A 115343-nucleotide genomic window follows, 5' to 3' on the forward strand; every position below is an offset into this window, starting at 1 on the left:
ACGCCCGGTTACATTTCGAACCCGGAAGCTAAGCCTTTCAGCGCCGATGGTACTGCAGGGGGGACCCTGTGGGAGAGTAGGACGCCGCCGAACAATCTTTGTGGGAAGCCCCGCACCTTATGGTGCGGGGCTTTTCCGCGTTCGGGGCTCATATGCGCTTGCTCAATTCCTCGGGCGTCATGTCGCCCGGCTTGCGGTTCTGGCGCGCGCTCTCCCGGGCGGCGTGCTGCAGGGTCGCGTTCACCGGGGTGGGTACGCCGTGCTCACGGCCGAGCAGCACCACCTCGCCGTTGAGGTAGTCCGTCTCGATCGATCCCGTACCCCGTGCCAGGCTCTGCCAGGACGAGCCGCGAACGCGCTCGCCGGCGAGCGGCTGCGGGTCGACCGTGCCGCTGCGCAGCGCGGTGATCTCGGCCCCGCTCGCGTAAGCGATGCCCGCGGCGTCGAGGGCCGCGGCACCCTCGGCCTTTGCCCGGGCGACCAGGTCCTGAGCGGTGGCGTCCGTGGCGGAGCCGCACACGGCCTCGACCACGTTGGCGAGATTGCCGAGGAGTTTGCCGTACTTCCAGCGCATCACGTCCGCCGCCACCGGAGCCAGGAAGCGGGCCTTCTCCAAGTCGTCCGCAATCCGCCGGGCGGTGTCGTCCGTGCCGGCCCCGTACCGGCCGATGACCAGGGCGCCGGTGTACGGGCCGCAGGGTGCGACGACCTCGGCCGGGTTCAGGTGGCTGCTGGGCAGGATCACGCATACGCCGTACACCTCGCGGAAGCGGCGCAGCGCCAGGCGCTCGTTCTCCACTCCGTTCTGGGCGCACACCACAGGCAGGCGCTCGCCCGCCGTGCCGCCGCCCGCCACCGGCTGCGCGGCCCATGTGTCCAGGGCGGCCACGCTGTCCTGGGTCTTGACGGCAAGTACGAGCACGTCGTCCTCGCGTAGTTCGAGGTCTTCGGGCCGCGCCACGACGGGTACGTCGAGGGTGAGCGTGCCGGTGGGGACCGTGAGTCGCAGCCCGTTGTCGCGCAGCGCCTCGTAGTGTGCGCCGCGGGCGACCAGGACGACGGACCGGCCGCTTTCGTGCAGCCGCCCCCCGATCGAACCGCCGACTGCTCCGGATCCGATGATGATGTAGCGCATCCCGCTCCCCGGCTCTCCGCTCCCCGGCTCTCCGCTCCCCGGCTCTCCGCTTCGGGCGTCGCACAAGATCCTGCAAGGCCGTACGAGATCGTGCAAGGTCGTACGGGGCCGTAGCAGGTTCCGTGCAGGCCGAAGCGGGTTTGTTCCGCGGTCAGTTGAGGGCCGCGGGTCCGTCCTCGCCGGGGAGTCCGGTCCACCGCACCCCCGCGGCGTACCACCGGGCGAGTTCCTGGGCGTTGCGCTCGACCTCGTGGTCGTCGGCACCGGTCAGGACGTAAGCCGCCAGGTAGTGAGCGGACTTCACGCCCCCTTGGTATGCCGTGCCCACCGTGGCCCGCAGGCGTTCCTCCACCACGAAGGGCGGGGGATCCTTGGGCAGGGCCGCGAGTGTGCCCCGTTCGGGGTAGAAGACGACCCAGCCCGCGCTCTGTCCGGGCGCGACGCCGTGCACCCCGGCATCGGTCAGGGTCTGCGGGGCGACCTGGGCCCGGAACCACTGCTCGTCGAGGTTGAAGCCGGTGGCGGCGCGGATGGCGGGGGCGGTCAGCGCGCCGCCGGTCCTGCTGGCGATCTCGCACAGTACGAGGCGGTCGTCCGGCGTGTGGAAGACCTCCAGGTGGAAGGTGGTGCATTCGGGGGTGGGCAGCGCGTCGAGGACCTTTCGCGCATAGCCGATGAGCCGGTCCGTCAACGGGTGGTCGCGGGTGAGTTGTGCCGAGCCCAGGTATATCCCGTCGTGGAAGGAAAGGCAGTCGTTGAGGTAGCGCGAGGCGAACAGGGCCACCGGTTCCCCCGCCGCCACCAGCCCGTCCACCACGTACATCTGGCCCTCCACGAACCGTTCCACCTCGGCGTGTTCGGGCAGGCCCTCGGTGAGGAGCCGGGCCAGGTCCGCGGGGCCGCGCAGCACCTGGGTGCCGGTGGAACCGGAACCGAAAGCCGGCTTCACCACCACGGGGTAGCCGTGCTCGCGGACGAAGCCGAAGAGGTCGAAGGCCACGCGTACCGGGGCGAACTCCGGTACCTCCAGGCCGCTTCGGCGCACCAGGTTCTTCATGTGGACCTTGTCGCGGAACGCGAGGGTGCTGGCGTAGTCCTGGCCGGGTACGCCGAGCAGCTCCCGCAGCCGCGCGGCGCGCAGCAAGTCGCTCTCCATGCGGGCGATCACCGCGCCGGGCGGCATGCGCTCGGCGAGGTCGAGGGCCGCGCGTTCCGCGTCGCCGCCGTGGAGGTAGCCGGGGACGGAGACGGCGCCCGGAACGTGTTGGTACTGCGGGAATACGGTCTCGGAGACCAGGAGGTGCGGCTGTACGCCCGTATCAGCCGCCCACTTGTCGTACGGAGTGTCCGCATAGTCGCTGTTCACAAAAGCCAGAACACTGCGTTCTGCTTCGGACTTCATCAGCACCTCCCAGGACTCCTGAAAAGCACGCACCGGCCGCGTGCGGCATCAAGGCTAGAGGCGTGAGCCCAGGTCAGGGACGTCCCGGCAGATACCTCGGCTTTACCTCGGAAAGATTGTTCTGCTCATTCTGACCGTGTAGGAAGAGCAGGGAACTCAAGATCCTGATCTTGCGCATGTACTGCATGTACTGGGGGGAAGTTGAAGAACCAACGAATTCTCGCCGCAACGCCGACGGCTCGTGACCATGAACTGGCGAATTGCCTGCACACCCTCGCGGGCCTGCTCGATCTGGAAATGTACGCACGGGCCCGGCAGTTCGTCGCGGAGCTCTCGGGCGACCCCGTACCGGAGCGGGACCGCGCGCCGGAGCCTCACTTACCGCAGGGACGGCGGCCCGAGCCGCTCCTCCGTGCCCTTCTCGCCGGCAAGCGGGCGGCCGCGGCCGAGCGGGGCGTCACTCTCCGGCTCGCCGACAGGCCGCCACCGTCCCGCCCTGCCGTCGCCTCGCGCGACCTGGTGACGGTGCTCGGCAATCTCATCGACAACGCTGTCGACGCGGCGGCCGCGCACCCGGCGGCGAAGCCCTTCGCCGAGGTCGGCATGTGGGCGGAGCCCGGCGCCACGGTGCTGAGCGTCGCCGACAACGGGCCGGGTGTGCCGACCGCCCTGCGAGCGGCGGTGTTCCGCGATGGCTGGTCGACGAAGAAGGCGCCGCCGCATCGCGGCCGGGGCGTCGGCCTCACGCTCGTCCACGGCGTCGCACGACGCTACGGCGGCTCGGTCCGGCTGACCGAACGGCCGGGCGGTGGTGCCGTGTTCACGGTCCGACTGCCCAAGAATCCGCCCGTGGCGGCGGGAGTGGCACCGTGATCGACGTCCTGGTCGTGGACGACGACTTCTACGTCGCCGAAATCAACTCCCGCTATGTGTCCCGCATTCCGGGATTCCGTGTCATGGGCCGGGCCCACACGGCCGCCGAGGCGCTGAGGGCCGTCGAGCGCGGCAGCGTCGATCTGATGCTGCTCGACCACTACCTTCCCGACGAGGACGGGCTGCAGCTGGTGCGCAGGCTCCGCCGGCTCGGCCACGAGACCGACATCATCATGGTCTCGGCGGCCCACGAGGCGGAGCAGGTGAGCTCGGCGCTGCGCAACGGCGTCCTGCAGTACCTGGTCAAACCGTTCGGTTTCGAGGCGATGCAGGCCAAGTTGACGTCCTACGCGCAGATGCGTGACCGCCTCGGCCGCTTCGACTCCCTGGGCCAGGGCGAGGTGGACGAGATCTTCGGTACGCTCCACGCGCCGGTCCAGGCGGAGCTGCCCCCCAAGGGGTACTCGACGGCGACCACCGAGCGCATCCGCGACGTCCTGCACCGGGCCGGCAAGGCGCTCTCCGCGCAGGAGGTGGCCGACCTCACCGGAGTGAGCCGCTCCACCGCGCAGCGCTACCTCAAGCACCTGCAGGAGCGCGGCAGCGTCCAACTCGCCCTGAAATACGGGGGCGCCGGCCGCCCCGAGCACCACTACGAGTCCGCGCACGGCGCCTCCCGCGCGCGCCCGCGCTGAGCGCACACCACGAGGACGCCGGTGTCGCCGGGCCCCGCACCCCGAAGGGTGCGGGGCCCGCGCCGTTCCGCCGGCGCCGTCGGGGCGGTGCAGCGCGGTAATCAAAAGAAGCAGAAGGAGCTTTCCGCAGTAAAGGCACAGTGCACGCAGAACCGTGCCCCCACTCGGCTCCTGCTCTAGCGTCCGTCTCGATCCAAAGCTCCTCACCTGCAAGGACACCGGAGACCTGCTATGGGTGCGACACGCCGTACGCTCCGTCTGGGAGCCTTCCTCCTGGCCCCCGGCTACCACGTGGCCTCCTGGCGGCACCCCACGGCCCGCGCGGACGGCGGCCTGGACTTCGCTCACTACCGCGAGCTCCTGCACACCGCCGAGCGCGGCAAGTTCGACATGTTCTTCGTCGCCGACGGGGTGGGCATCCGCACCCCGTACCGCAATGCCGACGAGCTGAGCCGATGGGGCCGCTTCCTCCAGTTCGACCCGCTGACGCTGCTGTCCGCCCTCGCCGTGCACACCACGCACATCGGTCTCGCGGCGACCGCGTCGACGACGTACAACGAGCCGTTCCACATCGCGCGGAAGTTCGCCTCGATCGACCACCTCAGCGCCGGCCGGGCCGCCTGGAACATCGTCACCTCGGTGACGGACGCCGAGGCGAAGAACTTCAACCGCGACTCCCAGCCCGACCACGCCTCGCGCTACCACCGGGCCAGGGAGTTCATGGAGGTCGTCACCGGCCTGTGGGACAGCTGGGACGACGACGCGTTCGGATACGACAAGGAGTCCGGGCGCTACTTCGAGCCCGAAAGACTGCATGTGCTCGACCACAAGGGCGAGCACTTCTCGGTGCGCGGTCCGCTCAACGTGGCCCGCCCGCCGCAGGGTTACCCCGTGCTCATCCAGGCGGGCGCCTCCGCGGACGGCCAGGACTTCGCCGCCCGCTGGGCCGAGGTGATCTTCACCGCCGCCCAGACCCTGGACGAGGCCCGGACGTTCTACCGCGGCATCAAGCAGCAGGCCGCCGCCTACGGGCGCGACGCCGACCAGATGAAGGTGATGCCCGGTCTCTTCCCCGTGATCGGCCGTACCCGCGCGGAGGCCGAGGACAAGTACGCCGTACTGCAGGAACTGGTCGACCCGGTCGTCGGGTTGGGGCTGCTCACCCAGCTCCTCGGCGACGTCGACATCTCGGGCTACCCGGTGGACGGGCCACTGCCCGAACTGCCGCCCACCCAGGGCAGCACCAGCCGCCAGCAGCTCGTCTACGACAAGGCGCGCCGCGAGGGTCTGACGATCAAGGAGCTGTACCGGTCCCTGACCGGGGGCCGCGGGCACCGCATCGTCATCGGCACCCCCCAGGACGTCGCCGACCTCATGGAGGAGTGGTTCACGGGGGAGGCCGTCGACGGCTTCAACGTCATGCCGCCCGTGGTCCCCGAGGGCCTGGACGACTTCGTCGACCTCGTGGTGCCCGAGCTGCAGCGCCGGGGCCTGTTCCGCACCGAGTACGAGAGCACCACCCTGCGCGGCAACCTCGGCATCGACCGGCCCGCCCGAGGCGCCGCAGCCGAACTCCCCCTCAGCACGGGCCCGTTCCCATTCCAGGAGTGAGCACCCCCCATGCCCTCGTTTGCCAGAACCCTCAACGAGATACCCCCCTCCCCACTGGTGACCGTCGACCGGCTGCTGCGCTCCGGCGCGCACGCCGAACCGGTGCCGTTGCAGCAGGGCAGGACCGTCTTCGAGCCCTGTGCGCGGCCGAGCACCTGGGAGCGTGCGGAGTTCGGGATCGCGGCCCATGAGCACGCGCCGCCCGCCGGAGTCCCCGCGCTGCGCTCGGCGTTCGCCGAGGCGGCGAGCCGACGCCGGGGCACCCCCGTCGACCCCGGGCAGGTCCTGGTGACGAGCGGCGCCACGCACGCCATCGCGGTGACCCTGCACGCGATCCTGGGCGCGGGGGACGAGGTCCTCATCCTCTCCCCGCAGTGGCTCTTCGCCACCGGCCTGGTGTGGGCGGCCGGCGGGACGCCGCGCGAGGTCCCGGTCTTCCTGGAGCTGAGCGAGGACCCCGGCTTCGACTTCCTCGCGGCGATCGAGCGGGCCGTGGGGCCGCGCACCCGGGCGATCTACTTCAACAGCCCCAACAACCCGACGGGCTTCCGCCTGGACGAGCAGGCCCTGGGCGGGCTCGCCGAGCTGGCCGCGCGGCACGACCTGTGGCTGATCGCCGACAACGCATACGAGAACTACGACTTCAGCGACGGCGGCTTCCTCGACACGGCGACCGTTCCCGGGGCGGCCGAGCGCACCTTCTCGGTGCACAGCTGCAGCAAGACCTACGCGATGCCCGGCGCCCGCGTGGGCCATCTGATCTCGCCGCCCGGCGCGGAGGAGATCCTCACCAAATGGTCGCTGCACACGCTGTACTCGGTGTCCACGGCCGCGCAGTACACCGCGTTCCGGGCGCTTGCCACACCCGCCGACGAGCTCGCGCGGCGCCGGGCGGCGGCGGAGCGCGCATGGCGACTCGCCGACGCCGCGCTGGACATCCCGCACACCCGCATCGCGGGCGGGCTCTACACCTTCCTCGACCTGAGCCGGTACGGCGACGGCGCGGAGTTCGTGCGTCGCTGCGCCGAGGCGGGGGTGGGACTCGCACCGGGCCGGGTGTTCGGCGCCCACTGCGACGGCTGGGCCCGGCTCTGCTTCACCGCCGCACCCGAAGAGGCGGTCGCGGACGCCATCGGCCGTATCAACAAGATCTACTGGGAGGGCGGCCATGACCGTTGACACCACCGTGGCCAGGCCGGCGGCGGCTGCCGGGCTGGCTCCGTATCTGCACCGGTACGACAGCCCGGCACAGCTCGGACTCAAGATCAACGCATATCGGGGCTACGAGGTGGAAGGCCTCGCCGAGGCGCTGCGCGCACCGGACCTGCACGACGCCCCCGTCGAGTGCGTGATGGTCGGCGACTCGTACTTCATGACCCACCTGGGCCGCAGCGGCACCACGCTGACCGGCGACGACGAGCAGGAGTGGGGCCTTGCGACCCTCACCGGCCTGGTGGCCGAGGTACGCAAGGCGCTGGACGCCGAATTCCCGTCGGCCAGACGGCCGTTCCTGCTCGCCGACCTGCCGGACGGGACGACCCGCGGCCCGGCCGCGGCCCGGGCCGCCGCCGACCGGTTCGTCGCGGCCGGCGCGGACGCCGTCAAGATCGAGGTGGCGGGCGAGGGCGAGTTCGCATGCATCGAGGCAGTGGCCGCGACCGGCACGCCCACCCTGGCGCACCTCGGCTACACCCCGCAGAGCGGCAGCCTGACCCGGCACGGCGACGCCTTGGACGGCGCGCTGGCGCTCTTCGCGCAGGCCCGCAGGGCCCGGGCCGCGGGCGGCTGCGGACTGATCATCGAGATGGTCAGCGAGGCCGTGAACCAGGCGCTGAGCCGGCCGCACCCCGAAGGCCTTCCGCTGTACTCGGTGTTCAGCGGCCGGGCCCGCTGGGGCGGCCAGAGCCTCAACCTCTGGGACGCCGTCGTACGCCCCGTACCGGGCGGCCGCTACTTCCCGCCGACCCCGGTGATCGACGCGTCCGAGGTGCCGGAGCGCTACACCCCGGAGCTGATCGCCGATCGCATGCGTGAACTGCTGCGGCTCAGTGTCGCCGGCTGGTTCCCGCTCTCCCCGCGCACCGCCCTGACCCCCCGTGAGACGGCCGAGATCACCGGCATCGACCCCTGGAGTGCCTCATGACCACCGCCGAACCGGTCGCCGAGGGATCGGCGACCCCCGGATCGGACACGGCCGTCTTCGACGAGCTCGAATCGGCCGTACGCACCTACTGCCGGCGCTTCCCCGCCGTCTTCACCCGGGCTTCGGGACACCGGATGTGGGACGCGGACGGCCGCGAGTACATCGACTTCCTGTCGGGCGCCGGTGCGCTGAACTACGGCCACAACCCGCCCGAGGTGCGCGCCGCCCTCATCGACTACCTCCAGGCCGACGGGCCGGTCCACGGCCTCGACCTGCACACCGGCGCCAAGGCCGCGTTCCTGCACCGCTTCCGCGAGGTGGTGCTCGCGCCGCGCGGGCTCGACCACCGGGTGCAGTTCACCGGGCCGACCGGCACCAACGCCGTCGAGGCGGCGTTCAAGACGGCCCGCCGGGTCACCGGACGCACCGACATCATCGCCTTCACCGGCGGCTTCCACGGCCTCTCGCTCGGCGCGCTCGCCGCGTCCGCCACCTCGTTCAAGCGCGGGGCGGCCGGGGTGCCGCTCGGGCACGTCACGCGGATGCCGTACGAGGGATACGCGGGTGAGGGCGTCGACACCATCGACTACCTCACCCGGCTGCTCGACGACCCCGGCAGCGGCATCGACCTGCCCGCGGCCTTCGTGGTGGAGACCGTGCAGGGCGAGGGCGGCCTCGCGGCGGCGAGCGCGCCGTGGCTGCGCAGGCTCGCCGACGTGGCGCGCGAGCGGGGCATCCTGCTGATCGTCGACGACATCCAGGCCGGGTGCGGGCGCACCGGCACCTTCTTCAGCTTCGAAGAGGCGGGCATCGTCCCCGACCTGATCTGCCTGTCCAAGTCCATCAGCGGCTTCGGCCTGCCCATGGCCCTCGTCCTGGTCCGCCCCGAGCACGACCAGCTGGGCCCCGGCGAGCACAGCGGCACCTTCCGCGGCAACAACCTGGCCTTCGTCACCGCCACGGCCTGCCTGGACCGCTGGGCGGATCCGGAGTTCGCCCCGCAGGTGCGGCGCAACGCCGCCGCACTGGAGGACCGGCTCACCGAGCTGGCCGCCAAGTTCGCGGATCTCGGCTGCACCGTGCTGGGCCGTGGCCTGATCCGCGGGCTCGGTTTCACCGACCCGGCGCTCGCGGACCGGGTGTCACGGGACGCCTTCACGCGCGGGCTCCTGGTGGAGACGTCCGGCGCCCGCGGCCAGGTCCTCAAGATCATGCCGCCGATCGTGGCGGACGCCGAAGAGCTGGCGCCCGGCCTCGCCCTCCTCGCCGACGCCATCGCGTCGGCGGCACAAGCGCACGTATCCGAAGGGGACTTGAGTTGAGCATCGCCGAGCACGAGCAGACCATCGAGGGCGACCACGAGGACGGCCACGCGCACGGCATCGACGAGAGCGTGCTGCGCCGGATCGCCGACTCCTGGCCGCGGCGCGCCACGATCCGCACCGATCTGGACCGGATATCGGAGCCGGAGGAGTACGACGAGCAGCTGCCGGACTACCCGGAGCGCCTGCTGCCGTTCGCCGAGCACCCCCTGTACCTCGCGGCCACGCCCGAACAGCGCCAAAAGGTCCTCACCATGGCCTGGCTGGTCTACAACGAGCGGGTCATCGCGGCCGAGGAGCACGTCGCCAACCCGACCTTCGCCATGATCATGCACGGCGCCTTTCCCGGTGCCGACAGCGTCCAGCTCAAGCGCGCCGTCCAGCAGACGCATGTGGACGAGGTCTGGCACACGTACATGCACATGATCGCGATGCAGCGCACCCGCGAGGTCCGGGAGATCACCGGCGAGCCCGCCTACCCGCACACGGTCACCTACCGCCGTCTCCTGGAGGCCGACGCGAAGGTGTCGGAGCGCTGGGAGCGCGACCTGCTGAAGCTGGTGTGGACGACCGTCTCGGAGATCAGCGTCAACGCCTATCTGGAGCTGCTCTCGCGCGACAAGACCGTCCAGCCGCTGCACTCCCTGGTGCCCCGGCTGCACGCCCGCGACGAGTCGGCGCACTCCTCCGTCATGGTCGAGGTCGCCAAGGCGCTGTATGTGCACATGAACGCCGAACAGCGCCGCGCCTTCGTAGACTCGCTGCCCACGGCGCTGCACGCCTTCGTGGAGCAGGACTTCGCGGTGTGGCCCGGCATCCTGCGGGCGGCGGGGTTCGAGAAGGCCGACGAGATCGTCGAGGACTGCCGCCGCCAGGCCGGCACCGGCCTGCTGGTGCGCGACTTCTCCGGGGTGCGGCGCATCGTGCGCGAGATGGAGCTCGAGGACCAGGTCGACTTCGACTTCGGGACCGAGTGACGTGAAGCTCACCGCGGGCGGCCGTCGGCTTGCCGCCGCAGCGCTCGTCCAGTCGCTCGGCATCGGCCTGTTCATGGCGAGCTCCATGGCGTACTTCACCCGCCAGGTGAACCTCTCGGCGAACCAGGTGGCCTCCGGGCTCGCCCTCGCCGGTGTCGTGGCCCTGGGGATCTCGCTGCTCGGCGGGGTCCTCGCCGACCGGTACGGGGCACGGCGGGTACTCGCCGCCGTGTACCTGGGGCGGGGGGTGTGCTGTGCGGCGTACGTCTTCGTCACGGACTTCTGGCAGTTCATGGCGGTGACGCTGTGCGCGGTGGCGTGCGACCGGGCGGGGCCTCCGGTGCTCCAGGCACTGGTCGCCGTGGCCCTGCCGGAGCGTCAGGAGCGCACTCGGCTGCTCGCGGTGGTCAACGTCGTACGCAACTGCGGACTCGGGGTCGGCGCGATGGCGGCCGGTGTCGCGCTCGCCAGCGACACCCAGGCCGCCTACCGGGTCACGCTGGTCACGATCGGGCTCGCCTTCCTCGGCGGTGCGGTGCTCGTGCTGCGGGTGCCCGAGCTCGCCGCGCCGACGGTCGAGGCGGCCCCGGAAGGCGCAGCGGAACGGCCGGTCAAGAGCCGGGTGCTGCCCGACGCGCGCTATCTGACGCTGACCGGGCTCAACTTCCTGCTGTTCTTCTTCGACACGATGCTGCTGGTCGCGATGCCCGTGTGGATCCTGGAGCACACGGATGCCCCGCGGGCCACCGTGTCCGTGCTGTTCGCGCTGAACACCGTGCTCGTCGTGATGCTGCAGATCCCGGTCAGCAAGCTGGCGACCGGCCAGCGGCGTACCACCCGGATGCTGACGTGGACGGGCGCCGTGCTCGCGGTGAGCAGTCTGTGCTTCGCCGCGTCCGGCTCCGTCGCGGGCGGGCCCGCGGTGGCGTGGCTGGCCGCCGCCGTGGTGACGCTGTCCCTGGCCGAGGTGATCGCCAACTCCGCGGTGTGGGACCTGTCCATCGCTCTGGCCCCCGAGGAGCAGCGCGGACGCTATCTGTCCGTCTTCAATCTGAGCGTGGCCGGACAGCGGGTCCTCGGCCCCGTGCTGGTCACCGGGCTGCTGCTCAGTTCGGGTTCGCTCGGCTGGGTGGTGGCCGCGGCGGTGCTCGTGGTGGCGGGCGGCGCGGCCGAGCGGGTCGCCCGTACGGCCGGGGAGCGGATGCGAGTCGGGGTGCCCGTCGATGCATGAACTGCCCATCCTCGTCTGCGCGTCCGTCGCGGTGTTCCTCGGCGCGCTGGTCCAGGGCAGCCTGGGAGTGGGGCTCGCCCTGGTGTCGGCGCCGGTGGTGCAGATCACCGCGCCGGGTCTCATGCCGGGCTCACTGCTCCTGGTCGCCGCCGTCCTGGCCGCGCTCGGGGCGGCCCGGGAGATCTCCCACACCGACTGGCACGGCGTCTCCTGGGCGCTGGCCGGGCGGATCCCGGCCACGGCGGCGGCCTCGTACGTGATTCTCGTGGTCTCGGGGCCGACGCTCGACCTGCTCTCGGCGGGCATCACCCTAGGCGTCGTCTCGCTCCTCGCCTTCGACCCGGCCCGGCTGCCCAGGAACCGGGGCACGCTGTTCGCCTCCGGCGCGGTGGCGGGCCTCATCGGGACGACGTCGTCCATCGGCGGGCCGTTCACCGCGCTCCTTTACCACCAGGAGCCCGGGCCCAAGATCCGCGGCACCCTCGGCGTCTTCTTCACGGCGGGGACGCTGCTCTCGCTCGGCTCCCTCGCCGTCGTCGGCCGTCTGCCCAGCCGCCAACTGGCCTTCGGGGCCCTGCTGTTGCCCGCAGTGGTGGCCGGATTCGCGCTGTCGGGGCCGGTCCGGCGGCGGGTGGACGGCGGCGGCCGGATGCGCGCCGGAGTGCTCGCCCTCGCGGTCGTCGCGGCGCTCGTCCTCATCGTCCGGGGGCTGGTTGCCCTCAATACGGGATGAGAGCGGCGGTACGCCACGACCGCGCCGGAACGGCATGAGCGCGTCCGCCCGGACGCGCGAGCAACACGTACGGAGAAAGGAACGGATCATGCGAGTGGGATGTGCGGGACTGGGGTCCATGGGCGGTGGGATGTGCCGCCGGCTCGCGGAGCGCGGGTTCGACGTGGTCGCGTACGACGCCGATGCGAGCGTCGCCGCAGCGGCCGGCACGCACCCGGGCGTGCGCACGGCGGCGTCCGTCGCCGACCTGGCCGCGCCGGTGGTGGTCACCATGCTCCCCGACGGAGCGGCCGTTCGGCAGGTGGCCGAGGAGCTGCTCCCGCACCTCGCCGCCGGCTCCCTGATCGTCGACACGGGCTCCTCGGCACCCCAGGACACGCTGGCCCTCGGCCGCGCGGCCGCCGCGTACGAGGTGTCCGTGGTGGACGCGCCGGTCTCCGGCTCCCCGGCCGCCGCGCGCGCGGGTGAGCTGACGCTGATGGCCGCGGGCGAACCCGGGGACGTGGAGCGGGCGGAGCAGGTGCTCGGCGCGCTCGGCACGGTGTACCGGGTGGGTCCCGCCGGTGCGGGTCACGCGCTGAAGGCGCTCAACAACCTGCTCTCCGCGGTCAATCTCGCCGCGGTCGCCGAGGTCATGCTCGCCGGGCGGGCGTTCGGCCTCGAACCCGCGGCGATGCTGGAGGTGATCAACGCGTCCACCGGCCGCAACCACGCCTCGCAGACCAAGCTCCCCGACCATGTGCTGCCCGGCACCTTCGACTCGGGCTTCGCGCTGCGCCTGATGCTCAAGGACATCCGCATCGGCACGTCGCTGCTCGATTCCGCGGGCGGCCCCGCCGCCTTCGGCCACGCCTGCCAGGAGCTGTGGGAGAAGGCGCACGACGCACTGCCGGCGGGCGCCGACAACGTCGAGGTCGTGCGCTGGCTGGAGAACGCATCGGGACGGGAGCTGCGCGCATGACGCACGAGAACGCACCGCGGATCGCGGTCATCGGCGGCCAGGTCGCCACCCTGAAGAAGGCGCGCCAGGCCGGCTTCGACATCGTCTGGGTGTACGGCCCGCACGAACTCGACCCGGCGGGCCTGGAACTGGTGGCCGAAGCCCACCTCACGGACTACCGCGACCCGCAGGCCGTCGCCGATCTCCTCGCCGCCGTGCACCGGCACCGGCCGCTGGTCCGGGTCGTCTCGATCATCGAGGACGGCCTGGAGTCGGCGGCGGCCGCGACGACGGCGCTCGGCCTGCCGGGCACCGGCCTCGACACCGTCCGCGTGCTGCAGGACAAGCTGGCCTTCCGGACGCTGCTCGCCGAGCGGGGCATCGAAGGGGTCGCCGCCCGGCTGGGGCACGACGAGGCCGACATCCGCGCCTTCGTCGCCGAGTTCGGGCCCGCGGTGATCAAGCCCCGGTACGGATCCGGCAGCCTCGGCGTGCGGCTGGTGCCGGGCCCCGGCGCGGTCACGGACGTCGCGGCCTGGGCGGCGGAGTTCGGGCTGCACACGTTCGTGATGGAGCAGTATCTGCAGGGCCCCGAGTACAGCGTGGAGGCGTTCAGCTTCGCGGGCGAGCACGTGGTCGTCGCGTACACGGCCAAGGAGAAGCTGGACTCGTTCGTCGAGGTCGGGCACGTACAGCCGGCGGCCCTCGACGCGGACGCCACGGCCCGGATCGAGTCGCTGGTCGCCGGGATGCTGGACGCCGTCGGCGTCGAGGACGGCCCCTCGCACACCGAGGTGATCGTCACCTCCGACGGCCCCCGCCTGGTGGAGTCCCACAACCGGCGCGGCGGCGACCGGATCACCGACCTGACGGGCGAGGTGTACGGGACCGACATCGACGCGCTGGCCTTCCTCTGGTACGCGGGCCGTACCGCGCCCATCACGCCGGGCCCGGCCAGGGGCGGCGGCGCCATCCGCTTCCTGACCGCCGAGCCGGGCGTCGTCGAGTCCGTCACCGGAGCCGACGAGGTGCGCGCCGATCCGCGGGTGGTGGCCCTGCAGCTCTCCGTCGCGCCCGGTGACACGGTGGCCCCCATCGCCTGGTCGTACGACCGGTCCGGGCTGCTCATCGTCCGTGGCGAGTCGGCCGACGACGCGCGCGCCCGGGCCCACGAACTGGCCGCCCGGATCACCGTCAAGACCCGGCCCGACGCGGCGTCGGGCGCCCCGCGCTCCATCGCGGCCGTGGCCCCCCGGCCCGAGCGGCTGATCGGTACCACCCCCTCCGGGACGGGGTCGTGACCACCGCGGCGCCCACGGTCGGCGCCCGTCAGCTGCGCACCGCACTGCGGGGGCACGCCTCCGGCGTCGCGGTGCTCACCGCGGCCACGCCCTCCGGCCCCGCCGGGGTGACGATCACCTCGTTCACCTCGGTGAGCGCGGAGCCGGCGCTGGTCTCCTTCGCGCTCGCCGAGTCGTCCTCGACCTGGGCCAGGATCAAGGACTGCCGGAGATTCGGGATCCAGCTGCTCGGCGCCGCCCAGCGCGAGCTGGCCGAGCGGTTCGCGGCCGCCGGCGTCGACCGTTTCGCGCCACCCACCCGCTGGCACACCGGCCCGCACGGCGTACCGCTGCTCGACGACTGCGCCGCCTGGCTGGTCGGCACGCGCCACCATCAACTCGGTCTCGGCGACCACCAGTTGATCGTCTGCGCCGTGGAGCACGTACGGATCGGTTCCCCGGGCGACAGCCTGGTCCATCTGCACGGGGGCCTGCACGGCGTGGCCGGATCCGACGTCACATCATTGCGATGAGGCCTCGCGTGGAGTGCGTCGCGATCCTCGCGCGGGCCGCGGAGCGCGTCCGGCCCGTGGGTCCGGCCGACGTGCGGTAGGCGCAGTGCGGGCGGCACGGGCGAGAGGGCGAACGGTGGCAGGAACACCCCCGGCGGATACACGACGGCCGGAAGGGGTGCGGAGCGCCCGCACCGGTCGCCCCGCACCCCGCCCTGTCCCCCCGCCCCCTGCAGTCGGGGCCCCTCAGCCCCGACCCGATCGACCCGGGCCCCTCAGCCCCGGTCGTAGAGGTGGAATCCGCGGCCCGTTTTGCGGCCGAGGAGGTTGGCTTCGACCATGCGCAGGAGGAGGGGAGGCGGGGCGTAGAGGGGTTCCTTGAACTCGTCGTGGAGCGAGGTGGCGATGGAGGCGACCGTGTCGAGGCCGATCAGGTCGGCCAGCTTCAGCGGGCCCATCGGGTGTGCGCAGCCCAGCTCCATTCCGGCGTCCACGTCGGCCGGGGAGGCGAAGCCGGATTCGGACATCCGGATCGCCGACAGGAGGTAGGGGATGAGCAGGGCGTTGACGACGAAGCCGGCGCGGTCCTGGGAGCGGACCACGGTCTTGCCCAGTGCCGTGGCGGCGAACTCCTCGGCCGTCGCGGCGACATCCGGTGCGGTGTGCAGCGACGTGACGAGCTCCACGAGGGGCAGTACCGGGACCGGGTTGAAGAAGTGCAGGCCGAGGACGTGGTCGGCGCGCCGGGTGGCCATGCCCAGGCGCATGACGGGGAGGGCCGAGGTGTTGGTGGCCAGGATCGCGTCCGGATCCTCGACGATCTTGTCGAGGGCGGCGAAGACCTCCGTCTTCGCGTCGGTGTTCTCGACGACGGCCTCGACGACGAGCTGCCGGTCGGCGAGGTCGTCGAGGCTGCCGGTGAAGACCATCCGGGTGAGCGCGTCCTCCGCCGCGATCCGGTCCAGTTTTCCCCGCTGGACGGCGCGTTCCAGGGAGACGGCCACCCGCTCACGAGCGGCGCGGGCGGCCACCGCGTTCGCCTCGCAGACGACGGTGTCGAGCCCGGCGCGGGCGCACACCTCGGCGATGCCGGCCCCCATCTGGCCGCCGCCCACCACGCCGACCCGTCGGATGTGCCGGCTCATGAGCGTGCCTCCGCGTGCCGGACGAGGTGCCGGGAGTAGGCATCCGGGGTGAAGAAGGGCGGCAACTCCCGTGCCAGGGCGGTGCGTTCGAGGAGCGAGCGGACCTCGTCGACCCGGGCCCAGGGGTATGCGGCCCCGAGCGCGGCGGTCTCGTCGTCGAGCGCTCGCTGTACCGTCTCCCGGTCGATGACGCGATGTCGCAGCCACTGCCAGATCTGCGCCCGCGCGATCTCGGCGGTCGCCGCGTCCTCCATCAGCCCGTACGGGGCGACCGCCCCACTGCCTCGCAGCCAGGCGTCGAAGTAGCGCAGCGCGACCGCGATGTTGGTGCGCACGCCCTCCTGTGTGGGCGGGCCGCTGATACGGCGCACGGACAGCAGATCCGCGGCGGTGACCTCCACGTCGTCACGGGTGCGCTCGATCTGGTGCGGCCGGTCGCCGAGAACGTCGTCGAAGACGGTGCGGCAGACGGGGACGAGGCCGGGGTGGGCGACCCAGGAGCCGTCGAAGCCGTCCTCCGCCTCGCGTTCCTTGTCCAGCCGGACCGTGGCCAGAGCGGCCTCGTTGGCCTCCGCGTCCTTGCTGGGCACCTGGGCGGCCATGCCCCCGATCGCGTGCGCGCCCCGCTTGTGGCAGGTGCGCACCAGCAGTTCGGTGTACGCCCGCATGAAGGGAGCGGTCATCGTGACCTTCGCCCGGTCCGGCAGCAGGAAGTCGGTGCGGTGCCCGAAGGTCTTGATCAGGCTGAAGAGGTAGTCCCAGCGGCCCGCGTTGAGGCCGGCGCTGTGTTCGCGCAGCTCGTAGAGGATCTCCTCCATCTCGAAGGCCGCGGTGATCGTCTCGATGAGGACGGTGGCACGGACGGTGCCGCGGGGGATGCCGAGGAGTTCCTGGGCGAGGACGAAGACGTCGTTCCACAGGCGGGCCTCGTACCGGTTCTCCAGCTTGGGCAGGTAGAAGTACGGGCCCTTCCCGGCGTCGAGCTGGCGCTGTGCGCAGTGGAAGAAGTACAGGCCGAAGTCGACGAGGGCGGCGGGCACCGGCCGGCCGTTCAACTCCAGGTGTTCTTCGAGGAGATGCCAACCTCGGGGGCGGACCACGAGGGTGGCCACCCGGTCACCCAGGCGGTACGCCTTGCCCTCGGGCGTGGTGAAGTCGATGCGGCGCTCGATGGCGTCGAGCAGGGTGAGCTGGCCGTCGACGATGTTGTCCCAGGTGGGGGAGGTGGCGTCCTCGAAATCGGCCATCCAGACCTGTGCCCCCGAGGTGAGGGCGTTGACGGCCATACGGCGCTCCGGTGGGCCGGTGATCTCCACCCTGCGGTCGCTCAGGCCGGGTGCCGGCGGGGCGATGCGCCAGGAGGGGTCCGCGCGGACGGCGGTGGTGGCGACGGGGAAGTCGAGCGGGTGGCCGGAGGTGAGCCGCGATGCCTGCCGCGTCCGCTCCTTCAGGAGCTCTCGGCGGCGCTCCCCGAAGGCGGTGGCGAGGCGGCCGATGAAGTCCAGGGCCTCCGGCGTGAGGATCTCCTCATGGCGGTGCCCTGGTGCCGCGAGGACCTGGACGCGGTGCGTCAGTGCGCTGGTGGACATGCGGGTCTCCTGACGAGGGGTGGAGCGGGGGCCGGACGGAGACGGTCGTCCGGCCCCGCTTGATCATGGGCCGACGGGATGCGCGGGCGCCGCCGAAGGGCGCCTAGGGCGCTTCTGACGGATCTCCGCGGCGTCGCGACGCCTGGCACGCACGCTCGCTGCGTTGCCGAAATGTCCCCATAGCTCCGCTATGAAGACATCCCGGCGCCTTGCGATCGCACGCACCAGGCGTCGCTCCTTCTTCCACGGAGATCCGTCAGAAGCGCCCTAGTGGAACTGCTCCTCCTCGGTGGAGCCGGCGAGCGCGGTGGTCGAGGAGGCCGGGTTGAGGGCGGTGGAGACCTGGTCGAAGTAGCCGGTGCCGACCTCGCGCTGGTGCCGGACGGCGGTGAAGCCCTGTGCCTGGGCGGCGAACTCCTTCTCCTGGAGGTCGACGTAGGCGGTCATGCCGGACTCGGCGTAGCCGCGGGCGAGGTCGAACATGCCGTGGTTGAGGGAGTGGAAACCGGCCAGGGTGATGAACTGGAAGCGGTAGCCCATCGCGCCCAGTTCGCGCTGGAACTTGGCGATCTGGTCGTCGTCCAGCGCCGCCTTCCAGTTGAAGGACGGCGAGCAGTTGTAGGCGAGCATCTGGTCCGGGTGCTCGGCGTGGATGGCCTCGGCGAACTCGCGGGCCTGGGCCAGGTCGGGGGTGCCGGTCTCGACCCAGATGAGGTCGGCGTACGGGGCGTAGGCGAGGCCGCGGGCGATGACCGGGGCCATGCCGTTCCGGACGCGGTAGAAGCCCTCGGCGGTGCGCTCGCCCGTGACGAACTCGGCGTCGCGCTCGTCGATGTCGCTGGTCAGCAGGTTCGCCGCGAGGGCGTCGGTGCGGGCCACGATCAGCGTGGGCACGTCGGCGATGTCGGCGGCGAGGCGGGCGGCGTTGAGGGTGCGGACGTGCTGCCCGGTGGGGACGAGGACCTTGCCGCCGAGGTGGCCGCACTTCTTCTCGGACGCGAGCTGGTCCTCGTAGTGGATGCCCGCGGCGCCTGCCGCGATCATCGCCTTGGTCAGCTCGAAGGCGTTGAGCGGCCCGCCGAAGCCCGCCTCGGCGTCGGCGACGATCGGCGCGAGCCAGTCGGTGGTGTCGCTGCCGCCCTCCGCGGTGGCGATCTGGTCGGCGCGCAGCAGCGCGTTGTTGATCCGGCGCACCACCTGCGGGACCGAGTTCGCCGGGTAGAGGCTCTGGTCGGGGTAGGTGTGGCCGGCCTGGTTGGCGTCGGCGGCGACCTGCCAGCCCGAGAGGTAGATGGCCTGCAGACCGGCCTTGACCTGCTGCACGGCCTGGCCGCCGGTCAGCGCGCCCAGCGCGTGGACGTAGTCCCGCTCGTGCAGCTGCCGCCACAGCCGCTCCGCGCCGCGCCGCGCCAGCGTGTGCTCCTCACGGACACTGCCCGACAGCCGCACCACATCCGCCGCGCTGTAGGTGCGCTCGATGCCCTTCCAGCGGGGATCGGTGGCCCACCGCTGCTCGAGCTGCTCGGCCGCCGTCGTCTTCGCCTCTGCCATGACCTTCACCGTCTCCATGAGTCGCGTGGTCTGCCAATGTCTCCTCAGCCGTGCACCGGTTCTGAAGAAAGTGGCACTGTGTGTCGTATCTGGGGTGCGGCCCGCCGTCCCGTCGAGGGAGATGCTGAGCAATGCCGCCTGGCCATCGGGCAGAAGATGCCGGGATCTCCGACGTCAGGGCATGATTCGCGCCCGGTTGTCTGCCTCGACCGCCAGGGTTCGGCGGGCCGCACTGGAACTCTGGCACTGGCACCAAGTGCCAGCAATCGTGGATGCATGCCAAGTTCTGCGAATCTTTCCCCGCCGATTTGCCAAGGTTGCGAAGGGCTGCCGAAGACGGATGCCACGTACGCTGGAGCCCGCGTCGACGGCTGTGCCCACGGCCGGAGCGACGGCTGATCCGACGGGGAGGAGCGCGGTGAGCAAGACGTACGCGGGAGCGCGGCTGCGGCGCCTGCGCGAGGAGAGGCGGATGAGCCAGGCCGAACTGGCCCGGGTCCTGGCCATCTCGCCCAGCTACCTGAACCAGATGGAGCACGACTCCCGCCCGCTCACCGTGCCCGTGCTGCTCAGGCTCACCGAAGCCTTCGGCGTCGACCCCGGCTTCTTCTCGGAGCGCGACACCACCCGGCTCGTGGCCGACCTGCGCGAGGCGCTGGCGGGCGAGGTGGCCGAGGCCCGGGTCTCACCGTCGGATCTGGCGGAACTCGCCTCCCGGATGCCGGCCGTGGCCAAGGTGCTGCTGGACCTGGGCCGACGCGGCCACCTCCTTGCCGAACGGATCGCCGGGGCGGGCGACGACCGGGACGGTGCGCCCGTCGCTCCCCGCTCGCCGCACGAGGAGATCCGGGAGTTCTTCTACCGCCGCCAGAACTACCTGCACGACGCCGACCTCGCCGCCGAGGACCTGGCTCGCCGCATCGCCATCCGGCCGGGGGACGTCGTCCGGGTGCTTGCGGACAGGCTCACCGGGACGCACGGTGTCCGCGTGACGACCGAGGCCACCGAGCGCCTGCACCACTACGACGAGCCCTCGCGCACCCTGCACCTCTCCAGCCGGCTCCGGCCGGGCCAGCAGGCGTTCCGCATGGCCACACAGCTCGCCCTGCTCGAATACGCCGACGAACTGGACCGGCTGGCCGCGGAGGACTTCCCGGCCGGATCCGCCACCCACGCACTGGCGCGCATCGGCATCGCCAACTACTACGCGGCCGCGCTGATCCTGCCGTACCGCGCCTTCCACACGGCCGCCGAGAACGTGCGGTACGACATCGAACGCCTCACCGACCACTTCGGACTCGGCTACGAAACGGTCTGCCACCGCCTGAGCACCCTCCAGCGCCCCCGCCTGCGCGGGGTGCCGTTCTCGTTCGTCCGCGTCGACCGCGCGGGCAACATGTCCAAACGCCAGTCCGCCAGCGGCTTCCATTTCTCCCGCGCGGGCGGCACCTGCCCGCTGTGGAACGTGTACGAGGCGTTCGCCGCGCCCGGCCGCATCCACGTCCAGATCGCCGCGATGCCCGACGGGCAGCGCTACTTGTGGACCGCCCGCGCGGTCACGCGGCACCGCGGCGGCTGGGGCGAGCCCGGCAAGACCTTCGCCATCGGCCTCGGCTGCGAGATCCGGCACGCCTCCCGGCTGGTCTACTCCGACGGCCTCGACCTCGACAACGCCGCCGCCGCGACCCCCATCGGCATGGGCTGCCGCATCTGCGAACGCCTCGACTGCCCCCAGCGTGCCGTCCCGCCGCTCGGCCGTCCCCTCGCGATCGACGAGAACAGCAGCACCTTCGTCCCCTATCCGGTGGCCGACGGCGAGCGGTGAGCCGCCCCGGCACGGCGGGGAGTCCGGCGGCCGGCGAGGACGGGGTACCGGCACCGCGCCCCGTTCCGCTTGAGTACAGTCGTCCGCAGGAGGTACGGGAGCGGTGACCACGAGACGGCAGGCACGGGCGGGCGGCGCGATGGCGCACCTCCTGCTGGTCGTCGTGCTCGCGCTCGGCGTCTTCGTCATGCACACCGTCGGCCATCCCGACGGGACCGCCGGCTCCGGGGGGCACGCCGCGGCGGACCACACCCCCGGTATGGGCGCGAGGTCTTCGGCACCTGCCGCCCCTGAAGCCGAGAGGGGCCGAGCAGGGCCCGCCCACTCCGCCCACTCCGGGACTTCCGCCGATACGTCGGCGCACTACGCACCGGCGCCCGGCAGCGGCATGAACATGGCCTCGCTGTGCCTGGCCGTGCTGGGCACCTGGGCGCTCGCGATGCTGCTGCGGGCGGCCCTGACCCGGCACACCGGATGGCTGGCGGACGTCCTGGCGAAGGCCGTCGTCATGCTGCGGCCCAACCCTCCGCCACGCGGACCCGATCTCACCCAGTTGTCGATCCTGCGGATCTAGGCCGAACCGTCCTCGCGGCCGCGCCCCGAGCGCTGCCCGCGAAGCCGCGTACGCCCCACACATCCGCACCACCGACACCATGAGGTGTATCGACATGAGTTCCATCAAGCGCGCCGTCCGATGTCCCCTGAACCGCCGCCTCGCTGCCGTAGGGGTCATCGCCTCGGGAGCCCTGCTGCTTTCCGCGTGCGGCAGCGACGACGGCATGAGCGGTGAGCACCACGGCGGCGGGACCGCGCCGTCCGCATCGAAGGAGGCCGGCGCCCATCCCGCCCCGGGGGCGTTCAACGGCGCGGACGTCACCTTCGCGCAGGGCATGATCCCGCACCACCAGCAGGCCGTGGAGATGGCCGAGCTGGCCGACGGCCGCGCCTCGGACGCCCGGATCAAGAGCCTGGCAGCCGCGATCGAGAAGGCCCAGGACCCCGAGATCAGGACCATGCGGTCGTGGCTCAAGGCGTGGGGCAAGCCGGAGTCGCCCTCGCACGGCATGCCGGGCATGCACCACGGGTCGGGCGGCATGGACACGACGGACGGCATGGCCGGGATGATGTCCGAGAAGGACATGACGGAGCTCAAGGCCGCCAAGGGCACCGACTTCGACAAGAAGTTCGCGCAGATGATGATCGGCCACCACAACGGCGCCGTCACCATGGCCAAGGACGAGCAGAGGAACGGCCGCAACGCGACCGCCAAGAAGCTCGCCGGCAACGTCATCAAGAACCAGACCGCCGAAGTCGACGCGATGAACAAGATCCTCGACCGGCTCTGACCCCTCTTCTCCCGCACACCGTTGCGGGCCTGTCACGCGCAGGCCCGCAACGGGCTCCACGCACCCCTTTTCCGGCGCCCCGGCCTCGCGCACGCCCCCTGCGTGCCGGGCCGCCAGACCCCACAGCCGCCAAGAACCCCATAGAGGACAGATGAGGAAGCACCGCACCACCCTGGCCGCTTCGGCACTCCTCGCTCTCGGCCTGACGGCCTGCTCCAGCGGCGCCGTCGGCTCAGCGGACTCCCGGCCGGCGTCCTCCGGGACGGCCATCAGCCACATCCACGGCCTGGGCATCGACCCGGACAGCGAGCGGCTCTACGTCGCCACCCACGAGGGCATCTTCACACCGGACCGCAGCGGCGAGCCGCAGCGCGTCGGCGACAGCGAGGACGACTTCATGGGATTCACCGTGGCCGGGGCGAAGACCTTCCTGGCCAGCGGCCATCCCGCGCCCGGCGGCGACGGACCCGGGAACCGCGGGCTGCTCAGGAGCAGCGACGCGGGCAGGTCCTGGACGTCCGAGTCGCTTGCGGGCGAGGCCGATTTCCACGCCCTGGACCAGGTGCACGGCACCGTCTACGGCTACGACAGCACCAACGGCGTGCTGCGCGTCAGCAAGGACGGCGTCCGCTGGGAGAGCCGGGCCGAACTGCAGGCATTCGACATTGCCGTGAACCCTGCCGATGCCGACGTGGTCCTGGCCACCACGCCCGACGGCGTCGCCAAGAGCACCGACGGCGGCCGGACCTTCGCCGACGGCGGGCAGCCGGCCCTGGCGTTCGTCTCGTGGGCCGCGAAGGGCGCGCTGTACGGCATCGACGCCACGGGCGGGCTGCGCCGCAGCCTCGACGGCGGGACCACCTGGAAGGAGACCGCGGCGGTGCCCGGCGGCCGGCCCCAGGCACTCACCGCCGTCGACGCCCGGCATGTCCTGGCCGCCACCGAGGGCGGCGTCTACGAGTCGAAGGACGGCGGGAAGACCTTCCGCAAGCGCCTCGCCGCCGGATCGAGCGGCGGGCACTGAACGGGCGGACGGGCGGCGCGGGCCCTTCGACTCCGCGCCGCCGGTCCGCGCCGCCGGTCCGCTCGGGCGGGCGCGCTCAGCGGTCCACGACCCGGGCCCGTCCGCGCCGCCGGGTGGTGGCAGCGACGTGTTGCCAGGCCGCGTACAGGGCCGAAAGGCCGAGGGCCACGGGGGAGAGGGCGGCGGGCTGCACGCCGGTGCGGATGAGCACGATGCCCGTCGCCAGGACCGCCAGGAATGCGGCGAGATCGATTCGCCGCGGTGAGCTGTTCACTACGATGCCTCTCTTGTCATGCCTCGTGTGAGGGTGACTCCAGACTCGAACGGAGCGGGCCCGTTGCGGGAGTCGGCACAGTTGCCGGGTCGCGGCAACACCCGGAAGGTGTGAGACATGGGAAGCCTTGAGCCGCTCGACAGCGATCTTCCGCCCGAGGCCGGTGAGCTGGCGGCGGCGCTGCGGAGCCTGTTCGACGCGCTGGAGGTCAGCGTGCGGCGCTACGGGGCGCGCCGGCACCGGGACGCGGGCTCCATCTCCCGCTTCCTGAACGGAACGCGCATCCCCGCCTGGGAATTCGTCGCGGATCTGTTGACCGATGTGGCCGAGCAGCGGGGCACCGCCGCAACCCCCGAGATGGTGGAACATCTGCGGAGACTGCACCACCGCGCGTTGGCCGCCGGCGGCTCCCCGCTGCATCGCGTGCAGCTGCTGGAAGCGCAACTTGCGGACGCCGACCGCAGCGCACGGCGCTCCGTGGTCCGCGAGCGGGCCATCGAGGACGCGTTGCTCGACGCGCAACACCGGGTCGCCGACCTCGAACTCCAGCTGCGTCAGCTTCAGTTGGCCGAGGACCGGGACCGCTCCGGTGTCCCTCTGGTACCGCAGATCCATGAGGATCCGCTGGATCCCCTCGCCGCGCTGCGCAAGGAGCGCGACCTGCTCCGGGACCAGGTGCAGGACCTGAGCGAGGAACTCAAGGACGCACACACCCGCCGGATCCACGCCGAACAACGGTGCAACGAGTTGGAACGGCAGCTCGTGAGGGCGGAGCGGGGAGCTCGCGCCGAGACCGAGCGGGAGGCCCGGCAGGAGGCCCAGCAGGAAGAACGCGTGCAGATGACCCGGGTGTCGGCGCTGGAGGACGAGCTGCGGTGGTTACGGTCCCGGGTGGCGGGCCTGGACGGTCGTGACGAACGCGCCGACGCGATCTCCGCTCGCCCCGGCCGGCGCGATCCCCCGGCGAAGACCGCCTTCGACCATCCCTACCGGTTCGAGAACTTCGCCGCGGAAGCGGCCAACCGCTTCGCCCACGATGTCGCCGTCGCCGTCTCCGAAGCGCCCGCCCAGGCCTACAATCCGCTGCTCATCCACGGCGCCCCGGGGCTCGGCAAGACGCATCTGCTCCATGCCATCGGCCACTACGCCCGCAGCCTCTATCCCGAGACCAGGTCCCAGTACGTCAGCTGCCGGCAACTGGCCGGGTCCCTGAGTTCGGCGCGGCCGGGCTCGGTGCCCGGCGCATTCGACCGACGGTACGGGGCGGTCGACCTTCTGCTGCTCGACGACGTCCAGTGGCTGGCGGAGAGCGGCACCGCCCAGGGCCTGCTCGCGGAAGTACTGGCGGCGCTGCTCAACGCCGACAAGCAGGTCGTCCTCGCCTCGGGCCGGTCCCTCGCGCAGATGCCGGACCTGCACCAGGGGCTGCGCGGCTGCCTGGAGCGTGGCCTGGACATCGGCGTGGAAGTACCCAGCACCCGGACCCGCCTGGCGATCCTCCGCAAGAAGGCGGAGAAGGAACAGCTCGACGTCCCCCTGGACGTACTGGAGATGATCGCCGCTCGGGTGGGCCGGAACATCCGGGAGCTCGAAGGCGGCCTCGTCAGGGTGACGGCCTTCGCGAACCTCAACCGGAGCCCGGTCGACACCGGCCTCACCAAGATCGTCCTCGATTCCCTGCAGCCGGGCGCGGGATCGGAGATCACCGGGGAGGCCGTCATACGCAACACCGGAGACTATTTCGGGCTGTTGGTCGAGGATCTGCGGAGCACCGACCGTTCGCGGGTGCTGGTCACCGCCCGGCAGATCGCCATGTACCTGTGCCGTGAGCTGACGGACCATTCCGTACCCACCATCGCCGCCCTGCTCGGCGGCAAGGACCCCGGCGCGGTGCTCTACGCGAACCGGAAGATCCGGGCCATGATGAGCGAGCGCCGCGCCCTCTACAACCAGGTCACCGAATTGACCAACCGCATCCTCTTCTCCTGACGTGACGCACCCGTGGATGCGCAAGCCGCCTATGCGGTCCGGCGGATGAGGTCGGCCGCCTTCTCCGCGATCACCATCGCCGCCGGGTTCGTATTGACGGAGACGATCGTGGGCATGACCGACGCGTCCGCCACCCGCAGGTCCTCCAGGCCGTGCACGGTCAGATCCGGGGCGACCACCGCGTCGGGGCCCGTCCCCATCGCGCAGCTGCCCACGGGGTGGAAGTACGTACCCGTGGCGTCCGCCAGGAACCGGCGCAGTCCCGCCGCGTCGGTGACGCCGTCCCCGGGGAGCACCTCGCGCGAGCGCCAGCCGCTGAAGGGGCCCGTCGCCGCGATGTCCCGCGCCACCTCGATGCCGTGGAGCATGCGCCGGACATCCGACTCGGCACCGAGGTAGTTCGGGTCGATCAGCGGAGGCGTGTCCGGGTCGGCGTCGGCGAGGCGCACCGAGCCCCGGCTCTGCGGCACGGTCGCCACGCCGAAGGTGAAGCCGTTCGCCGGTGCCTGCACCGTCGGCGGGTGGTACGGAATATGAATGAACATCAGCTGCATGTCGGGCCCGGACAGAGCGGCGTCGCTGCGCCAGAGCAACGAGGTCTCCGCGTGGTTGGTGAGCCCCGGCGGGATCGGCCGGCTCGCCTCGTGGACGACCGGGCACAGCGGGTGATCGTGCAGATTGCGCCCGACGCCGGGCAGGTCGTGGCGGACGTCCACGCCGGCCGCTCGCAGCTCGTCCGCGGGGCCGATGCCCGAGAGCAGCAGCAGCCGTGGCGAATCGATCGCACCGGAGCTGACGATCACCTCGGCGGCGGCCCGGACGGTGCTCGTCCCCCCGGCCCGCCGGAACTCCACCCCCGTGCACCGGCTGCCGTCGAAGAGCAGGCGGCGGGCGCGGGAGCCGGTCAGCACCGTGAGGTTGGGCCGTGCGGCGCGGACGGGGTGCAGATACGCGGTCGCGGTGCTCTGCCGCCTGCCGTCGGCGATGCTCAAATCGTGCCAGCCGGCGCCCTCCTGGGTGGCGCCGTTGAAATCGTCGGTCATCGGGTGGCCCGCCGCCACCGCGGCGTCGAGGAAGACCCCCGACAGGGGGTTGGCGTCCTCGGCCCGCGCCGGCGCCGGCCGCATCGGGCCGCTGTCGCCGCGGAATTTCGGATCCCCGCCGGTCACGGTCTCCATCCGCCGGAAGTAGGGCAGGAGCGCATCGAACCCCCACCCGGCGCACCCGGCCGCCGCCCAGCGGTCGTAGTCGTTGCGGTGCCCGCGCAGGAACACCATCGCGTTGGTCGCGCTGCACCCGCCGAGCGTCCGGCCGCGCGGGAACGGAAGCGCCGGCCCGCCGATACCGGCCTGCGGCACCGTGCTGTAGCCGTGGTCGACCTCGGTGCCCCGTAGTGCGGGCCATGCGGGCGGCGCGGCGAGCTCCGCCCGTGTGTCCGCCGGCCCCGCCTCGAGCAGCAGCACCGTCGTCTCCGCGTCCTCGGACAGCCGCGCGGCGAGCACGCAGCCGGCCGAGCCGGCCCCGACGACGATGTAGTCGAATTCCTGCGACAGCATGCTGTCCTCCCCTTGCCGATGTGCCGCGCCGCCGGTGTTGCGGCGCCCGCGGCCACCGGATGTCGACGCCGGCCGGTTCCGTCCGGCGGCGGCGGTCGCACCGCCGTGATCGATTCTGGCGGGGCGTGGCGCCGCCGGCAGGCGTATCAGGGAAGCGGCCGGCCGCGGGGGTCCGCGACCGGCCGGTCCGCTCCGGCGCATCACCGGCCGTGCGGCGAGGGGAAAGGGGAGGGGCTCGGAGCGGCCGCGACCGCGTGCCGCGGGAGTGCGGCCGGTGCCCGTTCGCCCCTCCCGGTCGTCAGTGCAGGCCCTGCGTCAGGGCGACCGAGTCGGGTACCGCGACCTCCTCGGGTGCGCTCAGCGGCATGATGCCGAGGATCTGCTGGACGATGTACTGCGCCGACATCATGGCGCCCTCCTGCCAGCCGGGCAGCGGGGAGATCTGATCGCCGGTGACGTAGAACGCGTCGTGGCCTTCGGGCTGGAGCAGTTGCCGGTAGGCCTTCTTGTGCTCCTCGTCCTCCGGCTTCCAGGCCGCCCAGCCGCCCAGCTGGTAGGGCACCTTGTGCCAGGCGATGGTGACGCCCTTGTCGTCGGGGACGAGTTTCTTGTCCTTGAATTCGGGGTGCAGTTCGATGGCGCCTTCGCGGGCCAGCTTCAGGCGCTTGTCGGGAGCCAGGCCTCCGAGGGTGTCGGCCGCCTTCTGGAAGTTGTAGGCGCCGGTCAGGGTTCCCTTGTCGGAGAAGTAGTCGTGGGACGGGTACCACAGCTGGGTGATGTTGTGGCCGGTCCAGCTGATGCCGCCGTAGATCCCCTCGGTCTCGTAGGTGCGGTCGAGGTCGCCCTCCCAGAACCGCTGGTTGGCCTGCCAGCCGACCTTGCAGGTCTTCTCGAATTTCACGGTGCGGATCGCCTGGCGGAATGCGTCCGAGAAGTTGGTCTGCTCGATGTCGCGGAGCACCGGGAACGGGATGTTGCTGACGCAGTACCGGGCCTTGGCGGAGTAGTCGACGCCGCCCTTGCGGTAGCCGACCTCGACGCCGGTTCCGTCCTCCTCGGTGATCTCGATGTCGACCACCTCGGCGCCCAGCACAATGGTCGCGCCGGCCCGCTTGGCCTCGCGGGCCAGGGCCTTGACGATATGGTCCATGCCGCCGATCGGCTGGAACATCGTGCCCTGCCAGAGGTAGTCGACCGGTTGGTAGAAGCGGGCCCTCCAGAAGCCCGAGTTCACCAGGTCCTCGAAGGACAGCGGCGGGGCCGGTACGGGGAACTCCCCGATCTCGGGGAGGCTGAGATAGCCCGAGCGGGTGGAGCCGCGGTATTTGCCGTTGGTGTCCAGGGCGCCGAACGCCCGGAGCAGATCGCGCAGTTCACCGGTGAAGGTGTCGAGGCTGAGCAGGTTCTCGGCGAGCTTCTCCGCGAGGTAGCCGCGGGTGTCGTTCGCCACCCGGCGGTTGGGCCAGGTCACGGGCGCATCGGGCGAGCGGACGAGGTTCGCCGTGGTCTCCATGACGTACGGCTCCAGCTCCACGCCGAAGTCCCGGCAGTACTTGAGCACCCGCCGGTGGTGGTACGGGATCCGGCCGGGCCCGAGGTTGAGGTACAGCTCGTCGTCGAATGCGCAGGTGTGCGTGAGCCTGGGGATGCCGTGTTCGTCGAGCTCGTAGAGCGTGTCGCCCTTGCGGGCGGTGCGGTTGCGGCCGCCGACGCGGTTCTGCGCCTCCAGGACGGTGACCTCGTAGCCGAGGACGCTGAGCTCGTACGCGGCGGTCAGGCCCGCGACGCCGGCGCCCAGGATCAGTACCTCCACGCCCTCGCCCGGCGCCCCGCCGGACTCCATGGCGCCGGTCCATCCGGTGGCCTGGGGCCCGGACAGACCGCTCATGGCGTGCCGCAGCGCCTTGGCGGAGTCGCCGACGGGGGCTTTCACCGGCGCCGACTGCTTTCCGTTCGGGGTCATCGCGCTGTTCCTTCCGAAGAGACGCCGGCGCGCGGCGGACAGTTCTCGGTGATCTTGTACCGGAGCGCCTCGGGGTAGTCGTGCCGCTCCAGCGACACCCGTACGACGATCGGGCCCTGGTTGATCGGGTCGGTGGGATCCGCGATCTGCCCCAGCAGGGCGGCGAGTTCGTTGTGCTTGCGGACGGCGACGCCCGTCATCGGGTCTTTCTCGGAGCCGAAGACCTCCGCGAGCTTGTCGTAGCGCCAGGGATGCAGCTCGTTGTAGAAGTCGGCGCCGTCGGAGTCGGGCACGCCGTCCTTGTAGTAGCAGGGGTGGACGAGCATCTGCTCGATGCCGTAGAAGCCCGCGTTGTCCAGGACGAACACCACCGGGCGCAGCCCGTGCCGGACGTGGGTGGACATCTCCTGGCAGGTCTCCTGGAACGAGCCGTCGCCGACGAAGACCAGGGGGCGTTTGCGGGCGTGGCTCCGGCCCAGCGCCACGCCGGTGGCCGCGCCGACCGAGTAGCCGATGGACAGCCAGCTGTTCTGCGCCACGTACGAGGCGCGCTCCGGCATCCGCAGATTCATCGAGCCGATCAGCGCGAACGCCGCGTCGCTGAGCACCGTGAACGGGGTGGTGCGCTCTCCGGGGCCGTCGGTGACCTGTGCCTCGAGGAAGGCGCTGAGGTGCCGGAAGAGGCTGTCGTACGTCACGATCTCGGGGTAGGGGCCGCCGATCAGGGACGTCAGATAGGCGTCGGTGCTGCCGGGGACGTCGAGGCCCGCCTTGTGCGCGTCGGCGAAGTAGTCGGCGGCGAAGGCGCCCGCCCCGAACTCCTCGACGAAGGCCTCGCGCAGCGCGGGGAGGAACTGGGCGAGCTGTACGTCAGGGAAGTACGAGGCGCCGACATGCACCCCCTCGTGGGCGGCGACCGCCCAGTCGTCGCCGATCGACCTCATGCCGCCGAGGTTCTTCGAGGTCGCCCAGGAGCCCAGCCCGATGCGGCAGCCGGCTTTGTGGAAGGCCTCGGCCACGCCCGGCTGGCTGGCCTTGCCGTTGTAGACGCCGGAGAAGCCGGGGGTGTACTCGGAGATGACGGACTTGGCCCCGACGGTGGTGCAGTACGGGATGCGGGTGTCGCGCACCAGCTGCTCGAATTCCGCGGCCAGGTTGAAGCGGTCGATCTCCTCGCCGGCCCACAGGATCGGCTTGTTCCCGTGGTCGTGCACCAGCTTCACGCACGCCGCGACCGCCGCCGCGAGCATGCGCTCGTTCTGCGGGGTGAGCGGGCGCTCCCGTCGCGAGAGCCGGCCGCGCGGTGCGGGACACCGGGCCTCCCAGACGTCCTCCATCACCTCCAGGTAGACCGGCCGGCGGTGGGACAGGCAGGCGGTGAGGGCGCCGTCGATCTGGCCGGGGGCCAGGCCCGGGTTGGACAGGGTTTGGGCGTCCACCGTCACCTGGCGGTAGACGTCCAGGTTGCTCTCCGGGCGCTGGGACATATGGGAGGTGAGCAGGCCGATTGCCCGCTGGTTCAGCCACTGCTCGTACGTGGGGGCCGCGTTGATCGCGATCAGCGGTACGTACTCGGTGTAGGCGCCGCCGATCGCATTGAGCAGATTGAACGCGCCCACGCCGTAGGTGACCGCGACCGCGCCGATGCCCTGCTCGCCGAGCGCGATCTCGGCATCGGCGACCTTCACCCGGGCATAGCCGTCCGCGGCCTGGCCCGCACCGCCCTCGGTCGGGGTGCCGACCCAGCGGACCTTCGTCTTCTCGTGCAGCGTCGACAGGAACGGGCCGAGGTGATTGCCCGGGACGCCGAACAGATGGGTGATGCCGAGCTGTTCCAGCCGGATGGCCAGGTACTCGGCCACCGTGCAGGTCTTTGTGCTGCTCATGACGTCAGTGCTCCCTCTCGCGGCTTGTCGGACGATGCCGCCCGGCGCCCGCGGGACGCCTCGGCCGGCGCATCGGCGGCGCTCTCGCCCGCCGCGGGGGACTCGTGGACGGCGATGGCGGCCCGTACGGCCGTCTCCACCGCGCCTTCGATCCAGGCGTGCTTCAGCGACACATGCTCACCGGCGAAGTGGACCGGTCCTTCGGGCCGCACCACGTCGAGGTGGAAGCTGGTCATCTGGTGCGGGGTGTAGACCGCCGCCTCGCCGCAGGCGTACGGGTCGCGCAGCCAGCTCTGGGTCTGGCCCGCACCGGTGTAGAAGACCTCGATGCGGCGGCCGTGCACCGACTGGAGATTGCGCAGCGCGTAGCCGTAGCGCTCGTGGTCCTCCAGGGAGTCCCAGCGCGCGGCGTCGTCCGACCAGGAGTAGCCGGCCAGCACCACCCCTCCCGGGCTCCCGGGGACGGGGTGCGAGGGGTAGTACATGAAGCGGTTGGGGTTGTCGGTGGTGGAGCCGCCGCCGTAGGCGTGGGTGGCCGGCCGCACGCCGGCGGGCAGCGAGGAGTTGCGGAGGTAGTCCACCTGCTTCTGGCTGATCCGCGTCTCGTCCACGCTCGGATGCGCGCCGAGCAGCCCGGTGGGCAGGTCCCGCAGGCCCTTCGGCACGGCCATCGCGGCCTCGGCCTGGTCCTCCCCCCAGTGCTGGTAGAACGCGTACAGGCCGGGTTCGATGTCGTCGAGTTCCCGCTTCCAGTCCGCCTCGGTGAACTCCCACCAGCGGCGCGAGAACTCCAGCAGCACCTTGGTGGCCTGGTCGTAGTGCGTCTCGATGACGGCGCGGCGCTTCTTGTACGAGAACGGCGGCGTCACGGCGGTGAAGCGCAGGCTGGAGAACGGGATGGTGATGATCGCCAGGTCACCGGTCCAGGTCTGCATCTCGCCGTACGGGTCGTTCTCGGGCACGGTCTGGATCGCGACCGCGGGCCCGCCCGGACCGGCGAGCCTGCCGTGCGAGCCGTCGCGGCCCGGGTCGTAGTACTCCAGCCGGACCATCCGCTGGCCCATCACGAGCTGGTCGCGCAGGTCCTTGGCGAGCGCCTCCGGAAGCTTGCGGCTGCCGCCCTCGATCTCCCAGTACGTGGCGGCCGGGTCGATGTCGCTGCGCCCCAGGAAGCTGTGGAAGAAGGCGAGATGCAGCCGCGAGGTCATGTTCTCGACCGTGCCGATGGCCTCGATGGCCTCGTCGCTGAACCCGGCGTACTCGCGCAGGAAGCGGCCCATCGAGAAGCCGTCGAAGTCGCGGATGACGTCGGCCCAGCCGTCCAGCCACTCCTTGAAGGGCTTGGGAAGCCGTTTCCCGTCGCCCTGCAGTACGGAGTAGTAGTCGCGCACCGGCTCCAGCGCCTGGTGGACCATCTCCGAGACGGTCAGCCGGGATTCGCAGCCGGTCAGATGGAAGCCCTCGTTGATCCCGGACGGGTCGGTGGCGTACTGGGCGCGCCGGACCTGTTCCCGGTTGGTGCGGATCCAGGTCTGGTTGCGCTTGGCCGGCTCCTTGAACTCGGGGCTGGGGTCGCCGTTCGTCCACACCTTGCCGTCCTTGAACGAGCGGTAGACCACGGGCGGTACCCGCGCCTCCTGATTGCCCGTCGTCGGATCGATGTCGACGTTGAAGAACAGCCGTCGCTTCAGCCCGAGTTTGTCGATCAGCCCGAGCGTCAGCGGATGGAAGCTGGGCAGCCGCATGGCCCCGGCCTCCGCGTACTGCGCGGGATCGGTGAACGGCGGCTTACGGCCCTTCTCGGCGTGGAAGGTCTTGATCCGGCCGCCCACCCGGTTGGCATTGGCCTCCAGGATCGTCACCTCGTGCCCGGCGCGGGTCAGCAGCGTGCCGGCGACCAGGCCGGCGATGCCCGCTCCGACGATCAGTACGCGCTTGCGTGCGGCGGGCGGCTGCAGCCCCTTGTCGATCAATACGTCGAGATAGCGCAGCTTGAGGTCCTCATTGGCCGGCTCCGGGCCGACCAGCAGGAGTTCGCGGGCGAGTTGCTGATAGGTCTTCGCATGGGCGCGCTCGACGCCGTTGCTCCGTGTGCGGATGTCGTTGTCCACGGCGTCGTCAGCCCTTCTTCTGCAGCGGGGGGTGCGCGGCGAGGCGCCGCGGAGTGGTGAGGGAGCCGTAGGGAATGCCGCGGCGCGTGATGCGGTGCTTCTGGGACGGTTCGACGGCGCGGGGGTGGGTGCTGCGGTGCAAGGGCGGTACGGGGATCTGCTCGATGTCCAAAACGGACGTCGGCCGTACGGAGGTAGTGGTCACTGTTCTCCCTGTCCGGAGGGCTGCGCGCAGGCGAATTCCGCTTCACCGCACGCTGACTGAAGTCGGAAAAGAGGCAAGGGCACACCAAAGGCAGCCGGTGTACGGCTTGCGATGCCAGCCGAGCAGCGAATCGGTCCACCCGCATATGCACCGGCGCCAACCGGAGCACGCGGCCTACTCGAATCGGTGAGTGTGCGCCGGACGTGCCGCGTGGCGCCGCACGAGCGCGCACGAGATGAGCGTGGTCGGCGGGCGGGGAGCCCCGCAGCGCAGCGGATCGCGGCGCGTCACAGCCGACGGAGTCCGGTCCCGGTGAGCGTCGACGGGGCCTGCGTCCGCACCCGCACGGGCATGGGCATGGGCAGCGTCGCCCCGGGGGCGCCTGGGAAAAGGAGGGCTCGACGACGGGGCCGGGCGGCGGGCCGTCGTCCGGCGTCAGGGGATCAGCTGCTCCGTCCAGAGCGTCTTGCTCCCCGAGCTGGTGTAGCGGGTACCCCAGCGGTGGGTCATGGCGCCGACGAGCTGCAGCCCGCGGCCGCTCTCGTCCATCAGGGCGGCGTGGCGGACGCGCGGGGCCGACTGGCTGCCGTCGTAGACCTCGCAGGTCAGGGTGGTGCCGCGGATCAGGCGGAGGCCGACGGGGCCGGTGGCGTGCCGGACGGTGTTGCCGATCAGCTCGCTGACGATGAGCTCGGTGGTCATGACGAGGTCCGCCAGGCCCCACTCGGTCAGCTGACCACGGATCAGCTTGCGGGCGGTGCCCGCGGAGGACGGCTCGAAGGGCAGATCCCAGGAGGCGACATCGCCGTCCGGAAGGCGGCGCGCCCGCGCGGCCAGGACGGCGGCGTCGTCCGCATGGTGCCCGGCGGGGCGCGGCAGCTCCCGTGTAACGGTGTCACAGAGGCCTTCCAGCCAGGCGACGTCGTCACGGGAGCCCGCTGCGGGCGCGCCGTCCCGCTCCCGGGCGGACGCCTCGAGGACGCCGGAGAGTTCGTGCAGTCCCGCGTCGGGGTCCGCGTCGGGCGCGCTCAGCAAGCCGTCGGTGTAGAGCACCAGCAGGCTGCCCTCCGGCAACGTGATCCGGGTGCTCCGGTACGGCATCTGGGCGGTGCCCAGCGGCGGGCCCACCGGGACGTCGGCGAAGTAGGGCTTTTGGCCGGGGTGGACGACGGCCGGCGGCGGGTGCCCCGCGCTGGCGAGCGTGCACACTCCCGTGGTGGGGTCGTAGACCGCGTAGAGGCAGGTCACGTACTGGTCGTCGCCGAGTTCGCCCGCGACGTCGTTGAGGTGGGCGAGCATCTCCTCGGGCGGATGGTCCAGCGTGGAGAGCGTCGATACGGCGGTGCGCAGCCGGCTCATGGTGATGGCCTCGCGCAGCCCGTGGCCCATCACGTCACCGATCACCAGGGCGACCCGCTCCGCGGACAGCGGGATGGTGTCGTACCAGTCGCCGCCCACCTCGTTGTGGTCACCGGCCGGGCGGTACCGGGCCGCGGCACTCAGCGCCGGCAGGTCCGGCAGCAGGGAGGGCAGCAGGTGCTGCTGGAGCTGGCGGGCCCGGTTGTGCTCGCTGTCGTACAGCCGCGCCCGCTCCAGAGCCTGGGCCACCAGCCCGCTCAGCGCGATCAGCAGGCCGCCGTTGTCGCTGCTGAAGGGGTGCGGCCGGTCGAAGGCCAGGAGGCAGCTGCCGACCTGATGGCCGCTGGCGGTCAGCGGCAGCACCGCCCACGCCTGCGCGCCGCCGCACTGCGCGAGCTCGGCCAGTCCCGGGTAGCGCCGGCCGAACTCCTGCGCGGAGTGCAGGAAGCGGGGCGAGCGGTCGGCGAGCAGCGCGGTGGTGTCCCGCCGGCGCAGCCGGTCCAGGAGCCCGTCCGGGTAGCCGACCGCACCCACCAGGCGCAGCCGGCCCTCGGTCATGGCGTGCACCAGGACGCCGTTGGCACCGAACGGCGCAAGGATCTGGGCCGCCACCGCATCGACCACGTCCTGCGTCGTCAGCGCCTGGGCCAGCGCCTCGGTCAGGGCGCCGATGCGGCGGGCCCGCTCCGCGGCGGCCCGCTCGGCATCCACCTCCGCGGTCACATCCGCCACATAGACCACGAGGTACGGCTCCACGACCACCAGCCGCAGCCGCTGCCAGGTCTCCCCGACCTGGATGACGGCCGTCAGCGGACGGTCGCTGCGTACCGCTTCCTCGAAATGCTCCTGAAGGCCGCGCTCCTTCAGGTCGGGCACCGCGTCCCACGGCGCCCGCCCGACCAGCTCCACCGGCGCCGACCCCAGCAGCTCGGCCTGCGAGTTGGCGTACAGCACCCGCCAGTCCGCGGGGTCCACGATCAAGAAGGCGTCCGGCATATGGCCCAGGACGCGGGTGACCACCTGCTCGGTCATCCGGGTGGCGGTGGTGTCCCAGCCGGTGCCGGTCATCCGCAGCGGTGTGCCGTCCGGCGCGTAGGTGGTGTGCCCGCGCAGCTCGACCCAGCCGATCCGGCCGTCGAGCGAGCGCACCCGGTACTCCACCGAGTACACCTCGTGCTCCGCGATCGCGTGTTCGATCGCGGACAGCACCCCCGGCAGGTCGTCGGGGTGCACCCGCTGCATCCAGGTCTCGATGCGGTTGTCCCACTCGTAGAGCCCGGCGACACCCGCGATCGTCTCCAACGCGGCCTCGTCCAGCAGGAGTTCACCGGTGACCAGGTCCCATTCCCAGGTGGCGACGCGGATGCCCGCCATGGCCTCCCGCAGCCGCGAGCCGGAGCCGGACCACCAGGGGAGCAGCCGCGTGCTGGGTGCGTCCGTCCGGTCGAGCGCCTGCCCGGTCGTCCCGGCCAGCCGGGACAGGAACGCCAGCCGGTCCTCGGCGGGGGTTTCGAGACCGAACAGCGACAGCGTCCCTATCGGGCCGTTCGCCCCGGGCAGCGGCAGCGCCAGCACGCCCGCCGCCCCGATCCCGGCGAGGACCTCCGGCGTGTCCCCGGCGGCGGGGCCGCCTTCCGGGTCCGCCGCGACCCATACGGCGCGGTTCTCCCGGACCGCCCGGGCCGGCGCGGCCGGCCCGTCCACCGCGAGGGATTCCCAGGGCCGCGCCACGTCCAGCGGCAGCCCGCCCAGCGCCGCCAGCTTCAGCTCCCCGGTCGCCGCTCCGCCCAGATGCGCTACGCCCGCCAGCCCGCCCGCCGCCGAAAGCGCCTGCTGGAGCGCCAGCCGCAGCAGTTCCACCTCGTCCAGGTTGCCCGCCGCAATGGCCGCTTCGAGCAGTTCGAGCCGGGCGCCGTCCGCTCCGACAAGACGCGGTTCATCATGGCGGCACCCATCCATCGCTTCGCCTCTCAGAGGACGGTTCGGAACAGCACGAATCAGCCCATCAGCCCCTACGCCCGGGGATCCGCCGCTGATCACTCCGGACCTCCAGGGGAGTTTGAGCAGGATAAACGCGCGGCGGGCGCACTGGCCAACGGTTGGTGAAACGTTTTGGGGGCCGTGCGGCGGAGTTGATGCGCCGACCGCATGCCAGGTCGAGGCGACCGCGGAATCGGCGAAAGAAATCGGCCGGAAATCGGCTGGAAGAAAAGGAATCAGACGGAGCCCGATCGTCAAGTCAAGGAATGCACTTCGGGAAACTCGCACCCAATTGCGCATTCCGGGGAAGCGGCCCACCCGATCAGGGCGCATTTCCGGGGTCGCCCGTACGGCCCCGTAGCGCCCGGCCGCCCCTCGCCCGGCGCCCGCCGGTACGGGCGTGCCCGGCGGCCATCGAGGCTTGAGCGAAGCCAACCGGGCATTGCAGACTACGAGTTCGGTGGTTGTCGATACGGGGCGGTGGAGCGATGGATCCGGTGCTTGGCAGTGCGGGCACGGCGCTGGTCGGGCTGATGGTCACCGAGGCCTGGACGCAGGCCCGGGACGGGGTGGTCGCGTTGTGGCGACGGCTGCGGCCCGCGGACGCCGACGCCGTCGGGCGGGACCTGGACGAGGCCCGTACCGAACTCGTCGAGGCACGGGACGAGGGCGAGGCCGGGGCGGACACGGAGCGGGAACTGGCCGGCGAGTGGCAGCGACGGCTGCTGCGGGTGCTGCGCGACGATCCGTCCGCCGTCGACGAACTCCAGCGCATTCTGGATGCGGCGCGCGGCGCGCTGCCGCCGGAAAGCGCCGCAGGCGGCGTGCAGTTGCAGGCCCACGCGACGGGCAACGCCCGGATCTACCAGGCGGGACGGGACATGCGGGTGCAGGGTTGACGGACGAGGAGGCGCCCCGGGCCTCTCTCCGGGCCGATGCGCAGGACACGGCCCGGGTCTATCAGGCCGCCCGTGATCTGCACCTCACCTATCGGGCGGAGTCCGCCTCCCCGGCCCCGGCGGCGCGGCTGTCCCTGCTCCATCTGCTGGCGTGCTGCGCCGACGCCCCGCTTCCGGTGTCCGTCCTGTCTCCCGAGGCCGTCGCCGCCGTCCGGATGCCGGAGCTGCCCGCGGAGCGGGTGAGCGCCGAGCTGCGCGCGCTGCCGGAGGCCGCGGGGGACGTCCCGTGCGTACGGGCGGACCCGGCGGCGCTCGCCGCGTCCGCCCGGGAACTGACGGACGACCAGCGCACCCGGCTGTCCGTGTACGCCGCGGCGCTGCTGGACCACGCCCTGCTGCGGTCGCCGGACGGCCCGGTGCCGGACCTGCTCGCCCCGCACGTGACGGCACTGCTCTGGCGGTCCGGCGGCGATCCGGCGCGGGCCGCCGCGCGCCGGCTACGGGACGCGTACGAAAGCCGTGGGTGGTACGCGGAGGCGCTGCCGTTCGCCGTACGGATCGCGGAGCCGGCCGCCGGGGCGGCGCTCGCCGACGGCCTGGCGCTCGGCCGGATCCGGTCCGGCTGCGGCGACTTCGGCGAGGCGGAGGCCGTACTGCGCCCGGTGCTCGCACAGGCGGAGCGGGCGGCAGAGGGGTGCAGGCTGTCGCTGACCGGGCACACCGGCCCGTCCATCGCCGAGATGCTCCGCGGAGACCCCGCGGGCCCGTTCACCGGTGGGCTCTCCTCGGCCGACTGCCATGCGCTCGCGGACGTCGCCGATGTACAGCACGCCCTGGCCGATGCCCTGTACGGGCTGCGCCGCTACGCGGAGTGCGAGCGGCTGCTGTTCGCGGCCGGCGGGCTGCGCTGGCGGGTTCTGGGGGCGCCGCATCCGGCGTACCTGCTCGCTCAGCTGCACCGGGCCCGCGTGCTGGGCCGCCGGCGGCTGTGGCACGAGGCGCTCGGGCTGGTCCAGGACGTCCTCAGCTACCAGGACCGGGCGGAACTGGACCGGTCCCGCCCGCGGGAGGACGCCCTGCTCCGCCTCGCGCATGCGCAGGTGATGACCGGGCTCGTCCGCTCGCTGTGCGAGGAGGGCGCGAGCCGGTCGCGGCGCGTGGGGATGTTTCCGGCGCCGGTGGTGCGTTTCCTGGACCGTACGGTGGGCACGAACCCCCGCCCGGAGAAGGTGACATGGGACGAGGCGCGGACGCTGGCCGAGGAGGCGGTACGGGCCTGCGACGGCGCCTTCGGGCCCGGACATCCGCACACCCGGGCCGCGCGAGCGCTCCTGGAGCGGCCGCGGCCCTGAGGCAGGTCCGGTGGAGCCGTCGGCGCGGTGATCATCCGTCGGGCCGGCCCGGTCGTCACACCCTGCCGCGCTCCGTACGGCCGTGATCGCGCGCCCGGTGCGGTTCGCCGTCGGACGGGCGGGCGGGCTCCGGCACCCTGTCGCGGACATCGAAGCTGTCGCCGAGGCCGACCGTCCCGAGGATCCGGAGGAAGCGGGGGTCGGTGATCACCAGGGACAGCCGGCCGCCGCGTTCGCGGACCCGGCGCCGGGCGCGGCACAGCACGCCGATGCCGCTGCAGTCCAGGAAGCTCAGCCGTGCCAGGTCGAGCACCAGGTCGGGGTGCGGACCCGTGGTCAGGGGATCGAGATATCTGGTCGTCGGCGCGGCGCTGAGAAAGTCCAGTTCGCCGCGGAGCTGGACGAGGACGGGCGCGCTCGTCCGGCGCCGCCCGGTGCCGTCCACCGGCTGCCACAGCATGGCCATCACCTCGTCCTCGCCTCGTCCTCGGCCCGTCCGGATGTCCGGGCCCGTGGCCGTTGTCTCATCCAAGACACGCTCCGCGTCCTCGATGGAGTGCCGGTCGGGCCAGGGCGGCCGGGGTCCTTCGGCCCCACCCGGGGGGCCGGTCGGACCGGACCGCGGCGGCCCGCGGGCCCCGCACCGGTCCGTCCGCCGCACGACGAAGGGGCGGGACGCGGCCCCGTCATGAGCCCGTCTCCCGGTGCCCCCACTGCGCATCGCCCGCCGCCCACTCCCGCTCCCACAGCGCGTAGCGGCGGCGAGTGAGCAGCGCTCCGCCGGCCCGCTCCGCGGCGAACAGCAGCAGACAGGTGCCGCTCGCCGCCACCGTGCCGCTCGCGATGCTCTCGACCGTGGCTTCTCCCGGGGAGACGGGGTCCCGCAGCAGCGCACCGCGCCCGTCGAGCCAGGCCGTGGTCCGGTCGCCGGCGCGCAGGCCCGCGGGGACCGTGGTCTCTCCCGTACGGGAGGTGCCATCGGCGGCGGTCCACCGCACCGTCGTATGCATCCGGCCGCCGATACCGCCGGTGGGATCCGCTCCGATGCGGGCCGGCGGATTCTCGGTCAGGACGGCCGCCACGCCGTGCCGGTCCTGGCTCTGCCGGTCGGCGGCTCCGGCCACCGCGTTCGCCGCGGCCACCCCCGCGGCCGGGGCCGCGACGGCCATCAGCAGCGCGGTGGCCAGCACCAACCAGGCCTCCGCCACGTCGCTGCCGCGCCGCAGCGGGCCGCGCCGGAGCCGCGCCGGCATCGTCCGCAGCGTCATCGCGCACCACCGCCTTGGTCCGTGTACCGACCGTGGCACGTCCCAGGGGTCCGGGCTAAGGGGCCGAACGGCCCTGCCGGGAGCGCGGCGGGCGGCCGCCGCGCGGGGGCGTCTGCCCGTTCGGCCCTGGTGCGCCCGCGGGGTGCGGGCGACGATGGGAGTGATGCCGTATGCGGCGGGAGCGCTGCCGCGCACGGTGTGGAGGGCACGATGAGCGAGGCACCGGAATTCTCACCCCAGCGGCCGATCCGCGCCTTTCTGCTGGACGATCATGAAGTGGTGCGGCGCGGGGTGCAGGACCTGCTCGACGCGGAACCCGACATCGAGGTGGTCGGTGACGCCGGTACCGCCGGCCATGCGCTGGCCCGGGGCCCGGCGCTGCGCCCGGATGTCGCGGTGCTCGACGTGCGGCTGCCGGACGGCGACGGGATCACGGTGTGCCGGGAGCTGCGCTCGCGGATGCCGGACCTGGCATGTCTGATGCTCACCTCGTTCGATGACGACGACGCCCTGCTGGACGCGATCATGGCCGGGGCCTCGGGGTACGTCCTGAAGGAGATCAAGGGCGCGGACCTGGTGGCCGCCGTACGCATCGTCGCCTCCGGCCGCTCGATGCTGGACCCGGCGACCACCGCGCGGCTGATGAGCAGCCTGCGCGGTGCGGACGGCGATGCCGAGCCCGAGGCGGATGCCCTGTCCGCGCTCTCGCCCCGCGAGCGGCAGATCCTCGGACTGATCGGCGAGGGGATGACGAACCGTCAGATCGGTGACCGGCTCTACCTGTCGGAGAAGACGGTCAAGAACCACATCTCCCGGCTGCTGGCCAAGCTCGGCGTCGAGCGCCGGATCCAGGCGGCCGTGCTCGCCACCCGGGCGGCGCCGTGCGACTCCGGCCCGCGCCGCTTCTGAGCAGGCCGCCGGGGAGGCGCCCGGCCACCCGGTCCGAGGTCCCTACGCGAGGTTTCTACCCGAGGTCTCGATCCGAGCCCTCGGTCCGAGTTCTCAGTCCGGGGGCAGCGGCACCCGCCACACCAGCCGGGTGCCGCCCCGCTCCGGCGCCTCGGTCCGCAGCGTCCCGCCCAGGCACTCGGCCCGGCGGGCGAGATTGCCCAGCCCGCTACGGGGACCGGCATCCCGGGTGATGCCCACCCCGTCGTCCGTGACGGTCAAGGCCAGCGCGGCGCCGCGCACGATCAGCGACACATCCGCCGAGCGGGCGTGCGCATGCCGGGCGACATTGCTCAGGGCCTCCGCGAGTACCGCCACCACATGTTCCGCGAGGGGCGCGGGCACATCGGTGTCGATCAGCCCGGCCATGTGGAGCGAGGGGGTGAAGCCCAGGGCGCGGGCCGCCTGTTCCACGGCCGTGACGGTCCGCACCCGCAGCCCGTGGCCGGCCCGCCCCAGGTCGTGGGCGCGCAGCCCGAAGATGGTGGACCGGATGATCTTGATCGTCTCGTCGAGGTCGTCCACCGCGCGCAGCAGCCGCTCCGTCGCCTCCGGGCTGTCCACGAACCGCACCGCGCTCTGCAGCGTCATACCGGTGGCGAACAGCCGCTGGATCGCCAGATCGTGCAGATCGCGGGCGATGCGGTCGCGGTCCTCGAAGAGGGCGAGCTGTTCGGCGCCCGCGCGCTGCTCGGCCAGCTCCATCGCCAGCGCCGCCTGCCCGGCGAACGTCAGCAGCGGAGAGGTCTCCGGTTCGGTGAACGCCTCGCTCCGGTGGAGCCTGGCCAGCAGCAGGACGCCGCGGGCCCGCTCCCCGGTCACCATCGGGACCGCAACCGCCGGGCCCAGCCCCATCCAGCGCGGCGGACCCGCCGTGATCCTCGGATCGTGCTCGACATCGAGGCTGATCAGCGGCTTGCCGGCGGCGAGGGTCGCGCCGACGAACGATCCCTCACGGGGCAGCACCAGCCCCTGATGCACCTCGGCATCGACTCCGGACGCCAGCGCCACCCGCAGCGAACCCTCCTCGCCGGGCAGCGCCACCACGCCGAGATCCGCGGCGAGGATGTCCCGCGCATGGTCGACGATCAGCCGCAGCACCTGCATCTCGTCCGCCCCGGACAGCAGACTGGCGACGATCTCGCCGTTGACCTCCAGCCACCGCTGCCGGGAGCGGGCCTCGCCGTACAACCGGGCGTTCTCGATGGCCACCCCCGCCGCCACCGCGAACGTCGACAGCATCGTCTCGTCCTCGGCGTCGAACCCGCCGCCGCCCCGTTTCTCGGTCAGATAGAGATTGCCGAACACCTCGTCGCGCACCCTGATGGGTACCCCGAGGAACGAGTGCATCGGCGGGTGGTGGGGCGGGAATCCGTACGACGACGGGTGGTCGGACAGCTCCGCCAGCCGCAGCGGCCTGGGATGCCGGATCAGCTCACCCAGGATGCCGTGCCCGGCCGGCAGCGCGCCGATGGCCCGCTCCTGCTCCGCGGTGACCCCCACGGGCAGGAATTGGGCGAACCCGGTGTCCTCGCCGACCACGCCCAGGGCGCCGTACTCGGCGTCCACGACGACGACGGCGGCCTCGACGATACGGTGCAGCACCTGCGGCAGATCCAGTCCGTGCGCCACCGACAGCACGGCTTCGAGCAGCAGATTCGCCGATGCCCCGGGTCCGCTGAGCACGGCGTCCAGACGTTCTCGCAGCCCCGTCGACAGCCCGTCCAGCCGTCGCCGGCCGTCGCCACCGCCGGTCGTTCCGTGGTCGCCCACGCGCTGCACCTTCCCCGCGGCCCGCGCCGCCCGCCCCCCGGCGGTCGCACCGCGGCCACCGGGCTCCGGCCCTCGTCCGTGGCCGCCGCACGCCCCCGTGCTCTCCTCACACCCTCGTGCTCTTCACGCCTTTTCGGCCCTCACGCCATCTCGTTCATCCAGCCGTACGCCTCCCGCGGTCCGCGCCCGGGGGGCGCCGCACCGAAGCTCGCCATGTCGTTGTCGGCCACCCGCATCAGCTTCGCGCCCAGGTCGTGCAGCGCGCGGCCGGCCGCCAGCTCGTCCCCGATCACCGGTACGTCCAGGTCCTCGGGGTTGCACCGGGCCATTCCGTACCCGGAGAGCGCGATGGTGCCGGTGTCCAGCTCCACCCGCGCCTTGGTCGTCCCGTCCTCCTCGGAGAGGTACAGATGAATGTCCCACTCCGCTGTCGTAGCCATGCTCCGCCTCCGCTTCCTCCCGTCGGCCCCGTCACTCGTGCGGCACCACCGCCACCGCACACGGCGCGTGGTGCACGGCCGCCTGCACCACATGGCCGATGCGCGCCGCCAGCAGCCGGCGCTTGTGCCGGCGCCCGACGACCAGCAGCCCGGCGTCCGCGGCGTCGTGCAGCAGCGCCGGCGCCGGACTCTCCAGCTCCACCCGGGCCTCCACCCGCACCTCCGGGAACTTCTCCCGCCAGGGCCGCAGCGCCTCGTCCAGCTCCCGCCGCGTGTCCGCGGCCGTCACCTCCGCGGCATACGGCTCCACGCCGCCGCCGCGGTTGTACGCATGCGCCGGCAGGTGCTGGCCGTGGACGGCGCGCAGCGTCACACCCCGGCGTGCGGCGCTGTCGAAGGCGAACGCGAGCAGCGCCTCGCACGGCTCGTGCAGGCTCAGCCCGACCACCACATCGCCGTCACGCCCGGTCGCCGTCGCGTGCTGGGCCCGTACGAGGATGACCGGGGTCTCGGTGCGCGTCACCATCTGCAGTCCGGTCTCGCCCAGCACATAGCGGGAGAGCGGGCCCAGGTCGCGGGAGCCGAGAATGATCGCGTCCGACTCCCCGGCGACCGCCGTGAGCGCCTCCAACGGGTCCTTGGTCGCCAGGACCTCCTCCAGCGGCAGATCCGGCTCCTGCGCCCGTACCGTCTCCCGCGCCTCGGCCATGATCCGGTGCGGCCAGTAGTTCTGGTCCTGCGAGCCGGGGGAGGGGGCGGCGGTCTGCTCCGGCGCCAGCAGCACCCATGCGTGCAGCAGCCGCAGCCGGGCGTTCCGCAGCCGCGCCTCGTGCGCCGCCCACCGTGCGGCGGACAACGACTCCGGCGTACCGTCCAGGCCGACGGTGACGACGTCCTTCATGGTTCGCTCCGTTCCACATCTTCTACCTTCCTCCGGGCCCACGGCCCGGGCCACTCCTCCCCTCTGCCCCAGGTCACCGGGAGCGCCGGGCGAGCGCGGACAGCCGCCGAAGGCGGGAAGGAGAAGGCGGAAGGCGGGAAGGAGAGGCGGGAAAGCAGGAAAGTGACCGCGGCGCGCGGCCGCGGTCACTTTCGCGCAGGGTACGGCGGGGGTCAGGCGCCCGGCGGCACCCGCGACGGGCGGCCGGAGCCGCGGGTCAGGGCATAGCCCCCGATCCCGGCCAGGGCCGCGAGCAGCCCGCCGACCGCCGTCCAGACCCAGCGGTCGGACCACCAGCCGGAGGACCAGCCGCCGTCCGGTTCGTCCGACGCCGTCGGCCGGTCCGGCGACGCGCTCGCCTCGGTCCCGGACGACTCCTCGTCCTGCGGCGTCGCCTCGTCCTGCGGCGTCGCGTCGTCCTGCGGAGTCGCGGCGCCCGCTCCCGGTACGAGCGGCGCGGCGAGGGAGCCGTCAACGGCCTGCCCACCGCCGGCCTCGGCCGCATCGGCCCGGACCTCGGCGTGCACCGGCAGTCCGAGGTCCGCCTGCGGCAGATCCACGACCGTCAGCCGCACGTAGTAGCTCCCCGGCAGCGGGTCGTTCGCCCACGGCTCCGCCCAGCCGCGGACCGTACGCAGGGCGCAGGACAGCTCGACGGAGCCCGCGTCCGGCGCCGCCGCCTTGGTCTGCGCCCCGTACCGGCACGCCTGGCGGCGCCGCAGCCCGTCGTACACATCGAGCTGCCAGGTGGCGGCGCCGTGCCGGGTGGCCTTGGGCAGCGTCACCTTGGCCGTGACCGTGGCGCGCTGTCCCTGGTCCACCGGGACCACCCAGTAGAGGTAGTCACCGGTGGAGGCGCTGGCCGTCGCCCGCTGGCCAGGCTTGATCGCGGTCGCGGTACGGAACGACGTACCGGCCTCGGTCGGCCCCTCGGCGTCGGAACTCGCGCGGGAATCGGGCGAAGGGCTGTCCGCCGCGGCCGCGCCCGCCGTACCGAACAGCGCGGCGCCCGCCAGCACACAGGCTGCCAGCGCCCGGCCGGCCGGCCCACGCCCGCTCGGCAGGCGACGGCTCGACGGACGACCGCTCACCGCAGGGTCGTTCGGCACAGGTACTACGACGGCACGCATCAGTTGGTCCTCCAGACGGAAATGCGCCAGCGCGAGATCCAGCCCCACAGCAGCCCGGCGACCAGACCGGTCAGCACCAGCGCGCCCAGCAGCCACCACCCGCGTCCCAGGCCGAAGGACGCCGCGTCCGCGGCGTCGTGCGGCGCGTCCACCAGGTCGACGGTCAGCTCGACGGGCAGACCGGGCTCGGTCTTGACCGAGGCCGGCGCCGAGAAGGAGTTGCTGACCTGCAGGCACACCGTCTCCGCCGCGGGCTCGTCCGCCCCGTCGGCGGCGTCGGCCGACGACTTCGGATACCGCAGCCCGGACGAGATCACATCGGTCCGCCCGCTGCCGGCTTCCGACCCGCGCACGATTTCCCGGCCATGGAGGGTCGAGGCCCGCAGCAGGACCCCGTAGTCGTTGTTGACCGCGCGGTCCGCGCCGACGCTCACCGACGCCCGCAGCTCCTGCCCCGGCCGGACGTCCACCCGGTACCAGCGGTGCTCGGCGAACTTCTCCCGGTCGCTGTAGAGACCGGGGGTGAGCTTGGGCGCACCGTCGCACTGCTGCGCGCCCTTGGTCGCCACCGGAGTGACGACCGGATGGGCGGCCCTGTCCACCAACTGATGGACGCGGTTGCGCAGTTCGTTGGTGTGCTGCACCGAGGTGTACGTCCCGCCGGTGGCCTCGGCGATGCAGCTGAGCTGGTTACGGGTCTTGGCGTCCGGCAGCAGGCCGAGCGTGTCGACGGTGAGATGGATGCCCTGCGCGGCGATGTCGCGCGCCACTTCGCAGGGGTCGAGCGGGGCGCAGGTGTCCTCGCCGTCCGTGATCAGGACGATCCTGCGGGTCGCGTCGCCGCCCTTGAGGTCGGCGGCCGCGCCCTGCAGGGCCGGGCCGATCGGCGTCCAGCCGGTGGGGGCGAGCGTCGCCACCGCCGTCTTGGCCTCGGTCCGGTCGAGCGGGCCGACCGGGTAGAGCTGCTTGGTGTCCTTGCAGCCGCGCTTGCGGTCCTCCCCCGGGTAGTTGGCGCCGAGGGTACGGATGCCGAGCTGCACCTCGTGCGGCACCGCGTCCAGCACCTCGTTGAACGCCTGCTTCGCCGCGGACATCCGCGACTGTCCGTCGATGTCGCGGGCCCGCATCGAACCGCTGACGTCGAGTACCAACTCGACCTTGGGGGAGGGCTTCGCATCGGGCTCGTCCGCTACGGCGGATCCGGGAAGGAGCCCGACGGCCAAGGCGGCGAGCAGCCCGCACACCCCGGCCGCCAGCCGTTTTCTTATGATCATCGCCGGATCGTATTGAGGATTCGCCCCGCCGCCAAAACGGCCTGCCTACGGGCTTCTCGGAGGCGTGGGCCTTTCCTGCCCACACTGCCGTCACTCTCTCTGATGGGCGGCACGGGCCGCGTCCACAAAGTCTTCCAACGCCTTCCAGAAAGGGCTGAAAGCAGCATCGAATGCCTCGTGGCTGTCGCGTTCCCCGTCAAGGCCGGCCTTGACTGCCACATAGAAAGGCCTTGTCGTTCTTTGCAGAGCGAGCGCCGCTTCGGCGGCCCTGGGAGGGCCTTCCAGCTCGACGACGCGTGCGCAGCGGCGGATCTTCACGTACTCGGCGACCTCGCGATCGTGCAGCGCGGCAAGAGCGGCGGCGCGGTCCGCGGAATCCGGGAGGCGGAGCGTGGTGGATATTTCCCAGAACAACTCGCCCAGGAGATGCGTCTGTTCGATCAGTTCCAGGTAGGCCGCACGGCGGCTCTCGCGGAGCCGTTCGGCGCGCTGTGCGCCCGCGGCGATCTCCGCCTGTATCCGGGCGGCCTGGGTGCTGCCGCGGCTGGTGACCCAACTGGCGAGCACCGCCGTGCCACCGGTCAGCGCCGCGATCGCCAGAGTCCACACCGTGCTGTCACCCACGCGGCGTCACCCTACCCAGGCACCGACGAGACGCCTCGCGGGGGTGCCGCTACGAGGGGAACTGCCCCGGCGGCACCTCGCTTGTGGTCGCATTGCCGCCGATCACCTTGTTCAGCGTGAAACTCAGCACCGTGTACTGCGTGCCGCCCGCGACCTGAGCCGTCCGGAAGTCCGCCTTGTCGTCGAACTTCTGGAAACTGCACTCGCGCGTAAAGGACCGCTTGCCGCCGTCCCAGTCCTCGCCGGTGGTGAAATACACCGTGTACGAACCGCTGTTGACGCTCCGCACGGTCGCATCGGTGCCCTCGCGGACGTACACCGAGAACGCCGTCCGCTCGCCCCGGGCCAACGTCACCACGGCGTCGGTTCCGGTGCCGTTGTTGATGACCAACCGCCCCAGGCCGCCCCGGCTGCCGTCGCGGACGAACGCGCCGTTGCCGAGCCGGCGGTGCCGGGCCCGCTCCGTACGCGGCAGCCGCACCGTGACGTCGTAGCCGAGGGCGGCGAGTGCGCGTCCCGCTTTCTTGACGTCCTTGGGGCCCGCGGCCGTACCGAGTGCGACGCGCGGCGAGGTGGCGCACCGGCCACCGTCACCGTGAGCGCTTCGCAGATCCCGCCCCAGGGCCCGCAGCGAGGAGGCGAGTCGGCCGTTCTCCGCTCTGGCGTCGTCCGGTGTCCGGGCGGCGTCCAATGCCTCGGCGGACGCATCCGCCTCGTCGGCCGCCGCCTCCAGCGCCTTGTTCAGCGCGCCGCCTTCCCGCGCCCGGTCGACCGCGCGCAGCGCGCCGGTGAGCGGCCCGAGGGCGGTGGTCAGCGTACGGCGGTAGGCGGCGGGTTCGACGGTCGGTGTGGGGCTCACGGAGGGCGACGCCCCGGCCGCCGGGCTCGCGGATCCGCCCGCCCCGTCCGCCGTTCCGCCGTCCGCCGAACACCCCGCCAACGGCACCAGCACCAGCGCCAGACCGGTGCCGAGCCCGACGACCCGCCGCGCCGCCCGCCGCCCGATCGCGCCATGCGCAGCCGCAAAACCGTCTCCAGAATCAGCCCCAGCCGGAGCCCCAGCCCCGGAAGCAGACCCGACCATGCTTCCCCCGTCCCCGGATTCCGCATTTCCCCGTATCCCGGCAATCACCGGGACAACCCGCCCGCCAGGCTTCTCCGCCCGCCGGGGGCTGTCAAGGGAGCGCAAGCCGAATGCTTCTGCTCACCGTGGCCGGCCACGCATGTCACACCACATCCGCAAGCTCTTGTTGCAAACGCCGCTTCGTCCGCGCCCCCACCAGCGACTTCACCGGTTCGCCCGCGCGGAAGACCATCAGCGTCGGCATCGACAGCACGCCGTAGCCGCTCTGCGTCACCGGATTGCTGTCCACATCCAGCAGAACGATCTTGAGCCGTCCCGCTTCCTCCTCGGCCATCTCCGCCAGCACCGGCGCGATCATCCGGCACGGTGGGCACCAACTGGCGGTGAAGTCCACCAGGACGGGAAGTTCGGAGCGCAGCACCTCCTCCTCGAATGTCTCGTCCGTTACGGACAACACGGTGGCGTCGTATGTATGGGGCATCAGTTCTCCTGGTGTGTAGGTGCGGTCGCGGCCGGCCGGTGGAAGGACGAGAGCTCGCACAGCGGTGCCGGCGCGGGCCCGGGCTCCGGAGCGTCCCCCGCCTCCGCGTGCCCCAGCTGCCGCCGCACCGATTCCCGTACGTCCTGAAGTTCCGCGATGCAGCGGTCGAGTTCGGCGAGCTTGCGGCGGTAGACGTCGATCGAGGCGGGGCACGTGTCTCCTGTCGGATGCCCCGCCTGGAGGCACTCCACGAACGGGCGGGTGTCCTCCAGCTCGAACCCGAGGTCCTGCAGCACCCTGATCTGCCGCAGCACGCGCAGATCGTCCTCGCCGTACTCGCGATAGCCGTTGCCGTCACGCCCGGCGGTGAGCAGGCCCCGCGACTCGTAGTAGCGCAAGGCACGGGCCGTGGTCCCCGCACGCTGCGCCAGATCGCCGATCCGCATCTGCGTGCCCCTTCCGTGTCAGTCGTCTCTGTGCCGGTCGTCCGTCCTCGGCCGGTCCCGATGGACGGTAGACCTTGACCTTGACGTCAAGGCCAGCGCCGACGCAGGTCGGAATGGTGGTACCGCAAGGCTCCGCGTTGACAGACCACGGACGGGTGGCTGTAATGATCCGTGTGGCGCGTGACGCCGACCAAAGAGAACTGGGCCGGTCGGTAGTTGGGCGACCACCATTCCTCGAGGGGCCGGCCATGAGTTCATACTCCGCACCCCGCATCTGAGCATCTGCTTCTAAGCATCAGCATCAGCATCTGAGCGTCTGCCGCTGACGCGAGCGCGTCCACGCGTCGCCCCTTCCCTCCTCGGTGCCACCGCGCCGTGCCATGCCGTGCCATGCCGCCACGAGCGACGGTTCGACCCGTCCCCCGGCAACGGCCGGTTCCGGACGAGGGGCCGCACGCGCCACTGCGCGCCGCGCACCACGTGCAGCGCCTACCTCGCCGCGCACACGGCTGCGCAGCACGCCGTGATCAGCCTGTCTGGAGAACCGACACCGCATGACCGAAACACCGTCGTCCCACCACCCTTCCCCCAGCCCCTCCCACCACGCCGACCACCCCGGTCGCCCCCTTCACGCCAACCCCTTCAACCAGTCGATAATCGAGGAGTTCCGCGCCAATGGAGGCAGGGTCGGTGGCCCCTTCGAGGGCGGTGACCTGCTCCTGCTGACCACCACCGGCGCCAAGTCGGACAAGCGGCACACGGTCCCGCTCGCGTACTTCCGCGAGGGCGACCTGCTGCTGATCATCGCGTCCGCCGGCGGCGCGCCCCAGCACCCCGCCTGGTACCACAACCTGCTCGCCCACCCCATGGTGGAAGTGGAGGTCGGTACCGAGACGTTCGCGGCGATAGCGGTCCCCGCCGAGGGCGCGCGGCGGGACCGGCTGTTCGAGCAAGTGGTACGGGTGGCCTCCGGATACGCCGACTATCAGGCCCGTACGGAGCGCATCCTGCCGGTCGTGATGCTGCAGCGCTCCGAGCCCGAGGCGGGCGAGGCGCCCCGCGAGGTCACCAACCTCGCGGACAAGCTCCTCGAGGTCCACGCCTGGCTGCGCGCGCAACTGCAGCATGTACGCGACGAGGCCGAGGCCCACTTCGCCGCGCGGGCGGCCCACCACGGCCCCGGCGAACCGCCCGCACCGGGACTGGGGCTGCAACTGCGCCAGCACTGCCTGGCGTTCTGCGAGTCCCTGGAGTTCCACCACACCAGCGAGGACGCGCACATCTTCCCCGCTCTCGCCCAGCATCATCCTCATCTGCGCGACGCCCTCCAGCGGCTCTCCGACGAGCACCGTACGGTCGCACGGATCAAGGGCGAACTCCTTACCCTGCTGTCCGACGTCGCCACGGCCGACCCCGCCCGCTTCCGCACCGAACTGGACCGGATGACGCAGGAGCTGCGAGCCCACCTCGACTACGAAGAGGAGTCGCTCCTTCCCGTGCTGGCAGAGATTCCGTTCCCACCCCGCCCCGCCGCCGGTCCGGACCGCACGGGATCCTGACCCTGATCTTGCTTCTGATCCCCTGACGAAAGGTTGCCTGTCTCATGCAAAGCCTCATGCGAGTCAAGGACTTCGATCACCTGGTGCTCAATGTGCGGGACATCGAGAGCGCGCTGGAGTTCTACTGCGGGCCACTCGGCCTGGAGCCGGTCCGGGTGGGTGAGTGGCGGGCCGGTGATGCCCCGTTCCCGTCGGTGCGGGTGAGCCCGACGACCATTATCGATCTGGTCGAAAAGCCCCGCGGCGAGTCCAATGTGGACCACATCTGTCTGGTCGTCGATCCGCTGGACTGGCAGGCGGTCATCGACTCGGGCGCGTTCACCGTGCTGGAAGGGCCGGTCGACCGGTACGGCGCGCGCGGCGATGCGCAGTCCATCTACGTAGCGGACCCCGACGGCAACACCGTGGAGCTCCGCTGGTACCCGGAGGATGCCGAGCGCTAGCACGGCGGAGGTAGCCGGCGGGGCGGGCCGGAACCCGCCCCGCCGGTACCCGTTCCCTCACAAGCCCGGATGAACGGGCACACAGAAACTCGACCCACCATCTGCCGAGGCTGTCCGCGCCGCTCGAGAACCATGGTGCAGGATGGGACAGGGATGTGACGCCGCGTGTGTCGCGTCCGCCGAGCTTTGTATGTCTATCGGTAGAATTCGCGCGATGCAGATACCGATGTACAGAGCGATGCAGATACCGCAGAAGGCCAGCGCCCCTCTGAGTGAGGTGATTCGGTGAACGGCCCCGATGCCACCGACGAGCAGTGGGAAGGGCTCGCCGAGGTCGTCCCGCTCCGCAGCGGCAGTGGATGGCCGTCCTGGCCCGATCACCGCGCCCTCCCCGAGGACGAACCGACGGAGGAGAAGCGCCGGTTCATGGTCCTCCGCGTCCAGACCTTCGCGGATGCACGCGAGGTCGCCGAGTACCTCATGGTGCAGATCCCGGTCCTGCTCGACCTCAGCGGCGCCGACACCGACGTCGCCAAGCGCATCCTGGACTTCTCCAGCGGTGTCGTCTTCGGCCTCGGCAGCGGAATGCACCGCGTCGACACCAACGTCTTCCTCCTCGCGCCGATCGGTACCGAGGTGGCCGAACCCGTCGCCGGGGCCGTCCCCCGTTCGTAGGAAGAGCTGTTGGGCGTAACGGTTCTCCGTTCGGGTCGCTGCATAGCGTCCCCATATGAACACTGACAGTGCACGACCGGCGGTCACCGAATTACGGCTCTCCGCCTTCAAGAACCATCGCGGCGTCACGCTGCCGATCGGCCCGCTGACCCTGCTGAGCGGTGAGAGCGGCAGCGGCAAGTCCAGCGCGCTGCAGGCGTACGAGATCCTCTCCCGGCTCGGCAGCGGAGAGCCGCTGGCGCGGGCGGTGGGGACGGTGGCGGGCGGCGCGGCGGCGTGCATTCCGGCGGGCGCGCGCCCCGACGAACAGGGGCGGCGCGGTTTCCGCATCGGCTGCACGGTCGACGGCCCGGTCGGCCCCGTCCACCTCGATCTCGCCGTGCAGGCGGAACCCGAACTCCGCATCGTCGGCGAAAGGCTGACCGGCGGCGGCGAGACGCTGCTGACCACGGCGCTCACCGACCCGGCCCGCCGCGCGGTGCAGGCGGCCTGGCACACGGCGGGCTCGACACCGGTGACCCGCGCGCCGCTGCCCGACGACCGGCTGGGCACCTCTCTCCTGCCGCTGCGCGTCGCCGGCAAGACCGCCGGGCAGCAACTCGTCCTGGCCGCGGCCGAACAGGTCGTGGTCGCGCTGCGGTCGGCCTTCGTGTGCGACCCCCGGCCGGAGGTCATGCGGGAGGCGGGCAGCGGCGCGCCCCCTGTGGCCGACGTGGCCGCGGCGGCGGTCGCCACGACGTCGGTGGGCGCGGCGGGCGGGGACGCGCGGGCCCGGGGGCGGGCGGGGAGCCGGGGCGGCGCGGCCGGCAGCTGGGGCCGGGACGGGGACGGGGAGTCGGAGGAGGGGCGACTGCGGTCGTCCTGCGAGAACCTCCCGGCGGTGCTGGAGCGGACCAGCCGCGAGTGCAGGCGACGGCATGCGCTCCTGGTGGCGGCGGTACGGGAGGCCTGCGCGGGTCCCGTCGACGGGCTGCACGCGGTCCCGCGGGAGACGGGCGGTGCGGATGTCGGCGCGGGGGCGAGGGAGGGTGCCGGGGCCGGGAGCGCCGGGGAACGGCCGACCGCGCGGGGGGCGGCATCGGGTTCGCGGGGCGGTGGACCGGAGGGGCGGGAGGCGCAGGGCGGAGTGGCGACGCGGACGGCTCAGGGCCCGGGCGGGGCGCGGCCGGCGCCCGCGTCTGCGGGGGTGCGGGCCCTGGTCGACCGGGGCGCGCTGGGGATGATGCCGGTCGAGCAGCTCGGCGATGGGGAGCTGCGGTTTCTCGCGCTGGCGCTGGTTCTGCTCACCGGACCCGGGGTGCTGGCCATGGATCCGGTGGGGGAGATCCCGCCGGCGCACCAGCAGCTGACCGTGATGGCGGACGGACTGGACCGCTGCATGGACCGCCGGCAGGCGCGCGAGCTGGTGTCGCTGGCCGTACGGATGGCCGAGCGCGGGCACGTCCGGCTGCTGGGGGCGGTAGGCGACCCGTCGGTAGCCGACGGACTGCCCGGTGTGCGGGTGCTACACCTAGGGGTATGAGCGACGATCTTCATGCCCTGCAGCGACGGCTGGCCGCATTCGCGGCCGCCCGGGACTGGCAGCAGTACCACACGCCCAAGAACCTGGCCGCGGCGCTGAGCGTCGAGGCCGCCGAACTCGTCGAGATCTTCCAGTGGTTGACCCCGGAGGAGTCGGCGGCGGTGATGTCCGACCCCGAGGCGGCCGGCCGGGTCGAGGACGAGGTCGCGGATGTGCTGGCGTATCTGCTGCAGTTCTGTGAGGCGCTGGAAATCGATGCGCTGACGGCGCTCGCCGCGAAGATCGAACGCAACGAGTCCCGCTTCCCGCCGGTCCGCCCGGCGGGGCCGGACCGGCCGGGCGGGAGCGAGGGGCGTACGGGGGGAGAGGGCTGAGTCGGCGAGGGGGCGTCGCGGGAGTTCGTCCTTGTGCTTCGTCCTTTTGCCCCTCTTCCTCCCTCCTGCGTGCCGGGGCGCGATCGACGAGAATCTCGTTGATCCGTGTGACAGGAGTGTCGTCGAAGATTCAAGTGCTTTGTGATGGCAGTGTTGTTGGCGAGGGCAGGGCGACCTGAGGGGGAGGAGCGGGCGCGGGCGCGCGTTTCGTCACTCTATGGAGTCATCGATCTTTCCACAACGCCTTGGTTGTCCACAGATTTGCGAAATCCTCTGGCTTTTTTGGGTGTTCACCCTCACTCTGGGTAGTGGAAAGGGTGCGGGGTGAACAGCGAGTGATGAGGAAGGGAGGGGGCGCAGATGGACGCGGTGCGGATCATCGCGGCCAGCCGGCGCGATCTGGCGCGTGCGAGCACGATCCAGGACGTGATCGTCGAGGCGTGGCAGTCGCAGGCCTTGGCGGAAGCGATAGGCAGTCATCTCGCGATAGTGGGGCCGTATGAAGTGCGCTCCAGAGCCCAGGGGTTGGGTGATGCGGGCGGGCAGTTCAGCGGGGGACTGCTGTGCCAGGCGCCGACCACCGAGGGGCTGCGGGCGGCCCAGCTGTCCGAAGTGCGCGATGTCAAGGCCGCTTTGACCGGCCTGTGCCAATTACTGCAAGAGGTCTGCGAGGCGCTGGTGAGCGTGGTGTGCTCGGCGGACGAGGAGGGGATGTACTGGACCTGCGTCGAGGCCATGGACACGGCCGATGAGTCGAGGGACCACGTGGCCGGAATACTGGAAAAGCTGGAGGCGCGCGAGCGCAACCTCGCCTGACGGACGACGGGCCCGTCCGCACCACGACGGCGCGGTATGCCGTCCGTCGATGGCACGGCGATCGCTGCCGCCCGCTTCCCTCCCGTAACCGACTTCCACGCCCACGCCCGAGGCGGTCCCCACCCGCCTCCGCCGAAGCCACCGCGGACGCCACGGCCACCGCCCCGCCACTCCCGCTTCCGTGGCCAACACCCCAGCGATCACGCAGGACACCACCGTCACCGCCGTCATCGCCGTCGGCAGGCCCGTGCCGGCCGGGGGTGACCCGACCTGGTGCATCGCCCGGCCCTGACGGTTGGCCTGTCGTCAAACGTGCAGGATGGAGGTATGGATCTACGCATCTTCACGGAGCCCCAGCAGGGCGCTTCCTACGACACTCTTCTTACGGTCGCCAAAGCCACCGAGGACCTCGGTTTCGACGCGTTCTTCCGGTCCGACCACTATCTGCGGATGGGCATTGCCGACGGGCTTCCCGGCCCGACGGACGCCTGGATCACGCTGGCCGGCCTGGCCCGGGAGACCCGGCGCATCCGCCTCGGCACCCTGATGACGGCGGGCACCTTCCGGCTCCCCGGTGTGCTGGCCATTCAGGTGGCGCAGGTCGACCAGATGTCCGGCGGCCGGGTCGAACTCGGCCTCGGGACGGGGTGGTTCGAGGAGGAGCACAGGGCGTACGGCATTCCCTTCCCCAGGGACAAGTTCGCGCGCCTGGAAGAGCAGTTGGAGATCATCACCGGCCTGTGGGCCACCGAGGAAGGAAAGGAGTTCTCCTACGACGGCAAGCACTTCCAGCTGGAGAAGTCGCCCGCGCTGCCCAAGCCGGCCCAGCGCAAGGTGCCGGTGCTCGTCGGCGGACACGGTGCGAAGCGCACGCCGCGGCTGGCGGCGCAGTACGCGGACGAGTTCAACATTCCCTTCGCCTCGCTCGAAGACAGTGAGCGCCAGTTCGGACGGGTGCGGGCGGCCGCCGAAGCCGCCGGGCGGAAGGGCGACGACCTGGTGTACTCCAATGCCCTTGTGGTCTGCGTCGGCAAGGACGACGCCGAGGTGGCGCGGCGGGCCGCGGCCATCGGACGGGAGGTGGAGGAACTCAAGGCCAACGGCCTCGCGGGCTCGCCCGACGAGGTCGTCGACAAGATCGGTCGGTATGCCGCCGTCGGCGCGTCCCGGATCTATCTGCAGATGCTGGACCTCGACGATCTGGATCACCTGGAGTTGATCTCCACCAAGGTGCAGTCGCAGCTGAGCCGGCGTCGGGCCGAGTCCACACCGGGCTGAGCTCGCATCGGGCCGAGCCGACGGCGGGTTGAGCCGGCACCGGACTGCGGTCGTGGTCGCGGTTGTGGGCGGGCAGCGCCGGAAAACGGGTGGGAAGACCGGAACCCGTGACGCGATACTCGGGCGTGTGTTCCTGACGATATCGACCAACGGCAGCGCCGACCGTCCCGCGACCGACCTCGGATTCCTGCTGCACAAACATCCCGACAATGCCCAGCAGTTCTCGACTGCGCACGGGGTCGCGCATGTCTTCTATCCGGAGGCCGACGAGCAACAGTGCACGGCGGCGCTGCTGCTGGAGGTCGATGCCGTCGCCCTGGTCCGCCGGGGTCAGGGAAAGAGCCGCGGTGGCGTTCCGGATTCGGCGCTCGGGCAGTACGTCAACGACCGTCCGTACGCGGCATCCTCGCTGCTGGCGGTGGCGCTGCGCGGCGTCTTCGGCAGCGCGATGAAGGGGCAGTGCAAGGCGCGGCCGGAGCTGCCCGGGCGGGCGATGCCGCTGCGGATAGAGGTGCCGGTGCTGCCGGCCCGGGGCGGGGCGGAGCTGGTGCGCAGGCTCTTCGAGCCGCTGGGCTGGACGGTGGCCGCGGAACCGCTGCCGCTGGACGGGACGTTCCCGGAGTGGGGCGAGTCGCGCTATGTGCGGCTCGTCCTGGAGGGGGAGCGCAGGCTGGACGAGGCGCTGCGGCATCTGTATGTGCTGCTGCCGGTTCTGGACGATGCCAAGCACTACTGGGTCGCGCCCGACGAGGTCGACAAGCTGCTGCTGGCCGGCCAGGGCTGGCTGGAGGACCACCCCGAGCAGCGGCTGATCGTCGGCCGCTATCTCGCCCGGCGCTGGGCGCTGACGAACCGGGCCATCGAACGGCTGGCGCTGGAGCGGCTCGCCGAGGCGGATGACGTCGACGGCGAGGAGATCGACAACGCAGTGGACGAGGAGGTGGACACCGAGCAGAAACCGGTACCGCTCGCCGTACAGCGGCGGGCGGCGATCCTGGCGGAGCTGCGTGCGGCCAAGGCGGCTCGGGTGCTCGATCTGGGCTGCGGGCAGGGGCAGTTGGTCGGCGCGCTGCTCAAGGAGCGGCAGTTCACCGAGATCGTCGGGGTGGACGTCTCGATGCGGGCGTTGCACGAGGCGCGGCGCCGGCTGCGGCTGGACCGGATGTCCGAGCGGCAGTCGGAACGCGTACGGCTGGTACAGGGGTCGCTGGCGTACACCGACGGCAGGCTCCAGGGGTATGACGCGGCGGTGCTGAGCGAGGTCGTCGAGCATGTGGATCCGGCAAGGCTGCCGGCGCTGGAGTACGCGGTGTTCGGGTCGGCGAGGCCGCGGACGGTCGTGGTGACGACGCCGAACGTCGAGTACAACGTGCGCTGGGAGTCGCTGCCGGCCGGTCACGTACGCCATGCGGACCACCGCTTCGAGTGGACACGGGACGAGTTCCGGCGGTGGGCGGAGGAGGTCGGTACCCGGCACGGCTATGCGGTGACCTTCGGCCCGGTGGGCCCGGAGGACCCCGAGGTCGGGCCGCCCACCCAGCTCGCCCGTTTCCGTCTGGCCGGTGACGACGGCGGTGGCCACGGGAGCGACGCCGGTTCCGACAACGGCAGCGGTGACGAAAACGGCGGTGGGGACGAAAACAGCGGTTCCAGCGCGCACAGTGGTGACAGCGGGAACAGCGGGAACAGCGGGAGCAAGGAAAGCGGCAGGTCGATGAGGGGAAAGGAGGCCGCGGCATGACGGACGCCGACCGTACGGAGTACGAGGACGAGAAGCAGCACCAGCAGCACGAGGACCAGCAGGAGAGCGGGCGCGCGCAGGAGGGGGAGCGCCGGCCGCAGCCTCGGGCCGAGCGGGCGCCGCGCACGCTCGCCGTGCCCGACCTCTCACTCGTGGTGCTGGTCGGAGCCACCGGCTCCGGTAAGTCGACCTTCGCCGCCCGGCACTTCAAGCCGACCGAAGTCCTCTCCTCCGACTTCTGCCGCGGCCTGGTCAGCGACGACGAGAACGACCAGGGCGCCAGTGGCGACGCCTTCGACGTGCTGCACTTCATCGCGGGCAAGCGGCTGGCGGCCGGCCGGCTGACCGTCGTCGACGCCACCAATGTGCAGTCCGAGGCCCGCGCCCAGCTGGTGCGGCTGGCGCGGGAGCACGATGTGCTGCCGGTGGCGATCGTGCTGGACGTACCCGAGCAGGTCTGTGCCGCACGCAATGCGCAGCGCGCCGACCGGGCCGGGCTGCCCCGCCGGGTCATCCAGCGCCACCAGCGCGAACTGCGGCGCTCGATAAGGCACTTGGAGCGGGAGGGCTTCCGCAAGGTGCACATCCTGCGCGGGCCGGAGGAGGTCGAGGCCGCAGAGATCGTCACCGAACGGCGGTTCAACGACCTGCGTCATCTCACCGGACCGTTCGACATCATCGGCGACATCCACGGCTGCCGTTCCGAGCTGGAGAGCCTGCTGGGCCGGCTGGGCTACGCCCTGGAGCGCGACGCACTCGGCCGGGCCGTGGACGCCGCGCACCCGGAGGGCCGTACGGCCGTCTTCGTCGGCGACCTCGTCGACCGCGGGCCGGACAGTCCCGGTGTGCTGCGCCTGGTGATGGGCATGGTCGGGGCCGGTCACGCGCTGTGTGTGCCCGGGAACCACGAGAACAAGCTCGGCCGTTACCTCAAGGGACGCAAGGTCCAGCACACCCACGGGCTCGCCGAGACGATCGAACAGCTGGAGAAGGAGGACGACGCCTTCCGCGCCGAGGTGGCGGGCTTTCTTCAGGGCCTGGTCAGCCACTACGTTCTGGACGGCGGCGGGCTGGTGGTGTGCCACGCCGGTCTGCCGGAGAAGTACCACGGCCGGACGTCGGGCCGGGTGCGGTCGTTCGCGCTCTACGGCGACACGACCGGTGAGACCGACGAGTTCGGCCTGCCCGTGCGCTACCCCTGGGCGGAGGACTACCGGGGCCGCGCCGCCGTCGTCTACGGCCACACGCCCACCCCGCGTGCCAACTGGCTCAACAACACCATTTGCCTCGACACCGGGTGCGTCTTCGGCGGCGCCATGACCGCGCTGCGGTGGCCGGAGCGCGAGCTGGTGGAGGTACCGGCGGAGAAGATCTGGTACGAGCCCGTCAAGCCGCTGGCCACGGAAGCGCCCGGCGGCGCGGACGGCCGTCCGCTCGCCCTCGGCGATGTGGCCGGACGGCGGATCGTGGAGACCCGTTACATGGGCCGGCTCGCGGTCAAGGAGGAGAACGCCGCGGCCGCGCTGGAGGTGATGAGCCGCTTCGCGATCGACCCGCGGCTGCTGCCCTACCTCCCGCCGACGATGGCGCCCTGCGCCACGTCCAACCCCGCGACCGGCGGCGAAACCGCTGGTGAGGACCGTGGCGGAGCCGCCGATGAAGCCCGTGGCGGAGCCGCCGACGGAGGCTATCTGGAGCACCCGGCCGAGGCGTTCGCCGCCTACCGTGCCGACGGCGTGCGCGAGGTCGTGTGCGAGGAGAAGCACATGGGCTCCCGCGCGGTGGTCCTGGTCTGCCGCGACGAGGCCGCGGCCCGCGAGCGCTTCGGCGTCGCGGAGGGCGTGTCGGGCGCGCTCTACACCCGTACGGGACGGCCGTTCTTCGACGACCGGGAGACGACCGAACGGATTCTGCGGCGGGTCCGTGAATGCGCGGAGCGGGCCGGGCTGTGGGCGGAGCTGGAAACGGACTGGCTGCTGCTGGACGCCGAGTTGATGCCGTGGTCGCTGAAGGCCACCGGTCTGCTGCGCAAGCAGTACGCGGCCGTCGGTGCGGCGTCCGGCGCGGTGTTCCCGAGCGCGCTCGGGGCGCTGGAGGCGGCGGCCGCGCGGGGTGTCGACGTGGCGACACTGCTCGACCGGCAGCGGGACCGGGCCTCGGACGCCGCCGCGTTCACCGAGGCCTACCGGCGCTACTGCTGGCGCGTCGGCACGGAGCGGCCCACGGGGACCGACGCGCTGGCGGGCATCCGGCTCGCCCCGTTCCAGATCCTCGCCGTCCAGGGCCGCAGCCTGGCCGGGCTTGCGCACACCGACCAGCTCGCCATGATCGACCGGCTCATCGAGGCGGAGGCCGAGGCCGCGTCCGCGGAACCGGACGGCGACCGTACGGCGCTGCTCGCCCCGACCCGTCGGCTGGTCGTCGACACCGAGGACGAGGCATCGGTTGCGGCCGGTACCGCCTGGTGGCTGGATCTCACCGCGGACGGCGGCGAGGGCATGGTGGTCAAGCCGCTGCGGGCGCTGATACGCGGCGAGGACGGCCGGCTCATCCAGCCGGGCATCAAGTGCCGCGGCCGCGAGTACCTGCGGATCATCTACGGGCCGGAGTACACCCGCCCGGAGAATCTGCGGCGTCTGCGGGTCCGCCACCTGGGCCATAAGCGCTCGCTCGCGCTGCGCGAGTACGCGCTCGGCCTGGAGGCACTCGACCGGATGGCGGACGGCGAACCGCTGTGGCGCGTACACGAGGCGGTCTTCGCCGTGCTCGCGCTGGAGTCCGAGCCGGTGGATCCGCGGCTGTAGCGGGGTCCGGGGGTGGGTCCGGGGCGCGTTTGCCGCGCGCTACGGGCCGTCCGGGCCACTCGGGCCAACTCCCGGACCCGGACCAGGCGTTGGACCTGCACCGCGGCGCGGGCCGGCGCCCGTAGCGGCGCGGCGGCGGCGGAGCCGGGGCGCGGCCGGGCGTCGGGCCGGAGCGTGCGTGCCACTCCGCCGCGCTGCCCGCCGTCACCCCACAACATCGGCCAAGATCCCCCGAAAGCGTTGCCACTCGCCTCCGAGCGGCCAAGATGGGGAGATGGGATTCCACGTCGACTCCGAGGCCGGGCGGCTGCGCCGGGTCATTCTGCATCGCCCCGATCTGGAGCTGAAGCGGCTCACGCCCTCGAACAAGGACGCCCTGCTCTTCGACGACGTGCTCTGGGTGCGCCGGGCGCGGGCCGAGCACGACGGGTTCGCGGACGTGCTCCGGGACCGGGGGGTGGACGTGCACCTCTTCGGGGATCTGCTGGCCGACAGCCTGCGGATCCCCGCGGCGCGGACGCTGGTCCTCGACCGGGTCTTCGACGAGAAGGAGTACGGCCCGCTGGCCACCGACCACCTCCGGGCGGCGTTCGAGGAGCTGCCGGTGTCCGAGCTCGTCGAGGCGCTGGTGGGCGGCATGACCAAGCGGGAGTTCCTGGAGCGGCACGCCGAGCCGACCTCGGTCCGCTTCCACGTCATGGAGATGGACGACTTCCTGCTCGGCCCGCTGCCCAACCATCTCTTCACCCGCGACACCTCCGCCTGGATCTACGACGGCGTCTCGATCAACTCGATGCGCTGGCCCGCCCGGCAGCGCGAAACCGTGCACTACGAGGCGATCTACCGGCATCACCCGCTCTTCCGCAGCGAGGACTTCCACGTCTGGTCCGAGGGCCAGGCCGACTACCCCTCGACGATCGAGGGCGGCGACGTCCTGGTGCTGGGCAGCGGCGCGGTGCTGATCGGGATGAGCGAGCGGACCACTCCGCAGGCCGTGGAGCTGCTGGCGCGCGGGCTGTTCGCGGCGGGTTCGGCGCGCACCATCGTGGCGCTGGACATGCCCAAGCGCCGGGCCTTCATGCATCTGGACACCGTCATGACCATGATCGACGGGGACACGTTCACGCAGTACGCGGGGCTGGGGATGCTCCGCTCGTACACCATCGAGGCGGGCTCGGGGGAGCGGGACCTCAAGGTCACCGACCATCCGCCGGAGCATATGCACCGCGCGATAGCGGCCGCCTTGGGGCTGGACGACATCCGCGTGCTGACGCCGACGCAGGATGTGCACTCCGCGCAGCGCGAGCAGTGGGACGACGGCTGCAATGTGCTGGCGGTGGAGCCGGGCGTGGTCGTGGCGTACGAGCGGAATGTCACCACGAACACGTTCCTGCGCAAGCGCGGCATCGAGGTGATCACGATCCCCGGGAGTGAGCTGGGCAGGGGACGGGGCGGGCCGCGGTGCATGAGCTGCCCCGTGACACGGGACGCTGTACCGGGAACAGCCTGACGGGAACGGCTCGACGGGGCCGGTTCGACGGGAACGGCCTGACGGGGAGGCCCGGGAGGCGGCGCGGAGGCGAGGTATCGCGCCGTATAGAGATGCAGGCCTTCGTATATAGTTCCAGGTCTGAGTCCGTCCACCCCGATTGCCGCGAACCAGGAGTCCACCATGGCGATAGACCTCACGGGCCGCCACTTCCTCAAGGAGCTGGACTTCAGCGCCGAGGAATTCCGCCGACTGATCGACCTCGCGGCCGAACTCAAGGCCGCCAAGCGCGCCGGGACCGAGATCGCCCGACTGAAGGGCCGCAACATCGCCCTGATCTTCGAGAAGACCTCGACCAGGACCCGCTGCTCCTTCGAGGTCGCGGCCGCCGACCAGGGCGCCTCGACCACCTACCTCGATCCCTCGGGTTCGCAGATCGGGCACAAGGAGTCGGTCAAGGACACCGCGCGGGTGCTGGGCCGGATGTTCGACGGCATCGAGTTCCGCGGCAGCCGGCAGGCGGACGTCGAAGAGCTCGCCGCGCACGCCGGGGTGCCCGTCTTCAACGGGCTGACCGACGACTGGCACCCCACGCAGATGCTCGCCGACGTCCTGACCATGGTCGAGCACGGCCGCGGCCGCCCCCTGGAGGAGACCGCCTTCGCCTACCTCGGCGACGCCCGCAACAACATGGGCAACTCCTACCTGGTCACCGGCGCCCTGCTCGGCATGGACGTACGGATCGTGGCGCCGAAGCAGCTGTGGCCCGAGGAGACGGTGATCGCCCGGGCCCGCGCGCTTGCCGACGCCAGCGGCGCCCGCATCACGCTCACCGAGGAGGTGGCGGAGGGCGTGCGCGGCGCGGACTTCGTCACCACGGACGTCTGGGTCTCCATGGGGGAGCCCAAGGAGGTCTGGGACGAGCGGATCGCGCTGCTCGCCCCGTACGCCGTCACCATGGACGTGCTGCGCGCCACCGGGAAGCCGGAGGTGAAGTTCCTGCACTGCCTGCCCGCCTACCACGACCTGGGCACGGCGGTCGGCCGGGAGATCCATGAGCGGCACGGGCTGGAGTCGCTGGAGGTCACCGACGAGGTCTTCGAGTCCGCGCACTCCGTCGTCTTCGACGAGGCGGAGAACCGGATGCACACGATCAAGTCGGTGCTGGTCGCGACGCTGGGCAGGTAGCGGGTTCCGTTCGGCGCGCCGGAGGCGGACGCCGCTCGGCGGGCGCCACACGGCCGCGGACGCCGCAGCGCACGGCCGGCCGGCCGCACACTCAACCGCATAGTCATACGCCTCGACGGGCGATCATGCGGACAAAACGGCTACCATCGAGCCGCTCACGGGGTTCGGACCCACCGGTCCGGACCCCGAACTGCGTGCGGCCCACCCCCGCCGCGCGCACCGCACCACCAGAGAAGAGATCCACCCCATGAGCCCGCGCGCCGCAGGTCCGTCCGGACTGCGCATCAAGTCCCCCGACCTCCTTGTCGCCGAATCCGGCGCGGACCTCGAAGGCAACGGCCTCCAGCGCAGCATGGGGCTCTTCCAGCTCGTGTGCTTCGGCATCGGCGCCATCGTCGGCACCGGCATCTTCGTCGGCCTCTCCGACACCGTCGCCGAGGCGGGACCCGCCGTCATCGTCTCCTTCGTGCTCGCCGCCCTCACCTGCGTCTTCACCGCCTTCTCCTTCGCGGAGCTGGGCGGCGCGATACCGGTGTCCGGCAGCTCGTACTCCTATGCCTACGCCACCCTCGGCGAGCGCACCGCCTTCCTCGTCGGCTGGTGCCTGCTGCTCGAATACGGCATCTCGGTGTCGGCCGTCGCCGTCGGCTGGGGGCAGTACCTGAACGAGCTGCTGGGCAGCCTGACCGGCTGGCAGCTGCCCGCCGCGCTCTCCAGCCCGCCCGGTGACGGCGGCGTCGTCAACATCCCGGCCGTCGTCGTGATGCTGCTCGCGGCCCTGCTCCTCGTCCGCGGCATCCGGGAGAGCGCCCGCGCGACCGCCGCGATGGCTGTGCTCAAGCTCGCGGTCCTGGTGCTGTTCTGCGTCATCGGCTTCAGTGCCTTCCGGGCCGGCCACCTCTCGCCGTTCGCCCCCCAGAGCGTCGCCGGCATCACCTCCGGCGCCTCCGTCGCGTTCTTCTCGTACATCGGGTTCGACGCGATCACCACGGCCGGCGAGGAGGTCAAGAACCCGCGCCGCAACATCCCCCTCGCGATCATGATCTGCATCGGTGTGGTCACCGTCCTGTACTGCCTGGTCGCTCTCGCCGCCATCGGCGCGCTCTCCTCCGACCAGGTGGCCGATCAGCCCGCCGCGCTGTCGTTGATCGTCAACCACGTCACCCACTCGACGCTCGGCGGCGGCGTGATCGCCTTCGGCGCGGTCGTCGCCATCGCCTCGGTCGTCCTTGCCGTGATGTACGGCCAGACCCGCATCCTGATGTCGATGTCGCGGGACGGCCTGGTCCCGGGGGTTTTCGAGCGGATCTCGCCGCGGACTTCCACCCCGGTCGCCAACACCTGGATCGTCGCGGTCGTCTTCGCGGTCCCGGCCGCGGTGGTCCCGCTGGACGTGGTGATGAACCTGACCACCATCGGGACGCTGGCGGTCATGGCGGTGGTCAACCTCTGCGTGATGGTGCTCCGCCGCACCCGCCCCGATCTGCCGCGTCGCTTCCGGGTGCCGCTCTTCCCGGTCAGCCCGCTGCTCGGCATCGGTTTCTGCCTCTACCTGATGTACGGGACCGGCCCGGCGACCTGGCTGCAATTCGCCGGATTCCTGGTGGTCGGCGCGCTGGTGTACGCCTGCTACGGGCGCCGCCGGTCGCGGCTGGCACAGGCCGAGCCGGTCGTGGACGGTGCGGCTGCCGCGGCGCCGGCTCCCGTCATGGCTACGCGGGAAGGGTGAACCAGACGGCCTTGCCGTGCGGCGTCGGGCGGCAGCCGGAGGCCGAGCTGAGGGCCTGAATCAGCTTCAGGCCGTGGCCGCGCCCGCCGTGCGGACCGGTGCGCGGCGCGGGGACCGGACCATCGGTGGCGGACGGCCCGCCGGCCCGTCCGTCCGCCGGCGCCGGATCGCCGTCGTGCACCTCCACCTGACAGCCGGCCGGCACCCGCTCCACCACCAGCTGGAGGGCGTGCCTGCCCCGGGAGTGCTCGACGGCATCGCCGACCAGTTCGGCGGTCAGCAGCTCGGCCGTGTCGCCCCTGGTGGCGGCCCGGAAATCGATCAGGGCCGCACGGACCAGCGCGCGGGCCAGCGGAACGGCGGCCGGGGAGTGCGGCAGGGCGATCCGCCAGGCGAGGGGGAGAAGCGGTTCCGGCGTGTCCAGCATGGCGCTGTTCCCTTCGCAGAGGCCCGTGGGGGACTGCTTCCACCGTAGAAACCGCGCCGGTGCGGGAGCAGGGCCGGGCGGCCGGGATCGGTGGGACCTGGGTCACACGGCGGGCGGGACCTTTGGCCCTGGCGACCGCGGGTTCCCGCGTCGGGAAACGCTCGCGCGCGGGTGGCGGGGCCGGGCGCGCCGGACGGCCGGGCGGCCTGGCGCAAACCGTGCGGCCGGGCGCCCGTCGTGGGCGATGGGCTATTGCGTTCTCGTGACGACGGTAATGAAGCGGTGATAGCTTCAAAGGGCAGCACCCCGGCGCGTCCCAGCGCATCCCGGCCCAGCCGACCGCACTCCACCGCGCCCAACCGCACGCTCCAGCCGTCCGGCCGAAGGGGGCAGGCAGCTCGATGAGTCCGTTCGCAGGATCCGCCCACCGCACCAGCACCTGGGAACACCTCCGTGTGACCAGGGACGACGGGGTCGCCACCGTCACCCTCGCGCGCCCCGAGAAGCTCAACGCCCTCACCTTCGAGGCCTACGCGGATCTGCGGGATCTGCTGGCGGAGCTGTCCCGGGAGCGCTCCGTACGCGCCCTCGTCCTCGGCGGGGAGGGGCGCGGATTCTGCTCCGGCGGGGACGTCGAGGAGATCATCGGCGCCACGCTGACGATGGACACCGGGCAGCTGCTGGACTTCAACCGGATGACCGGGCAGGTCGTACGGGCGCTGCGGGAAGCCCCGTTCCCGGTGATCGCGGCCGTGCACGGCGTCGCGGCGGGTGCCGGCGCGGTGCTCGCACTGGCCGCGGACTTCCGCGTCGCCGACCCCTCCGCCCGCTTCGCGTTCCTCTTCACCAAGGTCGGTCTGTCCGGCGGCGACATGGGCGCGGCCTATCTGCTGCCCCGGGTCATCGGACTCGGTCATGCCACCCGGCTGCTGATGCTCGGCGACGCGGTGCGGGCGCCGGAGGCCGAGCGGCTCGGCCTCATCAGCGAGCTGGCGGACGAGGGCCGCGCCGATGAGGCGGCCGCCGCGCTGGCCCGGCGGCTCGCCCAGGGGCCCGCGCTCGCCCACGCCCAGACCAAGGCGCTGCTGACCGCCGAACTCGACATGCCGCTCGCCGCGGCCGTCGAAATGGATGCCGCCACCCAGGCGCTGCTGATGAACAGCGCCGACTACGCCGAATTCCATGCCGCCTTCACCGAGAAGCGGTCGCCCAAGTGGCAGGGGAAATAGCCATGCGGGTCGCCGTCATCGGTGGCGGACCCGGCGGGCTCTACGCGGCGGCCCTCCTCAAGCGGCTCGACCCCACCCGCGAGATCACCGTCTGGGAGCGCAACGCTCCGGACGACACCTTCGGCTTCGGCGTCGTCCTCTCCGACGAGACCCTCGGCGGCATCGAGCACGCCGACCCGGAGGTCTACCGCGCGCTCCAGGCGGAGTTCGTCCGCTGGGACGACATCGACATCGTGCACCGGGGCCGCACCCTCACCTCGGGCGGGCACGGCTTCGCGGCGCTCGGCCGGCGCCGGCTGCTGGCCGTACTGCACCGGCGCTGCCGCGACCTCGGCATCGACCTGCGCTTTCGCACCGAGGCGCCGCCCGCCGCCGAACTGGCCCGCTCCCACGACCTGGTGATCGCCGCCGACGGCGTGCACAGCGCCACCCGCGCCGCGGGCGCCGACGCCTTCCGCCCGCAGCTGACCACCCACCGCTGCCGCTACATCTGGCTCGCCGCCGACTTCGCCTTCGACGCCTTCCGCTTCGAGATCGCCGAGACCGAGCACGGCGTCGTACAGCTGCACGCCTACCCCTACCACTCCCGCCCGTCCCCGTCGTCCGACGCCCACCCCGCAACGGGGCCCCACGGGCCGCAGGGCCCGTCCGGCGCCAGCACCGTCATCGTCGAGATGCGCGAAGAGGTCTGGCGGGCCGCCGGACTCGACCGTGCCGACGCGCGCGAGTCCGCCGCATGGTGTGCCAAGACCTTCGCCGACGCCCTGCGCGGCCGGTCCCTGCGCTCCAACAACTCCAGCTGGACCGCCTTCCGTACGGTCGTCAACGACCGCTGGTCGCACGGCAATACGGTCCTGCTCGGCGACGCCGCGCACACCGCGCACTTCTCCATCGGCTCCGGCACCAAGCTCGCCGTCGAGGACGCCCTCGCGCTGGCCGCCTGCCTTCAGGAACAGCCGGACATCGCGAGCGCTCTGGCCGCGTACGAGGAGGAGCGCCGCCCCGTCGTCGCCTCCACCCAGCGCGCCGCCCGCGCCAGCCTCGCCTGGTTCGAGGAGCTGGCCACCTACCTCGACCAGCCGCCGCACCAGTTCGCCTTCAACCTCCTCACCCGCAGCCGCCGCGTCACCCACGACAACCTGCGGCTGCGCGACCGCCGCTTCACCCGAGCCGTCGAGCGCGAGTCCGGCTGCCCGGACGGCACCCCGCCGATGTTCACCCCCTTCCGGCTGCGCGGCCTCACCCTGCGCAACCGCGTGGTCGTCTCCCCCATGGACATGTACTCCTCGCACGACGGCGTCCCCGGCGACTTCCACCTCGTCCACCTGGGCGCACGGGCCCTCGGCGGCGCGGGCCTGGTCATGACCGAGATGGTGTGCGTCAGCGAGCGGGGCCGCATCACTCCGGGCTGCGCCGGCCTCTACACCGAGCAGCAGGCCCGGGCCTGGCGCCGCGTCACCGACTTCGTGCACGACCGATCACCCGGCACCGCGATCGGCATCCAGCTCGGCCACGCGGGCCGCAAGGGCTCCACCAAACTGATGTGGCACGGCATCGACGAACCGCTCGACGACGGCAACTGGCCCCTCGTCGCCGCATCCCCCCTTCCCTACAAGCCCGGCAGCCAGCGCCCCCACGAGCTGACACCCGGCGAACTCTCCGCCGTCCGCGACGAGTTCGCCGCCGCCGCACGACGCGCCGCCGCCTGCGGCTTCGACCTCCTCGAGCTCCACTGCGCCCACGGATATCTGCTGTCCGGCTTCCTCTCCCCGCTGACGAATGAACGGACCGACGCCTACGGAGGTTCCCTGCCGGGCCGCCTGCGCTTCCCCCTCGAGGTGCTCGACGCGGTCCGGGAGGCCTGGCCGGACGAGCGGCCCCTGACGGTGCGGATCTCCGCCACCGACTGGGCCGACGGCGGCACCACCGCCGAGGACGCGGTGGCGATGGCGGCGGCCTTCGCCGAGCACGGCGCCGATGCGATCGATGTCTCCACGGGGCAGGTCGTGCCCGACGAGCGCCCCGACTTCGGCCGCTCGTACCAGACGCCGTTCGCCGACCGCATCCGCAACACCCTCGGCATACCGGTCATCGCGGTCGGCGCCCTCTCCTCCTGGGACGACGTCAACTCCCTCGTACTGGCCGGCCGCACGGACCTGTGCGCGCTGGCCAGACCGCATCTGTACGACCCGCACTGGACCCTGCACGCCGCCGCGGAGCAGGGCTACGCGGGCCCAGGAGCCCCCTGGCCGCTGCCCTACCAGGCAGGCAGCCGCACCCCGCCCACCGGGCGTACCGACGCCCCCAAGCCCCGCCTCACCCTGCGTTGACGCGTCGACGCCTCAACGGACGGCCTCGGGGTTGCGCAGCGGGGCACCGCCGGGCGACCGGACGACGACCGTCACGCTGCGCCCGTGCGGGTCCAGGTGGCTGATCGCGCCCGGTGAGGCGAGCCCCGGCAGGGTGTGCTTCCACAGGGCCGTGACGCGTTCCGGCAGATCGGCGCGGTCGGTCGCGGCCCGTGAGAACAGCTGGACACCCATATAGGCGGCGACGAAGAACTCCGCCGCCCGGTCCGGCACCACGCTGTGCAGCAGCTCCCCGTTGCGGCGCGCCTCGGTGAACATCGTCGCGATGATGTCCGTCCAGGCCCGGTAGGGCATCAGCGGGTCCTCGCTGAAGGTCGTCTCGACCGCGATCCGCGTCCCGGCCTGCAACAACGCATCGCTGCGCAGCGCCAGCGCCACCTGGTGGGTGAAGTCGATGGCGTCCTGCAGCCGGGACTCGCTCACCTGCGGGAGAAAGGGCCGGCTCTGCTCCGTGACGACCGCGCGGGCCAGCGCGTCCTTGGAGGTGAAGTGGAAGTAGAGGGCCCCTTTGGTGACCCCGGCCCGCTGGATGATCTCGGCCATGGTGGCCGCCTGGTACCCATGTGCGCCGATGACGTGGGCCGCCGCTTCGAGGACAGCGCGCCGGGTGCGCACCGCGCGTTCCTGCATGGCCACTGATCATCCTCCGTATGCTCTCTTGGAGTTGTGGTGTCTGAGCAGGATCCCTCGCCCCGGGTCGCCCAGGCTCATTCCGCATGATAAGGAAGCCAACCATGCGGTATCGGACCGCGACGCCGTCCGGCGGAGTGATCTGATGCCGATCCCCCACAAGTGCGAGGAGTGATCGATGTCCCGGACCGCCGTACCCGCCATGCATCGGGAGGTGCGGCTCGCCGCGCATGTCGACGGGGAGCTGACGCAACGTCATTTCACCCTCGCCGAGGTGCCGGTGCCCCGGCCGGCGGCCGGACAGGTCCTGGTGCGCACCCGTCTGATGGCGGTGACGGCGGCGATGCGGACCCGGATGACCGGCGCCGAGCTGCCGATGCGCGCGTTCGTTCCCGGCCAGGCGCTGTGGGGCTCCGCGGTCGGCGAGATCGTGGCGGCGCCCAGCGGCGGCTTCACCCCCGGTGAGCTGGTTCATCACCCATACGGATGGCGAGAGTTCGCGGTCGCAGAGGAGTCCGTGGTAGAGCGCATCGACCCGGACGCGCTGCCCACCCCCGCCGCGCATCTGTCGCAGGGCGCCACCGCCTGGGGCGCGCTGAACCGGGCCGCCGAGGTCCGGCCGGGGGACACGGTGTTCGTCACCGGCGCGGCGGGCGGCGTCGGCAGCCTGGCCGGCCAGATCGCGCGGCGGCTGGGGGCCGGCCGGGTCGTCGGCAGCACCAGCTCCGAGCGCAAGGCGGTCCGGCTGCGCGCCGAACTCGGCTACGACGACACCGTCGTGCGCGGCGCCGGGCCGATCGAACCGCAACTGCGCCGGGCGGCTCCCGACGGTATCGACGTACTGGTGGACACCGTGGCCGGCGAGCAGCTGACCGCGGCGCTCGCGGTGGCCCGCCCCGACGCCCGCTTTGCGCTGGTCGGCGCGCTCTCCACCCAGCTGTCCGGGAACGGCTCCGTCGCCGCCCCGGTCGAACTGGACGCGGCGCTGCTCATCACGCGCCGGGTGACGGTGCGCGGCTTCGGGCTGTACGCCCACCCGGACCTCGCCCAGGAGTGGACCCGGGAATTCGGCCGGGGCCTGCGGGACGGCTCGCTGGTCTTCCCGCACTCCCTGCTACGGGGCATCGAGCAGGCGCCGCGCGCCCTGTGCGAGCTCACCCAGGGGCATCACACCGGATCCGTGCTGGTTGAACTGTGAGACCGGGGCGGGTCGTGACGCCTGAGCGTGGTGTCGCCTCGGGGGCCCCTTGCGGGGCCGGGGCGGCCGCCGGGACATGGTCACGGGCCGCCTCGCCGCCGCCCGGCGCGGCCGACAGCCGGCTCCACATTCCGATGATGGCCTCCCTGTTCCACCATGCGTGGTCCTCCGTGCCCAGATGCAGCAGGCCCGCCACCACCGTCGTCAGCAGCCGGGCCGTGCGCTGCGGTTCGCCGTCGGCATTCGCGGCGACGTCCCCGGCGTCGCCCCGGTAGGCCGCCCCGTACGCTCCGTTGGCCAGCGCCTTGTCGAGGAAGAGCGTGTACCACCGGTGCTCCAGGGCGTGGATCCCGAGCCCCGGGACGGTGTCCGGCCGCAGCCGCAGCCCGGCCCGCAGCACGGGGTCGGACTGCACCCGCCCGAACAGCTCGACGGCGAAGTCCCGTGCGGCGGGGATGAGCGGCTGTGGGGAGCGGGCCAGGGCGCTCTCGACCTCTTGCAGCGCGGCGAGCGCGCTGTCGTGGACCGCGAGGGTCAGATCGTCCTTGGACGAGAAGTGGAAGTAGAGCGCGCCCTTGCTCAGGCGGGCGCGCCGGCTGACTTCGACCATGCCCGCGGCGGGCACTCCTTTCTCCAGAAAAGTCTCTGCGGCCGAGCGGATGAGCGCCTGGCGGCTCTGGATGGCGCGATGCTGCGTGGGCACGGTGTCCGTCCCGTCTCTAGTACGGCTGCAAGCTCGATGTAGTCTACAAAAAAACCGACCATGCGGTTCTATCGTTTCTACGGAATTGGCTGGAAGTGCCTGCCGAGGCGTGAAGGTGACGCCGGCTCGTCGGCCCGGACCGGGGCCGTCCGGCGCCCTCCGTACGCCTGACAGTCTGGGGCTTCGGGTGTGACGCTGTCGACCCATAAGCAGTGACAGGGGCACATTGACAAACAGCGCGGACGGTTTTTAAATCTCCTGAGGCGATAAACGGGCGATTCGCTTCCGTTGAGCCGCCTCGACTGTCATGTACCGCCCTGGGACAGCGGTGCGTCATGGCGAGATCGCGTCAGCCCCCTTCATCGTCGACCGCAGGCCGCCCGAACGACCGAGCCAGCACGTCACCGAGCCACTGCAACCACCGGAACCCGGAAAGGTCTCAGCCATGCGTGTATCAACGGAACTCCGCGAACGTCCCGCCAGAGGGATGCGGAGCACCGCCGGCGGAGAGACGATCAGGGCCGCCGTCTTCGACCTCGACGGCACGCTCGCCAATACCCTTCCCGCGATTAGCAAGCTGCTGGTCAAGGTGGCCGCGGAACAGGGCTGTTCGGTCACTGCACGGCAGGCGGCCACCGCCATCGGCAAGCCCCCCGGCCCCGCCTTCGGCCGGCTGCTCGGCAAGCCCGAGGACGACGGCCGGGTACAGGCCGCCATCAACCGCTACCGCGAGCTGTTCTCCTACGAAGTCCTGTGCCAGGGCCCGCAGCTGCTCTTCCCCGGGGTCACGGCAGGGCTGTCCGCGCTGCGCGCCCACGGCGTCGAGCTGGCCGTCGCCACGTCCAAGACCACCCGCAGCGCCGAGGCGCTGCTCGACGTCATGGGCATCCGTGACCTGGTCGGGCCGGTCATCGGTCAGGACATGGTCCGGCGCGGCAAGCCGCACCCGGAGATGGTGCTGCGGGCGGCCGGCCGGCTGGGGGTCGCGGCCTGGGAGAGCGCGTACGTGGGGGACACCGTCGGGGACATGCGGATGGCGGTCACCGCGCGCATGGAGCCGGTCGCGGTGACCTACGGCGTCGGGAAGTTCGGCGAACTGGCCGGCGTCGCCGGCACCCGGATGTGCAGCTCCTTCAAGGACGTCGTGTCGGTGATCGCCGCCGCCCGGCCACGCTCGGCCGCCGCGATGGCGGGACCGCCGCGGCGCCGCTGAGACGCCCGGGAACCCGTCGCCTCAGGTCGTCGCCTCCCGCGCGTAACGGGCACCCGCCGACCGGAGCTTGGTGTGCAGCCGGCCGAACACCTCGGCCGCGCGCCCGCCCGGCCAGCCCTCGGGCAGGAGGGGAGCGGGCAGCCCGGGATCCGCGTACGGCAGCCGGCGCCAGGAGTCCAGCGCCAGCAGATAGTCGCGGTACGCCGCCTCCGGAGCCACGGCGCGCCGCCGCGACCACCGCTGTAGCACCGGCTCGTGAACGTCGAGGAAGGCGCGGTGCTGCGCGGCGATGGCCTCCAGGTCCCACCACCGGGCCACGGCCCGCGCGGTCGGCTCGAAGCCCGCGTGCGCGCCCGTGAACAGGTCGACGTACGAGGCGAGTCGGAGCCGCTCCAGAGTGTGCCGGGTCTCGTCATGGAGGTGCGCGGGCGCGATCCACACACCGGGCGCCGCGGTGCCGAAGCCGAGCCGCGCCAGCCGGGAACGCAGCAGATGACGCTTGTGCCGCTCCTCCTCGGGCACCGAGAACACGGCCAGCACCCAGCCGTCGGACAGCCGCGCCACGGGCCGCCCGTAGATCCGCCGGTCGCCGTCCTCCAGCAACTGGTGGGCGGCGGCCGACAGGCCGTACGCCGCCGCCCCGGAGGGCGTACGGTCCGCGACGAGCAGGCCGCGGCGCTTGAGCCGGGAGACGGCGGAGCGCACCGACGGCGGATCCACGCCGAGCACCCCCAGCAGCCGGATCAGCGCGGCGACCGGCACCGGTCCGGCGATGCCGCCGGAGTCACCGGGGCCGCCGCGCCCGTAGGCGCCGTAGAACGTGACGATCAAGGACCGTGGGGTGCGCTGCGCTTGCTGGTCGCTCACCGGATCACTCTAGATCGGGTCCGCGCAGCCGAAAGCGCTGGAGCTTGCCCGTGGGGGTGCGCGGCAGCGCGCCGTGGAAGACGATCTCGCGCGGGCATTTGTACGGCGCTATACGGGACTTGGTGAAGGCGCGCAGCGCCGCGACGGTGTCCGCGTCCTGGGGGACGCCGGCCCGCAGCACCACATGCGCGACGACCACCGCCCCGCGCTCCCCGTCGGGCCGGCCGACCACCGCCGCCTCCGTCACGTCCGGGTGCCGCAGCAGCGCCTCCTCCACCTCCGGCCCCGCGATGTTGTACCCGGCCGAGATGATCATGTCGTCGGCGCGGGCGACATAGTGGAAGTAGCCGTCCGGGTCCCGGATGTAGGTGTCCCCGGTGAGGTTCCAGCCGTCGTGCACGTACTCGGTCTGCCGGGCGTCGGCAAGATAGCGGCAGCCCGTCGGGCCGCGGACCGCCAGCAGCCCCGGCTCGCCGTCCGGCACCGGCGTGCCGTCCGCGCCCACCACCCGCGCCTCGAAGCCCGGCACCGGCAGCCCCGTGGCACCGGGCCGGATCGCATCATCGGCGGCGGAGATGAAGATGTGCAGCAGCTCCGTGGCCCCGATGCCGTTGATGATCCGCAGGCCCGTCGCCTCGTACCAGGACTGCCAGGTCGCGGCGGGCAGATTCTCGCCGGCCGCCACACACCGGCGCAGCGACGAGACGTCGTGTCCGGAGAGCTTGGGCAGCATCGCCCGGTAGGCGGTGGGCGCGGTGAACAGCACCGAGATCCGGTGCCCGGCGATGTCGGCGAGCAGCCGCTCCGGCCCGCCCCAGTCGGCCAGGAACGCCGAGGCGCCGGCCCGCAGCGGGAAGACGACCAGGCCGCCCAGGCCGAAGGTGAAGCCGAGCGGCGGGCTGCCGGCGAAGATGTCCTCCGGGCCCGGCCGCAGCACCTGCGCCGAAAAGGTGTCGGCGATCGCCAGCACATCCCGGTGGAAGTGCAGACAGCCCTTGGGGCGGCCGGTGGTCCCCGAGGTGAAGGCGATCAGCGCGACATCGTCGGCGGCGGTCGCGACGGCCTCGTACGGTCCCGAACCGGGCTTGGCGAGCCGGCACAGGTCATCGGTGCCGTCCCCGCCGTACACCGTGATCGCCAGCTCCGGGACCTCGGCCCTGACCAGGTCGTCCACCGCGCGGATATCGCACAGCGCATACCGCACCTGGGCCAGCCGGCAGATCGTGGCGAGCTCGTCCGGACGCTGCGCGGCCAGTACGGTCACCGCCACCGCGCCCGCCTTCATGACCGCCAGCCAGCAGGCGGCCAGCCACGGCGTGGTCGGCCCGCGCAGCAGCACCCGGTTGCCGGGCACTACGCCCAGCCGCCCGGTCAGGACATGGGCGATCGCGTCGACCTGCTCCTGCAACTCACCGTAGGTCCACACCACCCCGCCGGCATCGCGCACCGCGGGCCGGTCGGGGCCCAGCCGCTCGACGGTGGCGTCCAGCAGCTCGGCGCCGCAGTTCAGCCGGTCGGGATAGCCCAGGTCGACGAGGTGCGGCCACTGCCCGGGGGGCGGCAGCCGGTCGCGCGCGAAGGTGTCGGCGTGGGCCGAGGACCGTAGCTCCATGGCGGATGCGCCCCCTGGCGACGTGGCGGCCGACGAGCGGCCTGGGGAGGGATGGGGGACTGTGGAGACTGGTGCGGGAACCGGGCGGAGGCCGGTCACGGACGGCTGAGGGTGTGCTCGGGAGTGCTCGGGCGGTACGCGGGACGCGTGCGGGCGGTACTCGGGAGAGGCGCGAGCGGTGCTCAGGGACTGCCGTACGGATCGCCTGTCAGCGTAACGTGTTGGTGACGGCAGTCAACAGATCGCGATACGCGGTGCCGAACGCCGAGCGGCCGCCGTATCGCCGTCGCCGGGCCGCCGTCGGACCGCCACCGCTACCAGGGAGCCGCCGCGTGACCGCATTCGCGCTGGGACCGGACGAACAGCAATGGTGCGCCGAACTGCGGGCGATGACGGCCGAACGGCTGCGCCCGCTCGCGAGGCAGGGCGAAGCGGGCCGGGTCAACCGCCCGTTGGTCGCCGCCCTCGGTGAACTCGGCCTGCTCCGGCGCCTGTTTCCCGCCGACGGCACCCTGCGCGCCCTGGACCTGTGCCTGCTGCGGGAGTCCCTCGCCCAGGAGTGCACGGAGGCCGAGACGGCGCTGGCGCTCCAGGGGCTGGGCGCCTACCCCGTCGTGCAGTCCGGGACCGAGGCCCAGCGCGCCCGGTGGCTGCCCGAGGTGACCGCCGGTCGGGCGGTCGCGGCCTTCGCGCTGAGCGAGCCGGGCGCGGGCTCGGACGCCGCCGCGCTGTCCCTGGCCGCCGAACCGGACGGCCCCGACGGCTGGCGGCTGACCGGCGAGAAGTGCTGGATCTCCAACGCCCCCGAGGCCGACTTCGCCACCGTCTTCGCCCGCACCGGCGGCGCCGCGGGCGCCCGCGGCGTCACCGCCTTCCTCGTCCCCGCCGGCCGGCCGGGCCTGACCGGCGAACCCCTGGACATGCTCAGCCCGCACCCCATCGGCACGCTGGTCTTCGACGGCGTGCCGGTGACCAGGGCCGATGTGCTGGGCACGGTCGGCGGCGGGTTCGGCGTCGCGATGGCCACCCTGAACCTCTTCCGGCCGAGCGTGGGCGCCTTCGCGGTCGGCATGGCCCAGGCCGCGCTGGACGCGGCGCTGACGCACGCGGGCACGCGGACGGCGTTCGGCGGCCCGCTGCGGGAGCTGCAGTCCGTCGGCCACCAGCTCGCCGAGATGGCCACCCGCGTCGAGTCCGCGCGCCTGCTCGTGTACGCGGCGGCCTCGGCGTACGACGCCGCGTCCCCCGACATCGCCCGCCGCGCGGCCATGGCCAAACTCCTGGCGACCGAGACCGCCCAGTACGTCGTCGACACCGCCGTCCAGATCCACGGCGCCCGCGCCCTGCGCCGCGGCCATCTTCTCGAGCACCTCTACCGCGAGGTCCGCGCCCCGCGCATCTACGAGGGTGCCACCGAGGTCCAGCGCTCCCTCATCGCCAAGGAGCTCTACCGCACCAGGTGAAGCGCCGACGGGCGAGTGTCAGTGGCGGATGTCAGGCTGGACATCAGGTGGCAACAGAGCCTGGAACGCCGCGGCACGAGCTCCGCGGACGGCACACCGCGGAATGGGAATTGCGAAGGGATGGCCCGCCATGATCACCACAGACTTCGTCCCCGGCTCCCCGTGCTGGCTCGATCTGGGCGCCCCCGACGCCGATGCCGCGGCGGCCTTCTACGGCGCCGTCTTCGACTGGCAGGCCGCGCCCTACGACGAGGACTCGGACGGGTACACCCTCTTCCGTCTCGACGGCAAGGTCGTCGGCGCGGTCGGTCCCCTCGCCGAGGAGGGTGCCCGCTCCGCATGGACCATCTACTTCAACACCCCGGACGCGGACGCCATGGTCGCGTCCGTCGAGCAGGCCGGCGGCGCGGTCCGCACGCCACCGGCCGAGGTCGGCGACACCGAAGGCCGCTTCGCCCAGCTCACCGATCCCCAGGGTGCGTACTTCGCCGTCTGGCAGCCCGGCAGGTACCCGGGCCTCGAGCTGACGGACGCGCCGGGCAGCCTCGGCTGGATCGAGCTCTACACCACCGACTCGCCCGCCGCGCAGGCCTTTTACCGCGAGATATTCGGCTGGACCACCCAGGACATGGCGCTCCCCGGTGGCGGCGGCACCTACACGTTGATCGCCCCCAAGGGCTGCGGCGAGGAACGCATGCACGGCGGCGTCATGGGCCTCCCGGCGGACGTCTTCAAGGGCGGCGGAAGGCCCTACTGGCACCCGGTGTTCGGCTCCGCGGACTGCGATGCCACCGTCGCCCTGGTGACGAGCAACGGCGGCGCCGTCTCCATGGGCCCGGAAACCGCCGAGGGAGTCGGCCGGCTGGCCGTGTGCACCGACCCGGCGGGCGCGGAGTTCGTGGTCCTGACACCCGAGCCGCCCGCGGCCTAGAGGACCGGGTCCCGAGGAACCGGCCCCCGCCTCTCTCCCCGCCCCGGCCGGCCCGGGGCGGGGCGCGATGGGGCGGCGTTCCCGGGTGCGCGGTGATGCTCCCGGACGTCCGTTGATCGTCCGATAAGCGTTTGTTGATCGGCTTCGTGCACTCTGCGGCGGTCCGTAAACGGGGGCGAGACAAGGAACGCACGTGCTCGAAAAACGCGTCACGGTGACCGTGCACGCCTCCGACCCGCTCAGCCGGGCCGGAGTCGTCAGCCATTTACAACACGAGCCCTCCGTCGAGATCGTCCAGGACCGGGGCGGCGCGACGGCCGGGGAGCGGGATGAGGGAGGAAGCGGGAGAGCGGGCGGGGGGACGGCCGGGACGGTGGCCGTCGCACTCGTCGACCGGTTCGACGAGCTGGCCGCGGCCGACCTGCGGCGCCTGGTGCGCGGGGGCGACCAGCGGGTGGTGCTGATCGCCCGGGATCTGCGTGAGCCCGAGCTGATGACCGTCGTGGAGTACGGCGTACATGCCATTCTCTGGCGCCATCAGGCCACCCCGCAGCGGCTGTTGCGCGCGGTGCAGAGCGCGGCGCGCGGTGAGGGCCATCTGCCGCCGGACCTGATCAGCAGGCTGCTCACGCAGGTGGGGCAGCTCCGGCGGTCCGCGATGTCCTCCGCCTCGGTCGCGCTGGCGCCGACGATCGGCATGGCGCCGCGCGAGGTCGATGTGCTGCGGCTCATCGCCGAGGGGTTGGACACCAGACAGATATCCGAGAAGCTCGCCTACTCCGAACGCACCGTCAAGAACGTTCTGCACGCCCTGATGACGCGGCTGCATCTGCACAATCGCGCGCACGCCGTCGCCTACGCACTGCGGGAGGGATACATCTGATGAGCCCCGAAGCAGATGCCGAAGCAACTGCGGCAGCAGGAAAGACAGCAGGAAATCAGGCGGGTGGGAAAGCGGGCGCCGGGTACCCGCGTCCCCGGGCGGAGGAGCGGTCATGATTCATGAGGTCGACGAGGCATTGCGGCGTGTGCTGCGCGGCGGCGCGCTGCCGGAGGGCGCGGGCGACGTCGCGTTCGAGGCGCCGAACCGCGACTGGGCGGCGCGGCGCAACACCCCCACGCTCAACGCCTATCTCTACGACATACGCGAGAACGTGGCCCGCCGCGAGCGCGGGGCGATAGCGGAGCGGGACGCGACCGGAAGGGTGGTGCGCAGACATCAGCCGCCGCGCTGGTTCCGGCTGTCCTACCTGGTCACGGCCTGGACCAGCCGCCCGCAGGACGAACACCGGCTGCTGTCGGCCGCGCTGGGCGCGCTGCTCGCGCGCGAGACCCTGCCGCCGGCCGCGCTGACGGACGCGCTCCGGGCGCTGGAGGCGAGCATCCCGCTCACGGTCGCGGTGCCACCCGCCGAGTCGCGCTCGATCGCCGACATCTGGTCCGCGCTCGGCGGCGAACTCAAACCGTCCCTGGATGTGGTGATCATGGTGCCCTTCCCGGTCACGCCCTCGTACGAGGTGGCGCCGCCGGTCACGGAGGGCGCGGCGGTGGTCGTCCGGGGCGTCGGCGGCTCGCCGGACGACTCCCGGCTCCGCATGCGCCGGCCCGCTCCGGATGCCTCGCCGTCCGGGACGGACCCTCGTGAGGAGGAGCGGTGAGCGGCACGACGGTGAGTGGCGGTACGGCGGTGGACGAGGACGCGAGCGGTGCGCTGCTCGGACGGCTGGCGGGGCTGCGTGAGCGGGTGGCCGGACTCGTCGAGCTGCGCAGCGCCGACGATCCCACGGCCTCGGACCCGCTGCGCGGGCTGTATGTGACCCCGGAGACGGCCCGACGGCTGGCCGCGCGGCCTCCGGCGGCCGGTACGGGGGAGGCGCCGGAGGCCGAGGCGTGGGCGGGGGAGGCGCAGGGCGGCACAGCGGATCGATGCGGTGCGCTCGCCCCGCGGTTCGGGCTGTCCGCCATGGACCTGCGGATCCTCCTGGCCGCGCTCGCGCCTGATGTGGACCGGAGCTTCGAGCCGCTCTACGGCTACCTCAACGACGATGTCGGGCGCCGCCGCGCCACCGTCGCCCTGGCGCTGGATCTCGCGGGCACCGGCCCGTACGAGCCCGCGGCCCGCGCCCGTTTCCATCCCGCCGCGCCGCTGCTGTCCGGCGGGCTGCTCGTCGTCGAGGACGAGGACCGGCCGCTGCCCGGCCGCGCGCTGCGGGTGCCGGAGCGGGTGGTGGCTCATCTGCTGGGCGACGACGGTCTCGATCCCGAACTGTGGGGTGGGGCAGTGGAGTTGCTGCCGCCCGGGGAGGGGGCCGAGGAGGCCACGGACGGCGACGAGCGGGCGTTCTTCGGGCGGCTGGCCGCTCTCGCGGGTGAGCGGCCGATCGCCGCACATCTGCGGGAGCGTCGGCCCGGTGCCGCGGCCGGGCCGGTGGCCGATGCGCTGCGGGGCACCGGCCTGCCCGTGCTGCGGTACCGGCCGGACGGCCGCCAGGGCGACGGCGCGGGTCCGGCGGGCGCGCTGTTGCGTGAGGCGCGGCTGCGGCGGGCGGCGATCGTCGTGGGGCCGCTGCCGGAGCGGCCCGAAGGGCTGGTACGGGCGCTGGCGGGCCGGGAGGTGCCGGTGGTGTTCTTCGGGGACGAGCCGTACGACCCCGGCTGGGCCCCCGACGCGGGGCTGCTCGCGCTGGACGCGCCGGACGCCGGGGCGGCGGCCGCCGGGGTATGGCGTGCCGCACTCGGCCCCCTGGACGACGGCTTCGATCTCGGCGCGGCCGTGGCGCCGTACCGGCTGGCCGCCGGGCAGATCCGCCGGGCGGCCCGCGCCGCCACCGCCCTCGCCGCCTTCGACGGGACGCCGCTGACCGCCGCCCATGTCCAGCGCAGCGCGCGCCAGCAGTCCGCCCCGCTGCTGGACCGGCACGCCCGGCGCGTCCGGCCCGCCGTCGGCTTCGACGGGCTGGTCCTGCCGGCGGAACCCCTGGCCCTGCTGCACGAGCTGGTGCAGCGTGCCCGGCACCGGGAGAAGGTGCTCGGCGAGTGGCGGCTGCGTACCGGCGGCGGGCGCGGCAGGGGCGTGGTCGCCCTGTTCGCCGGGGAGTCCGGCACCGGAAAGACGCTCTCCGCCGAGGTCGTGGCCGGTGAACTCGGCCTGGATCTCTATGTGGTGGAGCTGTCCGCGGTGGTGGACAAATACGTGGGGGAGACGGAGAAGAACCTGGAGCGGATCTTCTCCGAGGCGGACCGCACGGACGCCGTGCTGCTCTTCGACGAGGCCGACGCCGTCTTCGGCAAGCGCTCGGAGGTCAAGAGCTCGCACGACCGCTACGCGAACCTGGAGAGCGCGTATCTGCTGCAGCGGCTGGAGGCGTTCGACGGGATCGCCGTTCTCACCACCAACCTGTGGGCCAACATCGACGAGGCCTTCACCCGGCGGCTGGATCTGGTGGTCGACTTCCCGTTCCCGGACGCCGAGCAGCGGATCGCGCTGTGGCGTTCCTGTCTGACGGCCACGCCCTGTGCGGAGGACCTCGCACTGGACGTCTGCGCCAAGGAGTTCGAGCTGTCCGGCGGGGCGATCCGGTCGGCCGCGGTGACCGCCGGATATCTCGCCGCGGGCCGTGGCGAGCCGGTGTCGGCCGAGGACGTACGGGCCGGAGCGCGGCGCGAGTACCGCAAGATGGGACGGCTGGTGCCGGACGCGTCGCCCTTGTGGGACTGAGGCACCGGCTCGTGGGACCGAAGCACCGGGGATGCGGTGCCACCGGGCCGGCGCCGCCCGGCGTCGGTGCCACGGGGCCGGACGGGCGATCCGCCGTCCGGCCCCGGCGGCTCCGGTCGGTCCTCCCCCCGAACCGACCTTCCCGAACCGTCCATCCCGCCGGGCGCTCACGGCCCGTCGGAGATCTTCCAGTCCTGCGCGTCGTTGGGCCCGTCGGAGCACGCCCAGGTGACCGCGCCCTTGTCGTTCTGCATATCGGTGAGGCACTCGTTGCTGGCCGTGTTGACGATGCGGGTGCGGCCGTTGCCCGCGTCCACCAGCCGCCACTTCTGGTGCGGGGGCAGTTTGCCCGATTTCAGGTTCTCCTCGGGAACGGCCTCGATCTGGACCTCGTTGGTGCCGATCTTCACGTCGACGACGCTGCCCGGGGCGCTGGCCGCCTCCAGGGCGACCGAGTTGTTCTCGGGGAAGTGATGGATGATCCACCACTGGTTGCGGCCGAACTGGTCCCCCGTCCACTGGGGGTTCTGGCCGACCTGTGTGCCGTCCGTCTGACCACCCTGGTTGACCTGGAGGTACCAGCCGCCGTTGGCGGCGTCCCGGATGGTCTGCGCCTTCGGGCCCTCGTCGCCGGTGGGCTGTTCCTTCTCCGGCTCCTTCGAGGGTTCCGCGGGCTCGGACGGCTGCTCGGACGGCGCCGGCGGCGCCGGTTTCTTGGGGGTCTCGATCGGGCGGGTCGGGCCGGGCTTGTCCTTCGCGCTGCTGGCCATCGACGGCTGGGCCTTGAACCACAGCGCCACGAAAGCCAGCGCCGCCACGACCAGCAGCGAGCACACCGCCATCGCCCAGCGCGGCAGCACGGACGGCTGGAGGTAGGTGCCCCGCAGCTCGGTCGGCTCCGGCACCCCGGCGCGCAGCGCGGAGACGGTGAAGGGGTGCTTGTTGGTGCCGCCCACCCAACTGACCGCACCGGGACGGATGGTGAGCTGGGCGAAGGCGGCGCGCCCCGGGGCGACCTGGACCGAGCCCGGCTCGGCCTCGACGGTGAGGGCGTCACCGTTCTCCCGGCCGGAGAGGGAGACCGTCAGCGGCTGGTTGCCGAGGTTGTCGACGGCGACCGCCGCTTTGGCGCGCCATCGGCCGCGTACGGCCAACGGCACCAGCTCGCAGCGGAGTTCGCTGAACGGCCCGACCGTGACCTGTCCCTCGACGACATCGCGGATGTCGGGATGCTCGGCGGGCTCGACGCGGATGCCGAAGGGCGTCGGGCCGGCCACGGCGTCCGGTGTCCGCGGGGGCGCGAAAATGATCTGCGCGGTGCCCTCGGCCCCGGGATACAGCCGCAGTACGTCCGGCTCCACCCGCGTCCATCCCGCGGCGTCGCCGACCGGCCGCAGCCGGTACTCCTCGACGGTGTCGCCGGTGTTGCGGAGGCGCAGCCGTACGCTCGCGACGGCGCCTGGGTCGACGGTGGTCGCGGCCGGTTCCAGTGAAGTCCACATGCTCACCCGGGCAGTCAACCTGTCCGGCGGGCGCGGGTCAGTGTCCGCAAGGGCAGCGCGAGGGCAGACCCGGGTGTACCGACGGCCCCGGGGGAGCGGCCGGACTTTCACGGCCCGGCCGGTGGTGCAGGCCCCGGCTCGAGCCTGCCCCGGGGTGCCGGCTCAACGGCCCGGCCGCCTCGGCCGGTTCACGCTTCCGCCGGCCGGCGCGCGAGAGGGCCACAACGTCATACCCGCACCCTGGAGCCGCCTCCGCGCTCCCGCTTTTCCCTGGCCGTCCAGGCCGCTCACCGGCGCCTCACCGATGCCACCGGTGTTCGGCGGGGCAACCGCTCTGCCCCTTCGGCTCCCCGTCCGCCTCTGGACGCGGCCCCGCTCCGGCCGAAAATCGGCAGAGAGCCCAGCAGAGACGAAGGGACCGACGGGCCGACGTCCGGCAGAACGGAGCCGGCGTGCACGCACACGAACGGCGGGCCACGGGCGAGGAACCGGCGTCACGCGCCCCGGCCCGCGGACCCGAGCACACCCGTACCCCGGCACCGGCCCTCGCCGACCGGCGACCGCACACGCTCCGCACCCTCCAACGGACCGCGGGCCATGCCGGGCCGGGAGCGACCAGTCCTTCGACAGCGCCACCCGAGCCCAGAACCTCGACCACGCGGCGCGGGCGGCATCGCACGAATGACCGAAGGGGCAGCGCTCTCTGCCCCCGGCGGCGCCCGTTCGTCTCTACAGCCCGGCCCGCCCGTCCGCGAAGGTCGAGGGAGCCGCAACGGCCGTACCGACCGACGGTGATCGGCGCTGACCAGGAGCGGTCGGCAGGAGTGAAGGGGATGGGGGGAACGTCATGCGGGCACAGGACCGGCAACGGGGGTCCGGACGCGACCGCGCTGCGGCGGCGCCCGCCGCGCGGACGACGACCTCGCCCGCCCCCGAAACGGCCCGCCGGGCCGCGGTGACCGGGGAGACGGGGCACTTCCCCCCGGAGGCGGCCGCCGCCCTTCAACGGACCGCGGGCAACACGGCGTTCTCGGCCACCCTGACCGCCCAGGAGCGGCACCGGCACGGCGCGGGCCGCGGGCACACCGAACCCCCCGTCGTGCAGCGCTCCCCCGTCCAAGATGTTCTGCGCACGCCCGGCCGCCCGCTCGACGGCTCCGTGCGGGCCGACATGGAGTCCCGCCTGGGCGCCGACTTCTCCGACGTACGCGTCCATACGGACGCCGCGGCCCATGACTCCGCCGAAGCGGTCAACGCCCGTGCATATACGTCCGGTTCGCACATCGTCTTTCAGCGCGGACGGTACGACGGCTCCTCGGCGGCCGGCCGCCATGTGCTCGCCCAGGAGCTGACCCATGTCAGGGCGAACTTCGGACGGATCGTCACCGACTACGCCGGCCTGGAGGGCCTTCCGGCCGTCGATCCCGGAATGCAGGACCTCGTGCGCGCCTTCCCGCTGCACGCCAGTGCCTCCGACCGGCTGCGCGCCAAGGTCAAGGCCCGGCCGAACGACCGCCTGCACTACCAAGCGGTCAATCCGGAACACATGGCGGATGACGACCCCGCATCCCGGCGGGTGGAGTTCCGTGACATTCAGGCCCAGCGCGGCCTCGAAGACCTGCTGTCGGATCTCAGATACCTCACAAGCCTGCTCCAGGGCGTGCGCGACGAGGTGTCCGTCGAGCAGACCAACCGCCTCCAAGACCGGCACCGAACCTGACCGGCGAATCCCTCACCGGCGCAAAGCCCCGCCGGTGCCGAATCCGACCGGCAGGAAATCCCCCGGATTCGGCCCGGGTTGCCGCGAGCGGTCGCCATCGCCCACACACACGAGGAGAACACGTACATGCCCACTTATCTGTCCCCCGGCGTTTATGTCGAGGAGGTCGCCAGCGGTTCACGCCCCATCGAAGGCGTCGGCACCTCCGTCGCGGCCTTTGTCGGCCTGGCACCCACCGGCCCGCTCAACGAGCCGACGCTGGTGACGAACTGGTCCCAGTACGTGGCGGCCTTCGGGGAGTTCACGGACGGGTACTACCTGGCGCATTCCGTGTACGGGTTCTTCAACAACGGCGGGACGGCGGCATACGTCGTGCGCGTGGGCGGCGCCGCGGACGGCTCGCAGCCTTCCCCGGCCACGGAAGCCAGGCCCAAGGAGCTGACCACCGGGGAGCCGGTGGCGCTGGGCACCTTCAAGGTCGCGGCGATCGCGGCCGGTTCCGCCAACGGCGGCGCGCTCACCGTCGAGGTGCAGGACGCCGAGGGCGAGGGCGCCGCCGACCGGTTCAAGCTGGTGGTCAAGGACGGCGACAAGGTCGTCGAGAGCTTTGACGTCAGCGCGAAGAAGAGCGCGCGGAACTATGTCGTCGCGCAGGTGAAGCAGCGGTCCAAGGCGATCGTCGTCGAAGAGACCGTCGCGGCCGGACAGCTGGCGAAGCCGGACGCACAGGTCGTCACGCTGGCCCCGCCCGCCCCGGCACCCGCCGCCCCCGCCGCGCACGGCGCCGTCGAGCGGCTGGACCCCCGCCAGTTCATCGGCGACTCCGCCGATCGCACCGGGTTCGGCGGCCTGGAGGCGCTCGACGAGGTCAACATGGTCGCCGTACCGGACCTGATGGCCGCCTACCAGCAGGGCCTGATCGACCTGGAGCACGTCAAGGCCGTCCAGCTCGGGCTGGTCGCGCACTGCGAGCTGATGGGCGACCGGATGGCCGTGCTCGACCCGCCGCCCTCGCTGAACGCCCGTGACATCCGCAAGTGGCGCCAGGAGGTCGCCGGTTACGACTCCCGGTACGCCGCGCTCTACTACCCCTGGATCAAGGTCTTCGACCCGTCCTCCGGCCAGTCGCGCATCGTGCCGCCGTCCGGCCACATGGCGGGCGTATGGGCCCGTAACGACTCCGAGCGGGGCGTCCACAAGGCCCCGGCCAATGAAATCGTCCGTGGGGCGGTGGATCTGGAACTGCAGATCACCCGCGGCGAGCAGGACCTGCTCAACCCGGTCGGTGTGAACTGCATCCGCGCCTTCCCCGGACGCGGAATCCGGGTGTGGGGCGCGCGGACCCTGGCCTCCGATCCGGCGTGGCGCTACCTGAACGTCCGGCGCTACTTCAACTACCTGGAGGAGTCGATTCTCATCGGCACCCAGTGGGTGGTGTTCGAGCCGAACGATGAGGCGCTGTGGGCCCGGATCCGGCGCAATATCTCGGCGTTCCTGGTCAATGAGTGGCGCTCGGGAGCGCTGTTCGGGCAGCGGCCCGAGGATGCGTTCTATGTGAAATGCGACGCGGAGACCAACCCCGTCGAGTCCGTCGACCTGGGACGGGTCGTCTGCGAGATCGGCATCGCACCGGTCAAGCCCGCCGAGTTCGTCGTCTTCCGGCTGGCGCAGTTCTCGGGCGGCGGCGGGGAGCTGGAGGAGTAGCAGCCGTAGCCGGGCCCTTCACTTTTCCGCATTTTTCTCGCCGGTCACCATTTTTCTTCCCACCACAGGAGTGAACCACCTTGTCCCTTCAGCCCGGTGATGCTCTCACCTCACACAATTTCGGCCTGCAGATCGACGGCGTGATGGTCGAATATCTGCAGGAGGTCAGTGGTCTGACCATGGAGCAGGACGTCATCGAGTACCAGCAGGTCTCGGCGGACGGAAAGCCCGTCGTGAAGAAGATGCCCGGCACGAAGAAGGCCGGCGAGTGCACGGTGACCCGTGGCATGACGCAGAGCGGCGCGTTCAGCGAGTGGATCAACAAGTCCATCGCGGGCGATATGGGTTCGGCGCGTAAGAACGCCACCATCATGATGATGGACTACCAGAACAACCCGGTGAAGCGCTACAACATGCGCAACGCCTGGTGCAGCAAGGTGGAGACCAGCGGGGTCAAGGCGGGCGACGCGGCCGCCCTGACCGAGCAGGTCACCATCGTCTTCGAAGAGCTGGTCATCGAGTAATGCGGCGCGACGGCCCGGCGGGGGCGCAACAGCAACGCGAGCCTTTGCGTACGGAATTCGAATTCGAGCTGCCGCGCGGATTCGTGGACGAGTCCGGGACCGTCCACCGCAATGGCGCCATGCGTTTGGCGACGGCACGGGACGAACTGATTCCGCTGCGGGATGTGCGCGTACGCGAGAACCCGGCCTATCTGTCGGTCGTGCTGCTCGGCCGGGTCATCACCCGGCTCGGCACGCTCGGGTCCGTGCACGACGGCACGGTGGAGAACATGTTCGCCTCCGACCTGGCCTTTCTGCAGGACTTCTACCGGCAGATCAACGCCGAGGGGCACACCCGCGCCGCCGTGGCCTGCCCGCACTGCGAGGAGTCCTTCGAGGTGGAGCTGGCCGGGAGCCGCCTGGGGGAATCGTGACGTACGCGGCCGGTCGCATCGAGGAGGAAGTCGCCTATCTGGCCTACCACTTCCACTGGGGGTTGGACGAGATTCTCGACCTCGAACACGGCGACCGGCGGGCGTACGTGTCGCAGAGTGCGGCCCTGGTGGAACGGGCCGAAGGGAAGCAGTGACGGGGGATGGGCTTGTTCAAGTGGCGGCGGGGGCCTCGGAGTGCGCGGGGTGGGCGGAGTGCGCAGGGGCCTGAGGGTGGGGCAGCGGTGGACGCCCGTGCCGGGAGCGAGGGGAGTGGTGGGGGCGGCGGCTGGTCGGCCGTGCCCCCCGTCCAGAGGATCCTGGGGGCGCCCCGCACCGTCTCGGAGGTCGGCTTCGCCGCGTCGCTGAGCGCACACCGCGACCCTTCGTTCGGCGGGGAGCTGGGGCATGACGTACGTGCCTCGGCGCCCGGCGGGATGCTGCGCGGTGTCCTCACCCCCCTTCCGGTAACCGGGGCGGGCGGCCCGGCCCGCCTCGACCTGCCGGCGCTGCGACTGCCGGTCGCGGGGCGGGGGAGCGACGAGGCGGCGGGCGGCGAGCGTGGCGAGGCGGGCGGGGTCGGCGGGTTCGGCGGGGTCGGCGGGGTCGGCGGGGGCGGTGAGGGGGCGGTAGGACCGGCCCCGGCCCGGTCGACGGCCGTGCAGCGGGTGGCGTCCGCGCCGGCGTCCGTCCCGCGGGAGTCGCGACGCCCCGCGCTGATGTCGGCGCCACGGGTGGCTGCCGTACCGCCGCGTCGGCTGACGCCGGTCGGCCGGGTGCAGGCGGACAGCACTCGGGCGGGCGCGGCTCCGGGCGCGACGGCCGATGCTGCCCGGACGCCGGGTTTGCCCGCGCCGAGTCTGCCCACGCCCGACTTGTCCACGCCGGGCCTTCCGAGGCCGGGCTCCGCGGCGCCGGACTCCGCGGCGCCGGGCGTCACGCCTCCCACGGCCCCGGCCGATGCTCGGCCCACAGCCGTCCCGGGCCCGATTCCCCCGCCGGGCCCCGGGACACCCGCCGCGACTCCCCTGAGCGCGGCGGCGACGCCGGCCCCCGTCCCTGTACGGCCCGATACCCCCATGCGGGCAGTGCAGCGACGGGTGGCCGTGCGCCGGGTACGGCGGCCCGCCCCGGAGCCGGCAGCGGAGGCGAGCACGCCCACACCGCAGACGCCCGTGGAGACGCCTCCTCGGGCCGCCTCGGCGCCCCCGTCCAGTTCGCCGGGAGCACAGGGTGCGTCAGCCGCCTCAGAGGCCTCAGTTGCACCCGCGACTCCCGCCGCGAGGAAGGGTGCGCCCACGGCCGCCCGCGCAGCTGCCCCCCCATCCGCACCGGGAGATGCGCTCGGGGCCGCCCCCCGCGCGAGCGATCCCGGGCGCGGCCCGGCTCCCGAAGCCGCCTCGCCGAGCACGCCGCGCGGTGGGTCTTCGTCCACGTCCATGTCCTCGCCGACGTCCACCTCGATGTCAACGTCCGCGCCCACGTCCTCGCCCGCGCCTGCGTCGACATCTACGCCGAAGGCACCCTCCACGCCCACGTCGTCCAGGTCCCTCCCCCCGTCCGCCCCCGCCGTCACGCCGAGCGTGCACGCGTCCCGTACGGACCGCCCGCAAGCGGACCACCCGGTGCAGCGATCGACGCCAACCCGACGACCGACCAGGGGACTTGGGGCCCCGCTTGCCTCCTCCGGCAGCTCCGGCGCATCGGAGGCCACCGCTTCGCGGGCAGGGGTACGGACGGGGGCAACGCCCCAGCAGAACGCCACCACCCCCGCAGCCACCGGGCCGAGCGACTCCGGCAGTGGTCCGTTGCACGTCACGCCGCAGCAGGACCATCAGGTGACGCGGCGGACGGCCGGGGCCGATGGGGCCTCGTCCTCGGACCCGGCGCGCAGTGCCGAAGGGAGCGCCGCGCCGACGGCGCCCGCCGGTCGGCGACGTCCGTTGATCGGGGCGCCGTTCGTTCCCGCTGAGCCGTTGGGAGGCGCGGCGGTGCCGACGCCCGTTCAACGCGCGAGCGCGCCGCCGGTTCCACCGCGGCGCGACGGCGCCCTTCCGCCCGGTCCCTCTGGAGCCAACGCCGGCCCCGAGCAGCCGTCGGCCATGCCTGTGCCCACGCCCACGCCCATGCCCGCTCCCGTTCCCGTTCCCGCGCCCATGCCCGCTCCTGTTCCCGCGCCCCCGAGCGGAGCCCCTGCGCCGACCGTGCCCGCACCCGCACCCGCACCCGCACCCGCGGGCAACACTGCCGTCCAGCGGGTCGCGCCCGCCCTCAACCGGCCGTCCCGCCACCGAGGACACCCGGACCCGGCTCAGGCAGCCACCCCCCGTCCGCATGAGCCCCGTCGCGCTCCCGCGCCCCCGGCCGGTGAACCGCTCCGATCCGGCAGGCCGCTCACCGGCGCCCAGCCTCCGCTCGCGCTCGACCAGGACTCTCCGCGGTCCACCGCACGACCGCCGGAGGCCCCCGGCCGGACCGCCGTCCAACGCACCACCGCAGGTGCCGCATCACCACCGGCAGCACGTCCGGCATACATGACGACGGACACGCCGGCGCAGCAGGCGCCGACCGGCGCCGAGGCGCCGCGTACCTCCGTACCGACGCGTGAGGCGGCGACCGGAAGCGGCCCCGCGCCTGCCGCCTCGGGCCCGCCGACGGGCGTACGGCGTGCCCCTCTCGCGACGGCTCGGGCACTTGCCGTCCGGGGGTCTGCCCACGAAGGGGCCGGGTATGCGGGGTACGGCGCGGCACCGAGGCCGGAGCCCGGGCCGAGGTCGGTTCCTGGGCCTGGGCCTGGGCCGGGGCCGGGGCCTGGGCCTCAGCCCACGCCCGTCGTGCCGTTGCGCGCGCGGAACACGAGCGCGCCCGTTCGGGCCGGGGGACCGGCGCCGCAGCCGCTGACGCAGCGGCGATTGGTCCAGCGGACCTCGGCTGCCTCGCCCGCCCCGGCCCTGGCCCCGGCCATGGCTCCGACCCCGACCCCGGCCCCGGGCGCGCAGCGGCGCACCGCCATGCCCGCGGCGTCGCCGGTCGTACCTCCGGCCGGGCACGCTTCCGTACCCTCCCTCCTCCCCCCGGTGAGGCGGCAGGTCGTCCCGTCCCCCACCTCCCGGCCCGTGCAACGCATCGGCGGAACGCCGACAAGCACCTCTACAAGCACCTCGACAAGTGCCCCCGCAGGCACCCCCACAGCCCTCTCGGCGCACGCCCCGGCGAGCCCCTCGGTCCCGGCCGTCGTACCCACCCAGCGCACCGCTCGCCCGGCCCGCCCCACCCCTCCGCCCCCCTCAACGCCTGCCCCTTCAACCCCCACCCCATCGACCCGCCCCACTCCGACCCGCACGTCCGCCCCCTCCTCACCCCCTTCCACACCCTCCTCCTCAGCCCCCGCACCTCCCTCCCCACGATCCACCCCCGCCGAGCTCGACGAGCTCGCCCGGCGCCTCGTCGCGCCGCTGTCGCGGCTGCTGCGGGCGGAGTTGCGCAGTGACCGCGAACGCATCGGCCGACTGCGGGACAACGGCCGCTGATCGAACCGGCCGGACGCCGCCCCAGAGCAACCGCCGGCCCATCCCATGCACGCACTCACCCACACACCCACCGACCCACCGACCCACTCACCCACCCACCCGAGAAAGCCCACTCCATGCCCGCGCCTCTGGACCCCGGATCCACCGTCTTCTTCAAGCTGTCCATCGACGGCCAGGACCTCGGCCTGTTCAACGGCTGTGACGGGCTGGCCTCCGAGGTGGAGGTGGAGCAGCGGCAGGAGGGCGGCAACAACGGATTCGTCTGGCAGTTGCCCACCCGCGTGACGCACTCCACGATCCGTCTCACCCGGCCCCTCACCGCCGACACCTCCCGCGTGGCCGCCTGGATCTCCTCCATCGCCACCGGCATCCGCAGGCCCACCGCCCAGATCGCCGCCCTGCGCGCGGACGGTTCGATCGTCGCGCAGTGGGGGCTGGTCGAGGTGCTGCCCGTGCGCTGGCAGGGGCCGAGCCTGGACCCGGCCAGCCCCGGTGTGGCGACCGAGACGCTGGAGATCGCGCACCACGGATTCACCGACGCGGGAGGTGCCTGAGGTGGCCGCGCCGACCGGCGGGAAGGCGGGCGCGAGTCTCGTACGGGCCGCGCTCGCGATCCATCAGCCCCCCACCGACCTCGGCGGCTCCATCGGCGGCCGCATCGGTGAGGTGGAGTTCCAGTTCAACCCGACCCAGTTGCAGCTCGGCCGGGAGGCGGAGTGGCACACGCAGACCGCGGTCGCCTATACACGCGGCGCGCCGCCCAAGTTCACCGGCACCCGGCCCGCCACGCTCCAGCTGGAGGTGTTCCTGGACGCCTCCGGCACCCCGAACGCCGGGAAGGTGCAGAAGCAGGTGGAACTCCTGCTGTCCTGCTGCGAGGTGACGGCCCAGAGCGTCAACTCCAAGCGCCCCTCGCCGCCGTGGGTCCGCTTCTCCTGGGGGGCGTTCAACACCGTTCAGTTCGTCGCCTATGTGACGAGCGTCAGCGCCACCTACACCCTCTTCAACCCCACCGGGGAGCCGATCCGCGCCACCTGCGCCCTGTCCCTCACCGAGGTGGCCATGCCCACCAAGGGACAGAACCCCACCTCCGGCGCGCTCTCCGCCCGCCGTATCCACCGCACGGTCGCGGGCGACTCGCTCGCCTCGCTGGCCTGGCGGGAGTACGGGGACGCGACCCGCTGGCGGCTGATCGCGGAGGCGAACGAGATCGACGACCCGATGCGGCTGCGGCCGGGCACCGAGCTGCTGCTGCCCGCCGCCGACGAAGGCCCGCCCGAGGGCCCGCCCGCGCACAGCCCCTTCGGCCACCCCACCATCCAAGAGGCCCATCGATGAGCGAGAAGACGTACACCAGCGTCCTGCACGCCGAGATCGGCGGCTCGGTGCTGCCCGACCGGCTCGCCGCCCTCCTCGTCGAGGGCTGGGTGGACGCGAGTGTCAATGTTCCGTCCGCGTTCCAGCTCACCTTCAGCGACCGCGGCTCCGACATCCTCCAGACCTTCCCGCAGATGAAGATCGGCGCGAAGGCGGTGCTGTCGCCCTTCACCGACGGGCAGCGCGGTACGCCCATGCTGACCGGCGAGATCACCGCTCTCGAAGTGGACGCGGACGCGAGCGGCAAGTCCCTGGTCGTCCGGGGCTACGACCCGGGGCACCGGCTGCTGCGCAACCGCCGGGTCGCGGGCTACCCCAACATGACCGCGAGCGACATCGTCCGCCGCGTCGCCGGCCTCAACGCACTCTCCCTCGGCACGGTGGAGGCCACCCGCACCGTCTACGAGCTGGCCACCCAGCCCAACATCACCGACTGGGACTTTCTGCTCCGCCTGGCCCAGGAGAACGACGTCCATCTCTCCTTCGACCCGCAGGGCAAGCTGCGGTTCGGCAAGCTCGCCCCCGCCGCCTCCGCGCCCGCGGACACCACACCGGCCGCGCAGAGCCCGTACGTCCTGGAGTTCGGCCACAACGCGCTGCACAGCCGGATCGCCGTCACTGCCGCCGGGCAGGTCACCAAGGCGGGCGCGCGCGGCTGGAACATGCGCGCCAAGCGCGCCCTGACCGCCGAGTCCCCGGCCACGGCGAGCAAGGACATCGTCGCCGACATCGCGCCCGGCGCGCTCAGCAAGCCCTTCGGAACCTCCGAACTGACCGCCACGGACACCCCGTTCACCACCCAGGCCCAGGTCACCCACGCCGCCCGCGCGCTCGCCGACGACGTCGCCGGCTCCTTCGCGGAGCTGGAGGTGGCGGTCACCGGGAACCCCCAGCTGACACCGGGCCGGCCGGTCGCGCTCAAGGGCGCCGGCTTCCCCTTCGAGGGCAAGTACACCGCGACCGGCGTACGCCATGTCTTCGAGTCCGGACGGCAGTTCACCACCTGGCTGACCGTCTCGGGACGGCAGTTCCGGTCGCTGTACGGGCTCGCGTCCGGCGGCGCGGACCCGGCGCCGCCGATGCCGGGCGTGGCCATGGCGCTGGTCAGCAACGGCAAGGACCCGCTGAAGCTGGGCCGGGTCAAGCTGCGTTTCCCGTGGCTCTCGGACACGTACGAGAGCGACTGGTGCCGCATCGCGCAGCTGGGCGGCGTACGCGGCGGTGGCCTGATGCTGCCGGAGGTGGGCGACGAGGTGCTCGTCGCCTTCGACCGGGGCTCGCTGGAGCATCCGTATGTCCTCGCCGGGCTGTACAACGGCATCGACAAGCCGACGCCCAACACGGACGGGCTGCAGCCGATCGACCCGACCAGCGGCCGGGTCAACTGGCGTTCCATCGCCTCGCGCAGCGGCCACACCGTCGAGCTCGTCGACGCCACGTCCCGTATGAAGAGCGGCATCAGGCTGCAGACCGGCAACGGCCGGCTGACCGTCCACATGGACGAGACGCGGACCAGCGTGACCATCCGCAGCGACGGCTCCGTGTCCATCTCCGGCACCCGGAACGTGTCCATCAGGGCGGGCGGCAATCTGTCGCTGACCGCCGGCGGGTCGCTGACCATGAGCGCCGGCGGGGCCGTGGACATCAAGGCGGGCGCGAAGTTCGGTGTCATGGCGGGCGGCGTGGCGGACATCAACGCGACCGGCGCCGTCAGCCTCAAGTCGGCCGGCGCGGTGGCCGTCAACACGGTCGGCGCGGTCTCCGTCACCGCGGCCGGCGCGGTGGCCGTCAACGCGGGTGCCGCGGCAGCCGTCAGCTCGGCGGCCACCGTCCTGCTGAACGCACCGGCCGTACTGCGCAACGGCATTCCGTTCTAAGGGGGTTGAGGGACATGAGTGAACAGTTCGTCGGTGCGGGCTGGACGTTTCCGCTGCGCACGGACGCGGGCGGCGGCATCGCACTGGCCCGCCGCGAGCGCGAGATCGAGGAGTCGATCCGGCTCGTCCTGGCCACCGCGCCCGGCGAGCGGCCGATGCGGCCGGAATTCGGCTGCGCCGTGCACGACATGGTCTTCGCGCCGGTCAACGAGGCGACGGCCGGCCGCATCCGCTACGAGGTGCGGTCCTCGCTCGACCGCTGGGAGCCGCGCATCGAGGTCCAGGACGTCGAGGTGAGCCCGGCGCCCGACGATCCGTCCGTGCTGTTCATCGACGTGCGCTACAGCGTGCGCGGCACCAACAACCCGCGCAGCCTCGTCTTCCCCTTCTACGTGATCCCGTCCACGGAATCGCCGTCCACCGAAAGCGACGCCTGATGGCCCTGCCCGCACCCCACCTCGACGACCGCCGCTTCCAGCAGTTCGTCGACGACGCCAAGCGCTATGTCCAGCAGCGCTGCCCCGAGTGGACCGACCACAACGTCTCGGACCCGGGCGTGACCCTCATCGAGGCCGTCGCGCACATGGCCGACCAGATCGTCTACCGCCTCAACCGGGTGCCGGAGAAGAACCATCTGGCCTTCCTCGACCTGCTCGGCGTCACCCTCTTCCCGCCCTCCGCCGCCCGCGCCGATGTCACCTTCTGGCTCTCCGCCCCGCAGGCCGAGCCCGTGGTGCTGCCCGCCGGGACGGAGGTGGCCACCGGCCGTACCGAGACCGAGGAGGCGGTGTCCTTCGCCACCGAGGAGGATCTGACCGTCGTGCCCTGCGAACTGGCCGCCGTGCTGCGCCAGGAGGCCGGCACCACCCCCGAGGACTGCGGTCAGGACATCTTCGGCGGCCGCGATGTGGCCGTCTTCGCGGCCGCCCCGCAGCCGGGCGACTCCCTGCTGTTCGGGCTGTCGGCGGCGGTGCCGCGGTGCGCGGCCGTACTGCGGCTGGACAGCCGGGTGGACGGGGTCGGCGTCGACCCGCGTCAGCCGCCGCTGTGCTGGGAGGCATGGACCGCCGACGGGTGGGCGGAGTGCGAGACGGAGGAGGACTCCACCGGCGGCCTCAACCGGCCCGGCGAGGTCGTGCTGCACGTCCCCGCCGGGCACGTCGTCTCGCGCGTCGGCCGGATCGATGCCGCCTGGCTGCGCTGCCGGGTCGTCGAGGCCGCACCCGGCCAGCCCTTCTACAGCGCCTCGCCGACGGTACGGTCCGCGTCCGCGTTCACCATCGGGGGCACGACCGCGGTCGCGCATGCCGAGGTGGTACGGGACGAACCGCTCGGCGAGTCCGCGGGCGTGCCCGGCCAGCGGCTGCGCCTGGCGCAGGCACCCGTCGTCGCCGACCGCCCGCCGCTGCGGCTGGAGGTCTCCGACGGGGACGGCTGGCAGGAGTGGGCGGTCGTCCCCGACTTCGCCGCCTCGGGCCCGCACGACCGGCACCTCACCCTCGACGCGGCCACCGGCGAAATCGCCTTCGGCTCCGCGGTGCGCCAACCGGACGGCGAGCTACGGCAGTTCGGCGCCGTACCGCCCAAGGGCGCGGTCATCCGGGCCGCGCACTACCGCACCGGCGGCGGGCGGTCCGGAAACGTGGCGCGCGGCGCGATCCAGGTGCTGCGCAGCTCCATCCCGTACGTGGCACGGGTGGAGAACCGGGAGGCGGCGCGCGGCGGGGTCGACGGCGAGACGGTGCAGGAGGCGAAGGTCCGCGCGCCGATCGCGCTGCGCGCCCAGGAACGGGCCGTGACCGCCCGCGACTACGAGGAGCTGGCGCGGCGCGCGGCCCCCGAGGTGGCCCGTATCGCCTGCCTCGCGGTCGATCCCGCAGAGCCCGCCGCGGGCGCGAGCGCCGGCACCGGCGGGCCGGGCCAGGCCGGCGCGGGCGGCCGGACCGGTGAGAACGCCGTCCGCGTCCTGGTCGTCCCCCAGGCCGTCCCCGACCGCGGCGGGCGCCTCCGCTTCGAGCAGCTGGTGCCCGGCACCGAACTCCTCGGCCGGATCACGGGGTTCCTGGACGAGCGCCGCCCCCTGGGCACCCGCCTCGCGGTCGGCCCGCCGTTCTACCAGGGCGTCACGGTCGTCGCGACGCTGCACTCCTTCCGGGCCGCGCGGGCCGAGCGGGTACGGGCCGAGGCCCTGGATGCGCTGTACGCCTACCTCGACCCGCTGACCGGCGGCGCGCACGGGGAGGGCTGGCCGTTCGGCCGACCGCTGCGCTCGGGCGAGATCTTCGCGGCCCTGCAGCGGGTACCCGGCGTGGAACTCGTCGACGAGGTCCTGCTGCACCCCGCCGACCCGCTCACCGGCCGCCGCGGCGACTCCACCGACCGCATCGAACTCTCCCCGTCCGCCCTCCTGTTCCCGTTCGACCACCGCGTCCGTGTGATCGAGGCACGATGAGGGGCACACCCGCGGGGCTGGTGTCCCCGCACCCCCTGGGCGACCAGCTCCCCGCCGTCTACGCCGACGACGACTTCGCCCAGCGCTTCGTGGAAGGCCTCGATGTCGTCCTCGCCCCGCTCTTCAACGTGCTGGACTGCCTGGAGAGCTACTTCACGCCCGCCCTCGCGCCGGAGGACTTCGTCGACTGGCTGACCACCTGGGTCGGCACCGAACTCGACGGTACGGAACCGCTGGCCACCCGCCGCCGCGCGGTGGCCACGGCCGTCTCGCTGCACCGCGTCCGCGGCACCCGGCGCGGCCTGTCCGAGGCGGTCCATCTGGCCTTCGGCACCCGCCCGGAGATCGCCGAGAGCGGCGGCGCGACCTGGTCCCGGCGCCCCCTCGGCCCGTTCCCCGGTTCCCCGCACGCCGGCCTGCGGGTCACCCTGCGGGTCCACGACCCCGCCGCCACCGACCGACACCGTCTGCACGCCGTCATCGCGGCGGCCCGTCCCGCGCACCTCCCCTTCACGGTCGAGGTGACCACGCCACTCGCCCCTGAAGCCGTCCCCGAAGCCACGCCCGAAGCCACCTCTGAAGGAACCTGACCCATGGCCACCGATACCACCACCTGCCCGGACTGCGGCGCGCCGGCTCCCCAGACGGGGCAGTCGTTCTGCGACTCCTGCGGGGCCTTTCTGCGCTGGGAGCGTCCGGCGGCGTCGACGTCCGCGCCGCCCGCCTCCGCGCCGCCCGCGCCCCCGTCATCGGTTCCGCCGCCGCCGACTCCGCCGCCCGTGTTCCCGCCGTCCGCGGGGCGTACGCACCCTGCGGCAAGCGGACCGGACGGCACTCCCGGCCGCCCCGGCGATCCGGCCCACGCAGCGGGGACCGACCCCGCCGCGCCCCGGACGAGCCCGACCGCCCCTCCTGCCGGGAGCAACCCGGCCGCCGTCCCCCCTCAGGGCAGCGGCGAGAACCCGACCACCCCGCTCCCGACGGCCGCCGCCGACGGGGGAGCGGACCCGTCTTGGCCCGCCCCGAACGGCCCGCAGCGTCCGCAGAGCCCGGACCACCCGCGCGCCCAGGGCGTCCCGACGCAGCGTCCGCCCGGCGAGGGGAACGTCTCCGAAACCGGCATCCGCGCCCTCCTGGTCCCCGTGCCGGACGCCTCGCCCCCGGCGCCCCCGGAGGCCCCCGGCGGTGTGCTGCCCGGCCGGCCCGATGCGGCCCGGCCCCGGGTCCGTACCCCGCAGGCGGCTCCCGAGCCCGAGAACGGGACGCCCTGCCCGAGCTGCGCCACGCCCAACGCGCCACGTCGCCACTTCTGCCGCAGCTGTGCCACCCCGCTCCACGCCACCGCCCGACCGGAGGCCCAAGGCCCGTACGCCGGAGAGCGCCCGCGGCTGCACCGCGACCGCACCCGGTGGATCGCCCGTGCCGTGGTGGCGGCCGTGATCGCCGGCGTCGTGGTCGGCGGCATCATCGGGGGGCCGCCCGCCGCACGGGCCGTCCAGGACCACTTCGCCAAGCGCGTCCCGGTGCCCGCCGCCAAATGGAAGGCATCGCACTCCGCGGCCCGGCAAGGTCCCAAGCTCGCCTTCGACGGCTACTCCAACACCTGGTGGGGGACCGGCTATTCGGGCGCCTCCGACGGCCAGTACCTGGAGGCCGGATTCGGCCAGCCCACCGATCTGCTGAACGTGCTGATCACGCCCGGCGCCTCCGCCCGCACCCCGCAGGCCGCCGACCCGGCCCGCCCGCACGAGTTCGACCTGATCGTGACGGACTCCGCGGGCACGCAGCACGTCTCGCACCACCGGATCAACGACGGCGGGGTGCAGAAGCTCGATGTGCCCGTACGGAACGCGATGACCGTGCGGCTGGTGCTGCACTCCGCGTACGGCACCACGGACCGCAAGCAAGTGGCCATCGCCGAGCTGGAGTTCTTCGGCCGCTCGACGGCATAGCGGCGGCCCGGGCGACCACCCGGCCTCCCGCGCTCCGCCCACCGCGCCGTCGATAGACCGCCGCACCCCCTCCCGGCCCGCATTCCAGCAGGTGAGAGGGGGTGCGGCGGCATGCGTCGGTCATCGCACGGGAGAACGGGACCACGAGCCGGGCACGGCCGGCCGGACGGCCATCGGCCGCTTTCGAGCGCGCCGGCACCGAAGTGCCTTTTAGTGGGGTTTCAGCCGTCGAGGAGGGTCTTCAGGGCATCCACGGGCAGGCGGGCGCCCGGATCCGCCGCCCCCGTGTCGAAGCTGACGCCCTCGGCCGCCAGGACATCGGCGGGGGAGTCCGTGCGGGTGGGGTCGGTCCACCGGAAGCCGGCGCTGACGTGCCCTTCGGAGTTCAGGACCCGCCATGCGTGGGGGCACTGGCCGCAGGTGGCCAGGTGTGTGCCGATCGGGACGGCGTGGCTCCCGACGGCGGTCGCCACGTCCCCATAGGTCGTCCACCGCCCGGAGGGCAGGGCAGCCAGCAGACCGTGGAGAGCCGTCCAGTCCTTGCCGGTGCCGCTGAGTTGCTTGGCCAGACGCGCCAGACTGATTCCCGCCAGCGCCGCCCAGTCGTCGGGATCAACGGTGCCCGGGACATGGCTGGTGTCGACGTCCCACCAGGTCGTGCCCTGTATCCCGTCGGCTTTGCGGCCGGTCACGCTGGTGAAGATGTGGTTGGCCAGCCCCGTTGGTGAGTACGCACCGCCATCGGCCTCCCAGGTCAGCTGGTTGGCGGTGCCGTTGCTCCACGTGGCGGCCGCGCGACTGCCGTCCTCGCCCACCCATGCGTGAATGGCCTCGCGGAGGGATTCCGTCACGCCGTGTCGCGGCACCAGCCGCATCCGGGTCCCGTCCGGCAACAGACCGGCCTCGACGAGGACGTGCACGGCGTTGCGGGCACGCGAGCGCTCCGCCAGCTTCTGCGCCGCTGCCTTGGCCTCGACCCGGGCCGGGGCGAGGGTGAACTCCTCGACCTCCGGGGTGGGGTAGAGCTTGGTGAAGCCGACGACGAGCTGGTCCTGGACCTTCCAGAGACCCACCTGGACGAGGTCGATGTCGAGATTCATCTCCGACAGCCAGACCACGGTGTGGGTGACCTGCTTGGGGAAGTCGGCGGCGATGATGACCTGCCGGGGACGTTGGAGGAGTTCCTGGCTCCAGTCCCCGTCCACATGCTCCAGAAGACGCCGTCGGCACGTCTCAAGTTCGAGGCTCTCGCCCCTGCCCCTCAGGAAGTCGCGGTGTGCCTGGGCCAACGTGTCGAGGTCGAACCGCGACACCAGAGCGGCGTAGGTGATCGCCTGGAGGTGTACATCGCGGTCCGCCGTTCCCCGCTTCAGCTCGACCACCACGAGCCGCCCCGTGGCATCCAGCCCCAGGATGTCCAGCCGGTCCCGCGCGGGCACGCCATCCGTGTCGGCCCACCGATCGAACTCGGAGGTGATCACGAGAACCGCCTCGCCGAGCACCGCCGGATGCTCGATCACCCACTCCTGAAGGTGCTGCCGTTCGAGAAGCCCTTCCGCAGCGAGCGCGGTCGCTGGCACCGGAGTGGCCGAGCTCCCGTCGACGGTGAAGAGATGATCCACGCTGTCCCCCTGCCCCGTTTCCACCACCCGGCACGCTCACGCCGTGCGCGCTGAGCCTACGACGACGCCCGCCCGGGCGGGGGCGCCTCAGGTGACCCGCGCACGAGCGAGGGACGTGGCCGACGTGATCCGTACCGACGGGGCGGCAGTGGCCGCGAAGCTCCTGCGCGACACGGTCAGCCGCGAAAGGCCGCCGGGCCACATGCGGCAGGAGAGCCTCTGACTCACCACACTGGCGAAGCCTCACGGGGTGTCGCCCGCTGACGGGGGCTGGGCGAAGGCGCCGGCGGCTGCGGCGAGGGCGGCGGTTCTGGCTGCATGGCCGGGCAGTTGCGGGTCGGGTGGCGTGCGGAGGAGCACCAGCTGGTGGTACAGGGGCGCGGTGGCGGCGAGGAGCAGTCGCCGGGCGTCGGTGTGCGGTGGGAGTTCGCCGCGTCGGACGGCCCGGCCGACGACGATCTCGCAGCGGGCGTACCGGTCCTCCCAGAGCCGCTGTTGGGCGTGCGCGGCTTTCTCGGAGCGGAACGAGGCGGCGATCAGTGCCGCCACGATCGGTGGCTGTGCCGTCAGGGCTGTGTGGATCTCCTGGTTCAGCGCTGCCAGGTCGCCTTCCAGTGAGCCGGTGTCCGGTGGTTGCCAGTCGTCGTCGCTCGCCGCGTCGAGGACGTCGGCGAGCAGCCCGCCGACGTCCCCCCAGCGCCGGTACACCGTTGTGCGGTGCACGCCGGCGCGGGCGGCGACGGTGTCCGTGGTGAGCCCGTCATAACCGTGTTCGCCGAGCTCCGCGAGGACTGCGTCGAGCACCTGTTGACGGATACGGGCGGTGCGGCCCCCGGGGCGGCGCCGGGGCGGCGGCCTGGTGCCTTCTGGTTCCGGGTCTGTGGGAGTCGTCACGGGAAAGTCCCTTTGCTCAGCGGGTCGGTGGTATGGCAACATCTTAAAGCAGCAGTTGTCGCACTAGTGGAGTGATCGATGTTCTTCCGAAGCGTTCGCCCGGCCACGCGGCCCTTGACGGCCGCCTCGTTCTCGAATGCTTTGGAGTCCCCGCATGCCTACACAGATCACCGCACTCACCGTCAGCAAGTCCTTCAACGGCAGGCTCGTCCTTGACTCGGTGACCTGCTCGCTCGCCGCGGGCGAGCGCACCGGGATCATCGGTGAGAACGGATCGGGCAAGACCACCTTGCTGCGCCTGCTCGCCGGGCGGGAACGACCCGATCAGGGCGAGGTCGTCGTCCAGGCCACCGGCGGCGTCGGCTATCTCGCCCAGGACGAGCGGATGGAGCCGCAGGCGACCGTCCAGCAGATCATCGACCAGGCCCTGAGTGATCTACGCGCCGTCGAGCGGCGCATGCGTCGCCTGGAGGCCGCGATGGCCGACGGAGACGAGTCGGGCATGGCCGAGTACGGCGAACTGATGACGGTCTTCGAGCTGCGCGGCGGCTACGACGCCGACGCCCGCGTGGAACGTGCTCTGCACGGTCTCGGCTTAGGGCTGGTGGGCCGTGACCGCACCGCGGGCAGCCTGTCCGGCGGAGAGCGGGTCAGGCTGCGGCTGGCGGCTGTCCTGGCGGCCGCGCCGGAGGTGCTGCTGCTGGACGAACCGACCAACCATCTCGACGACGGCGCCCTGAACTGGCTGGAAGAGCACCTGCGCTCCCGGCAAGGCACCACGGTGGCGGTCTCCCATGACCGGGTCTTCCTCGAACGGGTTGCCACCAGCCTGCTGGAGGTGGACGCCGATCGGCGCCGCGTCGTCCGGTACGGCAACGGCTACACCGGCTACCTTGCCGAGAAGGCGGCTGCCCGCCGGCGCTGGGCCCAGGCGCACGACCAGTGGCGGGCCGACGTCGACCGACTTCGCGAGGCCGCCGCGACCACCGCCCGCCAGGTGGCCCCCGGCCGTCCGATGAAGGACGGCAACAAGATGGCCTACGACCGGGCGGCCGGCCGGGTGCAGCAGTCGCTGGCCAGCCGGGTGCGCAACGCCGAGGAGCGGCTGCGCCGCCTGCTCGCCGACCCGGTCCCGCCCCCGCCGGAGCCGCTGCGCTTCACCCCCGTCCTGCGGGCTCGCCGCCTGCAGGGCGTCGTACTCGACGCCGCCGACATCGCCGTCACCGACCGGCTCGACCGTACGAGCCTCACCGTCACGGCGGGCGAACGCCTGCTGATCACGGGGCCGAACGGAGCGGGCAAGAGCACCCTGCTCCGCGTCCTGGCCGGGGACGTCGCCCCCGACAGCGGGAGCGTCACCCGCCGCGGCAGGATCAGCTACCTCCCCCAGGAGCCGCAACCCGGGAAACCGGACGAGACCGTGCTGGCCGCCTTCGCCCGTGGACGGGCGGGGGAGGCCGCCGGGCATGCCGAACGGCTGCTGTCCCTCGGCCTGTTCGACCGCGACCAGCTCACGGTTCCGGTCGGCCGGCTGTCCACCGGGCAGTTGCAGCGTCTCGCCCTGGCGCGCTTGCTCAGCGAGCCGTCGGACGTCCTGTTGCTCGACGAACCCACCAACCATCTGTCGCCCGCCCTCGTCGAGGACCTGGAAACCGCTCTGACCGGGTACAACGGCGCCCTCGTCATCGTCAGCCATGATCGTCGGCTGCGTCGGCGCTGGCGGGGCGCCCATCTGGACATGCGCGCGACGTCGACGTCCGCCACCAAGTGCTGAGGTCCTCCCGACCCGCAGACATCTCTTCAGGAAGGAATCAATCCGTGATGCCGCCTGTTCCTGCCGACCCGACCGTGGTGCACCCGATGCCCGAGCAGCCGCGGGTGGTGCTGCTCAAGCCGCTGATCACCTCGCCGCTGATCGAGGTCGGAGAGTTCTCCTACTATGACGATCCCGATGAGCCGACCGCCTTCGAGAGCCGCAACGTGCTGTACCACTACGGTCCGGAAAGGCTGGTCATCGGGAAGTTCTGCGCATTGGGCGAGGGCGTGCGGTTCATCATGAACGGCGCCAACCACCGCATGGACGGCCCCTCGACGTTCCCTTTCCCCATCATGGGCGGTTCCTGGTCCGAGCACTTCGACCTCATCACCGGCCTGACCGGACGGGGGGACACCGTGGTGGGCCATGATGTCTGGCTCGGTTACCGGGCCATGGTGATGCCCGGTGTCCGCATCGGCCACGGAGCGATCATCGCCTCCGGCTCCGTGGTCGTCGACGACGTCCCCGACTACGGCATCGTCGGCGGCAACCCCGCCCGCCTCATCCGCCGCCGCTACAGCGACGCCGACATCAACCGCCTCCTCGCACTGGCGTGGTGGGACTGGCCGCTCCAGCACCTCACCGAACACGTCCGCACCATCATGTCCGGCAGCATCGACGACCTGGAGAACGCGGCCCCCGGGCGCACGGGAAAGGCGCCGCACGATCCACCGCCCCGCGACGCAACGGGCCGTTGAACGAACCCCGCACAGGACGACCGGCTCTGCGGAGGCCGACCCCCGGCCGGCGAAGATCGTCGCCGGCCGCGGGGTCCCCGTATCGACGATCCGCGATCCACCCTTCCCGCACCGAGAATCGAGCTGTCAGCATGCCTGCTTCGCCCCAGCACAACCCCTTCGCCGACTGGCTTCGCGCCCATGCCGTCCCCCTCACCCACCTCGACCGTGAGGCGCCGCTCGATGACCTGGAGCCGCTGCGCGCCGTCATCGGCGACGCCCGCGTCGTCGCGATCGGCGAAAGTTCCCACTTCATCGCGGAATTCGCCCTCATGCGCGAGCGCATTCTGCGGTTCCTGGTCGAACGCTGCGGCTTCACCGTCCTGGCCTTCGAATACGGCTTCAGCGAAGGCGTCTCCCTCGACGCCTGGGCCCAGGGCGAGGGAGCGGACGATGACCTGTCGGCTCACCTCGCCGAGGCGATCCCCATAGGACTCGATGAGCCGCTGCGCTGGATGCGCCGGCACAACCGCACAGCCTCACCACCGGTGCGCTTCGCGGGCATCGACATCCCCGCGGCCGGTGGCTCCCTGCTTCCCGCCCTGGCCCCGGTCGCCGACTACCTGCGCCACATCGACCCCGAAACCCTGCCGGTGGTCCAGGAGGCGATGCGGATCGCCGAAACGTTTGCCGGTGGCTCCGCGGCCGTCGCCGCGCCCGCATGGGAACGCCTGGCCACCGCCGAACAGGACGCCCTCAGCGCGACCTTGACGCGTCTGCTCATCCGGTTCCGCTCCGTGGAACCGCTGTACGTCTCCCGCGGCGACCAGCGCAGCTACGACATCGCCGTGCGCCGCCTCGAAGGCGCCTGCCACGGCGACTACACCTTCCGCGCCATGGCCGACCTCTTCGCCGGAAAGGGGCTGGCCGCCGACACCTCGGCCCGCGATGTCTACATGGCCGACTCGGTCCTGTGGCACCTGGAGCGCTTCGAACCCGGGACCCGCGTCGTGCTGGCAGCTCACAACGCCCACATCCAGAAAACACCGATCTCCTTCAACGGCCACCTCACCGGACTGCCCATGGGGCAGTACCTGCACCGCGCGCTCGGCGAGGAGTACTTCGCCCTCGGCCTGACGAGCACCACCGGACACACCGCGGACATGCCCCGCGACGAGAACACACGCTTCGGGTTCACCATCGACGCGACCGCGCTGGAGCCGGCCGAGCCGGGAAGCATCGAGGCCGCCTTCGCCGCTGCCGAACTCGGGCTCAGCGTTGCCGATCTCCAACAGGCACGCCCGCAGGCCGATGGGAACGCCGGCCTCGCCCAGGGCCCCGACCGCATCCGGATCCAAAGCGCCTACCTGCACACCCCCGTCATCGAGGCGTTCGACGCCATCCTCCACACCCCGACCTCCACCGTGGCCGACGACCTCGACAACATGTGAGACAGGCCGATGGCCAGGGCGGTGAGGCCGAGAAAGCACCCCCGCGGATTACCTGCTCGAAGAAGCGCGCCTGTGGGGTGAAGGGGCCTGCCGCGTCCGGGCCTTGGGTCCGGCTGTTCACCGCCGGTCGACGCGCCGGCGGAAATTCCCTGGTGCGGTGGCCGGGAAGGAGGGAGACTCGGCCGCATGACCGACATGCAGTCGTTCCGGGAGGCGGTCGCCGCGTGGGCGGCCGGCGGCCCCGGCGACTGCGCGCGCGAGCTGGCCGTGCGGCTGCCCGTCCGGACGGCCGTCCTGCTCGAAGGACTGAGCGACGCCGCAGCTATCGGCGCGCTGGCCGCGAGCCGCGAACGGAACCTGGCGGCCGAAGGAGTCTGCGTCCTGCCGATGGGCGGTGCGATGAACGTCGGGCGCTTCGCCCGCGTCCTCGGGCCAACCGGCCTGGGCCTCCGCCTCACGGGACTGTGCGACGAGGCGGAGCGGCCCTACTACGCCCGCGCCTTGGAGCGGGCCGATGCTGCACAGCAGGGGTTCTTCGTCTGCGATGCGGATCTGGAAGACGAACTCATCCGCGCGCTGGGCGTGACACAGGTGGAGGAACTCGTCCGGGCGGAGGGCGACCTGCGCGCCCTGCAGACCTTCCTGCGTCAGCCCGCACAGCAGGGTCGCACCTCACAGCAGCAGTTGCGGCGCTTCCTCGGCACAAAGAAAGGGCGCAAGATTCACTACGGCCGTGTCCTCGTCGAGGCCCTCGCCCCCGACCGCGTACCCGCCCCGCTCGACGGCCTGCTCACCAGCCTCTGACCGCCGGGCGACGCCCGACAGGGACAGCGACAGTCAGGAGCATGCAGCGGAACGCGCGTGTGCTCCTGATGGAGACCACACCGCCCCACTTTCGGTCGAGTCCCAGAGAATTCCCACAGATGCCGCCGCACCTCTCCACACCCACGTCTGCGCAGGTCAGCCAGGGTGCGGCGGCATTCTCATGTCAAATGTCCCGGAAGATCTCGATCTGTGCGCCGATGGAGTTCAATCGCTCCGCCAGGTCCTCGTAACCCCGGTTGATGACATAGACGTTGCGCAGGACGGAGGTGCCCTCGGCGGCCATCATTGCGAGGAGGACGACGACGGCCGGGCGCAGGGCCGGGGGGCACATCATTTCCGCGGAGCGCCAGCGGGTGGTGCCCTCGACCAGGACGCGGTGCGGGTCGAGGAGTTTGACCTGGGCGCCCAGGCGGTTGAGGTCCGTCAAGTAGATCGCGCGGTTGTCGTAGACCCAGTCGTGGATGAGGGTCTGGCCCTGGGCGCTGGCGGCGATGGCCGCGAAGAAGGGGACGTTGTCGATGTTCAGGCCCGGGAAGGGCATCGGGTGGATCTTGTCGATGGGGGCCTGGAGTTTGGAGGGGCGTACGGTCAGGTCGATCAGCCGGGTGCGGCCGTTGTCGGCGGGGTACTCCTTGCTGCGCTCGTGGTCGAGGCCCATCTCCTCCAGGACGGCCAGCTCGATCTCCAGGAATTCCACCGGGACCCGGCGGATCGTCAGCTCCGACTCGGTGACAACCGCCGCCGCCAGCAGGCTCATTGCCTCCACCGGGTCCTCGGACGGGGCGTAGTCCACGTCGCGGTCGATGTGCGCGACGCCGTGGACGGTGAGCGTGGTCGTGCCGATGCCCTCGACCTTGACGCCCAGTTCCTCCAGGAAGAAGCACAGGTCCTGGACCATGTAGTTGGAGGAGGCGTTGCGGATGACCGTGACGCCGTCGTGCCGCGCGGCGGCCAGCAGGGCGTTCTCGGTGACCGTGTCGCCGCGCTCGGTCAGGACGATCGGGCGCTTGGGGGCGACGGTGCGGTCGACCTCGCCGAGGTAGGTGCCGTCGGTCGCGGTGATTTCGAGGCCGAAGTGGCGCAGCGCGGTCATGTGCGGCGTCACCGTACGGGTTCCCAGGTCGCAACCGCCCGCGTACGGCAGCTTGAAGCGGTCCATGCGGTGCAGCAGCGGGCCGAGGAACATGATGACGCTGCGGGTGCGGCGGGCCGCCTCGGTGTCCATCGCCTCGAGATTCAGCTCGGGCGACGGGAGGATCTCCAGGTCGTTGCCGTCGTTGATCCAGCGGGTGCGGACGCCGATGCTGCCGAGCACCTCGAGGATGCGGTAGACCTCCTCAATGCGGGCCACCCGGCGCAGAGTTGTGCGGCCGGCGTTCAGCAGGGTGGCGCAAAGCAGCGCGACGCAGGCGTTCTTGCTCGTCTTGACGTCGATGCTGCCGGACAGTCGACGGCCGCCGACCACCCGTAGGTGCATGGGCCCGGCGTAGCCGAGCGAGATGATTTCACTGTCCAGGGCCTCGCCGATGCGAGCGATCATCTCAAGGCTGATGTTCTGGTTGCCGCGTTCGATCCGGTTCACTGCGCTCTGGCTGGTGCCGAGTGCCTCGGCGAGCTGCGTCTGTGTCCAGCCCCGGTGCTGTCGGGCGTCACGGATGAGCCTGCCGATGCGTACGAGGTAGTCGTCTGCCATGGCATGACCGTATCTCAGATATGAGATGGATGCGTGTATTGGCGATGTTCGGATTGTCGTGTTTTCCCTCCTGTTCGACGTCGCAGTTGTTCTAGTAGTATGCGAACAATTACAACTGGAGGTTGCCATGGCCGACATGAAGGCCAGGAAGACGCCCTCGGTCCCGCCCGAGCCCGCCGCCGGCCCGCTGCGGAGCTGGCTCGCCGCATTTCCCTTCGTCGCGTCCGTCGCGTCCCTCGGGGGCATCTACGCAGGGACCTCCGACCGGCTGCCCGAACCCCTCGCCACCCACTTCCACGGCCTCGGTGGACGGGCCGACGGCTACTCCTCCGCCCACGGCTTTCTCACCGGATCGCTCCTCGCGAACCTTGTGCTCGGCATCGGCCTGTGCGTCTTCGTCCATCTGCGCCGCAGCGCGCCGGGCACCCGCTGGTCGATATCCGGCGGATGGGCGGTCGCCACCCTGCTGGGCTTCCTGACCGCCACGACGCTGCTGGCCAACGCCGGGGTCACGGACGCCGCGGAGGTGCGGCTGCCGCTGTGGCAGCCGGCGGTGGCGCTCGCCGCGGCCGTCCTGTGCGGCGCGGTCGGCTGGTTCCTCGCCGGTCCCGACCGGCGACAGCCGGCCCGGCGGCCCGTGGGCGATGCGCAGCGGCTCGCCCTGGCCCCCGGTGAGCGGGCCGGCTGGTCGCGTTCCGTCAGCTCGCCGCTGCTGGTTCTCATGAGTGTGGCGCTGCTGGGCGCGTCCGCGGCGGTGGGCTTCACGGTCGACCGGCTCGCCGGCGGCGTGCTCTTCGTCAGCGCACCGATGGTCGGGGCGCTCGCCTCCGTACGGGTGACCGTGGACCGGCGTGGACTGGCGCTTGCCTCGACGCTGGTGCCGTACCCTTTCCGGCGCATCCCGCTGGACCGGGTCGAGGAGGCCACCAGCCGGAAGATCGTCCCCCTCGTCGACTTCGGCGGCTGGGGCTATCGTGTCCGGCCCGGCCGCAGCGGCCTGGTACTCCGTTCCGGTGACGGGCTGGTGTTGCGGCTGACCAACGGCCGGGAGTTCGTGGTGACGGTCGACGATGCGGCCACCGCCGCCGCCTTGGTCAACACCTCTCTCGACCGTGCGCGGGCACGGCAAGGAGGCTGACGTGCTCTTCCGGGTCGACCCCGGCTCCGCCGTCCCGCTCGGGGACCAGATCGCGGCCTCGGTGCGCGGGGCCATCGCCGACGGTTCGGTGGACGCGGGGGAGCGGCTGCCGGCCGCCCGCGCGCTCGCCGCGTCCCTGGGCGTGAACGTCCACACCGTGCTGCGCGGCTATCAGCGCCTCAAGGAGGAGGGTCTGATCGAACTCCGCCGCGGTCGCGGCGCGGTCGTCACCGGCGCCGCCTCCCCCGCCCGTGCCCGCCTGGGCGAGGCCGCCGAGCAATTGATCACCCAGGCCCGTCAACTGGGCCTCTCGGACGAGGAGATCGTGACGGTGGTGCGGTTGGGGCTGACGGGGAGGTGAAGGGCGGGGGCGGCGGCTGAGGGGGCTGGGGAAAGGCGGGTCGGCCGGGGCCCGGTGGCTTCGCCCGGCCAGGCGCCCGGCCCGGTGCGGTCCGGCCAGGCGCCCGGCCAGGTGCTGGTCAGGCGGCCGTCACATCGACCCGTCCCAGGCGCTCCGGATCCGCGAGGATGTTGATCTCGACGACCTTGCCGTCCGCGATCGTGAAGGCCATGACGGAGTACGCCCGGCCCTCCCGGACCGTGACCAGCCCCGGCACCCCGTTCACCAGCGCCGGTTGCGCGAGGTGCGCCAACCGGGAGAACGTCAGCGCCTGTTCCACCACGGCCCGCGCCCCGCGCACCAGCTTCGACAGGTGCGGGACCGCGCCGCCGTCGGCGCGCAGCAGGACGTCCGGGTCGAGGACGGCGAGCAGCGCGTCGAAGTCGCCGTTACGGGAGGCGGCGAGGAAGGCATGGACGACCTCCCGCTGACGGGGCAGGTCGGCATCGGGGGCCGCGGTGCCCTGGACCCGGCGGCGGGCACGACTGGCGAGCTGGCGGGTGGCGGCGGGGGTGCGTTCCACGATGGGGGCGATGTCGTCGAACGGCACGGCGAACATGTCGTGCAGGACGAACGCCAGCCGCTCCGCGGGGGCCAGCGTTTCCAAAACGACGAGCAGCGCCAGCCCGACCGAGTCGGCGAGCAGTACCTCCTGCTCGGGGTCGATGCCCTCCTCGCGGCTGATGACCGGCTCGGGCACGTGCGTGTCCAGCGAGTCCTCGCGCAGGGCCTTGCGGGTGCGCAGCATGTCCAGGCACACCCGCCCGACGACCGTCGTCAGCCAGCCGCCCAGGTTCTCGATCCCGTCCGCCCCGGAGCGGCTGAGCCGCAGCCAGCTCTCCTGTACGGCGTCGTCCGCCTCGGTCAACGAGCCGAGCATCCGGTAGGCGACCGCCCGCAGATGGCCACGGTTCTCCTCGAACCGCCGGGCCAGCCATTCGTTCCGGTTCCCGCCCTCCTCGTTTCCGCCCTCGGTCTGCATCCCGAACTCGTCCATCGCTCACATTCCTCCGTTGCGGTCCCGTCACTGCAGTGACGGACGCGCGCCGGCCGATGTGACACCAAGGCGTCCGAGGCCGGCGCGGTCACCCCATACTTGCGGATGATCACGCCGGTCGGACAGATCATTTCCGACTACCGGTCCGTGCCGGCTACCAGGTCGCGCCCGCCACCTGCTGGGTGGTGACGTTGAGTCGGTTGAAGAGGTTCGTCACGCCGATCATCAGCGTCAGCGCGGCCAGCTGCGGCTCGTCGAAGTGGCGGGCGGCCTCGTCCCAGACCGCGTCCGGCACCGGGTCGGACCGGTCGGCCAGCCGGGTGGCGGCCTCGGCGAGGGCGAGCGCGGCCCGTTCGGCGTCGGTGAAGTACGGCGCCTCCCGCCAGGCGGCCACCGCGTGCAGCCGCTCATCGGTCTCGCCCGCCTTCTTGGCGCTCAGCGCGCCGCCGACCACGCAGTAGCTGCACCCGTTGATCTGGCTGGCGCGCAGATGGACCAGCTCCAGCGTCGTCTCCGGCACACCGCCCTTCCGGGTGGCCTTGACCACGTCGAGGATGGCCGACATCGCGTCGGGAATGACCACGGCGGGGTTCTTCATGCGTGCCTGCATCGGTGCTCTCCTTGTTTCCTTGCGCCTGCTCGGTTCCGTCATTGCACTGACGGATCGCGACGCGAGGATGTGACGGACAGCGGCATACGCATGCGGGGAACGCCGTGCGGCCGGGCGATCGGCGCCGGGCCGCCGCCTACCTGCTGCCCGCCGACCGCCGCGCCCCGGCGCACTCCTCGTGCCTCTTGACCACCGTCAGCGTGATCTTCAGCTCGTCCATCCGGGCCCCGGGGGCCGGCTGCTGGGCGCAGACCTTCCAGTCGGCCGGCCACAGCACATGGCGGCCTCGGCCGAGCCCGTCCGCGAAGTGGACGCCGGTGTTGTAGTGCAGGTCCTGGTACGCGGCGACCAGGCCCTTGCCCTTCACATTCGGCATCGTCCCGGGACCGGTGTCGGCGTGCGCCGGCCCGGCCGGCGACACGGCGGCGGACAGGGCCAGCGCTGCGGTGATGACGGTCTTCTTCATGACCGGAGGGATGACCGCTCCGGCGCCCGGTCACGCCCCGGCCGACCTGATCGGACCAACTTCCGTGCCCGGCCCCGACCGGTGGCCGGTGAGGGGCCCCATCGGTCACCGGAGCGGAAGGGCCGACGTCAGGAACCGGACAGGGCGGGCACGAGCAGATCGGCCGCAAAGTCCTCGACCGAGCGCGGCGGGCGGCCGAGCACGCGCTGGACCCCGTCACCGAGACCGGCCACGCCCTCGCGGCGATAGTTCGCGTACAGCCCGTACAACCCGTCGATGACCCGCGGAGCGATGCCGCGTTCCACGAGCGCGGCCCGCCAGGCGCCGTCGAGTGGCACGTCGACGTACCGCACCGGCCTGCCCAGAACGGCGCCGAAGCGGTCGGCGAGCTCCGACAGCGTCAGTGCCTGGGGACCGCTGATCTCGATCTCACCGCCGACCGGCCGCTCGGCGAGCAGTTCGGCGAGCGCGACCGCCGCGATGTCCCGCACGTCCACATACCCCCGGGCGCCGGGGCCGGCGGGATCGGCCAGCGTGCCCTCGGCGAGCGAAGCCGCCGCCGGGAGGAAGTTCTGCAGGAAACGGTCGGGCCGGAGAACGGTCAGTTCTGCGACACCGGCGATCCGCAGCCGCTCGGTGATCGCGTCATGGGTGCCGGTGACGGCGTCCGGGACGATCCCGTCGCCGGTGAATCCGCGGGCACCGAGTTTCACGATCCGGCGCGCGCCCGCCTCGAGGGCGGCCACACCGAGGCGCGTCTCGACGGCAGCCTGGTCATCGGCGAAGGGATGCGCAAGGTAGAGCCGGTCCACGCCGACGACCGCACCCCGCACGTCCGCCGCATCGGAGGCATCCCCGATGAAGACCTCGCCGCGGACCTCGCCGAGCCGCTCGGCGCCGGCCTCGGAGCGGACGAAGAACCGCGCATCACTCCGGTCGCGCAGCGCTTCGGTCAGGTAACGGCCCACCGCACCGTTCGGCGTAGTGATCAAGACAGTCATCGAGCTCCTCCGTGAAAGCGATAGAACGATCAAGGCCTTGTTCCGCTCCAACGGGGTCCGGGCTCCGGCGCATTCCCCGCCCGGAGGGTGCGAACCGCGCGCGTGACCCCGGCGCGCCGGGCGGGGAGGGGACCGCCGGGGCTCCGCGGCCGCGGGCCGTCGCTGCGGACACGCCGCGTGGCCTCGCACTCCCGGCGCGCTCACCCCGTACGACGGGGTTCACTGGCCCAGAAGGCCGAAGGGCGGGGTGCGGCGAGAAGGCGTCCCGATTGGATGAGGCAGGACAAACCCGGCCGGGGCATGACCCCGACGCACCGATGTATTAGAGTTATCTCGACATCGAGATATCTGCCGAGAAGCGTACCGCTGCCGCGCCAGTAAGGGATACCTAACTTAGGTACACCTTAGCGGAAGGGCAAGCACCTGTGGCGGCACCACGCGGCGGCAGCCGCAGAGGGTGCACGGCTCGGTGGTACGCGCGAAATTCATGCATGAAGGAGACTGTCGTGTCGGCGAACAGCTTCGACGCCCGCAGCACGCTGCAGGTGGGCGACGAGTCGTACGAGATCTTCAAGCTGGACAAGGTCGAGGGCTCCGCCCGTCTGCCGTACAGCCTGAAGGTGCTGCTGGAGAACCTGCTCCGCACCGAGGACGGCGCGAACATCACCGCCGACCACATCCGGGCGCTCGGCGGCTGGGATTCCCAGGCCCAGCCCAGCCAGGAGATCCAGTTCACGCCGGCCCGCGTGATCATGCAGGACTTCACCGGTGTGCCGTGTGTCGTGGACCTCGCCACCATGCGTGAGGCCGTGAAGGAACTGGGCGGCGACGCGGCGAAGATCAACCCGCTCGCCCCCGCCGAGCTGGTCATCGACCACTCCGTCATCGCCGACAAGTTCGGTACGAAGGACGCCTTCGGCCAGAACGTCGAGCTGGAGTACGGCCGCAACAAGGAGCGCTACCAGTTCCTGCGCTGGGGCCAGACCGCGTTCGACGAGTTCAAGGTCGTCCCGCCGGGCACCGGCATCGTCCACCAGGTGAACATCGAGCACCTGGCCCGTACGGTCATGGTCCGAGGCGGCCAGGCCTACCCCGACACCCTCGTCGGCACCGACTCGCACACCACCATGGTCAACGGCCTCGGCGTGCTGGGCTGGGGCGTCGGCGGCATCGAGGCCGAGGCCGCGATGCTCGGTCAGCCGGTCTCGATGCTCATCCCGCGCGTCGTCGGCTTCAAGCTCACCGGTGAGCTCAAGCCGGGTACGACCGCCACCGACCTCGTGCTGACCATCACCGAGATGCTGCGCAAGCACGGTGTCGTCGGCAAGTTCGTCGAGTTCTACGGCGAGGGCGTCGCCGCCACCTCGCTCGCCAACCGCGCCACCATCGGCAACATGTCGCCGGAGTTCGGCTCCACCGCCGCGATCTTCCCGATCGACGGCGAGACGCTGAAGTACCTGCGCCTGACCGGCCGTGACGAGCAGCAGGTCGCGCTCGTCGAGGCGTACGCCAAGGAGCAGGGCCTCTGGCTCGACCCGGCCGCCGAGCCCGACTTCTCCGAGAAGCTGGAGCTGGACCTGGCCACGGTCGTCCCGTCGATCGCCGGTCCGAAGCGCCCGCAGGACCGCATCGTCCTCGCGAACGCCGCGCAGCAGTTCGCGCTCGACGTGCGCAACTACGTGGAGGACGACGACGAGGCGGGCAAGGAGTCCTTCCCGGCCTCCGACTCCCCGGCCACCGCCAACGGCGTCCCGTCCCGCCCGACCCTGGTCACGGCCCCCGACGGCTCGACGTACGAGATCGACCACGGCGCCGTCACCGTCGCCGCGATCACCTCCTGCACCAACACCTCGAACCCCTACGTGATGGTGGCCGCGGCCCTCGTCGCGAAGAAGGCCGTCGAGAAGGGCCTGACCCGCAAGCCGTGGGTCAAGACCACCCTCGCCCCGGGTTCGAAGGTCGTCACCGACTACTTCGACAAGGCGGGCCTCACCCCGTACCTGGACAAGGTCGGCTTCAACCTCGTCGGCTACGGCTGCACCACCTGCATCGGCAACTCCGGCCCGCTGCCGGAGGAGGTCTCCAAGGCCGTCAACGACCACGACCTGGCCGTCACCTCGGTGCTCTCCGGCAACCGTAACTTCGAGGGCCGGATCAACCCCGACGTCAAGATGAACTACCTCGCCTCCCCGCCGCTGGTCGTCGCGTACGCCCTCGCCGGTTCGATGAAGGTGGACATCACCAAGGACGCGCTCGGCACCGACCAGGACGGCAAGCCGGTCCACCTGGCCGACATCTGGCCGACCGAGGCCGAGGTCAACGACGTCGTCGCCAACGCCATCGGCGAGGACATGTTCAACAAGTCCTACCAGGACGTCTTCGCGGGCGACGCCCAGTGGCAGGCGCTGCCGATCCCGACCGGCAACACCTTCGAGTGGGACCCGCAGTCCACCTACGTCCGCAAGCCCCCGTACTTCGAGGGCATGCAGATGGAGCCGTCGCCGGTCCAGGACATCGCCGGTGCGCGCGTCCTGGCCAAGCTGGGCGACTCGGTCACCACCGACCACATCTCCCCGGCCGGTGCGATCAAGGCCGACACCCCGGCCGGCCAGTACCTCACCGAGCACGGCGTCGAGCGTCGCGACTTCAACTCCTACGGCTCGCGCCGCGGTAACCACGAGGTCATGATCCGCGGCACCTTCGCCAACATCCGCCTGCGCAACCAGATCGCGCCGGGCACCGAGGGCGGCTTCACCCGCGACTTCACCCAGGACGGCGGGCCGGTCGGCTTCATCTACGACGCCTCGCAGAACTACCAGGCCGCCGGCATCCCGCTGGTCATCCTGGCCGGCAAGGAGTACGGCTCCGGCTCGTCCCGCGACTGGGCCGCCAAGGGCACCGCGCTCCTGGGCGTCAAGGCCGTCGTCGCCGAGTCCTACGAGCGCATCCACCGCTCGAACCTCATCGGCATGGGCGTCCTGCCGCTCCAGTTCCCCGAGGGCGCCTCGGCGGAGTCCCTGGGCCTGACCGGCGAGGAGACCTTCTCCGTCTCCGGTGTGACCGAGCTGAACGACGGCACCACGCCGCGCACGGTGAAGGTGACGACGGACACCGGTGTCGAGTTCGACGCGGTCGTCCGCATCGACACCCCCGGCGAGGCGGACTACTACCGCAACGGCGGCATCATGCAGTACGTGCTGCGGTCGCTGATCCGCAAGTAAGCGTCGCTGCCGAGAACGTCGGCGGGCCGCACCCCCTGTCGTGGGGTGCGGCCCGCCGGCCGTTCCGTGCCGGGGCCGGCTTGGCGATCGCCGCCTCGGGCGACGAGCCGGTGCCGGCGCCTTCACCCCCCGGCGGGCGCGCCGGACGGGCTCCCGGCCGACAGCAGTTCCACCTCCGCGAGCCTCGTCG

98 protein-coding genes and 1 rRNA gene (1 of these 99 running past the window's edge) are annotated in these 115343 nt (G+C 72.1%); 62 read left to right on the top strand and 37 right to left on the bottom strand.

Annotated features, from left to right (window positions below; all coding sequences use genetic code 11):
- Window positions 1-93: ribosomal RNA gene (rrf, locus tag ACIGWZ_RS35315) — 5S ribosomal RNA — on the top strand; the annotation flags it as partial.
- A gap of 55 nt (window positions 94-148) precedes the next feature.
- Here rrf and ACIGWZ_RS35320 read toward each other — a convergent pair.
- Both ACIGWZ_RS35320 and ACIGWZ_RS35325 read right to left on the bottom strand, forming a co-directional pair.
- Window positions 149-1135, bottom strand: a complete 987-nt coding sequence (locus tag ACIGWZ_RS35320; protein ID WP_400071394.1) for a ketopantoate reductase family protein — start codon at window positions 1133-1135, stop codon at window positions 149-151.
- A 151-nt stretch (window positions 1136-1286) separates the two neighbouring features.
- Window positions 1287-2537 (bottom strand): acetyl-CoA carboxylase biotin carboxylase subunit family protein, encoded by a 1251-nt coding sequence (locus ACIGWZ_RS35325; RefSeq protein WP_400071396.1) that lies wholly within the window; start codon window positions 2535-2537, stop codon window positions 1287-1289.
- Window positions 2538-2738: 201 nt separating this feature from the next.
- Between ACIGWZ_RS35325 and ACIGWZ_RS35330 the strand changes: the two genes are divergently transcribed.
- The 12 genes from ACIGWZ_RS35330 (at window position 2739) to ACIGWZ_RS35385 (ending at window position 14875) form a co-directional block, all read left to right on the top strand.
- Window positions 2739-3410, top strand: a complete 672-nt coding sequence (locus ACIGWZ_RS35330) for a sensor histidine kinase (RefSeq protein WP_400071398.1) — start codon at window positions 2739-2741, stop codon at window positions 3408-3410.
- Complete coding sequence (locus ACIGWZ_RS35335) at window positions 3407-4105, top strand: response regulator (RefSeq protein WP_400071400.1); 699 nt, start codon at window positions 3407-3409, stop codon at window positions 4103-4105. Before ACIGWZ_RS35330 ends, ACIGWZ_RS35335 begins: the two co-directional genes overlap by 4 nt.
- Window positions 4106-4336: 231 nt before the next feature.
- The gene (locus tag ACIGWZ_RS35340; RefSeq protein WP_400071401.1) at window positions 4337-5716 is read left to right on the top strand and encodes an LLM class flavin-dependent oxidoreductase; all 1380 of its coding nucleotides are present in this window, start codon (window positions 4337-4339) and stop codon (window positions 5714-5716) included.
- A 9-nt stretch (window positions 5717-5725) separates the two neighbouring features.
- Window positions 5726-6895 carry a pyridoxal phosphate-dependent aminotransferase gene (locus ACIGWZ_RS35345; protein WP_400071403.1) on the top strand — a complete coding sequence of 390 codons (1170 nt, stop codon included), beginning with the start codon at window positions 5726-5728 and terminating at the stop codon, window positions 6893-6895.
- A complete protein-coding gene (locus tag ACIGWZ_RS35350) occupies window positions 6885-7859 on the top strand; it encodes a 3-methyl-2-oxobutanoate hydroxymethyltransferase (protein ID WP_400071405.1) in 975 nt (324 codons plus the stop codon). Before ACIGWZ_RS35345 ends, ACIGWZ_RS35350 begins: the two co-directional genes overlap by 11 nt.
- Complete coding sequence (ectB, locus tag ACIGWZ_RS35355) at window positions 7856-9181, top strand: diaminobutyrate--2-oxoglutarate transaminase (RefSeq protein ID WP_400071407.1); 1326 nt, start codon at window positions 7856-7858, stop codon at window positions 9179-9181. The genes ACIGWZ_RS35350 and ectB overlap by 4 nt, the downstream gene beginning before the upstream one ends.
- Window positions 9178-10158 (top strand): diiron oxygenase, encoded by a 981-nt coding sequence (locus tag ACIGWZ_RS35360; protein ID WP_400071409.1) that lies wholly within the window; start codon window positions 9178-9180, stop codon window positions 10156-10158. The genes ectB and ACIGWZ_RS35360 overlap by 4 nt, the downstream gene beginning before the upstream one ends.
- Window position 10159: 1 nt before the next feature.
- Window positions 10160-11389, top strand: coding sequence for an MFS transporter (locus tag ACIGWZ_RS35365; RefSeq protein WP_400071410.1), 1230 nt, complete (start codon window positions 10160-10162; stop codon window positions 11387-11389).
- On the top strand, window positions 11382-12122 hold the full coding sequence (locus ACIGWZ_RS35370; protein ID WP_400071411.1) for a TSUP family transporter: 741 nt from the start codon (window positions 11382-11384) through the stop codon (window positions 12120-12122). The genes ACIGWZ_RS35365 and ACIGWZ_RS35370 overlap by 8 nt, the downstream gene beginning before the upstream one ends.
- 88 nt (window positions 12123-12210) lie before the next feature.
- Window positions 12211-13083 carry an NAD(P)-dependent oxidoreductase gene (locus tag ACIGWZ_RS35375; protein ID WP_400071413.1) on the top strand — a complete coding sequence of 291 codons (873 nt, stop codon included), beginning with the start codon at window positions 12211-12213 and terminating at the stop codon, window positions 13081-13083.
- Window positions 13080-14363 (top strand): ATP-grasp domain-containing protein, encoded by a 1284-nt coding sequence (locus ACIGWZ_RS35380; protein ID WP_400071415.1) that lies wholly within the window; start codon window positions 13080-13082, stop codon window positions 14361-14363. Before ACIGWZ_RS35375 ends, ACIGWZ_RS35380 begins: the two co-directional genes overlap by 4 nt.
- Window positions 14360-14875, top strand: a complete 516-nt coding sequence (locus ACIGWZ_RS35385) for a flavin reductase family protein (RefSeq protein WP_400071416.1) — start codon at window positions 14360-14362, stop codon at window positions 14873-14875. Before ACIGWZ_RS35380 ends, ACIGWZ_RS35385 begins: the two co-directional genes overlap by 4 nt.
- 254 nt (window positions 14876-15129) lie before the next feature.
- Here the strand turns inward: ACIGWZ_RS35385 and ACIGWZ_RS35390 are convergent, their stop codons facing one another.
- The 3 genes from ACIGWZ_RS35390 to aceA all read right to left on the bottom strand — a co-directional run bounded on the left by ACIGWZ_RS35390 (window position 15130) and on the right by aceA (window position 19139).
- The gene (locus ACIGWZ_RS35390; RefSeq protein ID WP_400071418.1) at window positions 15130-15999 is read right to left on the bottom strand and encodes a 3-hydroxybutyryl-CoA dehydrogenase; all 870 of its coding nucleotides are present in this window, start codon (window positions 15997-15999) and stop codon (window positions 15130-15132) included.
- Entirely contained in the window at window positions 15996-17588 is a 1593-nt protein-coding gene (gene aceB / locus ACIGWZ_RS35395; RefSeq protein ID WP_400071420.1) for a malate synthase A, read from the bottom strand. The genes ACIGWZ_RS35390 and aceB overlap by 4 nt, the downstream gene beginning before the upstream one ends.
- A 267-nt stretch (window positions 17589-17855) precedes the next feature.
- Complete coding sequence (gene aceA, locus ACIGWZ_RS35400) at window positions 17856-19139, bottom strand: isocitrate lyase (protein ID WP_400071422.1); 1284 nt, start codon at window positions 19137-19139, stop codon at window positions 17856-17858.
- A gap of 418 nt (window positions 19140-19557) precedes the next feature.
- Here aceA and ACIGWZ_RS35405 point away from each other — a divergent pair, with 418 nt between their 5' ends.
- The 4 genes from ACIGWZ_RS35405 (at window position 19558) to ACIGWZ_RS35420 (ending at window position 23334) form a co-directional block, all read left to right on the top strand.
- Window positions 19558-20964 carry a short-chain fatty acyl-CoA regulator family protein gene (locus tag ACIGWZ_RS35405; RefSeq protein WP_400071424.1) on the top strand — a complete coding sequence of 469 codons (1407 nt, stop codon included), beginning with the start codon at window positions 19558-19560 and terminating at the stop codon, window positions 20962-20964.
- 103 nt (window positions 20965-21067) lie between these two features.
- A complete protein-coding gene (locus tag ACIGWZ_RS35410; RefSeq protein ID WP_400071426.1) occupies window positions 21068-21538 on the top strand; it encodes a hypothetical protein in 471 nt (156 codons plus the stop codon).
- Between the two features lie 94 nt (window positions 21539-21632).
- Entirely contained in the window at window positions 21633-22310 is a 678-nt protein-coding gene (locus ACIGWZ_RS35415; RefSeq protein ID WP_400071428.1) for a DUF305 domain-containing protein, read from the top strand.
- Between the two features lie 151 nt (window positions 22311-22461).
- A complete protein-coding gene (locus ACIGWZ_RS35420; RefSeq protein WP_400071430.1) occupies window positions 22462-23334 on the top strand; it encodes a F510_1955 family glycosylhydrolase in 873 nt (290 codons plus the stop codon).
- Between the two features lie 76 nt (window positions 23335-23410).
- Here ACIGWZ_RS35420 and ACIGWZ_RS35425 read toward each other — a convergent pair whose 3' ends face one another.
- Window positions 23411-23608, bottom strand: coding sequence for a hypothetical protein (locus ACIGWZ_RS35425; RefSeq protein ID WP_400071432.1), 198 nt, complete (start codon window positions 23606-23608; stop codon window positions 23411-23413).
- A gap of 117 nt (window positions 23609-23725) precedes the next feature.
- Here ACIGWZ_RS35425 and ACIGWZ_RS35430 point away from each other — a divergent pair, with 117 nt between their 5' ends.
- A complete protein-coding gene (locus tag ACIGWZ_RS35430; RefSeq protein WP_400071434.1) occupies window positions 23726-25597 on the top strand; it encodes a DnaA ATPase domain-containing protein in 1872 nt (623 codons plus the stop codon).
- Window positions 25598-25626: 29 nt separating this feature from the next.
- On the opposite strand, the gene ACIGWZ_RS35435 is transcribed toward ACIGWZ_RS35430, so the two are convergent.
- The 6 genes from ACIGWZ_RS35435 to ACIGWZ_RS35460 all read right to left on the bottom strand — a co-directional run bounded on the left by ACIGWZ_RS35435 (window position 25627) and on the right by ACIGWZ_RS35460 (window position 36636).
- A complete protein-coding gene (locus ACIGWZ_RS35435) occupies window positions 25627-27153 on the bottom strand; it encodes a GMC family oxidoreductase (RefSeq protein ID WP_400071436.1) in 1527 nt (508 codons plus the stop codon).
- A gap of 298 nt (window positions 27154-27451) precedes the next feature.
- On the bottom strand, window positions 27452-29116 hold the full coding sequence (locus ACIGWZ_RS35440; protein ID WP_400071438.1) for a flavin monoamine oxidase family protein: 1665 nt from the start codon (window positions 29114-29116) through the stop codon (window positions 27452-27454).
- Window positions 29113-31002 carry an alpha-keto acid decarboxylase family protein gene (locus ACIGWZ_RS35445; RefSeq protein ID WP_400071440.1) on the bottom strand — a complete coding sequence of 630 codons (1890 nt, stop codon included), beginning with the start codon at window positions 31000-31002 and terminating at the stop codon, window positions 29113-29115. Before ACIGWZ_RS35445 ends, ACIGWZ_RS35440 begins: the two co-directional genes overlap by 4 nt.
- Window positions 30999-33113 carry a flavin monoamine oxidase family protein gene (locus tag ACIGWZ_RS35450; protein ID WP_400071442.1) on the bottom strand — a complete coding sequence of 705 codons (2115 nt, stop codon included), beginning with the start codon at window positions 33111-33113 and terminating at the stop codon, window positions 30999-31001. Before ACIGWZ_RS35450 ends, ACIGWZ_RS35445 begins: the two co-directional genes overlap by 4 nt.
- Window positions 33114-33120: 7 nt before the next feature.
- Window positions 33121-33318: a hypothetical protein gene (locus tag ACIGWZ_RS35455; RefSeq protein ID WP_400071444.1), complete on the bottom strand. Its 198-nt coding sequence runs from the start codon at window positions 33316-33318 to the stop codon at window positions 33121-33123.
- Between the two features lie 435 nt (window positions 33319-33753).
- Window positions 33754-36636, bottom strand: a complete 2883-nt coding sequence (locus ACIGWZ_RS35460; RefSeq protein WP_400071446.1) for a SpoIIE family protein phosphatase — start codon at window positions 36634-36636, stop codon at window positions 33754-33756.
- Window positions 36637-37145: 509 nt separating this feature from the next.
- On the opposite strand from ACIGWZ_RS35460, the gene ACIGWZ_RS35465 reads away from it, so the two are divergent.
- Together ACIGWZ_RS35465 and ACIGWZ_RS35470 are read left to right on the top strand one after the other, a co-directional pair.
- Window positions 37146-37556, top strand: a complete 411-nt coding sequence (locus ACIGWZ_RS35465; RefSeq protein WP_400071448.1) for a hypothetical protein — start codon at window positions 37146-37148, stop codon at window positions 37554-37556.
- On the top strand, window positions 37553-38908 hold the full coding sequence (locus ACIGWZ_RS35470; protein WP_400071450.1) for a hypothetical protein: 1356 nt from the start codon (window positions 37553-37555) through the stop codon (window positions 38906-38908). Before ACIGWZ_RS35465 ends, ACIGWZ_RS35470 begins: the two co-directional genes overlap by 4 nt.
- Before the next feature lie 55 nt (window positions 38909-38963).
- Here the strand turns inward: ACIGWZ_RS35470 and ACIGWZ_RS35475 are convergent, their stop codons facing one another.
- Both ACIGWZ_RS35475 and ACIGWZ_RS35480 read right to left on the bottom strand, forming a co-directional pair.
- Complete coding sequence (locus ACIGWZ_RS35475) at window positions 38964-39440, bottom strand: STAS domain-containing protein (RefSeq protein ID WP_400071452.1); 477 nt, start codon at window positions 39438-39440, stop codon at window positions 38964-38966.
- Window positions 39441-39594: 154 nt separating this feature from the next.
- Window positions 39595-40176, bottom strand: coding sequence for a hypothetical protein (locus tag ACIGWZ_RS35480; protein ID WP_400071454.1), 582 nt, complete (start codon window positions 40174-40176; stop codon window positions 39595-39597).
- Window positions 40177-40386: 210 nt separating this feature from the next.
- Here ACIGWZ_RS35480 and ACIGWZ_RS35485 point away from each other — a divergent pair, with 210 nt between their 5' ends.
- The gene (locus ACIGWZ_RS35485; RefSeq protein WP_400071456.1) at window positions 40387-41085 is read left to right on the top strand and encodes a response regulator; all 699 of its coding nucleotides are present in this window, start codon (window positions 40387-40389) and stop codon (window positions 41083-41085) included.
- A gap of 93 nt (window positions 41086-41178) precedes the next feature.
- Here ACIGWZ_RS35485 and ACIGWZ_RS35490 read toward each other — a convergent pair whose 3' ends face one another.
- The 9 genes from ACIGWZ_RS35490 to ACIGWZ_RS35530 all read right to left on the bottom strand — a co-directional run bounded on the left by ACIGWZ_RS35490 (window position 41179) and on the right by ACIGWZ_RS35530 (window position 49316).
- Window positions 41179-42897 (bottom strand): GAF domain-containing sensor histidine kinase, encoded by a 1719-nt coding sequence (locus ACIGWZ_RS35490; RefSeq protein ID WP_400071457.1) that lies wholly within the window; start codon window positions 42895-42897, stop codon window positions 41179-41181.
- A 140-nt stretch (window positions 42898-43037) separates the two neighbouring features.
- The gene (locus ACIGWZ_RS35495; protein ID WP_400071459.1) at window positions 43038-43337 is read right to left on the bottom strand and encodes a dsRBD fold-containing protein; all 300 of its coding nucleotides are present in this window, start codon (window positions 43335-43337) and stop codon (window positions 43038-43040) included.
- A 31-nt stretch (window positions 43338-43368) separates the two neighbouring features.
- Window positions 43369-44238, bottom strand: a complete 870-nt coding sequence (locus ACIGWZ_RS35500) for a universal stress protein (protein WP_400071461.1) — start codon at window positions 44236-44238, stop codon at window positions 43369-43371.
- Between the two features lie 212 nt (window positions 44239-44450).
- Entirely contained in the window at window positions 44451-45407 is a 957-nt protein-coding gene (locus ACIGWZ_RS35505; protein ID WP_400071463.1) for a hypothetical protein, read from the bottom strand.
- Entirely contained in the window at window positions 45407-46681 is a 1275-nt protein-coding gene (locus tag ACIGWZ_RS35510) for a VWA domain-containing protein (RefSeq protein ID WP_400071465.1), read from the bottom strand. Before ACIGWZ_RS35510 ends, ACIGWZ_RS35505 begins: the two co-directional genes overlap by 1 nt.
- A gap of 90 nt (window positions 46682-46771) precedes the next feature.
- Complete coding sequence (locus tag ACIGWZ_RS35515) at window positions 46772-47305, bottom strand: hypothetical protein (RefSeq protein WP_400071467.1); 534 nt, start codon at window positions 47303-47305, stop codon at window positions 46772-46774.
- A gap of 49 nt (window positions 47306-47354) precedes the next feature.
- Window positions 47355-48164: a hypothetical protein gene (locus ACIGWZ_RS35520; protein ID WP_400071469.1), complete on the bottom strand. Its 810-nt coding sequence runs from the start codon at window positions 48162-48164 to the stop codon at window positions 47355-47357.
- Window positions 48165-48531: 367 nt separating this feature from the next.
- Window positions 48532-48870: a thioredoxin gene (trxA, locus tag ACIGWZ_RS35525; RefSeq protein ID WP_400071471.1), complete on the bottom strand. Its 339-nt coding sequence runs from the start codon at window positions 48868-48870 to the stop codon at window positions 48532-48534.
- The gene (locus ACIGWZ_RS35530) at window positions 48870-49316 is read right to left on the bottom strand and encodes a MerR family transcriptional regulator (RefSeq protein ID WP_400071472.1); all 447 of its coding nucleotides are present in this window, start codon (window positions 49314-49316) and stop codon (window positions 48870-48872) included. Before ACIGWZ_RS35530 ends, trxA begins: the two co-directional genes overlap by 1 nt.
- A 554-nt stretch (window positions 49317-49870) precedes the next feature.
- Here ACIGWZ_RS35530 and ACIGWZ_RS35535 point away from each other — a divergent pair.
- From ACIGWZ_RS35535 to ACIGWZ_RS35590, 12 genes are all read left to right on the top strand, one after another.
- The gene (locus ACIGWZ_RS35535; RefSeq protein WP_400071474.1) at window positions 49871-50875 is read left to right on the top strand and encodes a nitroreductase/quinone reductase family protein; all 1005 of its coding nucleotides are present in this window, start codon (window positions 49871-49873) and stop codon (window positions 50873-50875) included.
- A 56-nt stretch (window positions 50876-50931) separates the two neighbouring features.
- Window positions 50932-51318, top strand: a complete 387-nt coding sequence (locus tag ACIGWZ_RS35540) for a VOC family protein (protein ID WP_400071715.1) — start codon at window positions 50932-50934, stop codon at window positions 51316-51318.
- A 285-nt stretch (window positions 51319-51603) separates the two neighbouring features.
- Complete coding sequence (locus tag ACIGWZ_RS35545; RefSeq protein ID WP_400071476.1) at window positions 51604-51993, top strand: cell division protein SepF; 390 nt, start codon at window positions 51604-51606, stop codon at window positions 51991-51993.
- A gap of 55 nt (window positions 51994-52048) precedes the next feature.
- Entirely contained in the window at window positions 52049-53515 is a 1467-nt protein-coding gene (locus tag ACIGWZ_RS35550) for a biotin transporter BioY (protein WP_400071478.1), read from the top strand.
- Window positions 53512-53889 carry a nucleotide pyrophosphohydrolase gene (locus tag ACIGWZ_RS35555; RefSeq protein WP_400071480.1) on the top strand — a complete coding sequence of 126 codons (378 nt, stop codon included), beginning with the start codon at window positions 53512-53514 and terminating at the stop codon, window positions 53887-53889. The genes ACIGWZ_RS35550 and ACIGWZ_RS35555 overlap by 4 nt, the downstream gene beginning before the upstream one ends.
- 360 nt (window positions 53890-54249) lie before the next feature.
- Window positions 54250-54705, top strand: a complete 456-nt coding sequence (locus ACIGWZ_RS35560; protein WP_400071482.1) for a DUF6099 family protein — start codon at window positions 54250-54252, stop codon at window positions 54703-54705.
- 327 nt (window positions 54706-55032) lie between these two features.
- On the top strand, window positions 55033-55983 hold the full coding sequence (locus ACIGWZ_RS35565) for an LLM class F420-dependent oxidoreductase (protein ID WP_400071484.1): 951 nt from the start codon (window positions 55033-55035) through the stop codon (window positions 55981-55983).
- 127 nt (window positions 55984-56110) lie between these two features.
- The gene (locus tag ACIGWZ_RS35570; RefSeq protein ID WP_400071486.1) at window positions 56111-57724 is read left to right on the top strand and encodes a 3' terminal RNA ribose 2'-O-methyltransferase Hen1; all 1614 of its coding nucleotides are present in this window, start codon (window positions 56111-56113) and stop codon (window positions 57722-57724) included.
- A complete protein-coding gene (locus ACIGWZ_RS35575; RefSeq protein ID WP_400071488.1) occupies window positions 57721-60528 on the top strand; it encodes a polynucleotide kinase-phosphatase in 2808 nt (935 codons plus the stop codon). The genes ACIGWZ_RS35570 and ACIGWZ_RS35575 overlap by 4 nt, the downstream gene beginning before the upstream one ends.
- Before the next feature lie 274 nt (window positions 60529-60802).
- Window positions 60803-62038 (top strand): arginine deiminase, encoded by a 1236-nt coding sequence (locus ACIGWZ_RS35580; protein WP_400071490.1) that lies wholly within the window; start codon window positions 60803-60805, stop codon window positions 62036-62038.
- 162 nt (window positions 62039-62200) lie between these two features.
- Window positions 62201-63205 carry an ornithine carbamoyltransferase gene (argF, locus tag ACIGWZ_RS35585; protein WP_400071492.1) on the top strand — a complete coding sequence of 335 codons (1005 nt, stop codon included), beginning with the start codon at window positions 62201-62203 and terminating at the stop codon, window positions 63203-63205.
- 247 nt (window positions 63206-63452) lie between these two features.
- A complete protein-coding gene (locus ACIGWZ_RS35590; RefSeq protein ID WP_400071494.1) occupies window positions 63453-64934 on the top strand; it encodes an amino acid permease in 1482 nt (493 codons plus the stop codon).
- On the opposite strand, the gene ACIGWZ_RS35595 is transcribed toward ACIGWZ_RS35590, so the two are convergent.
- The gene (locus ACIGWZ_RS35595; RefSeq protein WP_400071496.1) at window positions 64918-65361 is read right to left on the bottom strand and encodes an ATP-binding protein; all 444 of its coding nucleotides are present in this window, start codon (window positions 65359-65361) and stop codon (window positions 64918-64920) included. The two genes, ACIGWZ_RS35590 and ACIGWZ_RS35595, sit on opposite strands and share 17 nt — an antisense overlap.
- A 401-nt stretch (window positions 65362-65762) precedes the next feature.
- Here ACIGWZ_RS35595 and ACIGWZ_RS35600 point away from each other — a divergent pair, with 401 nt between their 5' ends.
- Both ACIGWZ_RS35600 and ACIGWZ_RS35605 read left to right on the top strand, forming a co-directional pair.
- Window positions 65763-66590, top strand: coding sequence for an enoyl-CoA hydratase family protein (locus ACIGWZ_RS35600; RefSeq protein ID WP_400071498.1), 828 nt, complete (start codon window positions 65763-65765; stop codon window positions 66588-66590).
- 2 nt (window positions 66591-66592) lie between these two features.
- Window positions 66593-68920 carry a bifunctional salicylyl-CoA 5-hydroxylase/oxidoreductase gene (locus ACIGWZ_RS35605; protein WP_400071717.1) on the top strand — a complete coding sequence of 776 codons (2328 nt, stop codon included), beginning with the start codon at window positions 66593-66595 and terminating at the stop codon, window positions 68918-68920.
- A gap of 12 nt (window positions 68921-68932) precedes the next feature.
- On the opposite strand, the gene ACIGWZ_RS35610 is transcribed toward ACIGWZ_RS35605, so the two are convergent.
- Window positions 68933-69589, bottom strand: a complete 657-nt coding sequence (locus tag ACIGWZ_RS35610; protein ID WP_400071719.1) for a ScbR family autoregulator-binding transcription factor — start codon at window positions 69587-69589, stop codon at window positions 68933-68935.
- A 178-nt stretch (window positions 69590-69767) separates the two neighbouring features.
- Here ACIGWZ_RS35610 and ACIGWZ_RS35615 point away from each other — a divergent pair, with 178 nt between their 5' ends.
- Window positions 69768-70787, top strand: a complete 1020-nt coding sequence (locus tag ACIGWZ_RS35615; protein WP_400071499.1) for an MDR family NADP-dependent oxidoreductase — start codon at window positions 69768-69770, stop codon at window positions 70785-70787.
- Here ACIGWZ_RS35615 and ACIGWZ_RS35620 read toward each other — a convergent pair.
- Window positions 70744-71490 (bottom strand): TetR family transcriptional regulator, encoded by a 747-nt coding sequence (locus ACIGWZ_RS35620; protein ID WP_400071500.1) that lies wholly within the window; start codon window positions 71488-71490, stop codon window positions 70744-70746. The two genes, ACIGWZ_RS35615 and ACIGWZ_RS35620, sit on opposite strands and share 44 nt — an antisense overlap.
- 445 nt (window positions 71491-71935) lie before the next feature.
- Between ACIGWZ_RS35620 and ACIGWZ_RS35625 the strand changes: the two genes are divergently transcribed.
- Window positions 71936-72703: an HAD family hydrolase gene (locus ACIGWZ_RS35625; protein ID WP_400071502.1), complete on the top strand. Its 768-nt coding sequence runs from the start codon at window positions 71936-71938 to the stop codon at window positions 72701-72703.
- A gap of 21 nt (window positions 72704-72724) precedes the next feature.
- On the opposite strand, the gene ACIGWZ_RS35630 is transcribed toward ACIGWZ_RS35625, so the two are convergent.
- Complete coding sequence (locus ACIGWZ_RS35630) at window positions 72725-73570, bottom strand: PaaX family transcriptional regulator C-terminal domain-containing protein (protein WP_400071504.1); 846 nt, start codon at window positions 73568-73570, stop codon at window positions 72725-72727.
- A gap of 4 nt (window positions 73571-73574) precedes the next feature.
- Window positions 73575-75182, bottom strand: coding sequence for an AMP-binding protein (locus tag ACIGWZ_RS35635; RefSeq protein WP_400071506.1), 1608 nt, complete (start codon window positions 75180-75182; stop codon window positions 73575-73577).
- A 332-nt stretch (window positions 75183-75514) separates the two neighbouring features.
- On the opposite strand from ACIGWZ_RS35635, the gene ACIGWZ_RS35640 reads away from it, so the two are divergent.
- The 5 genes from ACIGWZ_RS35640 to ACIGWZ_RS35660 all read left to right on the top strand — a co-directional run bounded on the left by ACIGWZ_RS35640 (window position 75515) and on the right by ACIGWZ_RS35660 (window position 81294).
- The gene (locus ACIGWZ_RS35640; protein WP_400071508.1) at window positions 75515-76645 is read left to right on the top strand and encodes an acyl-CoA dehydrogenase family protein; all 1131 of its coding nucleotides are present in this window, start codon (window positions 75515-75517) and stop codon (window positions 76643-76645) included.
- 130 nt (window positions 76646-76775) lie between these two features.
- Complete coding sequence (locus tag ACIGWZ_RS35645; RefSeq protein WP_400071510.1) at window positions 76776-77576, top strand: VOC family protein; 801 nt, start codon at window positions 76776-76778, stop codon at window positions 77574-77576.
- Between the two features lie 193 nt (window positions 77577-77769).
- Window positions 77770-78459 (top strand): LuxR C-terminal-related transcriptional regulator, encoded by a 690-nt coding sequence (locus ACIGWZ_RS35650; protein WP_400071512.1) that lies wholly within the window; start codon window positions 77770-77772, stop codon window positions 78457-78459.
- Window positions 78460-78571: 112 nt separating this feature from the next.
- Window positions 78572-79234 carry a DUF4255 domain-containing protein gene (locus tag ACIGWZ_RS35655; RefSeq protein ID WP_400071514.1) on the top strand — a complete coding sequence of 221 codons (663 nt, stop codon included), beginning with the start codon at window positions 78572-78574 and terminating at the stop codon, window positions 79232-79234.
- Window positions 79231-81294 (top strand): ATP-binding protein, encoded by a 2064-nt coding sequence (locus tag ACIGWZ_RS35660; RefSeq protein WP_400071516.1) that lies wholly within the window; start codon window positions 79231-79233, stop codon window positions 81292-81294. Before ACIGWZ_RS35655 ends, ACIGWZ_RS35660 begins: the two co-directional genes overlap by 4 nt.
- A 167-nt stretch (window positions 81295-81461) precedes the next feature.
- Here the strand turns inward: ACIGWZ_RS35660 and ACIGWZ_RS35665 are convergent, their stop codons facing one another.
- Window positions 81462-82796 (bottom strand): RICIN domain-containing protein, encoded by a 1335-nt coding sequence (locus tag ACIGWZ_RS35665; RefSeq protein ID WP_400071721.1) that lies wholly within the window; start codon window positions 82794-82796, stop codon window positions 81462-81464.
- A gap of 847 nt (window positions 82797-83643) precedes the next feature.
- Between ACIGWZ_RS35665 and ACIGWZ_RS35670 the strand changes: the two genes are divergently transcribed.
- The 12 genes from ACIGWZ_RS35670 to ACIGWZ_RS35725 all read left to right on the top strand — a co-directional run bounded on the left by ACIGWZ_RS35670 (window position 83644) and on the right by ACIGWZ_RS35725 (window position 98342).
- Complete coding sequence (locus ACIGWZ_RS35670) at window positions 83644-84516, top strand: DUF4157 domain-containing protein (protein ID WP_400071518.1); 873 nt, start codon at window positions 83644-83646, stop codon at window positions 84514-84516.
- A gap of 126 nt (window positions 84517-84642) precedes the next feature.
- Window positions 84643-86220, top strand: a complete 1578-nt coding sequence (locus ACIGWZ_RS35675; protein ID WP_400071520.1) for a phage tail sheath subtilisin-like domain-containing protein — start codon at window positions 84643-84645, stop codon at window positions 86218-86220.
- Window positions 86221-86300: 80 nt separating this feature from the next.
- The gene (locus tag ACIGWZ_RS35680) at window positions 86301-86744 is read left to right on the top strand and encodes a phage tail protein (RefSeq protein WP_018087540.1); all 444 of its coding nucleotides are present in this window, start codon (window positions 86301-86303) and stop codon (window positions 86742-86744) included.
- Window positions 86744-87157 carry a hypothetical protein gene (locus ACIGWZ_RS35685; protein WP_238575829.1) on the top strand — a complete coding sequence of 138 codons (414 nt, stop codon included), beginning with the start codon at window positions 86744-86746 and terminating at the stop codon, window positions 87155-87157. Before ACIGWZ_RS35680 ends, ACIGWZ_RS35685 begins: the two co-directional genes overlap by 1 nt.
- Window positions 87154-87312, top strand: a complete 159-nt coding sequence (locus ACIGWZ_RS35690) for a DUF6760 family protein (protein WP_400071523.1) — start codon at window positions 87154-87156, stop codon at window positions 87310-87312. Before ACIGWZ_RS35685 ends, ACIGWZ_RS35690 begins: the two co-directional genes overlap by 4 nt.
- A gap of 3488 nt (window positions 87313-90800) precedes the next feature.
- Window positions 90801-91238: a phage tail protein gene (locus ACIGWZ_RS35695; RefSeq protein WP_400071526.1), complete on the top strand. Its 438-nt coding sequence runs from the start codon at window positions 90801-90803 to the stop codon at window positions 91236-91238.
- Window position 91239: 1 nt separating this feature from the next.
- Window positions 91240-92022 (top strand): LysM peptidoglycan-binding domain-containing protein, encoded by a 783-nt coding sequence (locus ACIGWZ_RS35700; protein ID WP_400071528.1) that lies wholly within the window; start codon window positions 91240-91242, stop codon window positions 92020-92022.
- Complete coding sequence (locus tag ACIGWZ_RS35705; RefSeq protein ID WP_400071530.1) at window positions 92019-93938, top strand: VgrG-related protein; 1920 nt, start codon at window positions 92019-92021, stop codon at window positions 93936-93938. Before ACIGWZ_RS35700 ends, ACIGWZ_RS35705 begins: the two co-directional genes overlap by 4 nt.
- Before the next feature lie 14 nt (window positions 93939-93952).
- Complete coding sequence (locus ACIGWZ_RS35710) at window positions 93953-94375, top strand: GPW/gp25 family protein (protein ID WP_400071532.1); 423 nt, start codon at window positions 93953-93955, stop codon at window positions 94373-94375.
- Window positions 94375-96390 (top strand): putative baseplate assembly protein, encoded by a 2016-nt coding sequence (locus ACIGWZ_RS35715; protein ID WP_400071535.1) that lies wholly within the window; start codon window positions 94375-94377, stop codon window positions 96388-96390. Before ACIGWZ_RS35710 ends, ACIGWZ_RS35715 begins: the two co-directional genes overlap by 1 nt.
- On the top strand, window positions 96387-96980 hold the full coding sequence (locus ACIGWZ_RS35720) for a phage tail protein (protein ID WP_400071537.1): 594 nt from the start codon (window positions 96387-96389) through the stop codon (window positions 96978-96980). Before ACIGWZ_RS35715 ends, ACIGWZ_RS35720 begins: the two co-directional genes overlap by 4 nt.
- A gap of 3 nt (window positions 96981-96983) precedes the next feature.
- Complete coding sequence (locus tag ACIGWZ_RS35725; RefSeq protein ID WP_400071539.1) at window positions 96984-98342, top strand: NADase-type glycan-binding domain-containing protein; 1359 nt, start codon at window positions 96984-96986, stop codon at window positions 98340-98342.
- 221 nt (window positions 98343-98563) lie between these two features.
- On the opposite strand, the gene ACIGWZ_RS35730 is transcribed toward ACIGWZ_RS35725, so the two are convergent.
- Window positions 98564-99964 (bottom strand): DNA-binding protein, encoded by a 1401-nt coding sequence (locus ACIGWZ_RS35730; protein ID WP_400071541.1) that lies wholly within the window; start codon window positions 99962-99964, stop codon window positions 98564-98566.
- 91 nt (window positions 99965-100055) lie between these two features.
- Here ACIGWZ_RS35730 and ACIGWZ_RS35735 point away from each other — a divergent pair, with 91 nt between their 5' ends.
- Window positions 100056-100187, top strand: coding sequence for a hypothetical protein (locus ACIGWZ_RS35735; protein ID WP_400071543.1), 132 nt, complete (start codon window positions 100056-100058; stop codon window positions 100185-100187).
- A gap of 20 nt (window positions 100188-100207) precedes the next feature.
- Here ACIGWZ_RS35735 and ACIGWZ_RS35740 read toward each other — a convergent pair whose 3' ends face one another.
- Window positions 100208-100858: a TetR/AcrR family transcriptional regulator gene (locus tag ACIGWZ_RS35740; protein ID WP_400071545.1), complete on the bottom strand. Its 651-nt coding sequence runs from the start codon at window positions 100856-100858 to the stop codon at window positions 100208-100210.
- A 154-nt stretch (window positions 100859-101012) separates the two neighbouring features.
- On the opposite strand from ACIGWZ_RS35740, the gene abc-f reads away from it, so the two are divergent.
- From abc-f to ACIGWZ_RS35760, 4 genes are all read left to right on the top strand, one after another.
- Window positions 101013-102632: a ribosomal protection-like ABC-F family protein gene (abc-f, locus tag ACIGWZ_RS35745; RefSeq protein WP_400071546.1), complete on the top strand. Its 1620-nt coding sequence runs from the start codon at window positions 101013-101015 to the stop codon at window positions 102630-102632.
- Between the two features lie 47 nt (window positions 102633-102679).
- Window positions 102680-103372: a CatB-related O-acetyltransferase gene (locus tag ACIGWZ_RS35750; RefSeq protein WP_400071548.1), complete on the top strand. Its 693-nt coding sequence runs from the start codon at window positions 102680-102682 to the stop codon at window positions 103370-103372.
- Between the two features lie 131 nt (window positions 103373-103503).
- Window positions 103504-104802 carry an erythromycin esterase family protein gene (locus ACIGWZ_RS35755; protein ID WP_400071550.1) on the top strand — a complete coding sequence of 433 codons (1299 nt, stop codon included), beginning with the start codon at window positions 103504-103506 and terminating at the stop codon, window positions 104800-104802.
- A gap of 186 nt (window positions 104803-104988) precedes the next feature.
- Complete coding sequence (locus ACIGWZ_RS35760) at window positions 104989-105606, top strand: TOPRIM nucleotidyl transferase/hydrolase domain-containing protein (protein ID WP_400071552.1); 618 nt, start codon at window positions 104989-104991, stop codon at window positions 105604-105606.
- Window positions 105607-105790: 184 nt separating this feature from the next.
- Here the strand turns inward: ACIGWZ_RS35760 and ACIGWZ_RS35765 are convergent, their stop codons facing one another.
- The gene (locus ACIGWZ_RS35765) at window positions 105791-107320 is read right to left on the bottom strand and encodes a helix-turn-helix domain-containing protein (protein WP_400071554.1); all 1530 of its coding nucleotides are present in this window, start codon (window positions 107318-107320) and stop codon (window positions 105791-105793) included.
- A gap of 127 nt (window positions 107321-107447) precedes the next feature.
- Between ACIGWZ_RS35765 and ACIGWZ_RS35770 the strand changes: the two genes are divergently transcribed.
- Window positions 107448-108458, top strand: coding sequence for a DUF1648 domain-containing protein (locus ACIGWZ_RS35770; protein WP_400071556.1), 1011 nt, complete (start codon window positions 107448-107450; stop codon window positions 108456-108458).
- A gap of 1 nt (window position 108459) precedes the next feature.
- Window positions 108460-108819, top strand: coding sequence for a GntR family transcriptional regulator (locus ACIGWZ_RS35775; RefSeq protein ID WP_400071558.1), 360 nt, complete (start codon window positions 108460-108462; stop codon window positions 108817-108819).
- Window positions 108820-108937: 118 nt separating this feature from the next.
- Here the strand turns inward: ACIGWZ_RS35775 and sigJ are convergent, their stop codons facing one another.
- The 4 genes from sigJ to ACIGWZ_RS35795 form a co-directional block, all read right to left on the bottom strand.
- Window positions 108938-109855, bottom strand: a complete 918-nt coding sequence (gene sigJ / locus ACIGWZ_RS35780; RefSeq protein ID WP_400071560.1) for an RNA polymerase sigma factor SigJ — start codon at window positions 109853-109855, stop codon at window positions 108938-108940.
- Between the two features lie 154 nt (window positions 109856-110009).
- Entirely contained in the window at window positions 110010-110465 is a 456-nt protein-coding gene (locus ACIGWZ_RS35785; RefSeq protein WP_400071562.1) for a carboxymuconolactone decarboxylase family protein, read from the bottom strand.
- A gap of 136 nt (window positions 110466-110601) precedes the next feature.
- A complete protein-coding gene (locus ACIGWZ_RS35790; protein ID WP_400071563.1) occupies window positions 110602-110931 on the bottom strand; it encodes a PASTA domain-containing protein in 330 nt (109 codons plus the stop codon).
- Between the two features lie 128 nt (window positions 110932-111059).
- Entirely contained in the window at window positions 111060-111932 is an 873-nt protein-coding gene (locus tag ACIGWZ_RS35795; protein WP_400071565.1) for an NAD(P)H-binding protein, read from the bottom strand.
- Window positions 111933-112438: 506 nt separating this feature from the next.
- Between ACIGWZ_RS35795 and acnA the strand changes: the two genes are divergently transcribed.
- Entirely contained in the window at window positions 112439-115153 is a 2715-nt protein-coding gene (acnA, locus tag ACIGWZ_RS35800) for an aconitate hydratase AcnA (RefSeq protein ID WP_400071566.1), read from the top strand.
- Between the two features lie 122 nt (window positions 115154-115275).
- Here acnA and ACIGWZ_RS35805 read toward each other — a convergent pair whose 3' ends face one another.
- On the bottom strand, window positions 115276-115343 hold the final stretch of the coding sequence (locus ACIGWZ_RS35805) for a GH92 family glycosyl hydrolase (protein WP_400071568.1). 3382 nt of this gene lie beyond the right edge of the window; 68 of the gene's 3450 nt are visible here — the last part of the coding sequence; its start codon lies beyond the right edge, outside the window; its stop codon occupies window positions 115276-115278.

Origin of the sequence: Streptomyces sp. NPDC053427, from assembly GCF_044544985.1 — a bacterium.
GTDB lineage: Bacteria > Actinomycetota > Actinomycetes > Streptomycetales > Streptomycetaceae > Streptomyces.

Bases quoted from the DNA above. Each gene is read 5' to 3' on its own strand.
- ACIGWZ_RS35645 (WP_400071510.1), top strand. From the start codon at position 76,776: ATGATCACCACAGACTTCGTCCCCGGCTCCCCGTGCTGGCTCGATCTG.
- aceA (WP_400071422.1), bottom strand. From the start codon at position 19,139: ATGGCAGAGGCGAAGACGACGGCGGCCGAGCAGCTCGAGCAGCGGTGG.
- ACIGWZ_RS35635 (WP_400071506.1), bottom strand. From the start codon at position 75,182: ATGGAGCTACGGTCCTCGGCCCACGCCGACACCTTCGCGCGCGACCGG.
- ACIGWZ_RS35340 (WP_400071401.1), top strand. From the start codon at position 4,337: ATGGGTGCGACACGCCGTACGCTCCGTCTGGGAGCCTTCCTCCTGGCC.
- ACIGWZ_RS35790 (WP_400071563.1), bottom strand. From the start codon at position 110,931: ATGAAGAAGACCGTCATCACCGCAGCGCTGGCCCTGTCCGCCGCCGTG.
- ACIGWZ_RS35415 (WP_400071428.1), top strand. From the start codon at position 21,633: ATGAGTTCCATCAAGCGCGCCGTCCGATGTCCCCTGAACCGCCGCCTC.
- ACIGWZ_RS35725 (WP_400071539.1), top strand. From the start codon at position 96,984: ATGGCCACCGATACCACCACCTGCCCGGACTGCGGCGCGCCGGCTCCC.
- ACIGWZ_RS35480 (WP_400071454.1), bottom strand. From the start codon at position 40,176: ATGACGCTGCGGACGATGCCGGCGCGGCTCCGGCGCGGCCCGCTGCGG.
- argF (WP_400071492.1), top strand. From the start codon at position 62,201: ATGGCGATAGACCTCACGGGCCGCCACTTCCTCAAGGAGCTGGACTTC.
- ACIGWZ_RS35555 (WP_400071480.1), top strand. From the start codon at position 53,512: ATGAGCGACGATCTTCATGCCCTGCAGCGACGGCTGGCCGCATTCGCG.
- ACIGWZ_RS35710 (WP_400071532.1), top strand. From the start codon at position 93,953: ATGAGTGAACAGTTCGTCGGTGCGGGCTGGACGTTTCCGCTGCGCACG.
- ACIGWZ_RS35755 (WP_400071550.1), top strand. From the start codon at position 103,504: ATGCCTGCTTCGCCCCAGCACAACCCCTTCGCCGACTGGCTTCGCGCC.
- ACIGWZ_RS35600 (WP_400071498.1), top strand. From the start codon at position 65,763: ATGAGTCCGTTCGCAGGATCCGCCCACCGCACCAGCACCTGGGAACAC.
- ACIGWZ_RS35765 (WP_400071554.1), bottom strand. From the start codon at position 107,320: ATGGCAGACGACTACCTCGTACGCATCGGCAGGCTCATCCGTGACGCC.
- ACIGWZ_RS35530 (WP_400071472.1), bottom strand. From the start codon at position 49,316: ATGCGGATCGGCGATCTGGCGCAGCGTGCGGGGACCACGGCCCGTGCC.
- ectB (WP_400071407.1), top strand. From the start codon at position 7,856: ATGACCACCGCCGAACCGGTCGCCGAGGGATCGGCGACCCCCGGATCG.
- ACIGWZ_RS35615 (WP_400071499.1), top strand. From the start codon at position 69,768: ATGTCCCGGACCGCCGTACCCGCCATGCATCGGGAGGTGCGGCTCGCC.
- ACIGWZ_RS35685 (WP_238575829.1), top strand. From the start codon at position 86,744: ATGCGGCGCGACGGCCCGGCGGGGGCGCAACAGCAACGCGAGCCTTTG.
- ACIGWZ_RS35535 (WP_400071474.1), top strand. From the start codon at position 49,871: ATGACCGAAACACCGTCGTCCCACCACCCTTCCCCCAGCCCCTCCCAC.
- ACIGWZ_RS35625 (WP_400071502.1), top strand. From the start codon at position 71,936: ATGCGTGTATCAACGGAACTCCGCGAACGTCCCGCCAGAGGGATGCGG.
- ACIGWZ_RS35760 (WP_400071552.1), top strand. From the start codon at position 104,989: ATGACCGACATGCAGTCGTTCCGGGAGGCGGTCGCCGCGTGGGCGGCC.
- ACIGWZ_RS35675 (WP_400071520.1), top strand. From the start codon at position 84,643: ATGCCCACTTATCTGTCCCCCGGCGTTTATGTCGAGGAGGTCGCCAGC.
- ACIGWZ_RS35610 (WP_400071719.1), bottom strand. From the start codon at position 69,589: ATGCAGGAACGCGCGGTGCGCACCCGGCGCGCTGTCCTCGAAGCGGCG.
- ACIGWZ_RS35495 (WP_400071459.1), bottom strand. From the start codon at position 43,337: ATGGCTACGACAGCGGAGTGGGACATTCATCTGTACCTCTCCGAGGAG.
- ACIGWZ_RS35505 (WP_400071463.1), bottom strand. From the start codon at position 45,407: ATGCGTGCCGTCGTAGTACCTGTGCCGAACGACCCTGCGGTGAGCGGT.
- ACIGWZ_RS35580 (WP_400071490.1), top strand. From the start codon at position 60,803: ATGGGATTCCACGTCGACTCCGAGGCCGGGCGGCTGCGCCGGGTCATT.
- ACIGWZ_RS35595 (WP_400071496.1), bottom strand. From the start codon at position 65,361: ATGCTGGACACGCCGGAACCGCTTCTCCCCCTCGCCTGGCGGATCGCC.
- ACIGWZ_RS35560 (WP_400071482.1), top strand. From the start codon at position 54,250: ATGGACGCGGTGCGGATCATCGCGGCCAGCCGGCGCGATCTGGCGCGT.
- ACIGWZ_RS35565 (WP_400071484.1), top strand. From the start codon at position 55,033: ATGGATCTACGCATCTTCACGGAGCCCCAGCAGGGCGCTTCCTACGAC.
- ACIGWZ_RS35670 (WP_400071518.1), top strand. From the start codon at position 83,644: ATGCGGGCACAGGACCGGCAACGGGGGTCCGGACGCGACCGCGCTGCG.
- ACIGWZ_RS35510 (WP_400071465.1), bottom strand. From the start codon at position 46,681: ATGATCATAAGAAAACGGCTGGCGGCCGGGGTGTGCGGGCTGCTCGCC.
- ACIGWZ_RS35440 (WP_400071438.1), bottom strand. From the start codon at position 29,116: ATGACCCCGAACGGAAAGCAGTCGGCGCCGGTGAAAGCCCCCGTCGGC.
- sigJ (WP_400071560.1), bottom strand. From the start codon at position 109,855: ATGGACGAGTTCGGGATGCAGACCGAGGGCGGAAACGAGGAGGGCGGG.
- ACIGWZ_RS35485 (WP_400071456.1), top strand. From the start codon at position 40,387: ATGAGCGAGGCACCGGAATTCTCACCCCAGCGGCCGATCCGCGCCTTT.
- ACIGWZ_RS35390 (WP_400071418.1), bottom strand. From the start codon at position 15,999: ATGAGCCGGCACATCCGACGGGTCGGCGTGGTGGGCGGCGGCCAGATG.
- trxA (WP_400071471.1), bottom strand. From the start codon at position 48,870: ATGCCCCATACATACGACGCCACCGTGTTGTCCGTAACGGACGAGACA.
- ACIGWZ_RS35720 (WP_400071537.1), top strand. From the start codon at position 96,387: ATGAGGGGCACACCCGCGGGGCTGGTGTCCCCGCACCCCCTGGGCGAC.
- ACIGWZ_RS35325 (WP_400071396.1), bottom strand. From the start codon at position 2,537: ATGAAGTCCGAAGCAGAACGCAGTGTTCTGGCTTTTGTGAACAGCGAC.
- ACIGWZ_RS35435 (WP_400071436.1), bottom strand. From the start codon at position 27,153: ATGCTGTCGCAGGAATTCGACTACATCGTCGTCGGGGCCGGCTCGGCC.
- ACIGWZ_RS35750 (WP_400071548.1), top strand. From the start codon at position 102,680: ATGCCGCCTGTTCCTGCCGACCCGACCGTGGTGCACCCGATGCCCGAG.
- ACIGWZ_RS35715 (WP_400071535.1), top strand. From the start codon at position 94,375: ATGGCCCTGCCCGCACCCCACCTCGACGACCGCCGCTTCCAGCAGTTC.
- ACIGWZ_RS35460 (WP_400071446.1), bottom strand. From the start codon at position 36,636: ATGGATGGGTGCCGCCATGATGAACCGCGTCTTGTCGGAGCGGACGGC.
- aceB (WP_400071420.1), bottom strand. From the start codon at position 17,588: ATGTCCACCAGCGCACTGACGCACCGCGTCCAGGTCCTCGCGGCACCA.
- ACIGWZ_RS35605 (WP_400071717.1), top strand. From the start codon at position 66,593: ATGCGGGTCGCCGTCATCGGTGGCGGACCCGGCGGGCTCTACGCGGCG.
- ACIGWZ_RS35695 (WP_400071526.1), top strand. From the start codon at position 90,801: ATGCCCGCGCCTCTGGACCCCGGATCCACCGTCTTCTTCAAGCTGTCC.
- ACIGWZ_RS35785 (WP_400071562.1), bottom strand. From the start codon at position 110,465: ATGCAGGCACGCATGAAGAACCCCGCCGTGGTCATTCCCGACGCGATG.
- ACIGWZ_RS35370 (WP_400071411.1), top strand. From the start codon at position 11,382: ATGCATGAACTGCCCATCCTCGTCTGCGCGTCCGTCGCGGTGTTCCTC.
- ACIGWZ_RS35540 (WP_400071715.1), top strand. From the start codon at position 50,932: ATGCGAGTCAAGGACTTCGATCACCTGGTGCTCAATGTGCGGGACATC.
- ACIGWZ_RS35345 (WP_400071403.1), top strand. From the start codon at position 5,726: ATGCCCTCGTTTGCCAGAACCCTCAACGAGATACCCCCCTCCCCACTG.
- ACIGWZ_RS35465 (WP_400071448.1), top strand. From the start codon at position 37,146: ATGGATCCGGTGCTTGGCAGTGCGGGCACGGCGCTGGTCGGGCTGATG.
- ACIGWZ_RS35705 (WP_400071530.1), top strand. From the start codon at position 92,019: ATGAGCGAGAAGACGTACACCAGCGTCCTGCACGCCGAGATCGGCGGC.
- ACIGWZ_RS35655 (WP_400071514.1), top strand. From the start codon at position 78,572: ATGATTCATGAGGTCGACGAGGCATTGCGGCGTGTGCTGCGCGGCGGC.
- ACIGWZ_RS35350 (WP_400071405.1), top strand. From the start codon at position 6,885: ATGACCGTTGACACCACCGTGGCCAGGCCGGCGGCGGCTGCCGGGCTG.
- ACIGWZ_RS35795 (WP_400071565.1), bottom strand. From the start codon at position 111,932: ATGACTGTCTTGATCACTACGCCGAACGGTGCGGTGGGCCGTTACCTG.
- ACIGWZ_RS35420 (WP_400071430.1), top strand. From the start codon at position 22,462: ATGAGGAAGCACCGCACCACCCTGGCCGCTTCGGCACTCCTCGCTCTC.
- ACIGWZ_RS35380 (WP_400071415.1), top strand. From the start codon at position 13,080: ATGACGCACGAGAACGCACCGCGGATCGCGGTCATCGGCGGCCAGGTC.
- ACIGWZ_RS35430 (WP_400071434.1), top strand. From the start codon at position 23,726: ATGGGAAGCCTTGAGCCGCTCGACAGCGATCTTCCGCCCGAGGCCGGT.
- ACIGWZ_RS35550 (WP_400071478.1), top strand. From the start codon at position 52,049: ATGAACACTGACAGTGCACGACCGGCGGTCACCGAATTACGGCTCTCC.
- ACIGWZ_RS35500 (WP_400071461.1), bottom strand. From the start codon at position 44,238: ATGAAGGACGTCGTCACCGTCGGCCTGGACGGTACGCCGGAGTCGTTG.
- ACIGWZ_RS35770 (WP_400071556.1), top strand. From the start codon at position 107,448: ATGGCCGACATGAAGGCCAGGAAGACGCCCTCGGTCCCGCCCGAGCCC.
- ACIGWZ_RS35320 (WP_400071394.1), bottom strand. From the start codon at position 1,135: ATGCGCTACATCATCATCGGATCCGGAGCAGTCGGCGGTTCGATCGGG.
- ACIGWZ_RS35590 (WP_400071494.1), top strand. From the start codon at position 63,453: ATGAGCCCGCGCGCCGCAGGTCCGTCCGGACTGCGCATCAAGTCCCCC.
- ACIGWZ_RS35575 (WP_400071488.1), top strand. From the start codon at position 57,721: ATGACGGACGCCGACCGTACGGAGTACGAGGACGAGAAGCAGCACCAG.
- ACIGWZ_RS35665 (WP_400071721.1), bottom strand. From the start codon at position 82,796: ATGTGGACTTCACTGGAACCGGCCGCGACCACCGTCGACCCAGGCGCC.
- abc-f (WP_400071546.1), top strand. From the start codon at position 101,013: ATGCCTACACAGATCACCGCACTCACCGTCAGCAAGTCCTTCAACGGC.
- ACIGWZ_RS35375 (WP_400071413.1), top strand. From the start codon at position 12,211: ATGCGAGTGGGATGTGCGGGACTGGGGTCCATGGGCGGTGGGATGTGC.
- ACIGWZ_RS35445 (WP_400071440.1), bottom strand. From the start codon at position 31,002: ATGAGCAGCACAAAGACCTGCACGGTGGCCGAGTACCTGGCCATCCGG.